Origin of the sequence: Salinirussus salinus (genome assembly GCF_009831455.1) — an archaeon.
GTDB classification, from domain to species: Archaea; Halobacteriota; Halobacteria; order Halobacteriales; family Haloarculaceae; genus Salinirussus; species Salinirussus salinus.
In genome coordinates, this window is sequence record NZ_WOWO01000001.1 from 274,959 (window position 1) to 387,489 (window position 112,531).

At 68.0% G+C, this 112,531-nt stretch carries 108 protein-coding genes, 3 tRNA genes and 1 pseudogene (2 of these 112 only partly in view); 69 read left to right on the forward strand and 43 right to left on the reverse strand.

What is annotated here, in order from left to right:
• From GN153_RS01360 to GN153_RS01380, 5 genes are all read left to right on the forward strand, one after another.
• A protein-coding gene (locus GN153_RS01360) for a cation diffusion facilitator family transporter (RefSeq protein WP_159899024.1) crosses the window boundary here: on the forward strand, nt 1-311 show its 3' end. 616 nt of this gene lie to the left of the window's left edge; 311 of the gene's 927 nt are visible here — the last part of the coding sequence; its start codon lies beyond the left edge, outside the window; the stop codon is at nt 309-311.
• A 136-nt stretch (nt 312-447) separates the two neighbouring features.
• Entirely contained in the window at nt 448-1,953 is a 1,506-nt protein-coding gene (locus GN153_RS01365) for a hypothetical protein (protein ID WP_159899026.1), read from the forward strand.
• 3 nt (nt 1,954-1,956) lie between these two features.
• Nucleotides 1,957-2,628, forward strand: coding sequence for an ABC transporter ATP-binding protein (locus tag GN153_RS01370; protein WP_159899028.1), 672 nt, complete (start codon nt 1,957-1,959; stop codon nt 2,626-2,628).
• Nucleotides 2,625-3,749: an ABC transporter permease gene (locus GN153_RS01375; protein ID WP_159899030.1), complete on the forward strand. Its 1,125-nt coding sequence runs from the start codon at nt 2,625-2,627 to the stop codon at nt 3,747-3,749. The genes GN153_RS01370 and GN153_RS01375 overlap by 4 nt, the downstream gene beginning before the upstream one ends.
• A gap of 93 nt (nt 3,750-3,842) precedes the next feature.
• Nucleotides 3,843-5,552, forward strand: coding sequence for a histidine kinase N-terminal 7TM domain-containing protein (locus tag GN153_RS01380; RefSeq protein WP_159899032.1), 1,710 nt, complete (start codon nt 3,843-3,845; stop codon nt 5,550-5,552).
• Nucleotides 5,553-5,570: 18 nt separating this feature from the next.
• On the opposite strand, the gene GN153_RS01385 is transcribed toward GN153_RS01380, so the two are convergent.
• Both GN153_RS01385 and GN153_RS01390 read right to left on the reverse strand, forming a co-directional pair.
• On the reverse strand, nt 5,571-7,454 hold the full coding sequence (locus tag GN153_RS01385; RefSeq protein WP_159899034.1) for a halocyanin domain-containing protein: 1,884 nt from the start codon (nt 7,452-7,454) through the stop codon (nt 5,571-5,573).
• Nucleotides 7,455-7,563: 109 nt separating this feature from the next.
• Nucleotides 7,564-8,823: a tRNA (N(6)-L-threonylcarbamoyladenosine(37)-C(2))-methylthiotransferase gene (locus GN153_RS01390; RefSeq protein WP_159899036.1), complete on the reverse strand. Its 1,260-nt coding sequence runs from the start codon at nt 8,821-8,823 to the stop codon at nt 7,564-7,566.
• A gap of 128 nt (nt 8,824-8,951) precedes the next feature.
• On the opposite strand from GN153_RS01390, the gene GN153_RS01395 reads away from it, so the two are divergent.
• Nucleotides 8,952-10,580, forward strand: coding sequence for a spermidine synthase (locus GN153_RS01395; RefSeq protein ID WP_201287782.1), 1,629 nt, complete (start codon nt 8,952-8,954; stop codon nt 10,578-10,580).
• Between the two features lie 10 nt (nt 10,581-10,590).
• Here GN153_RS01395 and deoC read toward each other — a convergent pair whose 3' ends face one another.
• A complete protein-coding gene (gene deoC, locus GN153_RS01400; protein ID WP_159899038.1) occupies nt 10,591-11,268 on the reverse strand; it encodes a deoxyribose-phosphate aldolase in 678 nt (225 codons plus the stop codon).
• A gap of 137 nt (nt 11,269-11,405) precedes the next feature.
• On the opposite strand from deoC, the gene GN153_RS01405 reads away from it, so the two are divergent.
• The 3 genes from GN153_RS01405 to GN153_RS01415 all read left to right on the forward strand — a co-directional run bounded on the left by GN153_RS01405 (nt 11,406) and on the right by GN153_RS01415 (nt 13,990).
• A complete protein-coding gene (locus tag GN153_RS01405) occupies nt 11,406-12,257 on the forward strand; it encodes a DUF63 family protein (protein WP_159899040.1) in 852 nt (283 codons plus the stop codon).
• Nucleotides 12,258-12,354: 97 nt separating this feature from the next.
• On the forward strand, nt 12,355-13,080 hold the full coding sequence (locus tag GN153_RS01410; RefSeq protein WP_159899042.1) for a nucleoside phosphorylase: 726 nt from the start codon (nt 12,355-12,357) through the stop codon (nt 13,078-13,080).
• A 37-nt stretch (nt 13,081-13,117) separates the two neighbouring features.
• Nucleotides 13,118-13,990: an NAD-dependent epimerase/dehydratase family protein gene (locus tag GN153_RS01415; protein ID WP_159899044.1), complete on the forward strand. Its 873-nt coding sequence runs from the start codon at nt 13,118-13,120 to the stop codon at nt 13,988-13,990.
• Here GN153_RS01415 and GN153_RS01420 read toward each other — a convergent pair whose 3' ends face one another.
• The 5 genes from GN153_RS01420 to GN153_RS01440 all read right to left on the reverse strand — a co-directional run bounded on the left by GN153_RS01420 (nt 13,991) and on the right by GN153_RS01440 (nt 20,409).
• Complete coding sequence (locus tag GN153_RS01420) at nt 13,991-15,055, reverse strand: ABC transporter permease (RefSeq protein ID WP_159899046.1); 1,065 nt, start codon at nt 15,053-15,055, stop codon at nt 13,991-13,993.
• Nucleotides 15,052-16,245 carry an ABC transporter permease gene (locus GN153_RS01425; protein ID WP_159899048.1) on the reverse strand — a complete coding sequence of 398 codons (1,194 nt, stop codon included), beginning with the start codon at nt 16,243-16,245 and terminating at the stop codon, nt 15,052-15,054. Before GN153_RS01425 ends, GN153_RS01420 begins: the two co-directional genes overlap by 4 nt.
• On the reverse strand, nt 16,242-17,792 hold the full coding sequence (locus GN153_RS01430; protein WP_159899754.1) for an ABC transporter ATP-binding protein: 1,551 nt from the start codon (nt 17,790-17,792) through the stop codon (nt 16,242-16,244). Before GN153_RS01430 ends, GN153_RS01425 begins: the two co-directional genes overlap by 4 nt.
• A 74-nt stretch (nt 17,793-17,866) precedes the next feature.
• Nucleotides 17,867-19,027 carry a BMP family lipoprotein gene (locus GN153_RS01435; protein ID WP_159899050.1) on the reverse strand — a complete coding sequence of 387 codons (1,161 nt, stop codon included), beginning with the start codon at nt 19,025-19,027 and terminating at the stop codon, nt 17,867-17,869.
• Nucleotides 19,028-19,137: 110 nt separating this feature from the next.
• On the reverse strand, nt 19,138-20,409 hold the full coding sequence (locus tag GN153_RS01440) for an adenosylhomocysteinase (protein ID WP_159899052.1): 1,272 nt from the start codon (nt 20,407-20,409) through the stop codon (nt 19,138-19,140).
• Between the two features lie 190 nt (nt 20,410-20,599).
• On the opposite strand from GN153_RS01440, the gene GN153_RS01445 reads away from it, so the two are divergent.
• Nucleotides 20,600-22,105 (forward strand): HPP family protein, encoded by a 1,506-nt coding sequence (locus tag GN153_RS01445; RefSeq protein ID WP_159899054.1) that lies wholly within the window; start codon nt 20,600-20,602, stop codon nt 22,103-22,105.
• A gap of 17 nt (nt 22,106-22,122) precedes the next feature.
• Here GN153_RS01445 and GN153_RS01450 read toward each other — a convergent pair whose 3' ends face one another.
• Nucleotides 22,123-22,686 (reverse strand): class I SAM-dependent methyltransferase, encoded by a 564-nt coding sequence (locus tag GN153_RS01450; protein WP_159899056.1) that lies wholly within the window; start codon nt 22,684-22,686, stop codon nt 22,123-22,125.
• A 68-nt stretch (nt 22,687-22,754) separates the two neighbouring features.
• Nucleotides 22,755-23,921, reverse strand: a complete 1,167-nt coding sequence (locus GN153_RS01455) for an NAD-binding protein (RefSeq protein ID WP_159899058.1) — start codon at nt 23,919-23,921, stop codon at nt 22,755-22,757.
• A 109-nt stretch (nt 23,922-24,030) separates the two neighbouring features.
• Here GN153_RS01455 and GN153_RS01460 point away from each other — a divergent pair, with 109 nt between their 5' ends.
• The 3 genes from GN153_RS01460 (at nt 24,031) to GN153_RS01470 (ending at nt 26,840) form a co-directional block, all read left to right on the forward strand.
• On the forward strand, nt 24,031-25,311 hold the full coding sequence (locus tag GN153_RS01460; protein WP_159899060.1) for a TrkA C-terminal domain-containing protein: 1,281 nt from the start codon (nt 24,031-24,033) through the stop codon (nt 25,309-25,311).
• Nucleotides 25,311-26,498 (forward strand): TrkA C-terminal domain-containing protein, encoded by a 1,188-nt coding sequence (locus GN153_RS01465; RefSeq protein WP_159899062.1) that lies wholly within the window; start codon nt 25,311-25,313, stop codon nt 26,496-26,498. Before GN153_RS01460 ends, GN153_RS01465 begins: the two co-directional genes overlap by 1 nt.
• Nucleotides 26,499-26,564: 66 nt before the next feature.
• Complete coding sequence (locus GN153_RS01470; RefSeq protein WP_159899064.1) at nt 26,565-26,840, forward strand: ubiquitin-like small modifier protein 1; 276 nt, start codon at nt 26,565-26,567, stop codon at nt 26,838-26,840.
• Here the strand turns inward: GN153_RS01470 and GN153_RS01475 are convergent.
• The 5 genes from GN153_RS01475 to GN153_RS01495 form a co-directional block, all read right to left on the reverse strand.
• Nucleotides 26,837-27,724 carry a GNAT family N-acetyltransferase gene (locus GN153_RS01475; protein WP_159899066.1) on the reverse strand — a complete coding sequence of 296 codons (888 nt, stop codon included), beginning with the start codon at nt 27,722-27,724 and terminating at the stop codon, nt 26,837-26,839. The genes GN153_RS01470 and GN153_RS01475 overlap by 4 nt on opposite strands.
• Complete coding sequence (gene gatD, locus GN153_RS01480; RefSeq protein WP_159899068.1) at nt 27,721-28,962, reverse strand: Glu-tRNA(Gln) amidotransferase subunit GatD; 1,242 nt, start codon at nt 28,960-28,962, stop codon at nt 27,721-27,723. The genes GN153_RS01475 and gatD overlap by 4 nt, the downstream gene beginning before the upstream one ends.
• Nucleotides 28,963-29,048: 86 nt before the next feature.
• Nucleotides 29,049-29,522, reverse strand: coding sequence for an ester cyclase (locus GN153_RS01485; RefSeq protein WP_201287783.1), 474 nt, complete (start codon nt 29,520-29,522; stop codon nt 29,049-29,051).
• A gap of 271 nt (nt 29,523-29,793) precedes the next feature.
• A complete protein-coding gene (locus tag GN153_RS01490; RefSeq protein WP_159899070.1) occupies nt 29,794-30,483 on the reverse strand; it encodes an ArsR/SmtB family transcription factor in 690 nt (229 codons plus the stop codon).
• A gap of 128 nt (nt 30,484-30,611) precedes the next feature.
• The gene (locus tag GN153_RS01495; protein ID WP_159899072.1) at nt 30,612-31,505 is read right to left on the reverse strand and encodes a hypothetical protein; all 894 of its coding nucleotides are present in this window, start codon (nt 31,503-31,505) and stop codon (nt 30,612-30,614) included.
• 257 nt (nt 31,506-31,762) lie between these two features.
• Between GN153_RS01495 and GN153_RS01500 the strand changes: the two genes are divergently transcribed.
• Together GN153_RS01500 and GN153_RS01505 are read left to right on the forward strand one after the other, a co-directional pair.
• A complete protein-coding gene (locus GN153_RS01500; RefSeq protein WP_159899074.1) occupies nt 31,763-32,086 on the forward strand; it encodes a DUF5802 family protein in 324 nt (107 codons plus the stop codon).
• 26 nt (nt 32,087-32,112) lie between these two features.
• A complete protein-coding gene (locus GN153_RS01505) occupies nt 32,113-33,006 on the forward strand; it encodes a Vms1/Ankzf1 family peptidyl-tRNA hydrolase (RefSeq protein WP_159899076.1) in 894 nt (297 codons plus the stop codon).
• On the opposite strand, the gene GN153_RS01510 is transcribed toward GN153_RS01505, so the two are convergent.
• On the reverse strand, nt 32,988-33,986 hold the full coding sequence (locus tag GN153_RS01510) for a hypothetical protein (RefSeq protein WP_159899078.1): 999 nt from the start codon (nt 33,984-33,986) through the stop codon (nt 32,988-32,990). The genes GN153_RS01505 and GN153_RS01510 overlap by 19 nt on opposite strands.
• A 73-nt stretch (nt 33,987-34,059) precedes the next feature.
• Here GN153_RS01510 and GN153_RS01515 point away from each other — a divergent pair, with 73 nt between their 5' ends.
• The 3 genes from GN153_RS01515 to GN153_RS01525 all read left to right on the forward strand — a co-directional run bounded on the left by GN153_RS01515 (nt 34,060) and on the right by GN153_RS01525 (nt 37,971).
• Nucleotides 34,060-35,079, forward strand: coding sequence for a DUF1611 domain-containing protein (locus GN153_RS01515; protein ID WP_159899080.1), 1,020 nt, complete (start codon nt 34,060-34,062; stop codon nt 35,077-35,079).
• 416 nt (nt 35,080-35,495) lie between these two features.
• Nucleotides 35,496-37,103, forward strand: a complete 1,608-nt coding sequence (locus GN153_RS01520) for a DUF255 domain-containing protein (RefSeq protein WP_159899082.1) — start codon at nt 35,496-35,498, stop codon at nt 37,101-37,103.
• Between the two features lie 64 nt (nt 37,104-37,167).
• Nucleotides 37,168-37,971, forward strand: coding sequence for a TrmB family transcriptional regulator (locus tag GN153_RS01525; RefSeq protein ID WP_159899084.1), 804 nt, complete (start codon nt 37,168-37,170; stop codon nt 37,969-37,971).
• A 27-nt stretch (nt 37,972-37,998) separates the two neighbouring features.
• Here GN153_RS01525 and GN153_RS17410 read toward each other — a convergent pair whose 3' ends face one another.
• The 3 genes from GN153_RS17410 to GN153_RS01535 form a co-directional block, all read right to left on the reverse strand.
• Nucleotides 37,999-38,145 carry a hypothetical protein gene (locus GN153_RS17410; RefSeq protein ID WP_201287784.1) on the reverse strand — a complete coding sequence of 49 codons (147 nt, stop codon included), beginning with the start codon at nt 38,143-38,145 and terminating at the stop codon, nt 37,999-38,001.
• 358 nt (nt 38,146-38,503) lie between these two features.
• Nucleotides 38,504-39,436 (reverse strand): GTP cyclohydrolase MptA, encoded by a 933-nt coding sequence (mptA, locus tag GN153_RS01530; protein ID WP_159899086.1) that lies wholly within the window; start codon nt 39,434-39,436, stop codon nt 38,504-38,506.
• Nucleotides 39,437-39,539: 103 nt separating this feature from the next.
• Entirely contained in the window at nt 39,540-40,133 is a 594-nt protein-coding gene (locus GN153_RS01535; protein ID WP_159899088.1) for a HalX domain-containing protein, read from the reverse strand.
• Nucleotides 40,134-40,222: 89 nt separating this feature from the next.
• Here GN153_RS01535 and GN153_RS01540 point away from each other — a divergent pair, with 89 nt between their 5' ends.
• Nucleotides 40,223-41,332, forward strand: coding sequence for an anthranilate phosphoribosyltransferase (locus GN153_RS01540; RefSeq protein WP_159899090.1), 1,110 nt, complete (start codon nt 40,223-40,225; stop codon nt 41,330-41,332).
• Nucleotides 41,332-42,294 carry an alpha/beta fold hydrolase gene (locus tag GN153_RS01545; RefSeq protein WP_159899092.1) on the forward strand — a complete coding sequence of 321 codons (963 nt, stop codon included), beginning with the start codon at nt 41,332-41,334 and terminating at the stop codon, nt 42,292-42,294. Before GN153_RS01540 ends, GN153_RS01545 begins: the two co-directional genes overlap by 1 nt.
• Before the next feature lie 39 nt (nt 42,295-42,333).
• Here GN153_RS01545 and GN153_RS01550 read toward each other — a convergent pair whose 3' ends face one another.
• Nucleotides 42,334-43,341 (reverse strand): threonine aldolase family protein, encoded by a 1,008-nt coding sequence (locus tag GN153_RS01550; protein ID WP_159899094.1) that lies wholly within the window; start codon nt 43,339-43,341, stop codon nt 42,334-42,336.
• 163 nt (nt 43,342-43,504) lie between these two features.
• Between GN153_RS01550 and GN153_RS01555 the strand changes: the two genes are divergently transcribed.
• Entirely contained in the window at nt 43,505-44,107 is a 603-nt protein-coding gene (locus tag GN153_RS01555; RefSeq protein ID WP_159899096.1) for a hypothetical protein, read from the forward strand.
• A gap of 79 nt (nt 44,108-44,186) precedes the next feature.
• On the forward strand, nt 44,187-44,927 hold the full coding sequence (locus GN153_RS01560) for a competence/damage-inducible protein A (protein ID WP_159899098.1): 741 nt from the start codon (nt 44,187-44,189) through the stop codon (nt 44,925-44,927).
• Between the two features lie 27 nt (nt 44,928-44,954).
• On the opposite strand, the gene GN153_RS01565 is transcribed toward GN153_RS01560, so the two are convergent.
• The 6 genes from GN153_RS01565 to GN153_RS01590 all read right to left on the reverse strand — a co-directional run bounded on the left by GN153_RS01565 (nt 44,955) and on the right by GN153_RS01590 (nt 51,419).
• Nucleotides 44,955-47,363 (reverse strand): hybrid sensor histidine kinase/response regulator, encoded by a 2,409-nt coding sequence (locus GN153_RS01565; protein WP_159899100.1) that lies wholly within the window; start codon nt 47,361-47,363, stop codon nt 44,955-44,957.
• Nucleotides 47,364-47,495: 132 nt separating this feature from the next.
• Nucleotides 47,496-48,416, reverse strand: a complete 921-nt coding sequence (locus GN153_RS01570; RefSeq protein ID WP_159899758.1) for a branched-chain amino acid transaminase — start codon at nt 48,414-48,416, stop codon at nt 47,496-47,498.
• Between the two features lie 149 nt (nt 48,417-48,565).
• Nucleotides 48,566-49,225, reverse strand: a complete 660-nt coding sequence (gene ribB / locus GN153_RS01575; protein WP_159899102.1) for a 3,4-dihydroxy-2-butanone-4-phosphate synthase — start codon at nt 49,223-49,225, stop codon at nt 48,566-48,568.
• Nucleotides 49,212-49,907: a DUF120 domain-containing protein gene (locus GN153_RS01580; protein ID WP_159899104.1), complete on the reverse strand. Its 696-nt coding sequence runs from the start codon at nt 49,905-49,907 to the stop codon at nt 49,212-49,214. The genes ribB and GN153_RS01580 overlap by 14 nt, the downstream gene beginning before the upstream one ends.
• A 69-nt stretch (nt 49,908-49,976) precedes the next feature.
• Nucleotides 49,977-50,555: a DUF502 domain-containing protein gene (locus GN153_RS01585; protein WP_159899106.1), complete on the reverse strand. Its 579-nt coding sequence runs from the start codon at nt 50,553-50,555 to the stop codon at nt 49,977-49,979.
• A 33-nt stretch (nt 50,556-50,588) separates the two neighbouring features.
• Nucleotides 50,589-51,419 carry a proline dehydrogenase family protein gene (locus GN153_RS01590; RefSeq protein ID WP_159899108.1) on the reverse strand — a complete coding sequence of 277 codons (831 nt, stop codon included), beginning with the start codon at nt 51,417-51,419 and terminating at the stop codon, nt 50,589-50,591.
• 153 nt (nt 51,420-51,572) lie between these two features.
• Between GN153_RS01590 and GN153_RS01595 the strand changes: the two genes are divergently transcribed.
• The 21 genes from GN153_RS01595 to GN153_RS01695 all read left to right on the forward strand — a co-directional run bounded on the left by GN153_RS01595 (nt 51,573) and on the right by GN153_RS01695 (nt 70,994).
• Complete coding sequence (locus GN153_RS01595; protein WP_159899110.1) at nt 51,573-52,118, forward strand: CDP-2,3-bis-(O-geranylgeranyl)-sn-glycerol synthase; 546 nt, start codon at nt 51,573-51,575, stop codon at nt 52,116-52,118.
• A 612-nt stretch (nt 52,119-52,730) separates the two neighbouring features.
• Nucleotides 52,731-53,303 (forward strand): response regulator transcription factor, encoded by a 573-nt coding sequence (locus tag GN153_RS01600; protein ID WP_159899112.1) that lies wholly within the window; start codon nt 52,731-52,733, stop codon nt 53,301-53,303.
• A 5-nt stretch (nt 53,304-53,308) separates the two neighbouring features.
• Nucleotides 53,309-53,914, forward strand: a complete 606-nt coding sequence (locus tag GN153_RS01605; protein ID WP_159899114.1) for a DUF7504 family protein — start codon at nt 53,309-53,311, stop codon at nt 53,912-53,914.
• Nucleotides 53,907-54,575 (forward strand): hypothetical protein, encoded by a 669-nt coding sequence (locus GN153_RS01610; protein ID WP_159899116.1) that lies wholly within the window; start codon nt 53,907-53,909, stop codon nt 54,573-54,575. Before GN153_RS01605 ends, GN153_RS01610 begins: the two co-directional genes overlap by 8 nt.
• Before the next feature lie 115 nt (nt 54,576-54,690).
• Nucleotides 54,691-55,800: a hydroxymethylbilane synthase gene (gene hemC, locus GN153_RS01615; RefSeq protein ID WP_159899118.1), complete on the forward strand. Its 1,110-nt coding sequence runs from the start codon at nt 54,691-54,693 to the stop codon at nt 55,798-55,800.
• Nucleotides 55,797-56,627 carry a uroporphyrinogen-III C-methyltransferase gene (cobA, locus tag GN153_RS01620; protein WP_159899120.1) on the forward strand — a complete coding sequence of 277 codons (831 nt, stop codon included), beginning with the start codon at nt 55,797-55,799 and terminating at the stop codon, nt 56,625-56,627. Before hemC ends, cobA begins: the two co-directional genes overlap by 4 nt.
• Nucleotides 56,624-57,376: a uroporphyrinogen-III synthase gene (locus tag GN153_RS01625; protein WP_159899122.1), complete on the forward strand. Its 753-nt coding sequence runs from the start codon at nt 56,624-56,626 to the stop codon at nt 57,374-57,376. The genes cobA and GN153_RS01625 overlap by 4 nt, the downstream gene beginning before the upstream one ends.
• The gene (locus tag GN153_RS01630) at nt 57,373-58,554 is read left to right on the forward strand and encodes an MFS transporter (RefSeq protein ID WP_159899124.1); all 1,182 of its coding nucleotides are present in this window, start codon (nt 57,373-57,375) and stop codon (nt 58,552-58,554) included. The genes GN153_RS01625 and GN153_RS01630 overlap by 4 nt, the downstream gene beginning before the upstream one ends.
• 155 nt (nt 58,555-58,709) lie before the next feature.
• Nucleotides 58,710-59,879 carry a substrate-binding domain-containing protein gene (locus GN153_RS01635; protein ID WP_159899126.1) on the forward strand — a complete coding sequence of 390 codons (1,170 nt, stop codon included), beginning with the start codon at nt 58,710-58,712 and terminating at the stop codon, nt 59,877-59,879.
• A gap of 4 nt (nt 59,880-59,883) precedes the next feature.
• Nucleotides 59,884-60,897: an ABC transporter permease gene (locus GN153_RS01640; RefSeq protein ID WP_159899128.1), complete on the forward strand. Its 1,014-nt coding sequence runs from the start codon at nt 59,884-59,886 to the stop codon at nt 60,895-60,897.
• Nucleotides 60,894-61,889: an ABC transporter permease gene (locus GN153_RS01645; RefSeq protein ID WP_159899130.1), complete on the forward strand. Its 996-nt coding sequence runs from the start codon at nt 60,894-60,896 to the stop codon at nt 61,887-61,889. The genes GN153_RS01640 and GN153_RS01645 overlap by 4 nt, the downstream gene beginning before the upstream one ends.
• Nucleotides 61,890-62,909, forward strand: a complete 1,020-nt coding sequence (locus GN153_RS01650) for an ABC transporter ATP-binding protein (RefSeq protein ID WP_159899132.1) — start codon at nt 61,890-61,892, stop codon at nt 62,907-62,909.
• A complete protein-coding gene (locus GN153_RS01655; protein WP_159899134.1) occupies nt 62,906-63,850 on the forward strand; it encodes a metallophosphoesterase family protein in 945 nt (314 codons plus the stop codon). Before GN153_RS01650 ends, GN153_RS01655 begins: the two co-directional genes overlap by 4 nt.
• A 27-nt stretch (nt 63,851-63,877) precedes the next feature.
• Nucleotides 63,878-65,437, forward strand: coding sequence for a DHH family phosphoesterase (locus GN153_RS01660; RefSeq protein ID WP_159899136.1), 1,560 nt, complete (start codon nt 63,878-63,880; stop codon nt 65,435-65,437).
• Between the two features lie 29 nt (nt 65,438-65,466).
• The gene (locus GN153_RS01665) at nt 65,467-65,757 is read left to right on the forward strand and encodes a hypothetical protein (protein WP_159899138.1); all 291 of its coding nucleotides are present in this window, start codon (nt 65,467-65,469) and stop codon (nt 65,755-65,757) included.
• Nucleotides 65,758-66,217: 460 nt separating this feature from the next.
• The gene (locus GN153_RS01670) at nt 66,218-66,403 is read left to right on the forward strand and encodes a DUF5786 family protein (RefSeq protein ID WP_159899140.1); all 186 of its coding nucleotides are present in this window, start codon (nt 66,218-66,220) and stop codon (nt 66,401-66,403) included.
• Nucleotides 66,404-67,021: 618 nt separating this feature from the next.
• On the forward strand, nt 67,022-68,761 hold the full coding sequence (locus tag GN153_RS01675; RefSeq protein WP_159899142.1) for a flavin-containing monooxygenase: 1,740 nt from the start codon (nt 67,022-67,024) through the stop codon (nt 68,759-68,761).
• 133 nt (nt 68,762-68,894) lie between these two features.
• Nucleotides 68,895-69,860, forward strand: coding sequence for an alpha/beta hydrolase (locus GN153_RS01680; protein ID WP_236544728.1), 966 nt, complete (start codon nt 68,895-68,897; stop codon nt 69,858-69,860).
• Nucleotides 69,861-69,915: 55 nt separating this feature from the next.
• Complete coding sequence (locus GN153_RS01685) at nt 69,916-70,281, forward strand: DUF5783 family protein (protein ID WP_159899144.1); 366 nt, start codon at nt 69,916-69,918, stop codon at nt 70,279-70,281.
• A 54-nt stretch (nt 70,282-70,335) separates the two neighbouring features.
• Entirely contained in the window at nt 70,336-70,521 is a 186-nt protein-coding gene (locus GN153_RS01690; RefSeq protein ID WP_159899146.1) for a hypothetical protein, read from the forward strand.
• Between the two features lie 104 nt (nt 70,522-70,625).
• Nucleotides 70,626-70,994, forward strand: a complete 369-nt coding sequence (locus GN153_RS01695; protein WP_159899148.1) for a NifU family protein — start codon at nt 70,626-70,628, stop codon at nt 70,992-70,994.
• Here GN153_RS01695 and GN153_RS01700 read toward each other — a convergent pair whose 3' ends face one another.
• From GN153_RS01700 to GN153_RS01715, 4 genes are read right to left on the reverse strand one after another with little or no spacing between them, the layout of a single operon-like run.
• Nucleotides 70,995-71,894 (reverse strand): ketopantoate reductase family protein, encoded by a 900-nt coding sequence (locus GN153_RS01700; RefSeq protein WP_159899150.1) that lies wholly within the window; start codon nt 71,892-71,894, stop codon nt 70,995-70,997.
• A gap of 9 nt (nt 71,895-71,903) precedes the next feature.
• A complete protein-coding gene (locus GN153_RS01705; RefSeq protein ID WP_159899152.1) occupies nt 71,904-72,206 on the reverse strand; it encodes a DUF7130 family rubredoxin-like protein in 303 nt (100 codons plus the stop codon).
• A 38-nt stretch (nt 72,207-72,244) separates the two neighbouring features.
• Entirely contained in the window at nt 72,245-73,450 is a 1,206-nt protein-coding gene (gene metX / locus GN153_RS01710) for a homoserine O-acetyltransferase MetX (RefSeq protein ID WP_159899154.1), read from the reverse strand.
• Entirely contained in the window at nt 73,447-74,751 is a 1,305-nt protein-coding gene (locus GN153_RS01715) for an O-acetylhomoserine aminocarboxypropyltransferase/cysteine synthase family protein (RefSeq protein WP_159899156.1), read from the reverse strand. Before GN153_RS01715 ends, metX begins: the two co-directional genes overlap by 4 nt.
• Before the next feature lie 203 nt (nt 74,752-74,954).
• Between GN153_RS01715 and GN153_RS01720 the strand changes: the two genes are divergently transcribed.
• A complete protein-coding gene (locus GN153_RS01720) occupies nt 74,955-76,520 on the forward strand; it encodes a cyclase family protein (RefSeq protein WP_159899158.1) in 1,566 nt (521 codons plus the stop codon).
• A gap of 118 nt (nt 76,521-76,638) precedes the next feature.
• Nucleotides 76,639-78,276, forward strand: coding sequence for a class I adenylate-forming enzyme family protein (locus GN153_RS01725; RefSeq protein ID WP_159899160.1), 1,638 nt, complete (start codon nt 76,639-76,641; stop codon nt 78,274-78,276).
• A gap of 314 nt (nt 78,277-78,590) precedes the next feature.
• Here the strand turns inward: GN153_RS01725 and GN153_RS01730 are convergent.
• Nucleotides 78,591-78,663 (reverse strand) — tRNA-Arg (locus GN153_RS01730).
• A gap of 96 nt (nt 78,664-78,759) precedes the next feature.
• Between GN153_RS01730 and GN153_RS01735 the strand changes: the two genes are divergently transcribed.
• The gene (locus tag GN153_RS01735; RefSeq protein ID WP_159899162.1) at nt 78,760-79,380 is read left to right on the forward strand and encodes a DUF7504 family protein; all 621 of its coding nucleotides are present in this window, start codon (nt 78,760-78,762) and stop codon (nt 79,378-79,380) included.
• A gap of 59 nt (nt 79,381-79,439) precedes the next feature.
• Nucleotides 79,440-80,438: a hypothetical protein gene (locus GN153_RS01740; RefSeq protein ID WP_159899164.1), complete on the forward strand. Its 999-nt coding sequence runs from the start codon at nt 79,440-79,442 to the stop codon at nt 80,436-80,438.
• Nucleotides 80,439-80,441: 3 nt separating this feature from the next.
• Here the strand turns inward: GN153_RS01740 and GN153_RS01745 are convergent, their stop codons facing one another.
• Nucleotides 80,442-81,314: a DMT family transporter gene (locus tag GN153_RS01745; protein ID WP_159899762.1), complete on the reverse strand. Its 873-nt coding sequence runs from the start codon at nt 81,312-81,314 to the stop codon at nt 80,442-80,444.
• 232 nt (nt 81,315-81,546) lie between these two features.
• Between GN153_RS01745 and GN153_RS01750 the strand changes: the two genes are divergently transcribed.
• The 3 genes from GN153_RS01750 to GN153_RS01760 are packed head-to-tail and all read left to right on the forward strand — an operon-like array spanning nt 81,547 to nt 84,551.
• A complete protein-coding gene (locus GN153_RS01750; RefSeq protein WP_159899166.1) occupies nt 81,547-83,058 on the forward strand; it encodes a single-stranded DNA binding protein in 1,512 nt (503 codons plus the stop codon).
• A gap of 45 nt (nt 83,059-83,103) precedes the next feature.
• A complete protein-coding gene (locus tag GN153_RS17845) occupies nt 83,104-83,544 on the forward strand; it encodes a histone (protein WP_159899168.1) in 441 nt (146 codons plus the stop codon).
• Entirely contained in the window at nt 83,541-84,551 is a 1,011-nt protein-coding gene (locus GN153_RS01760; protein ID WP_159899170.1) for a histone deacetylase family protein, read from the forward strand. Before GN153_RS17845 ends, GN153_RS01760 begins: the two co-directional genes overlap by 4 nt.
• A 20-nt stretch (nt 84,552-84,571) precedes the next feature.
• Here GN153_RS01760 and cca read toward each other — a convergent pair whose 3' ends face one another.
• Nucleotides 84,572-85,936, reverse strand: coding sequence for a CCA tRNA nucleotidyltransferase (gene cca / locus GN153_RS01765; protein WP_159899172.1), 1,365 nt, complete (start codon nt 85,934-85,936; stop codon nt 84,572-84,574).
• A 90-nt stretch (nt 85,937-86,026) separates the two neighbouring features.
• Here cca and GN153_RS01770 point away from each other — a divergent pair.
• From GN153_RS01770 to GN153_RS01800, 7 genes are all read left to right on the forward strand, one after another.
• Nucleotides 86,027-86,129: transfer RNA gene (locus tag GN153_RS01770), tRNA-Asn, on the forward strand.
• Between the two features lie 227 nt (nt 86,130-86,356).
• Complete coding sequence (locus GN153_RS17745; protein WP_159899764.1) at nt 86,357-86,827, forward strand: group I intron-associated PD-(D/E)XK endonuclease; 471 nt, start codon at nt 86,357-86,359, stop codon at nt 86,825-86,827.
• Between the two features lie 91 nt (nt 86,828-86,918).
• Nucleotides 86,919-87,473 carry an FxsA family protein gene (locus GN153_RS01780; RefSeq protein WP_159899174.1) on the forward strand — a complete coding sequence of 185 codons (555 nt, stop codon included), beginning with the start codon at nt 86,919-86,921 and terminating at the stop codon, nt 87,471-87,473.
• 488 nt (nt 87,474-87,961) lie between these two features.
• A tRNA-Ile gene (locus GN153_RS01785) sits at nt 87,962-88,035 on the forward strand.
• Between the two features lie 511 nt (nt 88,036-88,546).
• The gene (locus GN153_RS01790; protein WP_159899176.1) at nt 88,547-90,364 is read left to right on the forward strand and encodes a hypothetical protein; all 1,818 of its coding nucleotides are present in this window, start codon (nt 88,547-88,549) and stop codon (nt 90,362-90,364) included.
• 25 nt (nt 90,365-90,389) lie between these two features.
• On the forward strand, nt 90,390-91,076 hold the full coding sequence (locus GN153_RS01795) for a hypothetical protein (RefSeq protein WP_159899178.1): 687 nt from the start codon (nt 90,390-90,392) through the stop codon (nt 91,074-91,076).
• A gap of 56 nt (nt 91,077-91,132) precedes the next feature.
• The gene (locus GN153_RS01800; RefSeq protein WP_159899180.1) at nt 91,133-91,807 is read left to right on the forward strand and encodes a hypothetical protein; all 675 of its coding nucleotides are present in this window, start codon (nt 91,133-91,135) and stop codon (nt 91,805-91,807) included.
• On the opposite strand, the gene GN153_RS01805 is transcribed toward GN153_RS01800, so the two are convergent.
• Both GN153_RS01805 and GN153_RS01810 read right to left on the reverse strand, forming a co-directional pair.
• Entirely contained in the window at nt 91,804-92,379 is a 576-nt protein-coding gene (locus tag GN153_RS01805) for a hypothetical protein (protein ID WP_159899182.1), read from the reverse strand. The two genes, GN153_RS01800 and GN153_RS01805, sit on opposite strands and share 4 nt — an antisense overlap.
• 149 nt (nt 92,380-92,528) lie before the next feature.
• Nucleotides 92,529-93,281 (reverse strand): hypothetical protein, encoded by a 753-nt coding sequence (locus tag GN153_RS01810; protein ID WP_159899184.1) that lies wholly within the window; start codon nt 93,279-93,281, stop codon nt 92,529-92,531.
• A gap of 180 nt (nt 93,282-93,461) precedes the next feature.
• Between GN153_RS01810 and GN153_RS01815 the strand changes: the two genes are divergently transcribed.
• The 6 genes from GN153_RS01815 to GN153_RS01840 are packed head-to-tail and all read left to right on the forward strand — an operon-like array spanning nt 93,462 to nt 98,124.
• Complete coding sequence (locus GN153_RS01815; protein ID WP_159899186.1) at nt 93,462-93,827, forward strand: hypothetical protein; 366 nt, start codon at nt 93,462-93,464, stop codon at nt 93,825-93,827.
• Between the two features lie 3 nt (nt 93,828-93,830).
• The gene (locus GN153_RS01820) at nt 93,831-94,226 is read left to right on the forward strand and encodes a hypothetical protein (protein WP_159899188.1); all 396 of its coding nucleotides are present in this window, start codon (nt 93,831-93,833) and stop codon (nt 94,224-94,226) included.
• Nucleotides 94,223-95,827, forward strand: coding sequence for a hypothetical protein (locus tag GN153_RS01825; RefSeq protein ID WP_159899190.1), 1,605 nt, complete (start codon nt 94,223-94,225; stop codon nt 95,825-95,827). The genes GN153_RS01820 and GN153_RS01825 overlap by 4 nt, the downstream gene beginning before the upstream one ends.
• Before the next feature lie 35 nt (nt 95,828-95,862).
• On the forward strand, nt 95,863-96,453 hold the full coding sequence (locus GN153_RS01830; RefSeq protein ID WP_159899192.1) for a hypothetical protein: 591 nt from the start codon (nt 95,863-95,865) through the stop codon (nt 96,451-96,453).
• A complete protein-coding gene (locus tag GN153_RS01835; RefSeq protein WP_159899194.1) occupies nt 96,450-97,238 on the forward strand; it encodes a hypothetical protein in 789 nt (262 codons plus the stop codon). The genes GN153_RS01830 and GN153_RS01835 overlap by 4 nt, the downstream gene beginning before the upstream one ends.
• Entirely contained in the window at nt 97,231-98,124 is an 894-nt protein-coding gene (locus GN153_RS01840) for a hypothetical protein (RefSeq protein ID WP_159899196.1), read from the forward strand. The genes GN153_RS01835 and GN153_RS01840 overlap by 8 nt, the downstream gene beginning before the upstream one ends.
• 1,226 nt (nt 98,125-99,350) lie before the next feature.
• On the opposite strand, the pseudogene GN153_RS01845 reads toward GN153_RS01840, so the two are convergent.
• Nucleotides 99,351-100,136: pseudogene (locus tag GN153_RS01845) on the reverse strand (hypothetical protein); the annotation flags it as partial.
• A gap of 359 nt (nt 100,137-100,495) precedes the next feature.
• The gene (locus GN153_RS01850; protein ID WP_236544732.1) at nt 100,496-100,789 is read right to left on the reverse strand and encodes an ArsR family transcriptional regulator; all 294 of its coding nucleotides are present in this window, start codon (nt 100,787-100,789) and stop codon (nt 100,496-100,498) included.
• Nucleotides 100,790-101,228: 439 nt separating this feature from the next.
• Between GN153_RS01850 and GN153_RS01855 the strand changes: the two genes are divergently transcribed.
• From GN153_RS01855 to GN153_RS01865, 3 genes are read left to right on the forward strand one after another with little or no spacing between them, the layout of a single operon-like run.
• Nucleotides 101,229-101,387, forward strand: coding sequence for a hypothetical protein (locus tag GN153_RS01855; protein ID WP_159899200.1), 159 nt, complete (start codon nt 101,229-101,231; stop codon nt 101,385-101,387).
• Nucleotides 101,384-102,004, forward strand: a complete 621-nt coding sequence (locus tag GN153_RS01860; protein ID WP_201287786.1) for a class I SAM-dependent methyltransferase — start codon at nt 101,384-101,386, stop codon at nt 102,002-102,004. The genes GN153_RS01855 and GN153_RS01860 overlap by 4 nt, the downstream gene beginning before the upstream one ends.
• Entirely contained in the window at nt 102,001-103,032 is a 1,032-nt protein-coding gene (locus tag GN153_RS01865) for a tyrosine-type recombinase/integrase (protein WP_159899202.1), read from the forward strand. The genes GN153_RS01860 and GN153_RS01865 overlap by 4 nt, the downstream gene beginning before the upstream one ends.
• Before the next feature lie 404 nt (nt 103,033-103,436).
• Here GN153_RS01865 and GN153_RS01870 read toward each other — a convergent pair whose 3' ends face one another.
• The 3 genes from GN153_RS01870 to GN153_RS01880 form a co-directional block, all read right to left on the reverse strand.
• Entirely contained in the window at nt 103,437-104,363 is a 927-nt protein-coding gene (locus GN153_RS01870; RefSeq protein WP_159899204.1) for a hypothetical protein, read from the reverse strand.
• A gap of 253 nt (nt 104,364-104,616) precedes the next feature.
• Nucleotides 104,617-105,639, reverse strand: a complete 1,023-nt coding sequence (locus GN153_RS01875; protein ID WP_159899206.1) for a tyrosine-type recombinase/integrase — start codon at nt 105,637-105,639, stop codon at nt 104,617-104,619.
• 371 nt (nt 105,640-106,010) lie between these two features.
• Nucleotides 106,011-106,784 carry an endonuclease/exonuclease/phosphatase family protein gene (locus GN153_RS01880; RefSeq protein ID WP_159899208.1) on the reverse strand — a complete coding sequence of 258 codons (774 nt, stop codon included), beginning with the start codon at nt 106,782-106,784 and terminating at the stop codon, nt 106,011-106,013.
• 144 nt (nt 106,785-106,928) lie between these two features.
• On the opposite strand from GN153_RS01880, the gene GN153_RS01885 reads away from it, so the two are divergent.
• On the forward strand, nt 106,929-107,267 hold the full coding sequence (locus GN153_RS01885) for a hypothetical protein (RefSeq protein ID WP_201287787.1): 339 nt from the start codon (nt 106,929-106,931) through the stop codon (nt 107,265-107,267).
• A 9-nt stretch (nt 107,268-107,276) separates the two neighbouring features.
• Nucleotides 107,277-108,710: an APC family permease gene (locus GN153_RS01890; protein WP_201287788.1), complete on the forward strand. Its 1,434-nt coding sequence runs from the start codon at nt 107,277-107,279 to the stop codon at nt 108,708-108,710.
• A gap of 12 nt (nt 108,711-108,722) precedes the next feature.
• Here the strand turns inward: GN153_RS01890 and GN153_RS01895 are convergent, their stop codons facing one another.
• Together GN153_RS01895 and GN153_RS01900 are read right to left on the reverse strand one after the other, a co-directional pair.
• The gene (locus tag GN153_RS01895; RefSeq protein ID WP_159899210.1) at nt 108,723-109,871 is read right to left on the reverse strand and encodes a thiolase family protein; all 1,149 of its coding nucleotides are present in this window, start codon (nt 109,869-109,871) and stop codon (nt 108,723-108,725) included.
• 93 nt (nt 109,872-109,964) lie between these two features.
• Entirely contained in the window at nt 109,965-110,969 is a 1,005-nt protein-coding gene (locus tag GN153_RS01900; RefSeq protein WP_159899212.1) for a TIGR04024 family LLM class F420-dependent oxidoreductase, read from the reverse strand.
• 154 nt (nt 110,970-111,123) lie between these two features.
• On the opposite strand from GN153_RS01900, the gene GN153_RS01905 reads away from it, so the two are divergent.
• Entirely contained in the window at nt 111,124-112,290 is a 1,167-nt protein-coding gene (locus tag GN153_RS01905) for an acyl-CoA dehydrogenase family protein (protein WP_159899214.1), read from the forward strand.
• Between the two features lie 63 nt (nt 112,291-112,353).
• On the opposite strand, the gene GN153_RS01910 is transcribed toward GN153_RS01905, so the two are convergent.
• On the reverse strand, nt 112,354-112,531 hold the 3' end of the coding sequence (locus GN153_RS01910) for a hypothetical protein (RefSeq protein ID WP_159899216.1). The gene runs 911 nt beyond the window's last position; the window shows 178 of its 1,089 coding nt (coding positions 912-1,089); the start codon falls outside the window, past its right edge; its stop codon occupies nt 112,354-112,356.

A 112,531-nucleotide genomic window follows, 5' to 3' on the forward strand; every position in this document is an offset into this window, starting at 1 on the left:
GGGCGGCCCCGCCGGAGGACCTCCGGGCGGAGATCGTCGAGCGCGCGCTCGTCCACGAAGACGTCGAGGGGGTCCACGACGTGATCGCCCACTACGTCGGCCCGGAGATCGACGTCAGCCTCCACGTCGAGGTGTCGGGCGACCGCACCCTCAGGGAGGCCCACGACATCGAGACCGATATCGTCGAGCGGATCGGCGAACTCCCGGAGGTCGACGACGTGTTCGTCCACGTCGACCCCAAGGAACTGGGCGAGTGGAAGGAGGACGCCGATGTCGACCGGCTCGTCCAGGACGACGAAACTGATATATAAAACACCGTGGTCGGTTGTCTCCGCCTGCAACCGTGGCTCCGGATATTATACACCCGGTATCGAAGTGGACCCACGGATGAATTCGGATCTTCCGGGAGAATCCCGAGGGGTGAACAGCCCGGGTCGGGGCGTGTCGGTGCGAACCACCCTCGCGGCGCTGGCCGTCGCCGGCGCCGTCGTTGCGGGGCTGACGCTGCCGGCAGTCGGAACCGCCGCAGCCGACGAGGGCGACGTGCTGGTGGTGCAGCCGACGGTCTCGCCCGCACAGCCGACGACCGACGAGAACTTCACCGTCACGGCGCGGCTGACCAACGTCGCCGAGACCGGCAACGACCGCTACTACGTGGAGTCGGTCGCGGTCCGCAACGGCAGCGACGAGTCGAGTACGCTGTACGGGCGCAACGACGACTTCCAGGCCGTCCTGGCGGGCGAGACGACCGGACAGCCCGTCGAGGTCGACGTCGACGAACCCGGCAACCGGACGCTGTACCTCCACACCGAACTCCAGCTCCAGTCCGGTGAGACGGTCGACGTCGTCCGGCCGCTGTCTCTGGTCGTCCGCGACCGGCATCCGTCGATGTCGCTGACCGCCAGCGGAGTCGGTCCGGCCGGCGAGACACAGCTGAACCTGACCGTCGCCAACGGTCTCGAGACCGACATCAGGGGCCTGACGGTCGACGTGTCCGCGACGAACACGACCGTCGAGGACAACCAGCGGGTCGGGGCGTCACTGACACCCGGCGACGCCCGCACCTTCCGGTTCACCGGGACCGAGACCGTGGCTGGACCGCAGACGGCCACCGTGACACTGTCCTACGCGACCCCGGACGGCGACCAGCGGACGGTCACCCGCGAGCTGTCTGCGGTCGCGCCCGAGCCGGAGGCGGTGGACCCGTCGCTGGACCTCACCGCGGACCCGGTCGGCGTCAGTGGCGAGACGGCGCTGTCGGTGACGGTGGTGAACCCGCGCGAGTCGCCGGTCCGCGCGGCGGCCGTCGAGCTTGAGGCGGACTCGCTTGAGCTCGCGGAGGACCGACAGCTACGGCCGCGGGTCGACGGGGGGAGCGAGGCGACCTACACCTTCGAGACCGGACAGGTAACTCCCGGCGAAAAGACGGTGCAGGCAACCCTGACGTACACGACGGCCGACGGGACGGAACGCCGCGTCACCGAGCAGCTCTCGGCGACCATCGAGCGGGTCGACAACCCCGGGAACGTGAGTCTGACCGGGCTCCGCGTCACACAGCAGAGCGGCCGGCTATCGGTCCGCGGGAGCGCGAGCAACGTCGGCGGGACCAACGTCTCCGGCGTGGTCGTGAGTGTCGCCGACGGCGACGGCGTCGGCCCGGCCCAGTCGGAGGCGCGGTTCTTCGTCGGGAACGTCCCCGGTGGGGACTTCACCTCCTTCGAGGTGAACGGACAGCTCCGGACACCCAACGCGAGCAGCGTGACCATCCCGCTCCGGGTGAGTTACGTCACCGACGGCGTCCGCACCGAGCGAGTCGTCGAGGTTCCCTACCGGCCACAGCCCGACCGGCCCACCAGCCAGCCCGAGGGTGGCGGACCGCCGCTGGTCGCCGTCGGCGCGGCTCTCCTCGCTGTCGGCGGCGTCGCACTCGGCTGGCGGCGGCTCCGGGGGTGAGCGATGGTCGTCAGCACCGTCGACGCGGTCAAGGAGTACGAAAGCGGCGACCGGACGCTGCGGGCACTGAAGGGCGTCTCGCTGTCCATCGACCCCGGCGAGTTCGTCTCCGTCGTCGGGCCCAGCGGGAGCGGCAAGTCGACGCTTCTGAACCTGCTCGGCCTCCTCGACGAGCCGACCGAGGGAACGGTGACGGTCGCGGGGACGGAAGTGTCGGCGCTGTCGACCCGCGAACGGACCGACATCCGCCGCGAGACCGTCGGCTTCGTCTTTCAGGACTTCTACCTGTTGCCGACGCTGACTGCCCGCGAGAACGTCGCCGTCCCTGGGATGGTGAGCGACCGGTCGCGCCTCCTGGAACGGGCTGACGACCTGCTCGCGCGGGTCGGGCTGGATGACCGCCTGACCCACTATCCCGACGAACTCTCCGGCGGGCAGAAACAGCGGGTCGCCATCGCCCGCTCGATGGTCAACGACCCCGACGTTCTCCTGGCTGACGAGCCGACGGGGAACCTCGACCGGGAGACGGGCAGTCGGGTGCTCGACGTGTTCGGTCAGTTCACCGACGAGGGGGTCGCCGTCGTGACCGTTACCCACGACGCGCAGGTCAGCGACTACGCCGACCGGACGGTCGAACTCGTCGACGGCGTGCTGACGCCGGAGGGACGCATATGATAGAGCGGTTTCCGGTGATGGCGCTGTCCTGGCGGAACCTCTCCCGGGCGAAGGCCCGGTCGGCACTTGCCACGCTCGGTATCCTGATCGGCGTCGTCGCCATCGTCTCGCTGGGTATGTTCGGTTCGACGCTGCAGCTTTTCTTCCTGCAGGACGCACAGGACGCACTCCGGACGGTCTCGGTCTCGCCCGGCGAGGACTACGACGGGCAGCGCCTCGACCGCGACGACGTCGCCCGGCTGGAGCAGCTGAGCGGCGACCCGGTCTACCCGGTCAAGCGGAGCGTCGGCGCCGTCGCGTCCGGCAACACGCGGGCGTCGGCCCGGGTGACAGCGATGTCGAATCCGGGAGCGTTCGTCTCCGCGAGGGACGGTACTGTCCCCGACGTCTGGCGGTCCGGGGCGCTCGTCGGGGCTGACCTCGCGGACCAGCTCGATGTCGAGGCTGGCGACGGCATCACCGTCGACGGACAGACGTACCACGTCGTGGCCGTTCTCGAAGAGTCCTCGCAGACGTCCTTCGTCCAGGCCGACAGCAGCGTCCTGCTGCCGCCCCGGCAGGTCGGCGGTGACGGGTTCGACACCGCGTACGTTCGCACGGACAGCCCGAACGAGGCGTTCGAGACTGCCGACCGGCTCCGGGACGAACTCAACAGCGACCGCCGGACCCGCTATCAGGTGTTCGACCTCGAGGCCCAGATCCAGCAGTTCCGCGAGCAGATCGGTGTCATCCAGACGTTCCTGCTGGGCGTGGGGGCGGTCTCGCTGCTGGTCGCGGCGGTCTCGATCCTCAACGTCATGCTGATGAGTGCCATCGAGCGACGCGAGGAGATCGGCGTCCTCAGGGCGGTCGGATACCACCGGCTGGACGTCCTCCGGCTGATGCTGACCGAGGCAGCCCTGCTCGGTGTCGTGGGTGCCGTCGGGGGCGTCGTCGTGAGCGTCGGGCTCGGCATGGTGATCAACGAACTCCTGCTCGGCGACCCGATGGCCTTCACCGAGGGAGCGTTGAGCAACGTCGCCCTGGGTGTGGTATTCGGTGTCGGTGCCGCGCTGCTGAGCGGGCTCTACCCGGCCTGGAAGGCCGCGAACGCCCGGCCGGTGGAGGCGCTGCGGGACTGACACCGCCGCCGTAACTCGGACCGGGACGGAACGCACGTCATTACGGGTGAGGAGCCCGCCACGGTAAAGTGACTCCGAACGCGAGACACGGGAGTGAACCTCCTGTCGTGGCCGGTGCTGGGGTCGCTGTCGGCCGCGCTCGGCTCCGTCTATCTGCTCTCGCGGCTGTACCCCCTCCGCGACCGACCGGGTGCGCGGTGGTTCCTGCTCGTCATCGCCATCCAGACCGTCATGTGTGCGGCCTACGCAGCCGGACTCGCCCTCCCGACCGGGATGGGCGGGCTCCGCTGGCTGCTCGAGGTCCTGACTGTGGGGATGCTGTTCTGGCTGGGCGTCCCCTTCCTCGGGTTCGCGCTGGCCTACACCGGTCGCGGCGACGCGCTCGACTCCTGGTGGTTCCGGCTGTTGCTTGGGCTGGAGGTGCTGACGGCGCTCGTGCTCGTCACCAACCCCTACCACGGCCTGTTCTGGTCGGACTTCCAGGTCCGGGCGGTCTTCGGTGCCACCGGCGCAGTCTACGACTTCGGCCCCTGGGCCTTCGTCGGCGCGGCGCTCAACACCGCTACCGTCGGCGCGGGGACGATGCTTCTGTTCGAGACGGTGCTCAGCTACGGGCCGCTGTACCGCAGGGAGGCGTTCGCGGTCGGCGCGAGCGCGCTCCCGCCGGCCTTCGGGGTGGTGGTCTGGCTGCTCAAGATCGGCCCCGACGCCGCGCTCAACCTCACGCCGGTCCTCTTTCTCCCTCACGTCGCGCTCGACACCTACGCCTTCGTCGGTAACGACATGTTCGAGTACCTCCCCGCGACCCGGCGGGCCGCCGAGCAGTCGGCCATCGACGCGCTCGGGACGCCGGTGGTCGTCCTCGACGAGCGCGGCCGGGTCGTCGACGCCAACGACGCCGCCGGGACGCTGTTCCCCGGCGGCACCGGGACAGCCCGGACCCGCCACGTCGGGGCCGCCCTCGACGCCGAGGTCGACCCCGAGGGTGGCCCACAGCGGCTCTCGCTGTCACGCGGGGGTCGGACCCGGGAGTTCCGTATCACGCCGGCCCGCCTCGAGGACTCGGGCGGCGGCCACGTCGGGTACACGCTCGTCTTCCAGGACGTCACCGAGGCGGTCCGCCGCGAGCAGCGCCTCTCGGTGCTCAACCGCGTCCTCCGGCACAACCTCCGCAACGACCTCTCGGTCGCGATGGGCTACGTCGAGGTGTCGGCCGACCGGGTCGAGGACGAGGCGGTCCGGGAGATGCTGGAGAGCGCGGAGGGGACTCTGGAGGACCTCGTGACCACCGGCGAGAAGGCCCGGCTGGTCGAGGAGACCGTCCGGCGGGCCGGCGCCGACCCCGAGCCCGTCGACCTCGGCGCCCTGGTCGGCGACACCGCCGACGCCCTCGGGAGCGACTACCCGGCGGCGACGGTCACCGTCGACAGCTCCGACGTGACGGTGACGACCAACCGCGCGCTGGTCGCGGCCGTCCTCGAGGAACTCGTCGAGAACGCCTGCGAACACGGCGGCGGGGAGGTGACGGTGAGCGCGAGCCAGGTCCACGGGGATGGCGGCGAGGGCGACCGCGGGGGCGCGACGCTCACAGTCGCGGACTCGGGTCCGGGGATCCCCCAGCAAGAGCTCGAGACGCTCGGCGGCGAGGAGGAGACCGACCTCCGGCACGGCAGCGGGCTCGGCCTGTGGGTCGTCCGCTGGGGGACGGAGCTCCTGGGTGCGGACCTGACCTTCGAGACCGGCGCGGACGGGACGACCGCGACGGTCCGGCTGCCGGACCGGGGAGTCGACGGCGCCGACTGAGCGACGGCGGTCGGTGACTCAGTCGTCCGACCCGCGGAGCCGCTGCAGGCCGGCGGCGCCGAGCAGGCCGAGCGCGGCACCGACTGCGGTGAACCCCGGCGAGCCGCCGCCGGGGGTCGAGCCGCCGGGTGCCCCGCCGGTGGAGCCGCCACCAGTTGCGTCCCCGGTAGCGTCGGTGGCCCGCTGTCGGGCCGTCGCCCCGGTGAGCACGTGGAGCCCGAACGTCCCGTCAGTCGAGTTCGTGTTGACGAACAGCGTCCCGCCGGCGACCAGCACCGAGCTGCCGAACACCGAGGGCGTCTGCCCGGTCCGGGTCTGCTCGCCGAGCTCGACCGTCCACAGCCGGTCGCCCGAGGCGGCGTCGAAGCCGTGGACCGCCTCGTCCCGTTCGGCGGAGCCGTCCTCCTCGACGCCGCCGACGAAGTACGTGTTCGCGGCGTAGACGACGCCGCCGGCAACGGCGGGCGGGCTGACGAACCCCCGGGTTCGCCTGCGCCACCGCCTGTCGCCGGTGGCTGCGTCGAGGGCGTAGAGACGGTAGTCGTTGCACCCGACGTAGACGGTTCCCGCGGCTCCCGCGACACCGCTCCCGGATGGGAGGACCGCCAGGCCCCGGGCGCGGCTCCCGAGGCCGGCGGTCCAGCGCTCGCGGCCGCTTACGGCGTCGATGGCGTGGACGGCGTGGGAACCGCTGCCGACGTAGACCGTCCCGTCGGCAACGGTCGGTCGGGTCGGCGGGTACGACTCCCGTTCGAACCGCCACCGCTCCCGACCCTCGCCGTCGAGGCCGGCGGCCCACAGCACCGGGTCCTGGCGGTCAGTCCCGTAATGGCGCGTCCCGGTGGCGAGGAGCCCCCCTTCGACGGCAGCGATCCCCTCGACGGCCCCTCCCGGCCGGCGGTTCCACCGCACCTCGCCGGTGGCGGCGTCGAGCGCCGCCAGGCCGCCGTCGCCGGCCACGAGCAGGCGCCCGCCCGCGACCTGGACGTCGTTTGCCAGCCAGTCGGTGACCTGTGCTCGCCGGCGCCACCGCGGCTCCCCGCTCGCGGCGTCGAGACAAACGACGTCACCGGCCTCGGTCGTGAGGTAGACGGCGTCGGCGGTGGCGGTCACCGCGACACCCGCCGGGCCGGTCCACAGGTGTCGGCCGGTCGCCGCGTCGAGCGCGACCGTCCGGTCGGGACTGCCCAGCGAGACGACGAGCCGCCCGCCGGCCAGCACCGGTGCCCACGTGAAGTCGCGGAAGGCGACCGTCCCGCTCTTGCGGACGTCCTCGACGGGGCCGACCGTCGCGGGGTTGTGCCGGGTGTTCGCCGCGTCGAACCCCCGTGACGGCCACGCCGCTGTCGGCGCGGCAGCCAGCCACTCCCCTTCGGGTGCCGGCTCGGGGGTCGGGGTCGGCGTCGGCGCGGGGGTCCGCGTGGGGACGCTCCCGACCGCGACCGCTCCTCTCATGCCCAGCGCCCGGTGTGGCGCACAGTAGTACGGATAGACTCCCTCCTCCTCGAAGGTGTACTCGAAGTTGACTCCCGGCTCCGAGACCACGTCGCCCGAGTCGAAGCGCCCGTCCTCGGCGACGACGCTGTGTGTGCCACTGCCGGTCCACTCCCACCGGACGGTCGCGCCGGGGTCGACCCGGACCGCCGGCGGACCGAAGCCGTAGGGGCCGCCGTTTGCCTCGACGCCGACGCTCACTGTGACGTCGGCCCGTCCGCGCATGTCGGCGGTCGTCCCGTCGTAGTTGCCGACGCCGTCGAGCCAGCCGCCGTAGTCGGGTTCGGCCGCGCCCCCGCCTGCTCCGCCGCCGGCCTGTGCGGCCGCCGTGCCGGACGGGAGCGCTGTCCACCCCAGCGCCCCCGCGGCGAGTCCCAGGGCAGTCCGGCGGTCGACCGAGCGTTCCATGCCTGGACGTGTCCGAACGGCGGCATAAAACTGGCCACTTGGGTGCGCCGTCGTGCGGTCCGGAGTGTGCACTCCCGTGCTCGATGTCCAGTCCCGGCGTGTCGACGGCTCAGACCAGCTCGCCCAGCGCGTACACCGTGTTGTGGCCCGTAATTTCGACGGTCACGAAGTCGCCGAGCTCCACACCCCGCGACTCGGCGCCGGGGATAGCGACCTGCCGGTAGGCCGAATCGTAGCCGACCATCGAGTCGTCGGTGCCGTCCTCGACGACCAGCACCTCGCTCTCCCGGCCGACCATTCCCTCGTGGGCCGCGCCGACGACGTCCATCTTCACCTCGACCATCTCGGAGGAGCGGTCCTTCTTCGTCTGGCCGCCCAGCCCCTTCATGTCGGCGGCGTCGGTGCCGGGGCGCTTCGAGAAGCGGGTGACGTTGACCTTCTCCGGGCGGGTCTCCCGCAGCAGGGCGAGGCTCTGCTCGTGGTCGCGGTCGGTCTCCGTGGGGAAGCCGACGATGAAATCGGTCGAGAGCGTCCAGTACTCCAGGTTCTCGTCGAAGGTCTCGACGACCTCGACGTACTCCCGGACGGCGTGCTGGCGGCGCATCTCCCGCAACACGTCGTCGCTGCCGGACTGGACCGGCGCGTGCAGGAAGTTGTACAGCTTCTCGTTGTCCGCGAACACCCCGGCCAGCTCCTCCCGCACCCCGTGGACGCCGGCGGGGTTGGCCATCCCCACCCGGACGCGGAAGTCGCCGTCGATATCGCAAATCCGGTCGAGCAGTTCGGGCAGGAGACTCTCGCCCTGGTTGCGGTCCCAGCCGTAGACGCCGGTGTCCTGGCCCGTCACGCGGAGCTCCTTCGCGCCGGCGTGGACGAGCGACCGGGCCTTCTCGACGTTCTCATCGACCGTGGGGGAGTCGATCCGGCCGGTCGCCTGCTTGGTGATGCAGTACGAGCAGTCGCTCATGCACCCGCGCGCGATGGGGAGGATGCCGACCACGCCGTCGAGCACGGGGTCGGTGTCACCGGTGACCGTCGGGCACTCCCCGTTGAGGACGTACTCGGGGACGTCGTCCCAGTGGAGGAGTTCGGCGTCGACGCCAGCCTCCTCGAAGGCTTCGCCCTGGGCCAGCGCCATACATCCCGTGACCACGAGGTCGGCGGGGGTCTCGGCGTCGAGTTCGCGGGCCCGGGCGAGCATGTTGTGCTCGGTCTTCTCGAGGACCGTACAGGTGTTGAGGATGGCCACGTCGGCGGCCCCGGGGTCCGGCGCGGGCCGGTGGCCGCCCTCCCGGAGCGCCCGCTCGATCTCGCGGGCCTCACCCCTGTTGGAGGTGCACCCGTAGGTCTCGATGTGGTACCGGGCCATATCACGACCTGGGTGTCCGCGGGCAAAAGCGCGACGGACCGCGACGGGCGAGCTCCGGGTGCCGTGAGACGGGGAGGGAACCACCCTGCCGACGGTAGCGTTAACACGCTCGCTGCCCGTGTAGGGGTGTGCGCATCCGTCCCTCCGGGACCGTGCGGGTGACGGCGCTCGGCGTCGCAGTGTTCGCCTCGGGGGTCTCCAGCATGGGGCTGGAGATCCTCGCCGGCCGGCTGCTCGCGCCCACCTTCGGCAGCAGCGTCTTCACCTGGGGGTCGGTGATCGGCGTCTTTCTCGCGGCGCTGGCGGCCGGCTACTGGCTGGCCGGCCGGCGGGCCGCCGAGGGTGCCAGCCGTGGGGCGCTGTCCTCCCTGCTGTTGCTCGCCGCCGCCTACGTCGCGCTGGTCATGGTCGGCGCCCAGCCGCTGGTGGGGTGGCTCGCCGCGCTTCCGGTCCCGGACCGCTTCGCGCCGCTGTTGCCGGTGACAGTCCTCTTCGGCCCGCCGACTGTCCTGCTGGGCTTCATCAGCCCCTACGGCGCGGAACTGATGGACAGCGACGGCCCGGGCGACGCCTCCGGCCACGTCTACGCGCTGGGGACCGCCGGCTCGCTGGTCGGCGCCTTCGGAACCACCTTCCTGCTGTTGCCCGAACTGGGGATCGCCGGGACGGAACTGGTCTGCGGGCTCGTCTTGGTCGGGGCGGCAGCCCTGCTGACGGCCCGGCGGGGGGGCGAGGACCCGGCCGCCGACCGGACCGGTCGCTACGGCCGCGCGCTCTCGCGGGCGCTGCCGGTCGCGCTGCTTCTCGTCGTCGCCTTCGCCTTCGTCGGTGCGACGCCAGTGGGCGGGGCCGTCATCCACCAGACCCAGACGGAGTACCAGCAACTCCAGGTCACCCAGGAGGGGGATATCCGGACGCTGTACCTCGACGGCGCGCCACACAGCGCGATGGACGTCACGGAGCCCGACCGGTACGTCTTCGAGTACACCCGCTACTTCCACCTGCCCCACCTGATACGCGACGAGCCCGATGTCGAGCGGGTGCTGTTCGTCGGCGGCGGCGGCTTCTCCGGCCCCAAGCGCTACCTCAGCGAGTACCCCGACGCGACCGTCGACGTCGTCGAACTCGACCCGGCGGTCGTGCGGGTCGCCCGGGAGTACTTCGCGGTCCCGGACTCGCCGCGGCTGACCGTCCACACGATGGACGGCCGGCGGTTCCTCCGGGAGACCGAGCGCACCTACGACGTCGTCGTGCTCGACGCCTACCGGGCCGACGAGGTGCCCTATCACCTCACCACCGTCGAGTTCATGCGCCTGGTCGAGGACCGCCTCGCGGACGACGGCGCCGTGGTCGCGAACCTCATCTCCGCGACCGAGGGGTCGGCCTCGACGTTCTACCGCGCGGAGTACCGGACCATGGACTGGGCCTTCGGCCAGGTGTACAGCTTCCCCACGAGCGACACCGGCGCGCTGCAGAACATCGAACTCGTCGCCACCAAGACCGACCGGAGGGTCACGCAGGCGACGCTGCGCGAGCGCAACCGCGCCCGCGACGTCGGGCTGGACCTCGCCGACGCCGTCGACAACTACCGGGTCGATGTCCCCGTCCGGGACGCGCCACTACTCCGTGACGGCGACGGGACTGCCGCCGACCTGGTGGCCAGCCAGGTCGACCGCCGGTACGTCGTCGAGCGGACAAACGGGAGCGCCGTCGCGTCGGGACCGGACACTTCCTCGCCGTCGCTCGCCGCACCGTAGCCCTGGGCAGTCACTCCGCGCCGGCGTCCGCACCGTCCTCGGGGGCGCCGACGCTGTCCAGGTACTCCCGGACGATAACGTCGCCGCTGGAGGCGCCGATCCGCTCGGCGCCGGCCTCGAACATCGCTTGCGCCTCCGCCCAGGAGCCGACGCCGCCGCTTGCCTTCACCGGGAGGTACTCGCTCATCACCTCGACGTCGGCGACGGTCGCCCCGCCCTCCGAGAAGCCGGTCGCGGTCTTCACGAAGTCGGCGCCGGCGTCGCGGGCGGCCGCACAGGCCCGCCTGAGCTCCCCCTCCTCGAGCAGCGGCGCCTCGACGATGACCTTCACCGGGACCTCGACCGCGTCGACGACCACCTCGACGTCGGCCTCGGTTGCCCCGTCCTCGCCGGCCAGCAGGGGACCGAGCGCGGCCACCATGTCGACCTCGCTGGCGCCGTCGGCCACCGCCCGTTCGGCCTCCGTCGCCTTGACCGCGGGCTGGTGGTTGCCGTGCGGGAAGCCGACGACGGTCACGACCTCGACGTCGGGGGCTGCCCCGACGGCTGTCGGGACGTACCGCGGCGGGACGCAGGCTCGCATCCCGAGGTCGGCGGCGGTCTCGACCACCTCGCGGACGTCCGCGGCGGTCGTCGTCGGCCCGAGGACGGTGTGTTCGATGCGTGCGGGGACGTCTGACTCGTCCATGACCGCCCCGACGGCCGGGGACGCCAAAACTCCCGGTGGCGGACGACGGGCCGGCCACCCCGACAGGCCGACGGCAGCCCGGTGCCCTCAGCCGGGTGACCGACAGGGTTTTGCGGCCGCCGTATCACACATCCGATATGCAGGTCCCGTTCAGCGGGTTCGAGGTGCCCTCGCTGCTGTACCTCGTCGTGTTGCTGGCCGGGCTGGTGACGGTCGCCGCGCTGCTGTACGTGACCCGCCCGCCGGTCACCCAGCGGACCGTGCTGGCGTTCGCCCCCTGGGTCGCCAGCGGGGCGGCCCTGCACGTGTTCTACCAGCTCGGCTCCCGTCCCGGACAGCAGGTCTATCCCGGGTGGGCCGAGCCGCTCTTTGCCGCCCCCGCGGTCTACGTCACTACCTTCGTCGTCATGGGGGTGGTCTGGCTGGCGTCGATGGTACTCGGCACGGCCCGGGGGGGCGAACGGCTCGCGACGCGGTATCTCGGGGTCGTGGGTACCGGTGTGCTGCTGGCGCTGGTCGGGTTGCTCGTCTGGCAGGCGCTGGGGCCGGCGCTCTCCCCGCAACCGGTCGCACCGCTCCTGACGCTCATCGGAACCGCCGCGCTGACCTTCGTCGTCTACATGCTCATCGGGACCTGGCGGACGTGGGTGCTCGCCGAGGCCCGCCTGGTCGGGGGGCTTGTGCTTTTCGCCCACCTGCTCGACGGCATCTCGACGGCCGTCGCCGTCGACGTGTTCGGGACGACCGAGCGCTCGCTGCTCCCGGCGCAGATCATGGAGTTCGCCGGAACGCTGCCGACCGAACCCTACCTCGGCACCGGCTGGCTGTTCGTGGTCGTGAAGCTCGCCGTCGCCTCGCTGATCGTCGTCGCCTTCGCCGACTACGTCCGCGAGGAGCCCGTCCGCGGGAACCTCCTCTTTGCCGTCATCATCGCCGTCGGGCTCGGCCCGGCGATGAACAACCTCTTCATCACCTTCCTCGGGGTCTGAGCGCGGGCTGAACGCCGCCCGCGCCACGCCGCAGTGTGGGCCCCGGGCCACGAGCACGGGACGGCCGACTTTTAGTGACGCCGCACGAACCCCGGTCATGGCGAAACAGCCACACCTGCTTGTCGAGGACGGCGAGCTGGCCGACGTCGCGCTCGTCCCGGGGGACCCCGGCCGGGTCGACCGGATCGCCGGCCACTGCGCCGACGCCGAGACCGTGTCGCACAACCGCGAGTACAAGGTCGTCAACGCCACGTACAAGGGGCGGCCGGTGACGGTCTGCTCGACGGGGATCGGCGCCCCCTCGACGGCCATCGCGGTCGAGGAGATGGCGGCGGTCGGCGTCGAGCGGTTCGTCCGCGTCGGGACCTGCGGCGCCCTCCAGGCTGGTGTCGAGGTCGGTGACATGGTGGTCGCCAACGGTGCGGCGAAAGAGGAGGGAACCACGAAACGGTACGAGGCCGCCGAGGTTCCGGCCGTCCCCGACTTCGAGACGCTGGCGGCGCTGGTCGAGGCCGCCGAGGACAACGGCGAGACCGTCGAGGTCGGCCCCGTCGCCACGGACGACGCCTTCTACGCCGAGACCGACGAGTACGTCGCCGAGTGGGAGGACGCGGGGCTCGCGGCCGTCGAGATGGAGGCTGCGGCCATCTTCACACTCGCCCGCCGGAAGGGGCTGGGGGCGGGCGCCATCTGCACCGTCGACGGCAACCTCGTCACCGGCACCCAGAAGGGCGAAACCGACGAGGACGAGCTGCCCGAGAAGGCAAAGAACAACGTCGGCCGCGCTATCGAGACCGCGCTGGAGGCGACCACGCGGCTGTGACGGACAGCTTTAGGCCGCTCGCGCACCCCGTCGGGGCATGGAGATCGCAGTCACCGGCGGGCGCGGGCAGACGGGACGGTGGGTCGTCGACCGCCTCGCCGCCGACCACGATGTCACCTGTCTCGACCGGGCGCTCCCGGAGGAGGGCCACCCGGCCGTCGACTACCGCGCGCTTGACCTGACCGACGCCGGCGGCGTCTTCGACGCCGTCACCGCCATAGAGCCCGACGCCGTCGTCCACTGGGCGGCCATCCCCGTCGCCGGCCAGCACCCCGGCGTCGACCTCTACCGCAACAACACGCTCGCGGCCCACGCGGTGCTCTCGGCGGCCGGCCGCGTGGGTGCGCGCGTGGTACAGGCCTCCTCCGACGGCGCCTACGGCTTCTTCTTCGCCGAGGAGACCCCGCTGCCGGAGTCGCTGCCGGTCACCGAGGAGCATCCCCTTCGACCGGAGGACCCCTACGGCCTCTCGAAGGTCGTCACCGAGGAAGTCGGGAAGACTGTGGCCCGCCGGGACGGCGTCCCAGTCCTCTCGCTGCGGCCGACGTGGATCCAGGAGCCCGGCGTCTACCCCTGCCGGGACCCCGACTACGTCGACGACCTCGCGGCAGGGGCGGGCAACTTCTGGTCGTACGTCGACGTCCGGGACGTGGTCGACATGGTCGAGGCGGCGCTGGCAGCAGACGTCACGGGACACGAGGCCTTCAACTGCGCCGGCCCGGACAACGCGCTCGGCCGCCCCCTTCGGGAGCTGGTGGCGGAATTCTACGGCGACCTGCCCGCCGACTGTACGGTGGAGGGCGACGCCTCGGTCTACGACCTCACAAAGGCCCGGGAGCTGCTGGGGTGGGAGCCCACCCGGTCCTGGCGCGAGGCCGCCGACGAGACGGTCCCGGCGCCGCAGGTCTGATCACTCCTCCCCGTCGTAGGGCTCGCCCAGCGCCGACGGCACGCGGGTCCGCCGGACCAGCGTGATGGTCACGAGGACGACCACGAACGGGAGGATCCCGAACAGCTCCGACGGGATGTCGAGTGCGCCGATCTGCTGGAGGCGCAACTGCAGGGAGTCGAAGCCGGCAAACAGCATCGCGCCGCCGACGGCGGCAAAGGGGTTGTAGTTGCCGAAGAGGTAGGCGACGATGCCGAGAAAGCCCCGGCCGCCGATGCTGGTCTGGCCGACGGCGACGAACGTTCCTAACTGTCCGACCGTGAACCCCGCGCCGCCGATCCCGGCCAGCACACCCGAGACGAGGACGCCGGCGTACCGCACCCGGGAGACGCTGACGCCTGCGGTGTCCAGCGCCTTCGGATTCTCGCCGGCGGCCCGGATGCGCCGCCCCAGCCGCGTGTACCGCAGCGCGTACCACGCCAGCGGTGTCGCGAGGAGCATCATGTAGACGACCGGCGAGGCGTCGAACAGGACCGGCCCGACGACGGGGACCTGTGAGAGCAGCGGTATCGGCCACGTCCCCAGCGTGCCGATCGTCGGGCTGGAGCTGTCGAACAGAGTCAGCGTGATGAAGGGGGCCAGCCCCAGCGCGACCAGCCACACCGCCAGTCCGGCGATGACCTGGTTCGACCGGTACCGGACGGTGAGGACGGCGAACACCCCCGCGACGAGCACGCTCACGAGGACGCCGGCGACGAAGGCGAGCCACAGTGCCGTCGGCCCGGTGACGCCTGCCCACGGGAGCCGCCGGGCGACGATGACGCTCGTCAGCGCGGAGACGATGAGAAACCCCTCGATGCCGATGTTGATGACGCCAGCCCGTTCGGCGAAGATGCCCCCGAGCGCGGCGAAGGCGATGGGGACGGTCAGGCGCAACACGGAGCTCGCGTACCCGACGTCCAGCACGGCCCCGAGCATCCGGCCGGGGACCGACTCGGCGGGCACGGCCAGCCGCAGGGCCGCGAGCACAGTTAAGACGGCGGCGGCACCGAACACCCACCGCCGGGCGGTCCGCGTGGCGCTCATCCGGCCTCCCCCCCTGCGGGCCGGAGCCGGCCCCGACGCCGGAGGTACCGGCCGGCGATGCGGAACAGCTCCGGCGTCGCCACCAGCAGGATGACCAGCCCGCGGAGCACCTCGACCAGGTCACGCGGGATGCCGAGCTGGAAGTTGATCGCCAGCCCGCCGCTCTGGAGCGCGCCGAACAGCACCCCCGACGGCACCAGCGCGAGGGGGTTGTTGCCAGCGAGCACGGAGACGGCGATCCCGTCAAAGCCCAGCGCCGGGATGCCGGTCTGCCACCGCCCCACCACCATCATCACGTACAGCGCGCCGCCGAGGCCGGCGACGGCGCCGGCGATGGTCATCGACAGCACCGTCGTCCGGGCGGCGTCGACGCCGCCGAAGACGGCCGCGGCCCGCTGGCGGCCCAGCACCCGGATGTCGTACCCCAGCGTCGTCCGGTTGAGCAGCCACCAGAACCCGACGACCAGCGCGAGCGTCGCCGCCAGCACCGCCACCGAAAAGCGCGCCCCCGTGGGGAACAGCCACGGCCGCAGCACCGCGGCCTCGGGGATCGAGCGGCTGACCGTCCCCTGGATGCCCGGGTCGTTGAAAAAGCGCTTGACGAGGACGATCGCGACCGCCGTGGCGATGAAGTTCAGGAGTAGCGTCGAGATGACCTCGTTGGTGCCGTAGCGGGCCTTCAGCACGCCCGGCAACAGCCCGTACAGCCCCCCCGCGAGGGCGCCGGCGACCAGCCCCGCCGGGACCAGCACCGCCGTCGCGAGCAGGCCCCCGCCGGACACCAGGGGGCCGAGCCACAGCAGCGTGACTGTCGTGCCAAGCGCCGCGAGAACGAACTGCCCCTGTGCCCCGATGTTGAAGAGGCCGGCGCGGTACGGGATGGCGAAGGCGAGCCCGGTGAACACGAGCAGCGTCATCCGCTGGAGGGTCAGCGCCTGGTTGAGCTGGGTGCCGAAGGCGCCCTGGTACATTGCGGCGTACACCTCCACCGGGTCGAAACAGAAGCTCGTCCCGAACAGGAACAGGGTGGGCTCGCGACAGCTGGCGATGTACCCGGACCCGAGCACCACGAACCCGCCCAGCACCAGCGCGGCGACCACGGCCGCGACGCTGACCAGCGCCCGCTCGAGCCCGGACAGCCCCGCTGCCCGCCGGAGCAGGCGGCTCAGCCACGCCGGGAGCCTGCTCATCGTCCGGCCTCCGCCAGCCCCTCGGGGCGCTCGCCGGCCATCAACAGCCCCAGTTGCTCCTCGGTCACGGCGTCGGGGTCGACCACGTCGACGAACTCGCCCTCGTACATCACGGCGATACGGTCCGAGAGCCCGACCACCTCGTCGAGCGACGCCGAGACGACGAGGACGGGGACACCACGGTCGCGCACCGCGAGCAGCTGCTCGTGGATGAACTCCTTGCTCCCGATGTCGACCCCGCGGGTCGGGTGAGCGGCGACGACCACGTCCGGGTCACGGGACAGCTCCCGGCCGACGACGAATTTCTGCTGGTTGCCGCCCGAGAGCGACCGCGCGGTCGCGTCGGGGTCCGGCGGCCGCACGTCGTACTCCTCGATGATCGCCGCGGCGTGGTCGCGGGCGGCCGCCCAGTCGATGCTGCCCCGGTTCCCGAACGGCGCGCGGTGCTGGCTGCCCAGGATGGCGTTTGCCACGAGGTCGAAATCGAGCACGAGCGCCTCCTCCTGGCGGTCGCTCGGGACGTGTGCCAGCCCCCGGGAGAGCCGCTCCCGGCGGGAGAGCCCGGTGACGTCCTCCCCGCCGAACCGGACCGCGCCCGCCTCGGCCTCGCGGACGCCCGTGACGGCCTCGACCAGCGGCCCCTGGCCGTTGCCGTCCACCCCCGCGATACCGACGACCTCCCCCTCGTGCACGTCGATGTCGACCCCGTGGACCGCCCGTTCGCCCCGGTCGTCCTCGACGGTCAGCCCCTCGACGGCCAGTCCGACGTCGCCGCCCGTCCCGCCGCGGGCCGCGCGCTCGACCTCGAGCAACACCTCCCGGCCGACCATCATCTCCGCCAGCTCCTCCCGGCTGGTGTCCGCGGCGTCGACGGTGTCGACGCGTCGCCCGTCCCGGAGGACGGTTATCCCGTCGGCGGCGGTCAGCGCCTCGCCCAGCTTGTGCGTGATGAAGATTATCGTCCCGCCCTGTGCGGTCAGTTGCTCGAAAATGCCGAACAGCTCCTCGACTTCCTGGGGGGTGAGCACGGCCGTCGGCTCGTCGAAAATGAAGACGTCGGCCCCCCGGAAGAGGGTCTTGAGCACTTCGACCCGCTGGCGGGCGCCCATGCTGAGTTGCTCGACCGGCGTGTCCAGGTCCCCGGCCAGCCCGAGCCCGTAGCGCTCGCTCAGCTCGCGGACCTCGCGGTCGATGCGGGCGTCGTCGGTCTTCAGCCCGCCGTGGGTGACCGGCTCCCAGCCGAGCGCGATGTTCTCGCGGACGGTCATCGGCTCGACCAGCATGAAGTGCTGGTGGATCATCCCGACGCCGGCCGCGATGGCGTCCTGCGGGGAGTCGAACTCGACGGCGTCGCCGTCCACCCGGACCTCGCCGGCGGTCGGCTCGTAGAGGCCGTAGAGGACGTTCATCAGCGTGGTCTTGCCGGCGCCGTTCTCGCCCAGCAGGGCGTGGACTGTGCCGCGCTCGACGGTCATGTCGACGTCGTCGTTCGCGACGACGTCGCCGAACCGTTTCGTGATGCCCGACAGGCTGACTGCCGTTTCGATTGTGTCCGTCATCGTGTGCTCGCGTGGCGGCCGGGACACCCCGACCGCCGCGTCGCTCTCGTGCTCCGCTCAGGTCACGGCGTGGCCGGCACGTCGATGTTGCCCGCGGCGATCTCCTCTTTGGTGGCGGCGGCCGCGTCCTTGACCTCCTGTGGCACTTCCGTCCCGATGCTGTCGCTCCAGACGAGCTCGAACCCGCCCTCGCCGGCGCCGAGCTCGAACGTGTTGCCGCCCTGGAACTCGTCGTTGACGACGTGCTCGACGGCGCGGAACGCGCTGGTGTCGACGCCCTTGATCATCGAGCCGAGGATGACGTTGGCGAAGTCCGGGACGGTCTCGGACTGGCGGCTGTCGGCGCCGAAGGCGAACACGCCGTTGTTCTGTGCGGCCCGGAACACCCCGACCCCACCGGCACCGGCGCCGTGGTAGAGCACGTCCGCGCCCTGGTCGATCATCGACTGGGCGGTCTCCTCGGCAGCACCGGGACTGGAGAAGTCCCCGACGTAGCTCGACAGGACCTCGAACCCGGAGTCGACGGACTGGGCGCCGGCCCGGAAGCCGGCCTCGAAGGCCTGGACGACCGGCGCCTCGATCCCGCCGACGAACCCGAGCACCGTGTTCGAGGGGTCCGTCGAGCTGGGGCCCGCCGAAAACTCCATGGTCGAGAGCTGCGCGGCGGCCTGCCCGACGAGGTAAGAGCCCTGCTCCTCGGCGTAGACCCAGTTCTCGACGTTCGAGCGGTCGACGACCGCGTCCAGCTGCGCCCACCGCTGGTCGGAGAAGGTGTTCGCGTTCTCCTGGAGCGGCGCGACGTGCTCGAACCCGACACAGATGATGAGGTCGTAGTCGGGGTCGGTCGACCGGGCGAACCGCCGCTGGAAGGAGTTGAAGTCGCTCGTGCTCTGGGGCTCGGCGTTGTCGAAGCTGATGCCGAGTTCGTCTCTCGCCCGCCGGACCCCGCGGTTGGCGGCGTCCGAGAACGACTGGTCGCCCAGGCCGCCCCGGGCGTAGATGACGCCGACGTTGACATCCTCGCCCGGCAACGGCGTTTCGGTCTCGGCCGCGGTCCCGGCCGGCGTCTCACCGCCGCCGTTACCGCCGTCGTCGTCGCCGTTGCCGCCGCCGGCACCGTCGTCGGTCGTCCCGTCGCCGGGCCCGCGACTCCCCGAACACCCTGCGAGCCCAACTGTCAGTCCCACCCCGCTCGCTTTCAGTACGTCACGGCGCGATACCATAGGCGACGGGTTGGGGGGGGAACGGATATATATTGCCACTTGTGGCAACTTACGACCATGGTGCTGAACGGGGTCGGTGGCGCCGGCGCGGCCGGAAACGGCGGCCGCGGTCAGAACTGGTCGCCGTGGCGCCAGTCGGCCTCGTACTCCGACTGGCTCTCCGTCACCTCGTCGATGTCGGTCCCGAGCGTCGCCAGCTTGCGCTCCGCAACCTCGCGGTCGACCCGGTCGGGGACGCTGTACAGCCCCGGCTCCAGCTCGTCGTGTCGCTTCGAGAGGTCGTAGGCCGCCATGAACATCATCGCGAAGGTCATGTCGATCACCTCTGCGGGGTGGCCCTGGCTGTAGGGGCCGGTGAGATTGACGAGCCGGCCCTCGCTGAGCAGGTCGATGTGGCGGCCATCGGGCAGGTGGTACCGTGTGACCCCCTCCTTGGGTTCGCTCGTTCGGTCGGCCATCGCCGCCAGGTCGTCGACGACGATCTCCACGTCGAAGTGGCCGGCGTTGGCGAGTTTCGCGCCCGACTCCATGGCCTCGAAGTGCTCCCCGCGGATGATGTCGCGGTTGCCCGTCGCCGTCAGGAACAGGTCCCCCTCCGGCGCGGCCTCGGCCATGTTCGAAACCCGGTGGCCGTCCATGTGTGCCTGCAGCGCCCGCCGGGGGTCGACCTCCGTGACGACCGTCTCCGCGCCCAGCGAGCGGAGCTTGCTGGCGACCCCGCGGCCGACGTAGCCGTAGCCGGCCACCACGGCGGTCTTCCCGGCGACCATGGCGTTTGTCGTGATCATCACGTTCGCCAGGGCGGACTCGCCGGTCCCGTGGACGTTGTCGAAGAAGTGTTTCATCGGCGTGTCGTTGACGCCGTAGACCGGGAATTCGAGCACGTCTTCGCGGTCCATCGCCTCCAGCCGGGTGATCCCGGCGGTGGTCTGCTCCCCGCCCGCGAGCACCTTCCGGGCGACCTCGGGGTGGGCGTCGTGGACCTTCGCGATCAGTTCACAGCCGTCGTCGAGGATGATGTCGGGCTCCCGTTCGAGCAGAGCGTGCTGGGCCTCCTCGAACTCCTCGTCGGTCATCCCCTCGCGGGCGAAGGCCTCGTACCCCTCCTGGGCGTCGAGGAACTGAACCACGTCGCCGTGGGTCGACTGCGGCTCGGAGGGCGCGAACAGGACTTCGGCGCCCGCCGCGCGGAGCGTCTCGATGAGCACGCCGGTCTTAGTCTCCAGGTGCGAGGCCACCGCGACCGTCAGCCCGTCGAAGGGCCGTTCGCGGCCGAACTCCTCGGCAAAGGACCGCAGTAGCGGCGTGTGGTCACGCGTCCACACGAGCGGGTCGTCGGTCTCCGGTTCCGTCTCCTGGTCCTCGAGCGTTCCCGATGGCATACTCCGACTCTCGGACCGGCCCCTCAAAGGGGCTACGAGTCGGGCCGGTCGTCGGCGGCATCGGTATCGACCGGTCGCCGGCTGCAACCGGTTTCGGGCGGTGTGTAGCGGGCGGCGACAGGCAGCAGACAGCAGCCGGCGGTCGGCGCCGGGAGCGTTAAGGGCGGGACTCCGAAAGGGAGCACCGGACATGTGCCCGAACCCGCGAGACCGTGTGCGCCGGCTGCTCGGACGGGCACGGCGGGCCGGGCGACGCCGGCGTCGGGCGCTGCGCCGGCACCTCGAACGAACCCAGACCGTCGTCCACCTCTCGGTGCTCCTGCTCGTGCCGCTTCTGATCGGGCTGGTCACCTATCTCTCGAACGCCGTCTCGGAGCTCGCCTTCCTGCTGTTCCCGCCGCTCGCCTCCGGGGCGTACACGCTGTTCGCGGACCCGGAGGGGCGGTACGCCTCCGTCTCGCGGTTCGTCGGCGGGCTCACCGCCGGCGCGGTCTGTGGATGGGTCGCCGTCGCCGGCGCGGGGCTGGTCTACGAGACGCCCGCCGGCGAGGTCAACGCCTTCGCCGCGGCGCTCGCGGTCTTTCTGACCGGGCTGGTGACCTGGCTGCTCGACACCGAGGAGCCGGCGGCGTTCTCGACGGCACTGTTGACCCTGTTCGTCCACGCCCGGGTCGAGCGCCCCGGGCTGTACGTGCTCAGCGTGGCCGCCTCGAGCGCGGTCGTCGCCGGGGGGTTTGCCCTCTGGCGGCGCAGCGTCTACGAGCAGCGCGACCGCTACCTCTACGAGGCCGCCAGAGGCGACGACCACGTCCTCGTGCCGATGCGCGGGCCGCGGGCCGAGACGACCGCCGTCCTGGCCGCCCGCCTGGCGGCGGCCCACCGCGCCGGGAAGGTCGTCCTGCTCGACCTCGTCGAGGAGGACTGGCTGGCCGAGGCCGAGCGGGCGCTCATCGCGGAACACGGCGCGGCCCGGCTCGCGAACGGCGGCCCAGGGGCCGGCGGCCGCGCCGCGGGCGACGCGGGTACCGGTCGGGGGGAGCCGGGCCGCCCGGCCGACGGCAGCGCCGTCTCGGAGGCGGTGAGCCGGCTGGAGGTCCAGGCCAACCGCGTCGAGACGCTCGCGGGGGTCCCCTGCGAGGTGGTGGTGGCGGTCGCCGGCCAGAACCCCGGACGGACCGCGCTCGACGCCGCGACCCGGACCAACTGCGACCTCATCGCGGCCCCCTACGAGAGCGCTGACGGGCGCCTCGCGCCCTTCGTCCGGACGCTGTTTCGCGGCGAACAGGACGTCCTCGTCCACCGGGCCACGGCCGAGCGGACCGCGTGGGGGCGGGTGCTCGTCCCGGTCCGCGGGACCAGCGACGTCGCCCACGGGATGGTCGACTTCGCGACCCGGCTGGCCGGCGAGACCGGTTTCGTCTCCGTCGCCACCTGCATCGACGGGGGCAGCGAGCGCGACCGCCGCCGGGCGGAGTCGATGCTCTCGGACCTCGTCGAGCCCTTCGAGGGCGACATCGAGACCCGGGTCGCCGCCACCGATATCGGCGACTTCCTCGCGCGCAACGGCCCCGGATACGACCTCGTCGTCATGGGTGCCAGCCGGGACCGGAGCCGGGCCTCGCGGCTGGTCTCGCCGCCGACCTTCCGGCGGGTCGGCGACCTCGACGTCGACGTGGCTATCGTCGACCGGAACTGAGCCGGCCGCGCCGGCGGTCAGACCCCCGGCACCGTCGCCACGAACAGGAACGTCTCGGGGCGCTCCTCGAGGCGTTCGAGCGTCAGCCCCGCCTCCGAGAGCTGGTCGCGGACCTCCGCCGGCGTGTACCGCTCGGCGACCGGTGGGCCGGCGTCGCCCGCCCCGTCACCGCTCCAGTCGGCGGCGACGAGCCGCCCGCCGGGCGCGAGCACGCGGGCGAGTTCCGCGAGCGCGCCGGCGGTGGCGAACTCGTGGTAGGTCATCGTCGAGAACGCCGCCTCGACGCTGCCGTCGGTGAGAGGAAGCGCGTCGGCGACGGCCGTGACCGGGGAGACGTTGTCGGGGATCCCCTTCTCGCTGTAGAAGGCGTGCATGGCGGGCTGGACGTCGACGGCGAGCACGCGGCCGGCCGCCACGGCAACGTCGTCGGTGTAGAAGCCGGTGCCGCTGCCCACGTCGATGACGGTCTCCGTCCCGTCGAGCGACAGCGCCCCGAGCAGTTCCTCCGCGGAGACCCGGCGGTACCGCTCGGGTCCCTCCAGTCGGTCGGCTTTCGCCGCGTCGAACGTGTGATGGCCCATCGGCTGCCGGGAGGAGCCGGCGACGCTTCAGTCTGGCCCCCGAGCCGGCGCAGGCGTTTCGCCGGCCGTCAGTCCCGGCCGTCCCCGTCGGACTCGAGCAGGCGGGTGGCGACCCCCTCGACGTCGCTCCCGGAGAGCGCCGACCGGACGAGCAGCTGCCCGCCGATGACGGTGGGGCTCAGCACGGTATCCGCGCCGGCACGCCGGAGCTTCTCGACGTTCTCGCGGGCAGTGGCGGCGGCGACGATCCGGACTTCCGGGTTGAGCTCGCGGGCGGTCAGGATAGCGAAGGCGTCGTCGGCGTCGTTCTCCGTGGCGGCGATGACCGCCCGGGCGCGGTCGACCCCCGCGTCCCGGAGGGGGTCCTCGTCGCTGGGGTCGCCGGCGACGACGTTGATGTTCTGACTCCGGAGCCGGGAGACGCGGTCCTCGTCGTCGGTGACGACCACGAACTCCGTGTCCGCGAGTGCCTCCATGAGCGGTTCCGTCAGCTCGCCGTAGCCGAGCACCAGCACGTGGTCCTCGAGCAGGTCGTACTGTTTGTCAGACATGGTTCCGAGCGCGTGCGAGAGGCGTGCCTCGATGGCCGGACCGAGCACCGAGCCCAGCGCGATGGCGAAACTGGCCGTCCCGAGGACGACCACCGAGATGCTGAACAGCCGGGCCTGGGCGGACTGGGCGGTCACGTCGCCGTAGCCGACGGTGCTCGCGGTGACGATGGTGTAGTACAGCGCGTCCGTCGGATTGGCGACGCCTGCGAACTGGTCGCGCAGCGCGTACGCGCCCGCCGTCCCGTAGACCAGCGTCCCCGCGAGCGCGAAGATGGCTGCCTGCTGGGCCGTCGAGAGCGCCACCGGCCGGTCGAAGCGCTTCCGGTTCAGAAAGAGCGTCGGCAGCGAGAGCAGCGACAGTGCCACCAGCGGCAGCGAGAAGACGCTGGCCTGGACCAGCCCCTGGGCCGCAGTCACGGGGAAAAGCACCGTCGTCGAGTACCAGGCCGCCCGGTAGCCCCGGCGCAGCCCCCACGCGCCGAGCAACATCAGAAAGCCCGTCAGCGTCCCGGTAAAGCCCGCGGTCTGCCGGACGGTCTCCGGGACGAAGGTCGCCAGCGGACCCGACACCTGCTGGGTGGCGATGTTGGCGATGCCGGTCGCGAGCGAGAGCAGCGCAACCAGCGTCGTCAGCAGGACCGCCGCGCGCGCCGCGAACAGCGCCCGCCGCGTGGCCGTCGCCATAGCCGTGTCGTCGGAGTCGGGTCTCTAAAGGCTTCGCGTCCGCGCCCGGGCCGCCCGGGACCGGACCCGCGCCGACAGCCATTTCATCCGGACGGTCGAACCGGGGGCAATGGCCTCGCTCCCGGTGGAAGTGCTTCTCGGCATCTATCTCGGGCTCCTGGTCGGGGTCATCCCGGCGCTGGTCTCCTGGGGGCTCGCGTTCGTCTTCAGGTACACCATCGATATCACTATCCCCGCGTTCGGGGTGACGGTGCTGGCGGTCGCGCTCGCCGGGGTCAACGGCGGGCTGCTCGCGCTTGCGGACAAGACCATCACCCAGAACCCCGACGCACCGCGACTGGTCACCGCCATCGTCGTGGTGGCGATGCTGGCGATGTACGCCCACCAGAAGGGCGATACGATGGGCGCGGAGTTCCCCCGCCGGCTCACGCTGTCGGGGCTGCGCAGCCGGACGCTCTCGACGGAGCTCGCGGACATCGTCGGCGGCGACGAGGTCCGGGTGCGCGTGGTCGGCGAGGTGGGCGACGTGGAGGGGTACCCGCCGCTTCCCGAGGACCTGCGGGCCGACCTGCGGGCCGTCGAGCGGCGCTTCCCCGCCGACCTCCGGCTGGACGAACTTGAGACCCGGGTTGCCGACCGGCTCCGGACGGAGTTCGACCTCGCGGACGTTTCGGTGTCCGTCGACGAACGCGGCCGGGCGACGGTCAGTGCCGCCCCGCCCTTTTCGGGGCTCTCGAAGCGGGTAGACGAGGGCCGCCAGGCCGTCTCCGTCGCGACACTCGTCCCGACGGGGCTGGCCCGCGGCGACGAGGTAACTGTCGCCACCCCCGACGCCGAGGTGGCGGGGACGGTCGTCAGCGCCCGGACCGACGGTGCGGGAGCGACGACGCCGGCAGTCAGCCAGCCAACCGCGCCGGCCGAGGACGGCCCGGACGATGAAGACGGCGGCGACGGCCACCGTCCGGCGCCCGTACGGGCACCCACGACCGACGGCGGCGAGGGGCGACTGACCGTCGCCGTCTCCCGGGCCGACGTGAAGACGCTGCTGGGCGTCGACCGGGCGAAGGTGGTCGTCGAGTCCAGGGGGACCCGCCGGGAGTACGAGGCGGTGTCGCTGTTGCGCCGGGCCGGGCGGCGGGTCCGCCGGCTGACCGTCGGGGACGGGAGCGCGCTCGCCGGCCGGAGCGTCGGGGCCGCCCGCGTCCGCGAGGAGTTCGGGGCGACGGTACTCGCCGTCCGGACGGCCGACGGCTGGCAGTTCGCGCCGGGCGGCGGGACGACACTCGACCCGGACGACGAGCTGTTCGCGGTCGGCGAGCCCGACGCACTCGAGGGGCTCGCCGATGCACTGGCCGGACGCCGGACCGGGACAGGGGGCGGTGACGACTGATGGCGCTGGTCGGCAGTGTGGCGCAGCTCGCCGCACAGCTGGCCGGGCTCGCGGTCCTCGCCGGCGGGGTCGCGGCGGCCGTCGCGGTCGCCCACCGGTGGTACGTCCGCGAGCGAGTGCCCCGGGGGCTGGCGCTGTTGTTCGGGCTCGCGGCCGTCGCGGTCTACCTGAACACCACGACCGCGCTCGGGGAGGCGATCACCGGCTCCGGGGACGCGGCGACGGTCCGGGCCGCCCTGTTCAACATCGTCGCATTCGGCAGCGGGACCGGCGGCGCGTTGCTCGGGCGGCGGGCCGGTGACCGCTTCGCCGTCGAGGCCGTCACCGGCGGCGAGGAGGCCGTCGACGGCGGCGTCGGCCGGCTGGTCCGGACCGTCGGGCGAGCCATCAGGGTGGAGCTCCCGGAGGAGGTGGGCGACGTCGTCGGCTACGACCCCGTTCCCCGGGAGACGAAAGAGCAGCTCGCCGGGACGACGTTCGTCTTCCCGCGCGGGCTCACCGTCGCGCAGCTTCGCGACCGGCTGGTCGAGCGCCTCAGGAGCGACTACGCCGTCGGGCACGTCGACGTCGACCTGACACAGGAGGGGTCCGTCGAGTACCTCGCCGTCGGTGCCCGGGCGGCCGGCATCGGACCGACCCTGCCACCGGGGACGAGGGCCGTCGCGGTCAGGGCCGACCCCGCCTTCGCGGCCAGCGCCGGCGACACCGTTCAGGTCTGGGAGACCGACCCGATGGAGCGGGTGCTCACCGCCGAACTCCGCGGGACCAGCGGGGACGTCGCCACCCTGGCGGTCGACGCCGCCGACACCCCGAAGCTCGACCCGGACACCGCGTATCGGCTGGTCACGCTCCCCGCCGACGACCGCCCGGACCGGGAGTTCGTCTCGCTGCTGCGGGCCGCCCGGGAGACGTTCAGCTCCGTCACCGTCGCCGCCGACAGCCCGCTCGCGGGGGTCCCGGTCGGCGCACTCTCGCCCGTGGTCGTCGCCGTCGAATCACCAGATGGCGGGACCGTTACGCTGCCAGAGCGCGACCGCACGCTCGCTGCCGGGGACACGCTCTTCGCCATCGCGTCCCCGGAGGCGCTTCGGCGGCTGGAGCGGGCCGCCGACCCGGCCCGCGGAACGGAGTCCGGGGCCGACCCGGGCGGCGCGGTCGCGGCCGCGGACCGGCCGGGGTCGCGGTGAGCGGCGGGGGTCGGGTAGCGGTGCCCAAGGGTTAGGGTTTTGCTGCCAGGGCGCCGAGCCCCGGGCGTGCAGTGGAAGCTGTTCGCGACCCTGGCCGAGACCGCCGGCAGTGAGGTGACCGTCCCGGCCGACGGCGAGACGACCCTGCGGGAGGCCCTCGACGCGCTGCTGGCCGCCGAGCCGGCCCTCGAGGACCAGATCCTCGCGGAGTCCGGCGAACTCCGCGAGCACATCCGGCTGCTCCACGAGGGCGAGGACCCCTTCGCCGCGGGGGCGGGCTGGGAGACGCGCGTCGCGCCCGACGACGAACTCGCGGTTTTCCCGCCGGTCAGTGGCGGTTAGAGTTCGGTCGCAAACACCAGCCCACCCTGGTCGAAGGTGGCGCGGGCAGCCCCCGCGTCCGCGGTGTGTCGCGGGGTCGCGGGGGCGCACACGCGGGCCTCGTCGGCGCCCGCGCGGGCGGCGTCCGCGCGGACGGCGTCGAACAGCCCCTCACCGGCGCCGGGCTCCCAGGCCGCCGCGGCGTAGTCGGCCACCGCGCCATCGCGGTGGTCGGGGTCGCGGGTCTCGAGCCGGACTGCCATCGCCCGCGTCCCGCCGTCGAGTATCGCGAGCGGCGACGCCGCTTCGACCCGCTCGCGGGTGAGTTCGGTGAACGCCCACGGCTCCCCGTCGGCCAGCGCCAGCCCGGAAAGGGCCGTGCGGGCGTCGCTGTGACTCCAGCAGTGCCAGGCCCGCCCGGGGTCGCGGTTGACCTCGCTGTCGACAGCCCTCTCGGCCGCGTCGACCCGGAGAAACCGACAGCCGGCGCGCACCTCGAACCCCACGGTCCGGGACTGACCCATGCCGGCGGGGTTCCAGTCGAAGACGAGGTTGCGGGCGACGCGGGCGCCCCGCTCGCGGAGCCACTCGAAGAGGTACTCGACCAGGGCCGCCCCGTGGCCCGCGCCGCGGTGGTCGGGGGCGACGCGGATCCCCTGGAGCCACCCCTCGTCCTCCGCCAGCAGCTTCGCCTGACAGACTGCCACAACCCGGCGGTCCCCGCTTCCGTTCTCGTCTTCCGCCTCGACCTCGACGACCGCGGTGTGCTGGTCGGGACCGTCGGTCTCGACCCACTCCGGGAAGACGTCGGGGATGTAGTCCTCGGCCTCGCGGTCGGGCCAGGTCCCCTCGGTGAAGGCGGCGACCTCGTCGTGGTCGTCGGCGCGGGCCTGTCGGACGCTCATCGCCAGGGAGTCGAGCGGTCCTGGATCTCGCCGGCCAGCGACTCGCTCATCGCGTCCGCGACGGAGTCGGCGTTCGCCAGCACCCACATCAGTTTGACCATCGCCGTCCCCGGGAGGGTGTCCTCGCCCTCGACGACACCGGCGTCGAGCAGGTCCCGGCCGGTGTCGTAGACCCGGTCACAGACACGGCCCTCGATGCACTGGCTGGTCATCACGACGTGGGTGCCGCCGTCGACCAGTTCCTCGACGGTGTCGATCCACGCGGTGTTGACGTGGCCCAGCCCCGTCCCCTCGATGACCACGCCGTCGCGGTCCGAGAGGGTTGCGAGCAGTTCCGGATCCGTCCCGGGTGTGAACTTCAGCAGGTCGACCGACTCCTCGAGGTCGGGGTGGAGCGCGAGTTCGGTCTCGCCGCGTTCTTCGTACGCCCGCCGGAAGGAGACCTCGCGGGACTCGTAGACCACCTCCCCGAGGGGGTTCGCGCCGACGGTCTCGAAGGCGTCCCGGCGGGAGGTGTGGTTCTTCCGGACTCGGGTGCCGCGGTGCAGCGCACACCGCTCGTCGGACTCGTCGGCGTGCATACACACGAGCACCTCCGCGCAGTCGCTTTTCGCGGCCTCGACCGCACAGACCGCGTTCATCACGTTGTCGGAGGAGGGCCGGTCCGCCGAGCGCTGGCTGCCGGTGAACACCACCGGGACGGGGGTGTCGAGCATGAACGAGAGGGCGGAGGCGGTGAACTGCATCGTGTCGGTGCCGTGCATCACGACGACGCCGTCGGCGCCGGCCTCGATCTCCTCGTGGACGGCCTCGGCCAGCTCCTGCCAGACCTTCGGGGTCATGTTCTCCGAGAGGATGTTGGCGACGACGCGGCCCCGGTAGTTGGCCAGCCCCGCGAGCTCGGGGACCGCTCGCAGGACGTCCTCGGCGTCGAACTGTGCGGTGACGGCGCCGGTCCGGTAGTCGACCGTCGAGGCGATGGTCCCGCCGGTGGAGATGAGCGAGACCGTGGGGAGGTCGTCGTCGAACTCGATGGCCGACTCGCCCTCGGTCTCCCCGGTCTCGATGTCGTAGACGCCGGACTCGAGCACCTCGACCGTCGCCGCCTCGCGGTCGACGCCGACATTGTAACCGCTCTCGCGTTTCACCACGATGTGCTCGGGCGTCGAGGAGGGGAGGACGACCCCCTCGAAGCTGTCGCCGCCGCGCTCGACGCGGACCCTGTCGCCGGTGTTCATGAATCCGGGTTCGGGAAGGGCCGACTTGAAACCCGCGTTCGGGCCGGCCGAGTCGTTCATGCCGAAAATCTGAGCAGTGAAACGCGTTACTCGCCGGGCGGTTCGATGACACCTAATTGTCGCATGAGTCCGAGATTGTCCGGTTGTATCCACCATTCCGCGACCCTCCCATTCTCCAGGCGAAGGAAGGCCATTGTCTGGTGCTCGAACTCTTGCCCGGTTGGATCAATCCCCAAGAACTCACCGTCGTGGGTTCCACGCTCCGTCAGTCGGGCAGCGACTGTATCACCTTCTGCGATTATATCATCGACAGTCACCGTGTAGTCTGAAAACGCACGGCGAGTCATTTTGAATCCTTCTTTGATCGCTTCGTGGCCACTGAAGTCACCCATCGGGGTGTGTTCCACAGCGTCCTCAGTGTAGAGTTCGTCAACTGCGTCGAGGCTTCCCTTCTCTACGACTTCTTCAATAATACGACGGGCGATACCCTTGTTTTCCTCGGCTGTTGTTGGCATTGTCTCCTCCGTTGGTGCGTTCGGCCCACAGCTCTCGCTGTCCATATCCCAACGCGAACGCTTCTATAATTTCTACGTAGACCGTGTTAACAGTTGGTCCACCCGCTGAGAGATAGCGAGAATTCGGCGTGACACACAAACAACACTCACAAATAACTGCTGTATTCGCGCCCTCTATTCAACACAGCCGCTGAAACCTATCACTGACTAATGGTTTCAACAAGGCCGAACTCTCTTGTTGTTCGCGGCTTCGCTCCCGAATCCTCCTAACCGCACACAAACGGGCCGGCGGAGCTACAAATACATACTGGGGCGCTCAGTCGGGGAGTCGCCAGCCCTCGTCGTCCTCGACGACGACGTCGCGCCCGGCGAGTTCGGTCAGGACCTGCTCGACGACCCGCGGCGGGGCCTCGACCCGGCGGCTCACGGCCTCGGTGTCGCCGGGCTCGTCGGCCAGCGCCCGAAGCACCGCCGTCACCAGCCGGGGGTCGCCGTCCTCGACCTCCTCGGCGATGCGCTCGCGGAGGTCGGTGACCCGCCCCTGGGCCCACCGCTGTGCCATCGACAGCTCGTTCTCGAGGCGCTCGAGCCGGCGGAGCTTGCGGGCCATCTCCGAGAGTCCCTCGACTTCGTCATCTCTATCTGCGCCGTCCCCGTCGTCGGCCCCATCGTCCCTGTCGACCTCGATGCTCAGGTAGCGCCACCGGGTCGTGTCCAGCCCCGAACTGGCCGGGTAGGCGCTCTTGGTGCCGAAATCGTACGGCGAGACGCTCACCTCCAGGCGCAGCGCCCGCGAGATGGAGAAGTACTTCCGCCGTTTCTCGTCGACTCGGCTCTCGACCAGCCCCGCCTCCTCGAGCTTCCGGAGGTGGTCGATGACCGCCTTCGGACTCACCCCGAGATACTCGCTTATCTCGGTCACGTAACAGGGCTTCCGGGCGAGCAACCGCAGGATCCGCCGCCGGTTCGCGTTCCCGAGAAGATCGAGGAGTTCGGCGGAGTCCATTTACCAGACGTAACCGATAGCCGTATAAGAATGTGTCGTCGACAGAGCCGCCAGCCCGGACCGGCCGGCCAGGTCGTCCCACTGCTGGTGACGGAGTCGAGATACCCGACGCGGCGCCGGTGGAGGTCCTACGAGTTCCCGGCGTTTCCGCCGCCCTGCCCGCTGCCGCGGTCCCCGGGCGGTCCGCGACCGTCGCCCCGTTCGCCGTCCTGGTCGCCGCTCTCTCCGTTGCCGGGGTCGTCAGGCGGCCCGCCGTTACCCGGGCCGCCGGTCCCGTTTCCCGACTCGGTGGCGTTGTCCGGTGACTCGGGCGGTCCGTCATTCGGCGGCCCCTCTCCGGGCGGTCCGCCGGTCCCGGTTCCCGGCTGTCCGCGGGTTCCATCTCCCGGTGGACCCGCCTGCGGTGGCGTTCGATCGGGCGGGCCGGCACCCGGCGGCGGCCCGCGTCCCACGTCGGTGATGTTGCGGGCCAGGGCGGCCACCTCGGGGCCGGTCGTGTTCGCCGCCCGGTCACGGAGCCGGTCGAGCCGCGTGGCGTTGACGCCGACCTGCCGGGCCGTCTCGTTCGCCTCGCTGACGGCGGTCCGGAGAGCGTCGACCTGGGCCCGGAGCGCGCTCGCCCGGGCGGTGTACGCCACCTCCGGGATCTCCCCGCGCATGGCAGCGAGCTCCGCGGAGCGGTTCCGGAGCCGGTCGAGGCGACGTTCGAGGGCCGCTGCGCGACTCTCGACCGCCCGTTCGGGCTGAGCCGAGCGGTTGACCGACGCCCGCCAGACGCCGGACTCGACGGAGCTGTTCGCGCTGGCGGCGCTGGCCTGCATGAAGGACGTCACTTGGGCGCCGAAGGAGCCGTTCGTCGTCCGGTTGTCGGCCCCGCCGTTCGCGGCCCCGTTGTCCCCAGCCCCGCTGCCGCCGGCCTGCGGGACCGGGTCGACCGGCGCGACCGCCGCGACCGGCGCGACGACAGTCATCCCGACGGCCGCGAGGACGGCGGCGACCGCGACCAACCGACTGGTGTCCATACCGCCACCTGGGACCTACCCCGACTTAAATACGGAGACTCGTTTGGACCGTTCAATTGCCGCCGATACCGTCTGAATCCGTCTGAAAGCGTTCAAAACCCTCTCTCGACCTCTCGCAGCCAGTCCGGGATCGCGAAGCCCGAGACCCTGCGGGGATCCCCTCTGGACGTCTGCCCCCCCGCCCGCGGCCGACCCGCACAGCATTTGGGACGGCGGCAAGAGCTAAGTATGGGTAATGATAACACACACCTGACCGCATGTTCGAACGGTTCTCCCGCGGCTACTATCTGGGCCGACTGTACGTCGAACCCCGGGACGGTGACCCGGGGATGTGCCACAGACAGCACGAGCAGGTGACCGAACGCCTCTACGACAGGGACGTCCCGCCGGTGATGAAACTCGGCCGGACACACTTCGCCGTCGAGGGCGCCGAGGGCGTCCCGGCCGACACCCTGACCGTCCCGCCCGGACTGCTCGAGGAGGAGGGGGTCACGAACCCGCCGACGCTGACGGAGGTCTTTCTCGCGAAGGACGACCGGGCCGCCCAGCTTTTGACGCTGGCCGAGTCCCCCGCCGTTTAAGCCCCTCGGCGCCCCGGCTCCGGGTGATGCTGGACGACCTGCTCGGCCGGACGGAGCTGAAAGACCGGATCGCCGACCTCGAAGCCGAGAAGGCCGACCTGCAGGCACAGCTCGAGGCCGAGCAGGAGCGTCGCGCCGAGGCCGCGACCGCACGCCAGGAGGCCGAACGCGAGGTTAACAGGCTGGAGGACCGCGTCACGGAACTCGAGGACCGCGTCCGGCGGCTCCAGGAGGGCGAGGGCGACCTCGCTTTCCGCGCGGAGGCGAGCCTGCGGGGCGAGCGACTCGAGGAAGCACTCGCCCGGCTCGAACGCCTCGAGACCGGCCCGGAGGGGGTCCTGACCGCGATGGTCGCCGACGGCCACGACGTGCCCGAGGCCGTCCGGCGGGCGCTGGGCGAGCGGGCGGCGCTGGTCTCGCGGGCCGCCCCCTGCCTGGTCGTGGCCGACGACATGGGGCTGGTGGGGGCCTGCCTCTCGACGCCGGTGGCTCCGGACCCCTTCGTGGAGTGGGACGACCGGGCCCGCCTGGAGCGGGAGTGGTTCCAGCCCCGCGGCGAGTACACCCTCGCGCTCGTTCGCTCTGACCTGTTCGCGATGGGCGTCTACGAGGACGGCGAGCGGACTGCCTTCCACGGCTTCGACGAAGACATCAAGAGCCAGCATTCCAAGGGCGGCTTCTCGCAGGCCCGCTTCGAGCGGCTGCGCGACGAGCAGATCGACAACCACCTCGAGCGGTGCCGGGCGGCCCTGGAGGAGCGGCCGGTCGACCGGCTCTACCTGGTCGGCGAGCGGTCGGTACTGGGGTCGCTCGCGGACCTGGCGACGGTCACGGCGACCGTTGACGCGACCGGCGAGCCCGAGCCCGCGCTGGCGGACGCCGCCGAGGAGTTCTGGACGGTTCAGCTCCGGAGCGTCTGAGCCGCGAGCGCCGCGAGCGCGAGCAGCGCCACCAGGAGTGCTGCGGGCGTGAATCCGGGGCTGCCGTCACCCGTCGTGACGGACGTCTCCGTACCACCCGTCGGTGTCTCGGTGGGTGGGGCCCCGGCAGGCGTCGCGGTCGGTGAATCCGCGCCCGGGGTCGCGGTAGACGGGCCGTCCGTCGGCGTTTCCGTCCCACCCTCGAAGGCGGTCACGTTCTCGACGCTCGTGGCGGTGGCGTTCGCGGGGAGGGGGCCGGCCGCGAGCGCGACCTGGAGCCGGACGGCGGGGTCGACCGTCTCCGTCGCGACCGCGAACCCGCGCTCTCCGGTGAAGTTCCCGGCCGCGACCACGTCGGCGAAGCGGGGCGTGATGCCCGCGGCGTTGACCACCGAGCCGTCCAGCCGGACGAGCAGGCAGTAGCCCGTCCGGTTGGCCCGGTCACAGCTCCCCGGGTTCGAGGTGTGATTCAGCCGGACCAGCGTGGCCGACATGTTCTGTGCCCCACCGGGTGTGAGATAGACGGGGAGGACGACCGCGCCCGACCCCTGCCGGAGTCCGCCGGTCCCGCGGACGTCGGCGTTGGTGAACAGCGTGGCGTCGCCGCCCTCGGGCGTGCGCGCGGTGACGGTGACGTTGCCCCGCTGGAGCAGCAGGTCGACGACCGCGGGCGGCGCGGTCGGCTGGGCCTGCACGAGCAGCCCCCCCTCGGTCGTTCGGACGGTCCCGTTGTACCCCGGTGAGCCGGCGAGCCGGGCCTCGACGACGCCGGCGGCCCGCTCGCGCTCGGCGTCGGTCAGCGAGCCGTCGAAGGAGACCTCGATGGCCGTCCCGACCGCGTCGTCGGCCCCGGAGCCGTTCGTCGGCGCGTCCGTCGGCGTCGCGGTCTGCGCGCCGGCGGGGGCGGCGACTGCCGCGGAGAGCGCGAGGGCTGTGAGAGTCACAGCGAGGAGGGCGACTGCGGGAAGCCTTCGTTCCATACTCCCCTGTTCCCGGAGCGGCGTAAGTATCCGGCGACACGGAACACTTAATCCCCGCCCCCGTTGTCCGGGTATGCGAGTCGCCATCCTCGCCCACGGGAAGTTCCCCGGCCGCGCCAAGACCGCGGTCGGCCTGCTGCGCTACGGTGACCACGAGGTCGTGGCCGTGCTGGACCGCGAGCGCGCCGGCGACCGGGTCCGCGACCACCTCGACGGCGTCCAGGACGCCCCGGTCGTGGCGGGGATGGCTGACGCTCCCGACTGCGATGCGCTGGTGGTCGGCATCGCGCCCATCGGCGGCGGCTTCGAGGAGTCCTGGCGGCCGGACGTCCGAACGGCCCTCCAGCGCGGCTGTGACGTAATCGCGGGGCTGCACTACTTTCTGGCCGAAGACGAGGAGTTCGCCCGCCTGGCCGAGGAGTACGGCTGCGAGCTGCGGGACGTCCGCCGGCCGCCCGACGACCTCACGGTCGCGGAGGGGACGGCGGGGGCGGTGGACGCGCGGGTGGTCTGTACGGTCGGGACGGACTGCTCGGTCGGGAAGATGACCGCCTCCTTCGAGCTGCGCGACGCCGCCCGCGAGCGGGGGCTCGACGCCGCCGTGGTCCCGACAGGCCAGACGGGGATCATGCTCGCCGGCTGGGGGATCGCGGTCGACCGGGTCGTCAGCGACTTCGCCGCGGGCGCGGTCGAGCGGATGGTCCGGGAGGAGGGCGACCGGGACCTGCTGGTCGTGGAAGGACAGGGCGCGCTCGCTCACCCCGCGTACTCCGCGGTGACGCTCGCGATCCTCCACGGCGCCCAGCCCGACGCGCTCGCGCTCTGTCACGAGGCCGGCCGGGAGGCCGTCCACGGCTACGAATCGTTCTCGGTTCCGCCGGTCGAGGCGTACGCGCGGCTGTACGAGGACGTGGCCGCGCCGGTCAGCGAGTGTGCCGTTGAGGCCGGGATCCTGAACACGTCTGGGCTGGCAGGGGAGGATGCTGCGCGGGAGGCTGTGGATGCGTATGCTGAGTCGCTGGGTGTGTCTGCGACCGACCCTGTGCGGTTTGACGCGGATGTGGTTCTGGATGGGTTGCTCGACTCTGAGTGAGTGCAGTCTGTGGTGTTTATTTTGTCAGTACCGGGTTCAGATCATCAAGAAAGCCCCGAGGCGTTGCGGTCGCGCGCCTCGCTGTGCGCGCTCCCGTCGGTCGCGTGCTTGCGTCGGCGTGCTTCCCGCAACGCCTCGCCCCTTTCAGTCCCACCCAGCACCACACGCCTCCCCAGCCGATTCGCTCCCTCGCGTCGCTCGCTCGCTCATCCCTCGCACGCCGGCTGTCGCGGCAGAGCCGCCGCGACAGCGCGCGCCCGCTCGTCTGTCCAGGTCAGGCGGGATCGAGGGGGGTGACGGGCGGCTTCTTTGATGGTTTCGGAAGTCGAAGCCCCAGAGTCGCAGAGTCAAACACCACGAGCGTGACCGGAAGGTCGTAGTGCAAGCTTCAAGACGGGGACCACCCGAGGGTGGGCATGGACACCACGAAGGTCGAGTGGCGGGAGTGGGGGGCTGACGCCTTCGAGGCCGCGGCCCGGCGGAGCCAGCCGGTCCTGCTCGCACTGATGGCGCCGTGGTCCGCCGAGTGTCGCGAGATGGACGCGACCACCTACAGCGAGCCACGGATCGCCGCCAACATCAACGACGGCTTCGTCCCCGTCCGGGTCGACGCCGACCGCCGCCCCCGGGTCCGGGAGCGGTACAACATGGGCGGGTTCCCCTCGACGGTCTTCCTGACCCCCGAGGGCGACGTCCTCACGGGCGCGACCGCACTTGGTGTGGAGGGGTTCCGCGGGATCCTCGACAGCGTGCGGCGCACCTGGGACGGCAAGGGCGAAGGCGCGGGCTCGGTCCCCCGGGCACTCCGGGACGCCGAGCCACCGGGCGGTCGGGTCGACGCCCGCGCGGAGGAGGCGATGGTCGAGCAGCTGCTCGCGGCCTACGACGACGAGTTCGGTGGCTGGGGCACCGACGTCAAGTTCCCGCTGCCCCGGACCGTCGAGTTCGCGCTCGTCCGGGCCCGCGACCAGGCCACCCGCACGCTGGAGGCCGTCCGGACCCACCTCCTGGATACGTACGACGGCGGCTTCTACCGCTTTGCGGGCAACCGCAACTGGACCAACGCCCGCCGCGAGAAGCTCGCCGACGAGAACGCCGCCGTCCTCCGCGCCTTTGCCCACGCCTACCGCTACACCGGCGAGGAGTCCTACCGCGAGGCCGCCGAGCGGACCGTCGACTATCTGACGACGACGCTGTGGACCGGCGACGCCGTCGCCGCCAGCCAGGGCGGGGACCCCGAGTACTTTACACTCGAGCCCGCCGACCGCGAGGAGGCCGAGGCGCCGCCGGTCGACGACACGGTCTTCGCGGACCGCAACGGGCTCGCTGTCGACGGGCTACTCACCTACGCTCGCTACACCGACGACGACCGCGCGACCAGCTACGCCCGCCGCGCCCGCGAGCACGTCTGCGAGACCCTGGTCGACGGCGGCGAGGTCCGCCACTACGACGGCCCGGACAGCGAGGCCGGCCTGCTGGTCGACCAGGCCCGCCTGCTCCGTGGGCTGACGACCTCCTGGCAGGTGCTCGGCGAGCCCGGCCCCGCCCGGGCGGTCGCGGACTGGACCGTCGAGCACCTCCAGGCCGACCACGGCGCCTTCCTCGACGGGCGGCCGGGCGGGCCGGGCCTGCTCGACCGCCCGCTCGTGCCGCTGGATACCAACGTCGACTGCGCGGACGCGCTGCTCGACCTGGCCTTACTGACCGGCGAGGACCGCTACCGGGAGGCCGCCCGCGCCGCGGTCGACGCCTTCGCGAACGCCGCCGAGCGGATGGGCGTGGAGGTGGCCGGCTACGCGACCGTCGCGGCCCGCCTGCTCGAGCCGGTCGCCATCGAGGTGGGTGCGCCCGCCGGCGACGACCTCCACCGCGCCGCGCTCCGGCTCGCCGACCACGAGACCGTCGTCGTTCCCGCTGTCGACTGCGAGGGCGCCCGGCTCGTCGAAGACGGGACGGTGACGGGGACCGCCGACACGCCGCCGGCCCTCGAGGGGCTTCTGACCGGAACCGACGGGGCCGAGTGACCCGTTCGGCGGCGGCTCGTAAACTCCCGGTGCGTTTTTAATCCCTCCCCCCTCAGGGAGCATGATGGCGACACTGAGGGATCTCGGGCTCTCCGAGTACGAATCCCGTGCTTACAGGGCGCTACTGGAGACTGGACCGACAACCGCAAAAGAGTTGTCACGCGCGAGCGACGTGCCCATGGGGCGGATCTACGACGTGCTCGGGGGGCTGGAGTCGGACAGCCTCGTCCGGACCCAGACCGCGAGCCGGCCCAAGAAGTACGCCGCCGTCGAGCCCGACACCGCGCTCGACCGGCTGCTGGCCGACAGGAAGCGCGAGCTCGACGAGCAGAAAGACCAGTACGAGGAGATAGTCGACGCGCTCTCGGAGGACCTAGAGACGGCCGAGCCGGTCGACGAGCCCTTCTGGACGGCCGCGCTTGGCCCGGAGGAGGCGACGGACCTGCTCGTCGAGCGGCTGGCGACCGCCGAGGAGCGGATCGTCCTCGTCGCCGATACCCCCGCCGCTGGCTTCGATATCGACGACCTCGGCCGACGGATCGTCGCCGAGATCGAGCGGGCGCTGGACCGCGGTGTCGCCGTCTCGCTTCTGATCCGGCCCGAACTCTTCGGGGTGCTCCCCGAGGACGTCGGGGACCTGTTCCGCGACCAGCTCCAGGACCACGACGCGTTCAGCGCCCGGACCAGCGGGGACGTCACCGGCACGTTCGAGCTCATCGACCACGCCGAGGTCTGCATCGAGGTGTCACACCCGCTCGACCCCGGCCAGCCTTTCGCGCTCATCAACCTGAAGGACACCGACGTCGCGAGCGGCATCGAGGAGGCGTTTCGCGACCGGTGGGCCGAGGCCGAATCCCTGGAGCTGTAGCCGACCGCCGCCTCGGACGTTCGGCGGCTACCGGTGCTGGGTCACGTCGGTGCTCCCGCAGTTCGCACACTGCGTGACCGACCCGAGGGACGGGTGTGTCGCCGTCGTCCAGTCCTCGGCTCCCGCTGACGCGACGTGTCCGCAGTTCGTACAGTGGAGTTGCCCGTCAGCCATACCTGAACCTTCGTCGTCGTTCCGCATAATACTGATGTCCGTGGACTGAGGGGTCGGCAGATGGGTCCACGACGGCCGGGAGACGACTCACCGTGGGCGTCTGTGTCGGCCACGAACGCGGAAGGGAAAGGGGGGTAATATCGCGCTCCCGGACGATCCGTGGCCCCCGGGCCGGGCCAGTGGCGTCTGCTCACCCGACCGATATGAAACTTTCGACCCTCCGTTTCATCTCCAGATATCTGGGTGTTCGTTCGAGCTCCGCAGCTGCCCACACGGCAGGGACCTCACCCACGCGACGTGACACAAACTCTCCAAGCGGGCGCCTGTCAGGAATGAGAACTCGGGCGGCAGAAGGGTGCTACGCGCCGTCGCCGTTGACCTCGCCGGTCAGGTCGCCGAACTCGGCGACGCGCTCGGCGTGGGCGTTGTGTTGATGGATGGACTCGTCGTTGGACTGCTTCATCGTCACCACGGCATCTGCGGGGAGGTCGAAGCGGTCGACGACCCCTTCGGCCATCGCCCGGACGCAGTCCTCGACGAACTTCGCGTCCCGGTGGGACTCGTAGGTCATGTGGTCCTCGTCGGGTCGCTTGGCGAGGTTGTAGATCCGGGCGCTCATCGACTCCCGGGCCACCTCGATGATGCCGTGCAGGTCGACGTCCGGCGAGCCGTCGCTCTCGACGGTGAGGGTGGCGTGGCCGCGCTGTGAGTGGCCGGGCTGGGGGACCTCCTTGAGGAACTGGTCGATGACGCGGTCCTCGACGCCCAGGTCCCGCAGTGTCTCGCGGGCACGGGTGGTCGACATCCCCTGCGAGCAGGGACAGACGGTCATGCCGGTGACCCGGGCACCCACTTCCTCGCGGGTGCCATCGCCGTCGGCGGTCGCCGAGGCGATGATGTCCGCGGTCGACTGGGTCTTGCGGTCCGAGGCCGGCGTGCGCTCGTGGGTGACGTACTCGGCTTCCATCCGGACCTCCGCCCGGGTGGTGTACTCGTGTTTTTCGAGCAGCCGCTCGGCGGCGTCGCCACAGACGTCCTCGACGCGGTAGGCGCGCTCGCTGACCGCGGCCTCCAGGGTCTCGTCGATGACCTCCATGTTCCGGCTCATGTCCGCGCCCTTCCGCCAGGAGGGGAGGTCGACGAACACTTCGAACTCGGCCATCAACACGATCGGGTCGCTGTCGGGGCGCTCGATCCGCACGAGCTTCTCCACGCCGGTGACGCCGACACGGTTGAGCCCGACCGTGACGTCCGGACGCGACGCCTGCACGTCCGGGAGTTGCTGACTCATCACCTCCTAGTTGGCTGGCAGGTGGTTAGTGCTTTCGAAAAAACGGACCCGGCCGACTACGGCTCCGTCCCCGCCCGTACCCGACACGCGTGGGGCGACCGCCTCACTCCTCGACGGTGCCGGCCGCCGGGTCGTCGAGGTCCCGGAACAGGGCGGTGAAGTCGTCGTCGTCGAACTCCGAGACGGTCTTGTCGAGGTCGCGTTTGACCTCGTCGATCCGGGTTTCCAGGGTCTCGAAGGTCTCGTTGTCTTCGAGTTCGGTCCGGGGTTTGTTCGCCAGCAGCGTGGCGTGTTTGGCCGTCAGCGAGTAGTACTCCCGGAGCTTCGACTCGTAGGTCGAGCAGGTGAGTAGCCGCTCGATCGTCTCCAGCAGGTCCTCCCGGGAGACCGGCTTGATGATGTAGTCGTCGAAGGGCATCTCGATGATGTCGAAGTCGGGGTCGACGGCCGTCACCATCGCCACCCGGACGTCCAGCCCGCGCTCGCGGATCGCATCGAGCACCTCGTCGCCGGAGGTGCCGGGCATCCGCCGGTCGAGCAACACGACGTCGACCGAGGCGTCGAGCCGCTCCAGCGCCTCCTGCCCGCCGTAGGCCGTCGTGACGACGTACTCACCGTCGAGCTGTGCCGCGTACGCGTCGGCAACGTCCCGCTCGTCGTCGACGACGAGAACTGTCGCCGGCTCCGTGCCGCTCATTCCTGTCCCAATTGGACCGAACGGTGCAAAAGCGTTCGGGTAGTTCCCGAACGGGAGCCTTTAGCCGGCTGGCGTCCGTACCCGGCGCCATGACACAGCGCGAGACCCGGGAGTGGCCCCTCCGCCGGCTCATGACCGAGGTCGTCGGCTCCGGACACAAGTCCGCCGAGGACATGAGCCGCCCGCAGGCACGGGAAGCGATGGCCCGGATCTTCGAGGGCGACCCCGCCGAGACTACCCTCGGGGCGTTCTGGCTCGCCAACCGCTGGAAGCGGAACACCCCCGAGGAGCTGGCCGCCTTCACCGACGTGATGCGCGAGGAGAGCGTCGAGACCGCCGTCCCCGACTGCGACCCCGTCGACTGCGGCGCCAACTACGACGGCAAGCACACCTCCGCGCTGCTGGGGGTCGCCGCCGGGCTCGTCGCCGCCGCGGCCGGGACGCCGGTGGTCGCTCATTCCGGGGACCGCGTCCCGACCCAGGAGGCCACCGCCTACAAGCACGTGCTCGACGAACTCGGCGTCCGCACCGACCTCCCGCCGGCCGAGAGCGCCGCCATGGTCGACGACGTGGGCTTTGGCTTCTACTACCAGCCCAACTTCAACCCCCTCGTCGACGGCCTCTACGACCGGCGGGCGGAGATGGGCGTTCGGACCTTCATCAACACCGTCGAGACCCTCGCGAACCCGGCCGACGCCGACGTCCACCTCGGGAGTTTCTACCATCTGGCCTTCGCGAAGCGGATCGTCGACACGTTCGGCGAGATGGACTCCCAGGACGTCGGCCGGGTCATCATGTTTCAGGGGCTGGAAGGCTACGACGATATCCGCCCCGGGACGACGGTCGTCGCCGAGTACGACCGGGACCGCACCGGCGAAGACGGCGGCGAGGGCGGGGCCGAAGACGGTGATGACGGCGCCTTCACCGACTACGAGATCGAGACCGCAACCTACGGAATGGACTTCGAGCGCGAGGACCTGGCCGTCGACGACGTGGCCGCCGATTCGGCGCGGCTCACCGAGGAGGTGCTGACTGGCGAGCGCGACGACGACTTCGCGGACGCCGTCGTGCTGAACGCCGCCCTCCGGGTCTACGCCCGCGGCGACGTCGGGAACATCGAGGACGGCCTCGGGCTGGCCCGCAGCGCCATCGCCGAGGGCGGCGCCCAGGACCGGCTGGCTCGCCTCCGGGAGTTCTGATGTCTGCGAACCCTGGTGAACGGTCACCGTCGACCGCTCCGGGCGCCGACGGCGACCCCGAAACGTGGCGCCACGAGACCGCCCACGTCAACGGCGTCAGCCTCCACTACGTCCGCGTCGACCCCGACCCGGCGACCGTCGACGGCGCGACGGAGCCGCCGCTGGTGGTCTGCCTGCACGGCTTCCCGGAGTTCTGGTACGCCTGGCGCCACCAGCTCTCCCCGCTTGCCGACGCGGGCTTTCGGGTCGTCGCGCCGGACATGCGCGGCTACAACCGCTCCTCGAAGCCGGCGGGCGTGGCCAGCTACCGCCCCGGCGAACTCGTGAGGGACGTGCGCGGGCTGGTCGAGGGGCTGGGTTACGCCCGGACCCACCTCGTCGGCCACGACTGGGGCGGGCTGGTCGCCTGGGAGGTCGCGATCCGCGAGCCCGACCTGCTCGACCGGCTGGTCGCGTTGAACGCCCCGCATCCCGAACGTTACCGCCAGGCGCTCCGCCAGTCACCCCGGCAGGTACTCCGGTCGTGGTACGCGGTGGCCGCGCAGGTACCCTGGCTGCCCGAGCGGCTGCTCCGGGCGAACGACCTCGCGGCCGTCGGGCGGATGCTCTCGGATACCGTCCAGCCCGGCGCGTTCAGCGAGGCCGAAATCAGGCGGTACAAGCGCGCGATGGCGACGGAGGGGGCGATGACCGCGGCGCTCAACTACTACCGGGCGCAGTTCCGCGAGGGGGTCGGACGGGAGCTGCGCGCGCTGGTCGGCCGCGACCGGGACACGACGGTGCGGGTGCCGACGATGGTCGTCTGGGGCGAGCAGGACCGGGCGCTCGGGACCGAACTGCTCGACGGGCTCGAGGATTTCGTCCCCGACCTGCGCGTCGAGCGCCTGCCGGAGGCCTCCCACTGGGTCCAGGCCGACGCGCCCGACCGGGTGACCGACCTGCTACTCGATTTTCTGGACTGACGGCGTACGAAGGCCGGGCGGCCGACGCCGCAGCCGCGGTTACGCGGCCCGTTCGGCGGCCGCGACCGCTTCCTCGATGTCCGCGTCGTCGACGTCCCAGTGGGTGCAGAAGCGAACGAGGCAGTCGTCGAAGGCCACGCCCAGCAGCCCCTCCGCCTCGCAGTCCTCCAGGAACGCCTCGGCCGGCCGGTCGGTTCTGACGAGGACGATGTTGGTCTCGGGCTCGTCGGCCGAGAGCCCCTCGATGCGGTCCAGGCCCTCGGCGAGGCGGGCAGCCCGACGGTGGTCCTCGACCAGCCGGCCGCGGTTCTCGAGGGCTTCCAGCCCCGGCGCGGCGAGCATGCCTGCCTGGCGCATCCCCCCGCCCAGCAGCTTCCGGACCCGGCGCGCCTCCTCGACGAAGTCGTCGGGGCCGGCGAGCACCGACCCCACGGGCGCGCCCAGCCCCTTCGAGAGACAGCACATCACCGTGTCCACGGGCTCGACGAATTCGGAGGCGGGGACGCCGTGGGCGGCCGCGGCGTTGAACAGCCGCGCGCCGTCGAGGTGGACGGGGACGTCGCGCTCGCGGGCGGCCGCGGCCGCCGCCCGGACCCGCTCGGGCGCGACGGCGACCCCGCCCTTGCTATTATGAGTGTTCTCCAGCGTCAGCAGGCCGGTTCCGGGCCGGTGGCCGTCCGCCGCGACGTAGCCCTCGCGGACCTGCTCGGGCGTCGGAACCCCGCGCTCGCCGCCGTCGAGGGTGCGGGGCTGGACCTCGGCGTGCTGTGCCAGCCCCGCGAGCTCCCACTTGTAGATGTGGCTCTCGCGCTCACAGAGCACCTCCTGGCCACGTTCGGTGTGGGTGCGGGCGGCGACCTGGTTGCCCATCGTCCCCGAGGGCACGAGGAGGGCGGCCTCGGTCCCCAGCACGTCCGCGACCCGGTCCTGGAGGTCGTTGACCGTGGGGTCCTCGCCGTAGACGTCGTCGCCGACGGACGCGTCCCGGGCGGCCTCGCGCATCGCGTCGCTGGGCCGGGTGACCGTGTCGCTCCGGAGGTCGATCATACCCCCCGTACTGTGCCGAGGGACAAAACGGCGACGACCGCGGCGGCCAGTCCGTTGCGAACGCTTGCACGGGTGAAAACAGCGACAAACGGCCGCAAACGGCCGGAATACGACGGCATCATCTCCCCTCTTTAGGGCAGTCTAACACGCAGGACAGGATGCAATGGCAGCAAAGACACTCGCAGTCGGACTGGCGGTCGTGCTGATGATGGTCGGCGGAGCGGCGGCCGTCACCGCCGGCCCGGCGGCACAGACTCAGGGGCCCGACACGGGCGAAAGCACGCCCGTTCCGGGTGATGCCGACATCGACGCGGTCTACGACAACGGCACGGTGACGGTGACCGTCACGCAGGGCGGCGAGCCCGTCGGAGACGCGGAAGTCGAGGTCGACGATGACGAGTACACGACCGACGCCAACGGAACTGTTGTCGTTGAGTACGACGGCGACGACGAACTCGACGTCGAAGTCGAAACCGGCGGCTTCGAGGGTGAAGTCGAGTACGAGTTCGAGGACGGTTCGCTTCTCATTCAGGAGGAAGAGTACGAGTACGAATACGACGACGATGACCGGGACGAGCGTGACGACGACCGGAACGAGCAGGACGACAGCGACGACCGTGATGACTCGGACGACCGGGACGATGCCGGTGACGGCGTGAACGACCGTGACGACGATGACCGGGACGACGGTGATGACGACAGCGAGGACGACGATGGCGAGGACGACGATGATAGTGATGACGACGGTGACGACGGGGACGACTGACGCAGGGAGGGTCGGTCCCCACCCACGTACCCACGGCGGACGAAACCGCTAATTGAGCCCCACTCGTTTTCCGGGGTAGATGGACGCTGCACTCCTGACCGTCGGCGACGAACTGCTCGCGGGGGACACCGAGAACACGAACGCGACGTGGCTCGCCCGCCAGCTCGCGGAGCGTGGCGTCACCGTCCAGCGGATCCTCGTGGTGCCGGACGACCGCGCGACCATCACCCGCCACGTCCGCGAGTACAGCGAGGGCTTCGACGCCGTCCTCGTCACCGGCGGCATCGGCGGCACGCCCGACGACGTGACCATGGAGGCCGTCGCCGACGCCTTCGACCGGGGGCTGGTCGTCGACGACCTCGCGCTGGAGGACATCGAAGACACCCTGGAGCAGGTCGAGGCCTCGATCCCCGAACTGGACATCGACATCGAGGCCGAGGCGAGTATCCCCGACGGCGCCCGCCCGCTGATAAACGGCGAGGGGCTCGCGCCCGGCGCGGTCCTCGAGAACGTCTACGTCATGCCGGGGATCCCCCGGGAGCTGAAGGCGATGTTCGAGGACGTCGCCGGGGAGTTCGACGGGGACGCGGTCTCGCGGTTTCTCTACACCGTCGAGCCCGAGGCGAACATCGTCGGCGCCCTGGAGGACGTGGAGTCGGAGTTCGACGTGATGGTCGGCTGTTACCCCGACCGCGACGCCGGCCACAACCGCCTGAAGCTCACCGCGACCAGCCGGACCGCGATCGACGCGGCCGCGGAGTGGCTGCTGGAGACGCTGGACGCCAGCGAGACGCCCGTCGAGCGCGACTGGGAGGCCTGACGCCGGCCACGCCCGGGGGAGGTCGGGTCAGTCGCCGACGACCGCGACGCTCGAGACCTCGAACCGCGCACCGCCGTCGCTCCCCTCCGTCACCCGGACCTCCCAGCCGTGGGCGTCGGCCACCCGCTCGACGATGGCGAGCCCGAAGCCGACTCCGCCCTCGGCGGTCGAGTATCCGGCGTCGAACACCGCCTCGCGCTCCTCGGCGGGGATCCCCGGCCCGTCGTCCGCCACGTAGAACCCCTCGTCATCGGAAAGCGTACCGACCCGGACCGTGACGTCCGCGCTGTCCTCCGGAGCCTGCGACCGGGGGCTCGTCGAGCCATGCTCGACGGCGTTCCCCAGGAGATTCCCGACGAGCTGCCTGAGCTGGCTCGGGTCGGCCTCGATGGTCGCGGTATCCCGAACTGTCAGGGCGGCGTCGGCGGTCGCGACGTCTCCCCAGGCTTGCCGGACCACGCCCTCGAGGCCGACCGGTTCGGGGTCGACCGCTTCCCGGCCCTGCCTGGCCAGCGTCAGGATGTCGCCGATCAGCGTCTCCATCCGGTCCAGCGCGTCGGAAGCGTGCCCGAGGTGGTGGCTGTCACAGTCGTCAGCAGCGAGCTCGAGCCGGGCGGTGGCGACGTTCAGCGGGTTCCGCAGATCGTGTGAAACGGCGTTCGCGAACTCCTCGAGCCGGTCGTTCTTGCGCTCGAGTTCCGCCCGGCGGTCGACACGCTCGAACGCCGCCTCCATCGCGGTGGCGAGGATCTGCGCGAGGAAGGCGTCGGTCTCGTCGAAGGTCGCGGGCTCGGTGGCTCCCGCCGACAGGAGCCCGCGTTCCCCGACCGGGACGACCATGAGGCTCTGGAGCGGCGTCCCGGCGTCGACGGCGCGGTCGTGACGGCCGATGTCGTCGAGCAGCGTGAGTTCCCCCGACTCGAAGGCCTCCCAGCTGACGCTGCCGTCGTCGGGGCCGAAGACCGGGCGGTCCTCGAAGACCTCGTCGACCCGGTCGCTGGATGCGACCGGCACGAGCCCGTCCTCGTCGGGGTCGTACAGCCGGACCATCGCCAGGGGAAAACCCAGCACGCTCTCGGCCTCCTCGACGGCACGGTCGGCGACGGCCCGGTCTCCCTCGGCCTGCATCAGCGAGAGGGTCGCGTCGTGGAGGCGTTCGAGCCGGCGGAGGCTCTCCCGGCGCCGGTTTGCCTGCTCGACGCGGTCCAGGGCGGTGGTGAGCGTCGTCGCCAGGATCTCGCTGAGCGTCTCGTCGGTGTCGGTGAAGGCGTGGGGTTCGTCGGAGGAGACGACGAAGACGCCGTGGCCCTCGATCGGGTACAGCAGCACGCTCCGGGCGGGCGTGGGCTCGGTCAGCGGCTCGTAGGTTTCGGTGTCGCCGATCCGTCGCGGCTCGCTGCTGCGGAAGACGTCCCACACGAGCTCGGCACGGGACCCCTCCGGGCCGTCCATCGGGTAGGAGGGCAGCTCGTCGAAGGCGTCGTAGACCCCACCGACGACGGCAGCCGGTTCGAGCGCGTCGCCGGCGTCGTTCAGGAGGTGGACGCCGCTCAGCGGGGCACCGATGAGGTCGTCGGCGGCCTCCGTGGCGACCCGGACCGTCTCCTCGACAGTCTCGGTCTCCATGAGCAACTGGGTCCGCCCCTGGAGTTCGTCGAGCTTCTGCTGGCGCCGCTCGCGTTCGGTGACGTCCTGAAACAGCGAGAAGACCGCGACGACCTCGCCGCCGTCGTCGGTGACGACGCGGTTGTGCCACTCGCAGACGATCCGCTCGCCGTCCTTGCGGACGTTCTCGTCGACGCTGTGGTAGCCGCCCTCGCCCGCCGCCAGCGCGGAGGTGACCTCGTCGACGTCGTCGTAGCTGTCCTCCGTGACGAGCGCCTCCCAGGTCTCCCCGCGGAGCTCCGCCTCCGAGTAGCCGAGGATCTCCTCGCCGGCCTCGTTGACGCGGACGATCTCGAAGTCGCTGTCGTACTCGAGCACGCCGAGTGGCGACTGCTCGATGAACAGCGAGAGCCGCTTCTGGCTGGCTTCGAGTTCGCGTCGGGAGCGGTACTGCTCGACCACGTTCCCGACCCGGTTTGCGAGCACCGCGTACTGGCTGGTCCCGGTCTCCTTCTGGAGGTAGTCGGTGACGCCCGCGGAGATGGCGTCGCTCGCGACCTCCTCGCTGCCCTTCCCGGTGAACAGGACGAACGGGAGGTCGGGGTAGTCCTCGCGGACGGACTCGAGGAGGTCGATGCCGTTCTGCCCGGGCATGTCGTAATCGGAGACGATACAGTCGACCTCGCGGTCGGTAAGCGCCGAAAGCGCCTCCTCCGCGCCGGTCGCCGTATCGACGGTGAACCGCTCGTCCTCGCGCTCGAGGAACGTCGCCGCCACGTCGGCGAGGTCGGGTTCGTCGTCGACGAGGAGCACCCGGACGACAGCAGTCATTGTGCGTACACGAGCACTCAGCCCCATAACCGTTCTGGGACCGGATCCGGAACTGATACCGGCCGACCGGCCACCTTCTCCTCGCTCCCGACGGCCGTCCGTTCGCTCCTCGTCCGGCCCCCGCGAGCGCCCCTACACCGGGGTGAACCAGTCGGCGTAAGCCTCCGGGGCGTCCTCGATGACCTCGAAGAACTTCGTCTGGATCTCGTCGGTGACCGGCCCCTTCGTCCCCTCGCCGATGACGTTGTCGTCGACGCTGCGGATCGGCGTCACCTCCGCCGCGGTCCCGGTAAAGAACAGCTCGTCGGCGGTGTACAGCTCGCCCCGGGAGATGGAGACGGTGTCGTGGACCTCGTAGCCGAGGTCCTCGGCGATCTCGATGACGGACTGGCGGGTGATCCCGTCGAGGATCGACTCCGACAGACCCGTGGTGTACAGCTCCCCGTCCCGGACCAGAAAGAGGTTCTCGCCGGGCCCCTCGGCGACGTTGCCCTCCTTGTTGAGGACGATGGCTTCGACGTAGCCGTTCGAATCCGCCTCCAGGGAGGCCAGCACGCTGTTGACGTAGGCGCCGGTGGTCTTGGAGTTCGTCGGGATCTGGCTGGAGGCGTGTTTCCGCCAGGAGGAGACGGCGACGTCGACCCCCTCCTCGAGGGCCTCCTCGCCGAGGTACGCGCCCCACGGCCAGACGGCGACGGTGACGCTGACCGGCGCGCCCCGCGGGTCGACGCCCAGCGGCCCGTGTCCCCGGAAGGCCAGCGGACGGATGTAACACGAATCGAGCCCCTCCCGGCGGATGAGCTCGAGGGTCGCCTCCGTGAGTTCGTCGCGGTCGAAGGGGATCTCCATGTCGTAGGGTTTGGCGGACTGGTAGAACCGGTCGAGGTGCTCGTCCCACCGGAAGACCGCCGACCCCTTCGCGGTGTCGTAACACCGGACCCCCTCGAAGACCCCGGTCCCGTAGTGCAGGGCATGCGAGAGGACGTGCGTGGTCGCGTCCTCGAAGTCGACGAACTCGCCGTCCATCCAGACTTCCTCGACGCCCTCGAACATCTCGGGCCGGTCGGCGTCGCTCACGGCGACCACCCTGCTGTCGGTCCGTCGCTGTCGGCGTGCATACCCGGACGCAGGACGGCCACCGTTAAGAGTCTTGACGGTTCGGCGGCGGGCTCCGGAGCCCGACGGGTGGCCGACGACGCCCCTTACCCGAGCTGTGCGACCAGGTCCCGGCCCTCGACGTAGGGGACGTCGTGGCGGCGGGCGTAGTCGGCGGCGGCGGACGGCGAGAGCGCCCCGCCGGTAGTGTCGTCGAGCATCTCACAGACCACGACCGCGGGAGCCACGCCGGCTGCCTCCGTGAGGGCGACCCCGAGTTCGGTGTGGCCCCGGCGGTCCGCGAGCAGGCCCGGGGCCGCACGGAGGAGGTGGACGTGGCCGGGTGTCCGGAAGTCGCTCGCGAAGTCCGCGCTCGCGGGGTCGGCGGCCGCAGCGCCCAGTTCCCGGATGGTGAGCGCGCGGTCCTCGTCGGTGATCCCCGTCCGGGTGTCGCGGTGGTTGACCGGCAACGAGAAGGAGGAGCGGTCGTCGTAGGCGAGCTCGTGGTCGGCGGCCGCGGGGTGGTCGATGTGCTCCTGGAGGAACGGGAGGCCGAAGGTATCCGCGACCGCGTCCGAGACGGCGACACAGACCAGCCCGCCGGCGTCGTTTCGCAGGCGGGCGACGGCCTCCGGCGTGACGGCGCCGGCGGGGTAGACGAGGTCGGTCTCGCCCTCGCGGTCGGCGGCGTCGTGGATGCAGACCGGCCGCCCCTCCCGGAAAGCCCCGATTGCCGCAGTCACGCCAGCCTGCTCACCCTTCGACATCGACGGTCACCTCGTCGCCGTCCTCCAGTTCGAGGTCGTCCCGGAGCCGCACCGGCGCGATCACCTCGAGGTGGTCGTCGCCGTGGTGGGTCCGCTCGGGCGTGATCACGTGGGCCTCGGTGCAGGTGCCCGCGTCGGCCTCGAGGGTCGCGGGGTAGCAGTAGGCGGGTCCGTAGGACCGGTCGTCGCTCTCCCAGCCCTCGATCGTGACTGGCTCGAAGGAGCTCAGCCGGGCGCGCTTGCGCACGCTGTCGGGCGTGAGGTCGATGTTCAGCGTGCCGGCGAAAGGCTCGTACCCCAGCTTCTCGACGAACTGGCGCATGTACCCCTCGAGGGTAATGTAGTGACGGCCCTCGCCCATCCCGCTGGTGACGGTCCCCGAGAGCGTGACACCGGTGTCGCGCTCGAAGACCTGGCGGTAGTCGGCGTACTCGGCCTGGAGGCGCTGGGCTCCCCGCTCGGTGACCTCGACCCACTGCCCGTCGCCGACGACGTCGCGGTCGAGGTATCCGCCCTCCTCGAGGCGCTGGAGGCGTCGCGAGGCGGTCTGGGTCGAGGCGTCCAGCCGCTCGCCCAGCCCCGAACAGGAGATCTTCTCCTGGCTGTCGAGCGCGCCGAGCAGGGCGAGGTGTTTGAGCGTGAGCACCCCGTCGGCCCCGAGCGCCCGCTGCTGTTCTGGCATATCCCGGGCTTTGCTCTCACCTGTGATAAGCATACCGGATGTGTGACGCATCCCAGATCCGTGAACGTGTTAGTCGTCTTCGAAGAGTTCCTGGACGTCGCGCTCCTCGGTGTCGCCGAAGCCGGCGCTGAGCACCCGCGTCAGGGCGTCCTCGACGGACTCGCCGGTCTCCTCGTAGCGGTCGGGCTCGACCTCGACGACGAAGCCGGTCGTGATGTTGGGCGCCGTCGGGAGAAAGAGGAGTTCGCGGCCGTCGTCGGTTTTCTTGCCGGTTTTGAAGGCAGTCATCCGGAGGCCGTCCCAAGTCTCGACCTTGACGGGGGCCTGGAGCTCGTCGGTGCCGCCGACGGCCGTCTCGACGGCCATCTTCGAGGCGTTGTAGACCACGCGGAGGCCGGGGATCTGGTTGACTACGTCGTCGAGGACGCCCTCGACCACGCCCCCCAGTGCGGTCCGCATCAGGTAGCCGATGGCGAAGACCAGGAGGACGAAGACGACGAGCGTGACCGCGACCCGCAGCGGCGGCGGGTCGACGGCCACCGGAACGGTCGCGAGCTGGCCGTACAGCCAGCTGACGACGAAGGCCACCACCAGAAGCGGGACGAGGACGACCAGTCCGCTGGCGAAGTCGCGTTTCCAGCCGGCCATTACCGCTCCTCACAGCGGCGTGGTAATGAGCCTTCAGGTCCCCAGCAGCGCCCGGGCTGCGAAGGCGGCGTTCTCCCACCGCTCGGTCACCCGCCGGGAGAAGTAGGAGAGCCACCGCCGGCCGTAGGGGACGTACTGCCAGACGTCGCGGCGGCTCGCCAGGTCGTACTGGACGTCCGTCCGGACGCCCATCAGCATCTGCACCTCGTAGGGGGTCCCGTGGGCCTCGTGTAGCGTCGCCGCGCGCGCGAGCATTGCCGGGTCGTGGCTGGCCACGGCGACCCGGTCGTGGGTCCGGAACAGCCGCTCCAGACACGCCTCGTAGGCCTCGTCGACCTGCTCGACCCCGCTGTATCCCTCGCCTGTCGGCGGGTCGTAGGCACCCTTGACGAGCCTGACCACGCCGCCAGCGTCGGCCAGGCGGTCGATATCGTCGGGCGTGCGCGCGAGGTTCGCCTGCAGGCACACCCCGACGTCCCGGCCCGCGCGGGCGTGTTCCTCGTAGGCCGAAAGCGTCGCCTCCACCGTTTCCGGGCCCTCCATGTCGACCCAGACGAAGACGCCGCGGTCGTCGGCGTGCTCGATGACGGTGCCGAGGTTCTCCCGGAAGACCGCCTCGTCGGCCGCCAGCCCCAGCTGTGTGGGCTTGACCGAGAGCCGTGCCCGCAGGTCCGCGCTCGCGACGTCCTCGACGAGCCGGCGGTAGGCGGCGGCGTCGGCGTCGGCCGGGCCGCGGTCGCCGTAGTGCTCGCCGAGCAGGTTCACGATCGCGCCGACCGACCGGTCGTTGAGCTGGCGGGCGTGTTCGAGGGCGGTGGCGGGCTCCTCGCCGGCGACGAACCGGCGGGCGACGGGCGGCAGCATACCCGGAGGTAGCCCGCCGGCGGGAAAGAGGCTGTCGGGCTCGACTGTCGCGTCCTGCCGTCGGAGGGTTCCCCGCAAGGGGTGAGGTGGACACGACGGCGCGGCGGGCGCGGGATCCGGGGACGTTAAGGGGCGGCCTGTCGACCCGCCGGCATGGACGCGGTCGCGACGGTCGCCACGGCGCTGTGGGCGATGTTACCTGCATACGTCCCCAACAACGCCGCCGTCCTGTTCGGGGGCGGCCCCCCCATCGACGGCGGGCGGACGATGGGCGGTCGGCGCCTGCTCGGCGACGGCAAGACCTGGCGGGGGACCGCCGCCGGCTGGCTCGCCGGGGTCGGGGTGGGGCTGCTGTTGCGGGAGCTCCGAGACCCCGTCAGCGACGCGCTCGGGGTCGCGCTCCCGACACTCCCGCTCGCGGCGGCACTCGCCCTCCCTCTGGGAGCGATGCTCGGCGATATCGGCGCCTCCTTCCTGAAGCGCCGGACCGGCCGCGAGCGCGGCGCGCCCTTCCCCGGCGTCGACCAGCTCGACTTTGTGGTCGGGGCGCTCCTGCTCGGGGCCGTGGCGGCGCCCTCGTGGTTTTTCGAGACCTTCACCCTGCCCGTCCTGGCGGTGGTGCTGGTCATCACGCCCGTGCTGCACGTAATAACCAATGCCATCGCGTACGTGCTCGGGCTGAAATCGGAGCCGTGGTGAGACTGCCCGCGTGTAGCGTTTCGTGGCTGTTTGACCACACGCCGCCGGAGCGGGCCGAGACCGGTGAGCGGTCAGTCGTCGCGAACGGCGCCGCCTCAGTCGCCGTGAGAGGACGACGCTAGCCCGGATGAGAGAAGTGGCCTCCGTGGGGGGAGTCAGTGTCCGGGACCAGCGCGCAGCGCAAGCCAATAGCCGGTCGGAAATCGCCACAGCGGCCAGGCGGGGCTCGGCGGCGACCGCGCAGCTGCCGGCAGCGGGTAATGCTGACAGCGGAACACAGCCTGCTATCGACCGGGACCAAATTCCGGGCCGGTTCAATGTTCGATATTGTGGCGGGGTATTTATGTGGACCTGCCCGAGGCGAGGTATGTGGCTACGTGTGCGGAGTCAGCTGTCGGCGTCGGCGACACCGGACACCGATCACCCCGTCTACCTGCCGTCGCGACACGAGAAATCCGGGCTGGCGGCCGGGGACGAGGGCAGGCAGGCACCGTACTTCTCTCCCGCAGTCGGCCGGTCCCGGAGACCACCACAGACCACCTCGCGGCCGACGAGCGAGCCAGGGAATCCTGGGGTCCGGCCGCCACTCCGGCACTCGGGAGACCGTCGGTCATGACCGACGGCGAGGATCCGGTCGTGCTGGTCGTTGAGGACGAACGCGACCTCGCTGATTCATTCGCCGCGTTGCTGGACGGCGACTACAGCGTCCGGGTCGCGTACGACGCCCGGGCTGCGGTCGACCTGTACGACGAAACCGTCGACGTCGCCCTGCTCGACCGGCACATGCCCGGTCCGTCCGGTGACGAGGTTCTTCAGCACATTCGCGACGAGCCGGGGGACTGCGGCGTGGGGATGCTCACGGCTGTCGACCCGGCCCCGGATATCGCCGATATGGCGTTCGACGAGTACATCCTCAAGCCCGCCAGCCGGAACGAACTAACGTCGCTCGTCGAATCCCTCCTGCGACGGACGACGTGTGATGAAGCGCTCCGACGACACTACCGGCTGACGAACAAGATTGCCTTGCTCGAGGAGCACCTCGAGCCCGCCGAACTGTCGGCCAGCGAAGAGTACCAGCGTCTGCAAGCGGAACTGGCCGACATCGACCGGACCGCCTCTGAGGCCGTCGCGGAGCTGGACTCCGAAGACGTCGGGGCCATCCTCCACTCCGATTCAGAACCGTGACAGAAATGCCCAACTCGACGTCCGGAGAGGGGGTCTCGGAAGTCCCCTCGTTCGACCCCGGCACAAACGTCCTCGTCGTCGACGAGAGGGGCGAAGACGCACTGCCGTTCAGCCTCTCCCACCCGGATGCCGACGGCGGGGTCGCCGTCGTGACGACCGACCTCCCGGCTGCCTCCGTCGTCGACATTGCTCCACACCATCTCGCCGACGGCGCGCGCCTCGAAATCGTGGACTGTACTGGCGAGCCGGCAACGGTCGACACCCCCAACGTGACGTCCCTGGTTTCCGCCGACCAGGACCTCCCGTCGGTCGGAGAGGCGACCGTCGAGACCCTGCAGGGCGCGAAGACGACGCCACTGACGACCGTTCACCTCGGGTCGGTATCCAGTTTAGTGGCCCAGTCCACTGTCCAGCAGGTCTACAAGCTCCTGTACATGGTCGCGGACCAGGTGCGGGCTCACGACCTCGTGGCGTTTTACGTGTGGGATGGGCCGTCAGAAGCCAAGACACTCCGGATCCTTGGGCAGACACTCGACCGACGGGTTTCACTCGACGGGCGCGGCGAGCCAACCGTCCGCACCTCCCCCGAGTGGAGTGGGGACGATGGATGAGCAGCCCGAGGGAGACATCGACGAACCGGACCCCTCGGACCCGGACGCGACGTTTGCCGCGGTAGTGGACCTCCTCGAGTCGTGGGACTCACCGAGAACCCACAACACTACCGCAGCCAGACACTTACGTGACCACCTGGACAGGGGGTTGAACGACGACGACTCCCCTGTCTGGACTCGTGACATCGTCGAGCGGCGGCGTGGGTCGTCGTCCGCAGACCTAATCATCAACGGAGAGATCGGGGTAAAACTCGTCGGGAGAGCCGGGTCGGCCGACCACAGCGACCTGACGGTCGTTCTCCGACTGCTCGCCGAGCGACACAACTACCTCGCCATCTACTGGCTGGACACGTCACCCGCCGAAACGGACCACCGGCGGAACGTTGAGCGCGGGACTTCCACCACCCAGTTAGGGCTCAAACAGCTCGAATTCGTGCGAGGGCCTTCCGCCGGGTCTGGACCGACCGAGGTAGGGTGGTCAAGAGTCGGTCTCGCCGGGGTCGGGCGGCCGCTGTTCGTCGGGCTACTGTCCGTTCTTGGAGCCGGGATAGCTACGTGGCTGTTCGTCCGGTCCTCCGGTCTGAGTCGGGCGTTCCTGTTCGTCACCGCCGGTGTATTTCTCCTCTCGGTGGTACTTGGAGTCTTCTTGACATCACACTGATGAGCGCGGCGGGGGCTGTATCCGATTCCAGACGGCGGACAACAGGGGTGGAGAGAAACGGAACCGCCGCTCGAAAGTGGTGTCCTTTTCACCCCCGGCCGTCGATGGGGAAACAATGAGTACGCGCGGCCGGACGCTGCGGCTGGCGACCCGGGGCTCGGAGCTGGCCCTCCGCCAGGCCGCCATCGTCCGGGACCTGCTCGCCACCCGGCGTCTGGAGGTCGAACTCGTCGAGGTGGAGACGACGGGCGACCAGCTCCGGGACGAGCTGATCCACCGGCTCGGCACCACGGGCGCCTTCGTCCGCAGCCTCGACGAGAAGGTCATCGACGGCGAACTCGACGCGGCGGTCCACTCGATGAAGGACATGCCCACCGACCAGCCCCCCGAGCTGGTGGTGGCGGGGATCCCCGAGCGCGCCGCCGCGGGCGACGTGCTCGTCACGCCCGACGGAACCGACCTGGCGGACCTGCCCTCCGGAGCAGTCATCGGCACCTCCAGCCTCCGCCGGCGCGCCCAGTTACTCGCCCGCCGGCCCGACCTCGAGGTCGAGGGGCTCCGGGGCAACGTCGACACCCGCGTCGAGAAGCTGCTCGCGCCCTCGCTGCAGCGCGAACACGAGCGCCGTATCGAGGCCGCCGAGGGCGAGGACGACAGCGACAACGACGAGGACGAGGAGTTCGACCAGTCAGTCGAGGAGTGGTTCGACGGGCTCGCCGAGGTCGAGCGCCGCGCCCTGGAGCGGGAGGTCGACACCGAGTACGACGCCATCTGTCTCGCGGAGGCGGGGCTGGCCCGCAGCGGCCTCCTCCACCACCTCGAGTCCCAGCGCCTGGACCCGACCGAGTTCGTCCCCGCACCGGGCCAGGGGGCCATCGCCGTCACCGCGCTGGACGGCGAGGTCGCGGAGACGGTCCACGCCGCCGTCGACCACCCGCCGACCCGGGTCGAGACCACCGTCGAGCGGACGGTCCTCTCGGAGCTTGGCGGGGGGTGCGTGGCGCCGCTGGGCGTTCACGCCCGCCTCCAGGGGGAGGTCGTCACCGCGGCCGCCCGCGTCCTCTCGCAGGACGGCACCGAGGAGGTCGCTGGCGAGCGGGAGCTGCCGGTCGAGCGCCACGCCGAGGCGGCAGTCGAGTTCGCCGCTGACCTGGCCGAGGAGGGGGCGAAACGGCTCGTGGAACAGGCCGCCCGCGAGAGCGCCGACGGGGCCAAGCGAGAATGACGGGCCCGAGCGACGGGACCGGCGACGGCGAGGTACCGGCCGCCGGAGCCGATACACCGACCGCCGACGGGACGGTCTACCTGGTCGGCTCGGGTCCGGGCGACCCGGAGTTGCTGACGGTGAAGGCCCGCCGGCTGCTCGGGGAGGCCGACACCATCCTTCACGACAAGCTTCCCGGCCCGGACATCCTCGATGACATCCCCGACGAGAAACGCGAGGACGTCGGCAAGCGCGCCCACGGCGAGGGGACCTCCCAGTCCTACATCAACGAGCGGCTGGTCGAACTCGCCCGCGAGGGGCAGACGGTCGTCCGCCTGAAGGGCGGCGACCCGACGGTCTTCGGCCGCGGTGGCGAGGAGATGGCGTATCTCGCCGAGTCCGGCGTCCCCTTCGAGGTGGTGCCCGCAGTCACCTCCGCCGTCGCCGGGCCGGCGGTGGCGGGGATCCCGGTCACCCACCGCGACCACGCCTCGACTGTCACGTTCGTGACGGGCCACGAGGACCCCGCGAAGGCGGACTCGGCCGTCGACTGGGACGCGCTGGCCGCGACCGGCGGGACCATCGTCGTCCTGATGGGGGTGACTCGCCTGCCCGAGTACGCGGCGACACTGGTCGAGGCCGGGATGGACCCCGCCACGCCGGTCGCGCTCGTCGAACGGGCCACCCGGGACGGCCAGCAGGTCGCCACCGGAACCCTCGAGACCATCGTGGAGGCCCGCGACACCGCCGGTATCGAGCCTCCCGCGCTCACCGTCATCGGCGACGTCGCCGCCACCCGCGAGCGGGTCGTCGACTTCCTGACCACCACGGAGGTCTCGGAATCGTGACTGACGACCCTTTCCCCTCCAGCCCGTCCGCCCCGACCGTCGCGGTCTTCCGGCCGGACGACGAGCGCACCGACCGCGCGGCCGCGCTGCTGGAGCGACTCGGCGCCGACCCCCTTCCCGACCCCATGCTCGAGGTCGACCCGACGGGCGCGGTCCCCCGGGAGGACGCCGACTTCACCGTTCTGACGAGCAAGACCGGCGTCGAACTCGCCGCCGAGGCCGGCTGGGAGCCCGGCGGCGCGGTCTGTGCCATCGGCGAGGCCACCGCCGACGCGCTCGAGGCGGCGGGGTACGCCGTGGACGTCCTCCCCGAGACCTACTCCTCGACGGGACTGGTCGACCGGCTGGCCGGCGAGGTCGACGGCGCCCGGGTCGAGGTGGCCCGCTCTGACCACGGCGCGCAGGTGTTACTGGACGGGCTCGAGGAGGCGGGCGCGTACGTCCACGAGACGGTCCTCTACCGGCTCACCCGACCCGACGGAGCCGGAGAGAGCGCCGAGCGGGCCGCCGCCGGCGAGGTCGACGCCGCCCTCTTTACCTCGTCGCTGACCGTCGAGCACTTCCTGGCCGCCGCCGAGGAGCGCGGCGTCCGGGAGGCCGCGGTCGCGGGACTCGAGGGCGCCGTCGTCGCCGCGATCGGTCGGCCGACCGCCGAGACCGCCGCGGCGGCGGGTATCGACGTCGACCTCGTCCCGGGGGAGGCCGACTTCGAGACGCTCGCCCGGGAGACGGTCGCGGCCCTGGAGTGACTGGGGGAACCCGCCGGCTGGTCGGCCTGGTGACCGGCTGGCAGACCGTCGCGAGCAGCTGTTACTACGCCCCCTTCGCAGCCGCCCCGTTTCTCAGCGAGGCCTTCGGTCTCTCGCGCTTTCTGGTGGGCGTGCTCGTCACGACGCTGACGCTTGGCTACACGCTGGCGCTGGTCCCGAGCGGCGCCCTCGTCGACACCTACGGCGAGCGTCCGGCCTTCGTGGGCGGGCTGGCTGGCCTGGGCGCGGGCGCGCTCGCCGTGACCGCCGCACCCTCGACGCTTCTCCTCTTTGTGGCCGCGTTCGTCCTCGGGGTCGCCTACGCCTCGGCGATGCCGGCCACGAACCGCGCCATCGTCGCCGGCGTCCCCGCCGACAGGCAGGGACTCGCCATCGGGCTCAAGCAGGTCGGTGTCACCGGCGGGAGCGCGGTCTCCGCGCTGGTCGTCGCCACCGCTGCCCCGGCCGTCGCCACCTGGCGGGCCGGGCTGGCCGGCCTGGGCGTCCTCGCGCTCCTCGTCGCCGGCCTCTTCGCCGTCGGCTACGCCGGCAGCCCGGCAGCGGGCGGGCCGACGCTCCCCGACGTGGGCTCGCTGCGTGGCAACCGCGCCTACGTCGCGCTCGTGGCCGCGGGGCTCTGTCTCGGCGCGGGCCTCTTTACTGCGGTCGGCTACCTGACGCTGTATCTCACCGAGTCCGTCGGCGCGACCGTCGCGGTCGCCGGCGCCGGCTTCGCGCTCGCTCAGGTCGCCGGCAGCGCCGGCCGGGTCGGGGTCGGCAGTGTGGCCGACCGGCTGGCCCGGCGGCTCTCCTGGGCCCCCGCCCGCGCGGCGACGCTGCTTCTCGCCGGGCAGGCCGGCGTCGGTGCGGTCCTGCTCGCCGCGTTCGCGCTCTCGCCTCCGCCTGCGCTCGCGCTCGCCCTCGTGGCCGGCGTCGGCTTCACCGTCTTCGGGTTCACCGGGCTGTACTACACCGCCCTGTCGGCGCTGGTCGACGACGAGGAGGTGGGCGCCGCGACCGCCGGCGGGCAGACGACGCTCAACGTCGGCGCGCTCCTGGCTCCGCCGGCGTTCGGGCTGCTCGCCGACGCCGGATCCTACGGCCTCTCCTGGATTGCCCTGGCGGCGGTCGTGTTCGCGGGTGTGGGGCTGGTCGGGCTGACCTACGCCCGGCTGTAAGGAGCGTTCGGTAGCAGTACGTTCCGGTACCGAGCGAACAGAGGAGAACGGACTGTCACCAGCGGTATCGACCTCCGGTACCGCTCGGTACTGCTGCGGAATCCACATAAATATCATATAAACGTACTTTATGTGGTCTCTCCCGATCACGCACGATGCCTTCCAGACGGCAGTTCCTGATCGGAACGGGTGCAGCAGGTGTGACCGCGCTGTCGGCCGGCTGTTCCGCGGGTGGCGGAACGCCCGAGGACTCCGGCAGCGGTGGCGGCGGGTCGACCGGGGGGTCGGGCAACACCGAGACTTACGAGGTCGGCTTCGGCGACTACGAGACGACCGTCAGTCCCAGCAGCTTCCCGGAGAAGCTGTTCATCTACGCGGTCCAGACCGGCTGGTCGAACTGGGGCGCGCTGATGCAGGAGTTCGAAAACGAGTACGGCGTCCCGCTGAACGACGACCAGCGCTCCTCGGGGGAGGCGCTCTCCCACGCCCGCCAGAACGCCCAGGACCCCAACCACTCGGCGATGAACGGCGGCTACACCTTCGGCGTCGTCGCCCGCAACGACGGGCTGACCCAGCCCTACAAGCCGGCCAACTACGACAAGGTGCCGGACTCGCTGAAGACCGACGACGGCCACGTCACCGCGACCCGGCGGATGACCACCGCGGTCGTCTACCGGAAGGACCTCTACGAGGAGCAGGGGATCGCCCCGCCCGAGACCTGGGAGGACCTCAAACGCGAGGCGGTCGCCGCCAAGACCCAGTACCAGCCCCCTCAGGCCGCCGTCGGGCTGGCCGGGGCGCTCTCGATCAACAACGCCTACGGCGGCTCGCTGGACGACGTCCAGCCGGTTATCGACTTCTACAACGACGTCAAGAGCAAGGGCGCGGTCTTCGCCGGCAACGTCGAACAGAAGTTCAGCAAAGGCGAGATCCAGACCTTCGTCGAGTACGACTACACCGGGCTGGACCTGAAGTACAACGCCGACTCCGTCTCCGAGGACCAGGTCGGCGTCAAGTTCCTCAACGGCCCCGAGGGGAAGGGCGCGCTGAACCAGCCCTACGGCTACGCGATGCTGAAAGGCGCCCCCAACCCCGAGGCCTGCAAGCTGTTCATGGACTACGTGCTCTCGAAGCAAGGGCAAAAGAAGTTCTTCGACGCCTTCGTCCGCCCGATCCGCGCGGACGAACTCGACACGCCGGAGAAGTTCCCCTCGACCGACCGCTACCAGGGCACGGAGTTCCAGGTCGACTACGGGAAGCTGGTCGACACCCAGGAGAGCATCATCCAGGAGATCGGCCAGGGCGTGGGGCTGACCGGTTACTGAATCCATGTCCACGCTCGACGAGTCGCCCCTGCTCGGGCGCGTCCGGGAGACCCGCGCCGGCCGGCTGGTCTTCCCGACGACCGAGCGGGGACGCAAACGCCGCCGGATCGCCGCGCTGGCGGTACCGTTTTTCGCGCTCGCGACCTTCGGCGCCTTCATTCCGCTGGTGAAGATGTTCCGGATCAGCGTCGCCGAGCAGTTCCTCTACGAGGTCCAGGGGTGGAGCCTCGGCCCCTACCGGCGGCTGTTCGCCTCCATCGCTGCCTTCATCCCGGTCGTGGGGACGGACCTCTCGGCGGCCATCGCGGTCGGCGGGGAGGCGGTCAACCCGGTCTACGGGGAGACGATCTGGAACTCGCTGTGGTTCGGTGCCGTCACCACGGTCGCGAGCGTGGCGGTCGGTATCGCGCTGGCGCACGGACTCGAGAAGTACGACCTCCCCCGGAAGGGGCTGCTCGTGACGCTGATCTCCTTCCCGATCAGCCTGCCGGGGATCGTCGCTGCGTTCATGATGATCGTCCTGTTCGGCCAGACGGGCCTGCTCACCAACTTCTTCGCCGTGCTGAGCGGGGCCCAGCCGGTCGACCTCCAGCTCACCGGCCAGCCCTCCGGGACGACGCTGGCCGTCCTCGGGCTCTTTTTCGGTTACATCTACTCGATGATCCCCCGGGCGACACTGCTGTTGCGCGGGACTTACGCCGAGGTCAACACCGACGCCGAGGAGGCCGCCCGGGCGCTGGGGGCGACCCCGCTGCAGACGTTCCGCTACGTCACGCTCCCGCAGATCCGCCCGGGGATCGTCGGCGCGCTGATCCTCACCTTCCGGACGGCGCTCGCGATCTTCGGGACCGTCCTCGTCTTGAAGTCGCTGTCGGTGGTCACCTTCCGGTTTGACCAGCTCGTCAAGGTCGGCTACGAGCTGAACATCGCCTCGGCGCTTGCGGCCGTGTTCTTCCTCTTTACCGTCCTCTTTACCTTCCTGAGCCTGCGCTACACCAGCGCGGAGGTGGCCCGATGAGCACGCCCGACGCCGACGGGGCGGTCACGGGCGCGGTCCCCGACCGCGAGCCGGGCCGGCTGGGCCGGCTGTCGGCACGCTACGGCCGCGCGCTGGTCACGGCGCTGATCCTGGTCACCGTCGTCTTCCTCATCGGGCCGGTGCTCGTGACCTTCGTCGCCTCTTTCTTCCAGAACTGGACCGGACTGTTCCCCAGCGGCGGACTTACCCTCCAGAACTGGGCGCAGGCGCTCGGCATCGCCGACACCGTCGGCGCCGCCCGGGGGCTGGGCGGGTTCTGGACGTTCGTCGCGCCGGACGTGCTGTTCGTGCTCCAGCTCCCCCTCCTGCCCGACCTGACGCTGTATTTCCCCTTCGATTTCTACATCCAGACCCCGATCCCGATGGCGCTGGGGTTCAGCGTCCTGCTCGCGCTGCTTGGCGTGTTGATCAACCTTCTCGTGGGCGTGCCGGTCGCCTACGCCGTCACCCGTTACGACTTCCGCGGCCGACGGCTGATGAACACCTTCGCCGTCCTCCCGATCGTCCCGGGGATCATCCTCGGGATCGCCTTCCTGAAGACCTACCCCGGCCTGCCGAGCGTCATCGCCCTCGTCCTGGGCTACTCGCTTTTGAAGATCCCCTACATGGTGCTTGCCGTCCAGTCCTCCTTCGAGTCGATGGACCTCAGGCAGATGGAGGAGAGCGCCCGGTCGCTGGGGGCGTCCTGGACGACCACCTTCCTGCGGGTGATCGTCCCCGGCGCCAAACAGGGGATCATCTCCGGGTCGATCATCTGCTGGACGCTCGCGGCCGCCGAGTTCAACTTCTCCTACGTCGTCTACTCGAGCGGTCCACGGCCGTTCTCGCTATTCCTGTTCGAGAACATCTCGAACAACCCCTTCCTGCGGGCCGCGGCCGCCATCTCCATCTACTTCGTCATCGTGGCCGCGGTGACGGCGCTTCTGAACTACGTCGGCGAGAACGGCTTCTCGGTCGGAGGTGTCAGATAGATGGCTGAACGTGTCAGACTCGACGAGATCACGAAACGGTTCGACGAAACGCTCGCCGTCGACGACGTCTCGTTGACGGTCGAACCCGGGGAGACGGTCGGCCTGGTCGGCCCCTCGGGATGCGGGAAGACCACGACTCTGCGGACGGTCGCGGGCTTCGAGACCCCCACCGAGGGCCAGGTCCTGTTCGACGACGACGAGGTCACCCACGTCCCCCCCGAACAGCGCAACGTCGGGCTGGTCTTCCAGTCCTACGCGCTGTTCGACAACATGACCGTCCAGGAAAACATCGAGTTCGGGCTCCGGATGCGCGACGTACCCAAGGCCGAACGCGCCGAGCGCGCCGAGGAGCTGCTGGACCTGCTCGATATCGGCGGGATGGGCGACCGCGACCCGACGACGCTGTCGGGGGGACAACAGCAGCGGGTCGGGCTGGCCCGGGCGCTGGCGATCGAGCCCCGCGTGCTCCTGCTCGACGAGCCGATGACCGGCCTGGACGCCAAACTGAAAACGCGGCTCCAGGAGGAGATCGGCTCGCTGCTCGAGGAGATCGACGTCACCTCGCTGTATGTCACTCACGACCAGGCCGAGGCGATGGTGATGTGCGACCGGATCGCCGTGATGAACGACGGCCGGATCGAGCAGGTCGGCACCCCCGCGGAGATCTACGAGGCGCCGGCGAACGGGTTCGTCGCGGACTTCGTCGGCACCTCCAACCGGCTGGATGCCACGGTCCGGAACGGCGAACTCGATTTCGGCCACGCGGCCGTCGAGGCGCCCGCCGACGCCCCCGAGGGCGAGGTGACGGTCGTCGCCCGCCCGGAGGCGTTCGCGCTGGACGGCGGCCCCGTCGAGGCGACCGTCGAGGACCGGTTCTATCTCGGTGAGCACGTCCGCGTGAGCGCGCGAACCCCGGACGACCAGGAGCTGACGCTGCGGTTCGACCCCGAGAACGCCCCCGCCGACGGCCACGTAACGCTGTCGCTGGATACCGACCGGGTCCACCTGCTCCGGGGATGACCGGTGACTCGCAGGCGGAGCCGGGGTCGCTGTTGGCCCGACTCGACCGTCCGCGGGCGCCCGAGCGGGTCCGGTTGGCGGTCCTCGCCGACCCCCACCTCGCGGTCGAGGGGGAGGGCACCTGGAAGGTCGCCCACCGCAGCCGGGAGCTGTTCGAGCGCGCTGTCGCCCGGACCGACGCTGTCGGCGCCGACCTGGCAGTTCTCCCGGGGGACCTGACTGGCGACGGGCATCCGGCGGCCTTCGAGGCCGTCGACGAGGTGCTGGCGGACCTGGAGACCCCGTGGGTCGCGGTGCCCGGGAACCACGACGTACCCAAGTCCTTCGACGGCCACGAGAGCCCGCCAGTCGGGGCTTTCGAGCAGCGCTACGGCCCCGCGGGCGGTTTCCCGTTCACGCGGGAGGTCGGGCCGGTGACACTGCTGGGCGTGAACACCGCCAGCGCGCCCGACGAGACCCTCCGGTCGACGTGGGGCGGGCGGGTCGGCGAGCGTGACCGTGCCTGGCTGGCCGACACTCTCCCCGACGTGGAGACGCCGGTGGTCGTCTTGCATCACAACGTCGCGACCCTCCCCGAGAACCCCGGCGGGAAGTGGGGAAACTTCCCGCTCGGAGACGCCGACGCGGTCCGTGGTATCCTGGCCGACCACGAGGTTCCGCTGGCGCTGACGGCCCACCACCACGTCCCGGCCCTCGCCGAGCACGGGCCGACGACGGAGGTGCTGGCGCCCGCGGTCTGTTCGTACCCGCAGGGGATGCTGCTGGTCGACATCGGGCCCGCGGGCACGGAGGTGTGGCTGGTGCCGCTTGCCGACGCCGCCGAAGTGCGGGAGGCCCGCCGGCTCGCGACGACCGGGAAGCCGCTGGCTGCCGGGGTCGTGGAGCTGGTCGACCGACGGATCGAGGCCCTGCCGCTGGCTGACTGCGGTCCGGAGGCTTAAGACCGAAGCCGCCCCTATCCCGACGCGATGGGACCCGTTCCGGCACTCGAGGAGCGCGCGGAGGCCTGCGCCGAGCGGCTGGTCGCGGCCGGGGAGGTGCTGTTGGCATCTCACATCGACGCCGACGGGCTCACGAGCGCGGCCATCGCCGCGACCGCGCTCCGGCGGGCCGGCATCGAGTTCGAGACCGTCTTCAAGAAGCAACTGGACGAAGCGGAGATAGCGAGCATTGCGGCCCGCGAGGAGGAGACGGTGCTGTTCACGGACTTCGGAAGCGGACAGCTGGACGTCATCGCGGCCCACGAGCGGGCCGGCGACTTCACGCCCGTCATCGCCGACCACCACCAGCCCGCGGACGCCGACACCGAGTACCACCTCAACCCCCTGCTGGAGGGGATCGACGGCGCCTCCGAACTCTCCGGCGCGGGCGCGAGCTACGTCCTCGCGCGGGCGTTGGGTGACGCGACCGAAGGGAGCGTCACCGGAACGCGAGCGGCGAGTGAAACGAGCCGTGAGCAGGGAGAAGCGACCAGCGGGAGCCTCCCCGAACAGCGAACGGAGAGCGACGCTCCCGCCACAGACGGAGGTGCGGTCGCGGCCGGGACTGACGACCCCGCCGGCGACAACCGCGACCTCGCGGGACTCGCCGTGGTGGGTGCGGTCGGGGACATGCAGGCCGTCGGCGGCGAGCTGGTCGGCGCCAATCGGGGGATCGTCGAGGAGGGCGTCGAGGCGGGCGTGCTCGCCGAGGGAACGGACCTGGCCTTCTACGGGAAACAGACCCGCCCGCTGCCCAAGCTGCTCGAGTACGCAAGCGAGGTCCGGATCCCCGGCGTCTCCAACGACCAGCGCGGCGCCGTCTCCTTCCTGCAGGGGCTGGACCTGGACCTGAAGGAGGGCAGGGAGTGGCGCCGGTGGGTCGACCTCTCGGACGACGAGCGCCAGCAGGTCGCCAGCGCCCTCGTTCAACACGCCCTCTCCCGCGGGGTACCAAGCGACCGCGTCGAGGACCTGGTCGCCACCACCTACACGCTCACCGCCGAGGACCCGGGCACGGAGCTCCGGGACGCGAGCGAGTTCTCGACGCTCCTGAACGCGACCGCGCGCTACGAGCGCGCCGACGTCGGCCTGGCGGTCTGTCTGGGCGACCGCGAGGGCGCCCTGGAGCGGGCCCGCCACCTGCTGCGTACCCACCGGCGCAACCTCTCGGAGGGGATCAGTCTGGTAGAGGAGCGGGGCGTCGAGCGCGCCGAGCACGTCCAGTACTTCGACGCCGGCGAGGAGATCCGGGAGACGATCGTCGGCATCGTCGCCGGGATGGCCCTCGGTGTGGACGGTGTGGACGGCGACCGGCCGATCGTCGCCTTCGCCCGCAAGAGCGAGGAGGAGACGAAGGTGTCGGGGCGGGGGACCGGCCGGCTGGTCGGCCGGGGGCTGGACCTGTCGGTCGTCATGCGGGAGGCCGCCCGGTCGGTCGGCGGGGACGGCGGCGGCCACGATGTCGCCGCGGGCGCGACCATCCCCGCCGGCCGCGAGGAGGAGTTCGTCGCCGCGGCCGACGACCTCGTCGCCGAGCAGATCGGGTGAGCCTTGGCACCGCCGACCGAACTACCGCCATGGGCGAGACTGATTCCGAGGCCGCCGATGAGGTCCGCGTCTGGCTTGTCGAGCGGACTTACTCCGACGACGAACAGAACCTGATCATCCTCACCTACGCGACCCCCGACGGGCAGCGGTACTACCGCAAGGAGCGGGCGCTGACTTCCTTCACCGACACGCGGGACACGACCGCCGCCGTCGAGGTCGAACCGGGGAACCTCGGGCGGACCGAACCCGGCCGGGTCGAGCAGTACGCCGCCGAGGCCGGGCGGATGGCCGACGCCCACGACCCTCAGGACGCCATCTGAACCGTGGCGCGCTCTCGTACGCCGACCGTGAGCGCCGCTGTTGCCCCGTGCTCGAATTTCGTATCGCAGTATGTGGTTTATAATCCCTACACGGCAACGGCCGAGAGGCCTCGAGAACCCAGCGAGGGCAGCCGGTGTGGTGTGTCGCGACCTTCCGGCGTCGCGGGTGGTCCGCGGGCCGCGCGGCCGACTGTCCCAGCGTGGTTCGGCCGAAGCCTCCCGGCAGGTCGCTCACGCGGATGTCCCGGGAGCCTGTCCCGGTCTCCGGCGTCTCCAGCGCGGGAGTGGTCGCGTCAGACGTCCCGGTGGTCGCCAGGTTCGTCGCGCGGGTGAACCGGCCGGCGTGACCGAGGGTCCGACGATCGCCCCCGATAAACTCTATTTCGCCATATGGAACCGGCGGCTCGGGAGGGCTCAGGGAAACCGGGGGGTTTAGACGGCCGGGGCGCGAAACACGGGTATGGGCTTTGGTAGCTACGACGAATCCGAGCAAGAGAACCAGGAGCTCTCGACAGGGGACGAGGAGGGCGTCACCGTCGAGGAGAACGCCCACAGCGGGGACGTCGCCTTCGAGTCCGACGCCTCGACGGACGAGCTCGTCGACCGGCTCCAGGACATGAAAGACGACGAGGACGACGAAGAGTAACGAGTGCCACGGTCGAGGGGGCCGCGCTCGCCAGGCGGCGCCAGCGTCCGCTCGCAGGGCCGCCAGGCTCAAGGCTCGCAGTCGACCGCGTACCGCCCGCCGACGACCGACTTCGACCCCGAGAAGCCCGGGGGCAGATCGCTCAGACGGGAGCCATGGACCCTCGGTGCCAGTCACGGGTCGCAACTCGATCGTTGAGGGGTCTCGACCGACAGTTCACGCGAGCCAGAAAACGTGTCTCTCTCCTGACCGGGCTTATCGAACCACAGCAGAGCCACGTTCTGCTCGGTTACGACAGTCCGCGCAAAACTCTGTACCGCCCCGCAACTGCCGTGGCGACGTTGCGGGGCATGCGACCAAGGTATTATACGTTGCTGCGTCGAACCGCCGACGTGACTCAGAAGTGTCATATCTGTGGTAGCACGGTCACCACGAACGGTGCCTCTACGGGCGACGCCGTGGAGGGATTCGAGTGCGCTGACTGTGGAAATCCGACATGCCGGGACTGCAAATCTATCGGCGTTGCCCGGGAGACCGACCACTGCCAGCGGTGCCGCGGTTGACTGCCCGTCGCCGCAGGTTTTTAGTCGCTCGGTCGTAAATTTCGGGAGCGACATAATGAGAGATAATACCACACACGCCCAGACTGACGTGGACTACGACGCCGTCGTCGTGGGAGCAGGGTTCTCCGGCCTGTACCAGCTCCACCGTCTGCGGGACGAACTGGGGTTGTCGGTGAAGGTGGTCGAGAAGGCCGACGACGTCGGCGGGACGTGGTACTGGAACCGGTATCCGGGGGCCCGCTGTGACAGCGAGAGCCACATCTACTGCTACTCCTTCAACGAGGAGATCATGTCGGAGTGGCAGTGGTCCGAGCGCTACCCCGAACAGCCGGAAGTGCTGGAGTACCTTCGGTTCGTCGCCGACCACCTCGACCTGCGGAAAGACATCGAATTCGGGACCGAGGTGACGTCGGCGACGTTCGAAGAGGGTACGTGGCAGGTGGAAACCGACGACGGTGAGACCGTGAGTTCGCAGTTCCTTATTACGGCCGTCGGCTGTCTCTCGACGCCGTACGTTCCGGACTTCGACAACCGCGATGCCTACGACGGTGAAACCTACCACACCGGGAAGTGGCCCCACGAGCCGGTCGACTTCGAGGACAAGCGGGTCGCAGTCATCGGCACCGGCGCGAGCGGTATCCAGGTCATCCCGGAAATCGGCAAGGAAAACATCGAACACCTGACCGTGTTCCAGCGTACGCCGAACTACGCCGTCCCGGCCCGGAACCGGCCACTGGACGACCAAACGTGGGAGGACATCCAGCGCAACTACGAGGATATCATGACGGACGCCCACGACGACGGGTCCGGCTTCCCGTTCGACACAGCCCGTCAGACTGCGGGGGACCTCACCATGGAGGAAGTCGAGCAGATCCTCGAACCGCGCTGGAAGGAGGGGGGATGGCGCTTTCTGGTCACCTTCGAGGACCTCCTCATCAACCCCGACACCAACGAGAAGGTGTCACAGTACCTCCGCGAGAAGATCCGCGAGGCCGTCGACGACCCCGAAACCGCCGAGAAGCTCGTCCCGACCGACCACTACTACGCGACCAAACGCCCGCCGCTGCACACCGACTACTACGACACCTTCAACAGGGACTACGTGAGCCTGGTCGACGTCACCGAGAACCCGATCGAACGGTTCACAGCAGACGGTATCCGGACCGAGGACGGCGTGGAACACGAGTTCGACATGGTCATCTTCGCCACGGGATTCGACGCGATGACCGGGACGCTCCTCCAGATGGATATCACGGGACGCAACGGCAGGACCCTCGAGGAGAAGTGGGCAGACGGGCCGAACACATACCTCGGACTGGGCGTCCACGGGTTCCCGAACCTGTTCACGGTCACCGGCCCACAGAGCCCGTCGGTGCTCAGCAACATGCCGGTCCCGATCGAACACCACGTCGAGTGGATCTCCGACACCATCGCCGACTTGCTCGAGGAGGGGACGCGGTACATCGAGCCGACGCGGGCCGCCGAGGAGGCGTGGACGGAACACAACATGGACCTCGCCGAGGAGACGCTGTACACCACCGTCGACTCCTGGTACATGAACGAGAACATCCCCGACAAGCCGACGGTGTTCACGCCGTACCCGGGCGGCGTCGACGTCTACCACGACACCATCCGCGAGGTCAAACAGAAGGGGTACGAGGGATACACGCTCGCGGACTCACTCGACGAACTCGGTCGGGGCGGGGAGAAGCCGGAACTCGGTATCTTCGAGGCCATGGAACTGCTGCACGCCGACCCCGACATGGACCTGGCCGACCTGATGGAGATGGCCTGACTGCGGGTTCCCCGGCCGTGTCGGTGGTGGTCCCCCCACTCCGGCTGGTGGCCCCCCGGAAACGGCTTGACTCCCCCCTGGTCGCATAGACGCACAGTAAATTTATCTGGATTGACCATAATCATCGATGATGATGTCGATAGACGAACCGATGGCGACGGCGGCAGACGAACCGCATCCGGAGATCGCGGGCCTGGTCGAAATGATGGGGGCAACACCGGTTCCGGAACTCAGCTCGCTGTCCCCGGAGGGCGCCCGGCAGTTTTCCAAGGAGATGTTCCCCGAGGCGGACGAGCCAGAGCCCGTCGGGGACGTGATGGAACTGTCGATAAGCGACGAGGGGATCCCCGTCCGGGTGTACGTTCCCGAGAGCGATGGACCCTACCCGACCCTGGTGTACTACCACGGTGGCGGCTGGGTCATCGGCGACCTCGACTCCCACGACGAAACCTGTCGCGTACTGGCCAGCGAGGCCGACTGTATGGTGGTGTCCGTCGACTACCGGCTGTCGCCCGAACACGAATTCCCGATACCGCTCGAGGACTGTTACACGGCGCTTGAGTGGGTCTTCGAGAACGCCGAATCCATGCAGGTCGACACGGACAAAGTGCTCGTCGGGGGAGATTCGGCCGGCGGGAACCTCGCTGCGGCCGTAGCGCTGTTCGCCCGGGATAACGGTGGCCCGGAGATCGCCCGCCAGGTGCTGGTCTACCCCGTCACGGACCACAGCTTCGACACGCCGTCCTACGAGGAGAACGGCGACGGCGGCCTGCTCTCCAGAGACGACATGGAGTGGTTCTGGGACCAGTACCTCCGCGACGAGGTGGACGGCAAGAACCCGTACGCGTCACCCCTGAAGGCCCAGAGTCTGGAAGGGCTTCCCCCGGCGACCGTGGTCACCTGCGGACTCGACCCGCTCCGTGACGAGGGGGCTGCGTACGCCCGGCGTCTCGAAGAGGCTGGCGTCCCCGTCACCCACCACAACTACGAGGACTGCATCCACGGCATCGCGCAGTTCCTTGCGGACCCGATGGACCTGAGCCGTTCGCGTGAACTCCTCGCGGACGTTACCGCCGACATCCGGTCGACCGCGGAGTAGCCGCTACTGTCCCGTGGACGAGTAGATTAAATGACTTTGCCGCATTGATGCCTTCATGACCGACCCGGAAACTGACGACTCACGTACCGCTGATAACAACGACGAATTCGCCCGCAAATTCGAGGACAAGTACGAACACTACTTCCCGCAGCTCCAGCAGGCCTACCGGGGGGCGTTCGAGCGGATGAACGACGCCTACGACTCCGAACTGGTCCACGCCATCGACCAGCAGCTGCTCGCCGAGAGCGAGCCATTCTACGAGGGCGAGGGCGAATTCCGCGTGGAGCTGCTCGAGGACCCCGCCGACCGGCTGACGGGTGTGCTCGTCGACGAGGAGAAGCTGGACGCGGTCCTGGAGCGGTACGTCGCGGAGATCGAGGCCGAGCTCCGGCGCGTGTTCGGGTTCGACGACCCGCAGTGACCGTCTGGCCGATATGTGCCAACACTTACCACGCTCGGGGGCGTACCGGCGGACATGGCTGGAACAGGGCGTGCGGCGATAAACGGGCTCGTCGCCGCGGTGGTCGCGACGACGGTGGCGTACGCGGTCGGCCGCGACCGGCGGATGGCGCTTGCGGCGGGGTTGCTCTCCGGGACGATGACCGCGGTCGCCTCCCGGGTCGCCGGCTCGGCCGAGGGACGCACGGACGCTCCCGGCTGAGGGCGGACTTCCCGGCTGCGTAGCTCCGTGGAGCCGCACGGACCGGACGAGCGACCATGTGAGTCCAAAGGTCTATGACTGGCGACGCACTACAGACGGGTACGATGAGCACGGACACCCAGTCGGAGGACGACCTGCGCGAGCGGATCACGAACTTCCTCCGCCGGAACTTCCCCCAGATCCAGATGCACGGCGGCAGCGCGGCCATCCAGGAGATCGACCGCGAGACCGGCAGCGTCTCCATCCAGCTCGGCGGCGCCTGCTCGGGCTGTGGCATCTCCCCGATGACCATCCAGGCCATCAAGACCCGCATGACCAAGGAGATCCCCGAGATCGAGGAAGTCCACGCCACGACCGGCATGGGCGGCTCCGAGGGGATGTCCGGCGGCGCCGGCGGCATGAGCCCTTCCTTCCCCGGCGAGACCCGCGGCGGCGACGTCGAGGACGACGAGGGCCCCGAAGCCCCCTTCTGATCAGTCCCGGCCCGGCCCTGCTTCTCCCGCCTCCCAGCCACCCACCAGGGCCGCGAGCGTCCGGTTGACCGGGACCGGCTCTTCCGCCCGCTCGACCACGTAACCGTTTATCGCGTCGACCTCCGTGGGGCGGCCGGCCTCGACGTCCTGGCGCATCGAGGAGACGTTGTCGGCGGTCTCCCGGGCGACGCCCTCCATCGCCGCGACCGCCTCCTCGGGGCCGAGGTCGACGCCCGCGGCAGTGGCGGCCGCGGCAGTCTCCCGAGCGGCCCCGCGGGCGATACCGGCCAGTGGTTCCTCCAGGACGGCGCCGTTGTCGACCCGACTCAGCGCCGTGACGGGGTTGATCCCCGCGTTGACCGCCAGCTTGGTCCAGAGCCGCTGGGGCATGTCGGCGGCGACGGTGGCGTCGATGCCGGCCTCGCGGAAGGCCCCGCCCGCGCGGTCAGCCGCGGGCGACTCACCGCCCTCCGGAGGACCGAGAACGACCTCGCCCACGCCGTTGCACCTGACGACGCCCGGGCCGGTCCGCTCGGCGCCGAAGTCGGTGGTCCCCGCCAGGACGGGCCAGGGGAGCGCGGCCGCGAGCGTCTCCTCGTTTCCCATCCCGTTCTGCAGCGAGAGGACCGCACCGGCGTCGTCCATCCCTCCGAGCGCCCTGGCGGCGTCGGCAGTGTCGAAGGCCTTGACGGTCACGAGGACGAGGTCCGCGCTCGCGGGCGGCTCCGTCCGTGCTTCGGGGTAGACCGTCAGGTCGACGGCGCCGGTCAGCCGGAGGCCGTCGGCGCGGACCGCCCGGACGTGTTCTCCCCGGCCCACGAGCGTGACCTCGTGCGTGCGCGCGAGCAGCCCGCCCACGAGGCTTCCCAGACTCCCCGCGCCGAAAACGACGACGTGCACGCCCGCGGCTCAGTCCTCCTGCCAGTAATAGATGTCCTCCCTGGGCGCGCCACAGGAGGGACACTCATCGGGGATCTCCTCGATGTCGCCCATCTCGCCGCACGCCCAGCAGCGCCACATGAGTTCGGCCTCTCCGGGGTTGCCCGCGGTCAGGTGCTCGCCCGACAGCGCCTCGATGCCCTCTTCGACAGTCACGTAGAAGCCGTGCTCGTCGAACCCACGGACGGTCCCGAGTTTCGTGCCGTCCTGTGTGTAGACGCCCTGTCCGAACGCGACCCGGTCGGCCTCGGCGTCGGTGTCTGTGTCGGCCATACGTGTCAATCTATCCGGATGACGCATAAACCTGCCTGCTACTCTGCGTCGGGAGCCCGCGCCGGGACGCAACTGCCGTCCCCTCCGAGGGCCGCGCCATCGGCGTCCGTGACGGCGGTACCCGCGACGCCCTCCGCGAGGAAGTCGGACAGGGGGGGCCCGACGTTGCCGGGCTCGACGAGGAAGGCGTCGTGGCCGTGGTCGGAGTCGACGACGTGGTGGGCGACCTCGGCGCCGGCCTCGCGGGCGGCGTCGGCCAGCGCGGCGGCCTGCTCGACCGTGAAGTGCCAGTCCGCGGTGAAGGACATCGCGAGCACCTCGCCGTCGAAGGCCGCCAGGGCGTCGGCGTCGGAGTCGAAGCCCTCCGCGAGGTCGTAGTTGTCCATCGCCCGCGTCAGATAGAGGTAGCTGTTGGCGTCGAACCGGTCGGCGAAGCGCTCGGCGTTGTAATCGAGGTAGGACTCGACGTCCCGGTACGGGAAGAAGCCGCCGGCGGGGTCGGTCGGGAAGGAGCGGACGGCGTCCCGGCCGGCGGCCCGGCGGCCGAACTTCCGGTCCATCGAGTCCTTCGAGAGGTACATCACGTGGCCGACCTGGCGGGCCAGCGCCAGCCCGTCGCGGGGCGGCTCCTCGCCGTAATACTCGCCGCCCTGCCAGTTCGGGTCGGTGGTGATGGCGCGGCGGGCGATGGCATCCAGCGCGAGACACTGCGGGTCCAGGCGGGCCGCGGCGGCGATGGGGACGAGCTTCTCGACGTGGTCGGGGTGCTGTTTGCCCCACTCGAGGACGTTCATCCCGCCGACGCTACCCCCGGTGACGGCATGGAGGTGGGGCACCCCGAGTTCGTCCAGCAGCAGGCGCTGCGCTTTGGTCCAGTCGGCGACGGTCACCGGCGGGAACTCGGTCCCGTAGGGCTCGCCGGTCTCGGGATTCTCGGCGGGCGGGCCGGTCGTCCCGTAGCAGGAGCCGGGGACGTTCGCACAGACCACGTAGTACTCCGTGGTGTCGATGGCCTTGCCGGGGCCGACGATGTCGTCCCACCAGGCGCGGGCCTGGCCCGCGGTGTCGGTCTCGCGGTCGTGGCCGGCGACGTGCTGGCTCCCGGTCAGGGCGTGACAGACCAGCACCGCGTTCTCGCCCGTGAACTCGCCGTAAGCCTCGTAGGCCACCTCCAGGTCGGGGACCGATCGGCCACACTCGAACTCCACCGTCCCCAGCGAGACGGCGTCGCGCTCGACGTTCATGACTGCCCTGCCGCCTCGATGGCCCGGTCGAGGTCGGCGACGATGTCGGCGACGTCCTCGATGCCGACCGAGAGGCGCACCAGGTCGGGCGTCACCCCCGAGGCCCGCTGGTCTGCCTCCGAGAGCTGTGCGTGGGTCGTCGAGGCGGGGTGGATCACGAGCGTGCGCGCGTCCCCGACGTTCGCGAGAAACTGCGCGAGGTCGGTCTCCTCACAGAGGGTCTTGCCGGCCTCGTACCCCCCTTCGAGCCCGAAGGTGACCATCCCGCCGTACCCGCCCTCCAGGTACTCGCCTGCGGCGTCGTGGGTCTCGTGGCCGGCCAGCCCGGGGTAGGTGACCCACGCCACGTCGGGGTGGTCACGGAGGTGTTCGGCCACCGTCATCGCGTTCTCGCAGTGGCGTTCCATCCGCAGGTCGAGGGTCTCGACGCCCTGCATCGTCTGCCAGGCGTCGAAGGGTTTCTGGCCGTCGCCGAGACTCCGGACCGCGCGCTGGCGGGCCGCGACGGCGAGGGCGCGGTCGCCGAAGCGCTCGGCGAAGGTCACCCCGAATGCGGGGTTCTCGGCGCCGACCTCGGGGAACCGGTCGGCGTGCTCACCCCAGGGGAACGACCCCCCGTCGACGAGCACGCCGCCGACCGTCGTCCCGGAGCCGTGGAGCCACTTCGTGGTGGACTCCCAGACGATGTCCGCGCCGTGCTCCAGCGGCCGGCAGAGCGCGGGCGTCGCGAAGGTGTTGTCCACGAACAGCGGGACCCCGTGGTCGTGGGCCACGTCGGCGACGGCCTCGATGTCCGGGGTGACCAGCGAGGGGTTGGCGAGCGTTTCGCAGTGGACGTAGGCGGTGTCGTCGTCGATGGCCTCGGCGTAGGCCTCCGGGTCCAGCGTGTCGACGAAGCGGACCTCGACGCCCCGCCGGCTCGCCATCGTGGCGAAGTAGGTGTGGGTGCCGCCGTACAGCGAGGCCGCCGAGACGACGCTGTCCCCGCTGGCGGCGAGGATGGAGGTGGCGGCGTCCAGCGCGGCCATCCCCGAACCCGTGGCGACGGCGGCCGTCCCGCCCTCCAGGTCCGCGAGTCGGCGTTCGAGCGTCGCCACCGTCGGGTTGTCGAACCGGGAGTAGATGTCCCCCTCCGCGTCCAGCGCGTACAGGTCGGCCGCGCCGTCGGCGTCCTCGAAGACGTAGGACGTGGTCTGGTGGATCGGCGGGGCCCGCGCCCCTGTGGCGGGGTCCGGCTCCGCGCCGGCGTGGACACACCGGGTCCCGAACCCGTGTCCGTCGCCCGTTCGTCCGTCGTTCATATCTCACACTCATATATCTACAAACTCTTATAACCGTGAGTTACGGCAAGACTCTCAGCGGGTGTGAATGACAGTCACGGCAGGGAAAGACGTGACACGGCGCCGCCGGGTCCGCGAACAAAGCTAGTGAAAGACACACATACTCTTATGTCGGCCGGCTCGCACGTGTCGGTGGCTGTGGGACAGTCCCACACGGACCATCCATGAGCAAGGACACCAGCGACCCGGAGAGGAGCGGTTCGGACAGTTCAGTACAGCGACGACGGTTCCTGCAGGGCGTGGGCGCGACGGCGGCACTGGCCGCGGCCGGCGTGAGCGTCGAGACGGTCGCGGCCCAGTCCGAGGGGGAACTCACACCCATCGGACAGCTGCTGGCGGACATGCCCGACAACTGGGGGCGGTGGGGCGAGGAGGACGAACTCGGGATGCTCAACGAGCTGGGCAGCGAGGAGATGTTCCGCGGCCTCCAGGCGGTGGTGCGGGGCGGGGCCGAGAACATCGAGCGGTTCACGCTCCAGACACCGATCACGGGCGAGGCGGTCGATGCCCTCGTGGACCCGGAGGTCGACTTCCCGACGACGGACACCGGCGACCCGGCCTTCCCCGGCCGACCGCCGGCCCGGAAGGACAACACCGCCGACTGGCGCAACGCCCAGTCCTTCGGCGGGCTGCGGTTCGCCGACGACCGCTTCGACAGCCCGCTGTACCTCCAGGGCACCTCCCACGTCGACGCGCTGGGTCACGGCTGGTTCGCCGACCAGGACACCAACGGCGACGGGGCCGTCGACGAGGCCGACGAGCAGCTCTACAACGGCTTCTCCGCGGAGACGACGGCCACCGCGCGGAGCTACGACATCCCGGTCGACGGGCTCGTCGACGCCGACGACGACGGGACCGACGAGGTCGGGGACGTCAGCGAGACCTACGGGCTCGCGCGGGCCGACATCACCAACGCCGCGAACGCCGGCATCCAGGGCCGGGCCGTACTGCTGGACGTCGGCCGGGAGATGGGCGACGAGGAGAACGGCTGGCTCCCGCTCAACGAGCCGATCACGCTCCAGGACCTGCAGGACACCGCCGAGGCCCAGGGCGTCGAGATCCAGGAGCGGGACATCCTCCTGATCCGGACCGGGGGGATCGAGCGCGTGCGCGACCCCGAGGCGCCCTGGCACGCCCAGGCCGAGCCGGGGCTGAAGTACTCCGACGAGATGGTCGAGTTCGTCGCCGACATGGACATCCCCTACATCGCCGCGGACAACGTCCCCGTCGAGAAGGTCCAGCACGAGGTCACCGAGGACGACCTCAACGACGGCCGCGAGGAGCTGGCGGGCACCTACGTCCTGCCGCTGCACGGCGCCTTCCTCCGGAACCTCGGCGTGACGCTGAACGAGCTGCTCGACCTGAGCGACCTCGCTGCGGCGTGTGCCGAGGACGGGATCTACACCTTCCTCTTTACCGCCGCTCCGCTCAACATCGAGAACGGGACCGGCGCACCGGTCAACCCCGTCGTCACGAAGGCCACCGCCGTCCAGGACGGCGACGGTGACGACGGTGACGACGACGGGACCGAGACCGGGACCGGAACGGAAACCGAGACGGAGACCCAGATGGAGACGGACACCGAGACGATGGGCGAGCCCGCCGACACCACGACCGAGGCGGAGACGACCGGCGCCGGCAGCAGCGGCTTCGGCGTCGGCAGCGGGCTCGCGGCGCTGGCCGGCCTCGCGGGCGCGAAAGCCTTCGAGGAGCACACCAACGACGAGTAGCGACCCGGGTCGAGCCCCATCCGCGGCCGCAGGGCGGTTCGCCGGCCGGCACGACCGGCCGACCCTCACGGCCTATCACAACGCCTATCACGCCCTGTGTTGTGGTCCCGCACAACCCATGCAGGTCCACGACCAGGAGCAGATAGCGCGGTACGAGGAGGCCGGTGCGTGGGGCGAGGAGACGCTGCTCGACCAGTTCGCCGACACCGTCTCCCGGCATCCAGACCGGACGGCCGTGGTCGACCCGCCGAACACGCCCGACCTGGTCGACCGCGAGCCCGAGCGGCTGACCTACGCCGAGTTCGCCGACGCGGTCGACGCCATCGCGACGTCGCTTCGCGAACACGGGGTCGGGAAGGACGACTTCGTCGTCGCGCAGTTGCCGAACACGTGGGAGCTTGCGGCGCTGTATCTGGGCGTCGCCCGGGCCGGTGCGGTCCTCTCCCCGATGCCGATCCAGTGGCGCCGCCACGAACTCGAGCACGTCGTCGGGACGACGGAGGCCGTCGCGTACGTCGGTCCCCGGGAATTCAAGGAGTTCGACCACGTCGAGATGGCGACCGACCTCGCCGGGACGTCGGGAACGCTCGAATCAGTCTTCTCGTTTGCGGACGTGCGGGAGTTCGCGAGCCGCGAGCCGGACGCCGACGAACTCGAACCCGTCGAGGTCGGGGCCAACGAGGTGTTCAACCTCCAGTGGACCTCGGGGACGACCGCCGACCCCAAGGCCTGTCCGATGACCCACAACAACTGGCAGTCGAACCCGACGCCGCTGCTCTGTGACATGAGCGAGGGGGACGTGGTCCTCTGTGCGGCGCCGCTCGTCAACATGACCGCGCTGGGGGTCAACTACGTTCCGTGGCTGCTCACGCAGGGCACGCTCGTCCTGCACCACCCCATCGACCTCGGGCTGATGGTCGAGCAGATGCAGACGGAGGGGGTCACGTTCACCATTCTGGTGCCGGCGATGCTGAATCAGCTGCTCAAACACCCCGACGTCGACGAGTTCGACCTGAGCGACGTCGAGACGATCACGACCGGGTCGGCCGCCCCGGCCGAGTGGGCGATGGAGGAGTTCCAGGAGCGGTGGGGTATCGAGATCATCAACATCTGGGGGCAAAACGAGGGGACCTCGGCGGTCAGCGGCCCGGAGACGACGCCGATGGACCGGCGCGCGACCGACTTCCCGCGGTTCGCCGAGGACACCGACTGGGGGATCGACGACCCCCGCATCGACACCGTCGACATCCGGGTCGTCGACACCGAGACCGGCGACCAGCTGACCGAGCCGGGGGAAGTCGGCGAGGTGAAATTCCGCGGGCCGGGGCTGATGGCCGGCTACTACAACCAGCCCGACCTCACCGAGGCCGCCTTCGACGAGGACGGCTACTTCTACACCGGGGACCTGTTCCAGGTCGAGGAGGACGGCTTCATGAGCTTCTTCGACCGGAAGAAAGACGTCATCATCCGGGGCGGGTTCACTATCAGCGCGAAGGAGGTCGAGAACATCGTCCTCGAGCACCCGAAGGTGGCGGACGCGGCCGTCGTCGGCGAGCCACACGAGGACCTCGGCGAGCGGGTCGCGGTGTTCGCGGTGCCCCAGCCCGGCGAGGACCTGGCGCTCGAGGACATCACCGAGTACATGGGCGACGACGTCGCCGTCTACAAGCGGCCCGAGCGCCTGGAGGTCGTCGATGAAGTCCCGCGGAACCCGGTCGGCAAGGTCCTCAAGACCGACCTCCGCGACCGGCTGTGAGCGCTAGGGAGGAAGCGAACGCGCCGAGACAGCGGCGTCGCTCCGTTCCTCGCCAGTCTCGGAAGACGCCTCCGGACGTGGCGAGACCGAAGGTCTCGCTCGCAGTCGGGCGGCCGACGACGAAGCGAGTGCTGAACGAAGTGAAGCACTCGCAAGGAGTGAGCGTCCGGACGGAGATTTGAACTCGTGAAGACGTTCCGGGTCGCTCGCTCCGCTCGCTTCCCGGGCGTGCGACTTCCCTGCTCAAATCTCCTCTGTCGCTTCCTTCAGCGCGAACCGCTCGCTATCGCTCGCGGTAGTGCGCTGAAGAGAAGCGTCCGGACGGAGATTTGAACTCCGGTCCCTGGCTCCGCAAGCCAAGAGGATAGTCCACTACCCTACCCGGACTCACCAGTGCTTTCGCGGTGGCGGTGAAAGGGGTTACGGTTCGGTCGGTACACGTTCAATCAGCATTCTTATAATCATCCGAGCCAACGTTCCCGTATGTCCGAACGGGCTGGGACAGCCGACGGGACGGCGCCTGACCTGTCGACCCTCTCGGGCGTCTCCAACGTGCTCCTCCTAGCCCCGTCTCTGGGCGGCCACAGCGACGAGGTCTGTTTCGACTTGCTCGCGGAGCGGCCGCCGTCCGAAACGAACGTGCTCGTGGTCAGTTACACCCAGACCCCGGCCGAACTCGTCGAGGACTGGGACGACCACGTGGGAGTCCCGCCGGTCCGCGGGGGGATCGTCAGCGTCGGTCAGGGGGAGGCCGGTAGCGACGACGCCTCGTGGGCGGTCAAGCCCGTCGAGAACCCCTCGGACCTGACCGGCGTGGGGATCGAGCTGAGCGAACTCCTCTCGGGGATGGCGTCGGCCTCCGACGAGAGCGAGCACATCGCCGTCTGTTTCAACTCCATCACTTCCCTGCTCCAGTACGCCGACCTCCAGCGGGGCTTTCGCTTTCTCCACGTCGTGACCGGACGTGTCAAGACCGTCGGTGGCGTCGGCCACTTCCACATCGACCCCGACGCCCACGACGCCCAGACGCTGGCGACGCTGAAAGGGCTGTTCGACGCCGTCGTCGAGGTAAACGACGACGGCAGCTGGGACGTCCAGCGGTGACTCAAACGAGCGTTTGAGCCGTCACAAGGAGCTTTTTACCGGGCTTACTCTACGCAGATATGACGAGCTTGAACCGCCGCGAGGTGCTCGGAGCGGCCGCGAGCGTCGGCGCCCTCGCCGTCGCCGGCTGTACAGGAAGCGCAGACGACCCGGAGAGCCCGGGAACGGACGACGGCTCCGGGGACGGCGACGGTACCGGAGACGGCGACGGTGGCGGGGACGGGTCGACGGCCATCGCGGACGCGTCGGTCCGAACAGTTGGGGCGGACTGTCTCTCGGGCGACCAGCGGACTGACATCGAGTTCAACGACGAAGCCGGCCGCGTCGTCGTCACCGGCGTCATCGAGGCCTCGACCCCCTGCCACGTGGCTACCCTCCGGGAGGCGAGCTACGACGCCGGCGAGGACCGGCTGCGCGTCGACATCGGAACCGAAGACGACGGCTCCGATGCCTGCGTGGAGTGTGTCGGCGGGGTCAACTACGAGGCGAGCATCACGTTCACCGGCGACGTCCCCCGCGAGGCTTCCGTCGCCCACGACGGCCAGGGACTGGCCTCGGCGGCCCACGACAGCGCCTCGGCGACGCCGCCGGGCGAGGAGGACGGGACCGACGACGGCTCCGAGACCGACGACGCTGGCGACGGCCGCTCCGGCTCGGACGGCGGGACCGACGACTCGCCGCCGGTGCTGGAGGGCTCCTCGCTGACAGTGACGGACGTCTCCTCCGGTACCACGGACACGACCGCCGACATCGCGTTCCGGACGGAGGCAAACGAGGTCCGGGTCCGGGGCACCGTCCAGGGCGACGACCGCTGCAAGACCGCCGCGCTCGGAGACGTCACGTACGACCCGGAGGCCGACGCGCTCGCGGTCGACGTCGTCACGGTGGACCGCCCGGGGACGGAGGGCGAGGCCTGTGCGGACCAAGTCATCTTCATCGACTACGAGGCCACGGTGGACTTTTCGGGCGGGCTCCCGCGGGAGGCGTCGGTCTCGCACGACGGTCAGGGCGTCGGCGCGGCGGCACACGGGAGCGCGTCGGCGGGCGACGGCTCCTGACCGTCACTCCCGCGAGACCGCCACGAGCACGATGCCGGCGACGACGACCGCGCCGCCGGCAAGTGTCAGTATCCCGGGAACTTCGCCGAAGAGGAGCGCGGCGAGTGTGGCGCTGCCGACCGGCTCGCCGACGAGCGAGACGCTGACGACCGTCGACTCGACGTGTTCGAGCGCCCAGTTGATCAGCGTATGGCCCAGAATGCCGGGGCCGACGGCCATCCCGAGAAAGAGCGCCCACTCGCGGGGTGGGTAGCCGAGCAGGGCGGCGTCGGTCGCGAGCGCGACCGCGAGCAGGCCCAGCGCCGCCACGGTGTAGACGACGAGCACGTAGGGAACGAGCGGGACGCGCTGGCGGACGCTCCGGCCGGAGAGGACGTAGGCGGCGGCCGCGACCGCGCCCACCAGTGCGAGCGCGTTCCCGAGCAGGGGGTCGGGCGCCACGGTACCCGAGAGGCCGTCCGCCGAGAGGACGACCACACCGGCGATGGCGAGCGCGATGCCGACGACGGTCCGGCGGCCCAGCGTCGCCCCAAGCAGGAAGACGGCCCCGGCGGCGACGAAGAGCGGCTGGGTCTGGACCAGGGTCACCGAGGCGGCGACCGTGGTGAGGTCGACGCTCGCGAACCAGGTGGCGAAGTGAGCCGCGAGCGCCAGCCCCGCGACGCCGGCGACGAGCAGGTCCCGGCGGGAGAACGACCCCCCGCTGCCGCGGGCAAGCGGGAGCAGGAGCAGCGTCGTGAAGCACACGCGATAGAAGGCCATCGCCGGCTCGGGGGCCGCGCTGAGCCGGATGAGGATGGCGCTGGTGCTGGCGGCGGCGACGGCCACCCCGACGGCCGCCAGCGCCACCCGGCGCTGGCCGAAGCGGGCCGTCAGCCGGGCGACCGCCGCGGTGGACACGCCCTGACGGTCCGGCCGGGGGACACTAAATCTCCGCGCTTGCCGGGACCCCCATCCCGGACCTTTTGTAGGAGGACGGGGCCAGCACGGGTATGACCGTGACCACGGCACGGGACGGGGAGCTCGCGCCCGCGACGGCGTCGAGGCCGCATCCGTTCCGGCTAACGGCAACGCTTAAACAGCATACAGCCGTGTCCATCGCACACTAATGGGTGCAATCGACGAGGTGTACGAGGACCTCGACGCGGACGTCTCCGAGGAGGAGTTCCGCGAGGCCGTGGAGGCGAAAGTCGAGCAGATGGGGGGCCTCGCCGACGAGGAGACGGCCGCGATGCTCATCGCCCACGAGCTCGCCGACAGCGAGGTCGGCCAGGTCGCGGACATCGAGCCCACCATGGACGAGGTGAAGTTCATCGCCAAGGTGGTCTCGGTGGGGGAGCTGCGCACCTTCGAGCGCGACGACGGGGAGGGTCGCGTGGTCAACGTCGAGGCCGCCGACGAGACCGGCGCGGTCCGGCTTGCCTTCTGGGACGAGCAGGCCCAGTCGGTTGCCGACGGAGGGCTCGAGCCCGGCGACGTTCTCCGGGTCAAGGGCCGCCCGAAGGAGGGGTACAACGGGCTCGAGGTGAGCGTCGACAAGGCCGAGCCCGACGAGGAGGCCACGATCGACGTCGACCTCGACGGCGAGACGACCGTCGAGTCGCTGACGATGGGCCAGTCCGACGTCACGCTCCGGGGGCTGGTGCTCGGAACCGACTCGGTGCGGACGTTCGACCGGGACGACGGCTCGGAGGGGCGCGTCGCGAACCTCACGCTCGGCGACGAGACCGGGCGGGTGCGGGTCACGCTGTGGGACGAGAGGGCCGACCGTGCGGAGGAGCTCGACCCCGGGACGGCCGTCGAGGTCGTCGACGGCTACGTCCGCGAGCGCGAGGGCGACCTGGAGCTGCACGTCGGCGACCGCGGCGCCGTCGAGGAGGTCGAGGGCGAGGTGGCCTACGAGCCCGACGCCGACCCCATCGCGGAGGCGGAGATCGGCGAGACAGTCGACCTCGCGGGCGTGGTCCGGTCGACGGACCCCGTCCGGACGTTCGACCGGGACGACGGCTCGGAGGGGCAGGTCCGGAACGTCCGCATCCAGGACGACACCGGGGACATGCGCGTGGCGCTGTGGGGCGGGAAGGCCGATATCGACCTCGCGCCCGGTGACGAGGTGCTCGCGGCCGACGTCGAGGTCGAGGACGGCTTCCAGGACGACCTGGAGGCCTCCGCGAACTGGCGGTCGACGGTCGTCGTCCTCGACGACGCGAGCACGGGCGCGGACGTCGGCAGCTCCGACGTGGAGGCCGGCGACGCCACGGACGAGACGGCCCCGGGGCGCGGGATGGAGGCCGGCGACCGGTCCGGCAGCCAGGCGGACTCGGGCGGCGACGACAGTCCGGGACTGGACGCCTTCGCCGACGGCGAGGGGCCGGCCGCGAGTCAGGGCGCGAGCGACGGGGAAACGGGCGGCGAGCCGTCGGGGGAGGACGCCGGGCAGGCGGCCGCCGAACGCGTCGAGTTCACGGGGACGGTCGTCCAGACGGGCGACCCGGTCGTGCTGGACGACGGGACGGAGACCATGACCGTCCGGACCGACGCCCGGCTCCAGCTGGGTGAGGAGGTCACGGTCGGCGGCCGGCTGACAGACGGGACGCTGGAGGCCGACGAGGTCCGGTAGCGCGTGTAGGAAACTCTTAAGACCGCAACACTCCCGTTGTGCGGTATGAGCGTCGAGCTACCGTTCGCGCCGGTGGACGCGGTGATCCGGCGGAACGCGGGGGACCTGCGCGTGAGCAGGGGGGCGACCGCGGAGCTCGCCCGGCGCATCCAGACGCGTGGGGCGCGCCTGGCCGCCGACGCGGCCGAGGACGCCACCGAAGACGGACGCAAGACGCTGATGGCCGCGGACTTCGGCGTCGAGCGCGTCCCGGACAAGGACAGCCTGGAGTTGCCGATCGCGCCCGTCGACCGGATCGCCCGCCTGGAGATCGACGACCGCTACCGGGTCGCGATGGACGCACGGGTCGCGCTGGCGACCCTTCTGGAGTCGTTCGCGGACGACGTCGCCGCCGCCGCAGCGACGCTCGCCCGCCACGCCGACCGCCGGACAGTGAAGGCGGAGGACGTGGCGACGTACTTCGAGCTCGGACAGTACTTCGAATGAGATACGGCCACCGCGAGGTCTGCCTCGACCACGAGACCGGGCCGCGCCACCCGGAGAGTCCCGACCGGATCCGGGCCGTCCGGCGCGCGCTCGCCGACCACCACGGCGTCAGCTACGTCGAGGGCGCGTCGGCCGACATCGGGGACGTGCTCGCGGTGCACGACGGCGACTACGTCGACGACCTGGAGGCGTTCTGTGCCGGCGGCGGCGGCAACTGGGACGCCGACACCGTCGCCGTCGAGGAGACCTTCGAGGCGGCGCTGGCGAGCGCCGGCCTCGCGGAGTGGGCCGTCGAGGCTGCCCTCGAGGGCGACGCGGGTCGGGACACCCCCTTCTCGCTGGGGCGACCCCCGGGGCACCACGCCGTCGAGGACGACGCCATGGGCTTTTGTTTTTTCAACAACGCTGCCGTCGCCGCCCAGGCGACCCTCGACGAGCGACCGGGCGTCGACCGGGTGGCCATCCTCGACTGGGACGTCCACCACGGCAACGGGACACAGGACATCTTCTACGACCGCGGCGACGTCTTCTACGTCTCCATCCACGAGTCCGGGCTCTACCCCGGGACCGGGAAGGTCCACGAGACCGGCGAGGGAGCCGGCGAGGGGACGAACCTGAACGTCCCCTTCCCGCCGGGGACGACCCACGGCGCGTACCTGGCGGCGCTGGACGACGTGGTCGGGCCGGCGCTGCGCGGGTTCGACCCCGACCTGCTGGTCATCAGCGCGGGCTTCGACGCCCACGAGCACGACCCCATCTCGCGGATGCGCGTCTCGACGGAGGGCTACGGCCTGCTGACCGACCGGGTCCGGACCCTCGCCGACGAGGCCGGCGCGGCGCTGGCTTTCGTCCTGGAGGGCGGGTACGACCTCGACACCCTCGCCAACAGCGTCACGATGGTCCACGAAGTTTTCGACGGCTACGAGCCTGTCGAGGAGGGAGCAGAGGTCGGCAGCAGCGCGCGCAACGTCATCGACGCGGTGGCCGGCCAGGGATTCGGCGAGTAGGGCTCGCCAGAACCGTCGAGTCAGGGCCGTGGCGCGAAGTAGCGGGCCAGTTCGACCCCGAACGCGCCTGCGAGGTCGGCGACGGCCTCGCCGGTCAACACCTCGTATCCCTCCCGCAGGGCGGACCCGACGCCCGCGCCGAGCGCGACGTCGAACAGCCGGTCGCTCCGGCAGAACGCGGCCGCCGACGCGACGTCCCGCTCGCGCTCGACGACGTAGCGGTCGCCGTCGATGAAGAGGCCGTAGGTGTCGGTGTCGGCGTAGGCGTCGAGGAAGTTCCGGGCGTGCTCGCTGACGTGGACCGGCGGCCCCTCGTGGCGCTCGACGGCCGGCAAGTCGGCGACCGAAAGCTCCAGAAAGAGCGCGGCATCCGCGGCGTCCTCGCGGGCCAGCGCTTCGGCCCGGAGCACCTCGAACCCCCGGCGGTCGAGTTCGTCAACCAGACCGGCGAGTGACTTCTCGAGCTGGGGCCACAGCTGGTCCTCGACGAGGTCGGGGGCCTCGAACCGGACGGCCAGCGGCGTCGTCTCCCGGGCGGCGACGTGCTCGCGGACGGCCGCGGCGTCCAGCGGGTCGGGGTCGGCAGGCTCGAACAGGCCGACACGGGGGCCGGCGAGCAGCTCGCGGGCGTAGTGCTGGAGCCGGGCGACGTTCTCGGCCGAGCAGACCGCGGCGACGTTGCGCTCGGGGTCGGTCGGGTCGACGACGACGAGCGGGTCGTCGAAGGAGACAGCGCCGTGGCTCTCGGGGTCGAGTTCGACCGGCGGGTGCCAGTCGGCGGCGGCAGCGACGAGCGGGCGGAACCCGCCGTACTCGCAGACGAGCAACTCGAGCAGAAAGCCCGAGAACCCGCGGGTCCGGAGGTCGCTGCCGTAGACGCCGATCCCCTTGCAGAACTGCTTGGCGACCCGGGCCTCGTCGGCCAGGTCGTCGTCGAGACGGTCTTCGAGGTAGCGGGTATGAAAGGGGGTGCGGTCGACCGCCGACTGGATGGCGGTCGCGTCCGCGACGTCGAAACAGGGGACCAGGTCGACGTCGTAGCCGTCGTAGGTACCGACGACGTAGGGGTGTTCGGCGTACTCCTCGTGGCCGTCCGGGAGGACGGCGTGCCCGACCTGGAGGCCGTACTCCTCGAGATGCTCGCGGTCGAGGTCGGGCGGGAAGGCCACAAAGAGGTCGATATCGCGGTCGCCGGCGAGCCAGGTGTCCCGTGCGGTCGAGCCGACCTGGAGGATTTCGGCGTCGACGGGCAGGTCAGCGACGGCGGCCTCGGCGCGCTCGGCGAGGGCGGCGACGGTCTCCCGGAGCCGGCGGCGTTCCTCCGCTGTGGGGACGACCCGCCCGCGGACCGTCGCCGTCACCGCCGCGAAGTCGTCCTCGGACATGTGCTGGGTGTCGGGAGGGGTGCGTGAAAGCGTGTCGGTACCGCGGGAAAGCGAAACGCCTTTTGGACGGTTCCGACTACGGTGAGTTGAGCCGCCGTAGCTCAGCTGGTAGAGCACCACGCTGTTACGGCCCGTAGGTCACCTGCGTGCCGCAGATACGTGGTTGTCCCAGGTTCGAGCCCTGGCGGCGGCGTACCCGACGGTTCCTGCGAGGCGTTCCGCTGCCGAGCGACAGCACCGTCGGTGTGGCAATTCATAGGGCTCGAACACGGAAGACGCAGCCCGCGCAGCGACCGGAGGGAGCGAGCAGGACCGTCTTGCATCGGTTCGAGCCCTGGCGGCGGCGCTTCTCATCAGGCCACACTTCCAGTTTCACCTCACTCGGCGAATAGTTACTTATCAGCCTTATCTGTAAATATCATTGAAGAATTCGCCAGGCAATTCAACAAACTCGAAGAGACACAGAAGCGAGGCCAGGCGACCGAAGCACTTCTGAAGGCACAGTTTGTGGTGAGAGACACCCCTGTTCTCGTTCCAGAATACGACAACGAGCCCTACGATTTCGTCGCTGAGATCGAGGATACTTTCTACAAGATACAGGCGAAGACGGCGTACCCCAGCCCCAAAGGGGGAACAGTACTGTTCGAGACTGTCAGTACTCGGGCACGGAGTGATGGATACGTTCGGGACGACTACCGTGATACGATAGATTTCTTCGCAGTCCACAATCCGGTACTCTCGGAACAGTACCTGATACCTATCGCAGAGGCCGCAGACGGCAAGATGGAGATTCGCTTCACCGAGCCGGAGAACAACCAGCGCGAAGGGATCAATTGGCACGAGGAGTACCTGCTGGACACTGTTCTTTCTGACATACTACAGACGGTGTAGAGCAATTTAGTGAGTGCGAGTGATTCTGAGAGGTGGAATCTGGGCCGCGATAGCTCGAAAAGCGTTTCCGGCCGGGGGAGCTACTCGGCGTATGCTTCGGATCATCGGGGTGCTGTTGCTCATTCCCATCCTCGACATCCTCCTGCTGGTGGTCCTGATGGGGGTCATCGGCTGGGAGGTAGTGGTGCTGGCGGTGGTGCTGTCGGCGCTGGTGGGGCTGTTGCTCGCCCGCGCGGAGGGACGGCACACGCTCCGGAAGATACAACAGAAGCTCGCGCAGGGCGAGCCTCCGACCGACGAACTCCTCGACGCCGCCCTGCTGCTGGTCGCCGGCGGCTTCCTGCTCACTCCGGGGCTCGTCACCGACGCCGTCGGGCTCCTGCTCGTGGTCCCGCTGACGCGGTACCCGGTCCGGCTGGCGGTCAAGCGGTGGGTGGTCGTCCCCTACGTCGACGCCAAGACGGGCGGCTTCGCAACCGGGAACGTCTACGTCGGCGGCTTCCCCGGCGAGGGCGGTCAGCAGGGTCCAGGGCAGGGTCAGGGCCCCGGTCCCGGCCCGGGTCCCGGCGGGCCGGGCGGCGAGGACGTCCACGACCTCGACGAGGACGCCTACGACATCGGCTCCGACGACGACCGGCAGCGCTGAGTTCTCTGCGTGACGTGCGGATCTGTCGTGTGGCCTTGCAGCAACTGCGCCCTCTGGACCTGGGAACAGCAAGAAAGCCCCGACCGTCTCGGCTCCCGGGTACCGAGAGACTCGCCTGCTCGTCTCTCGACGTCACGCTCGGCTTCGCCTCGCGTGACTCTCGCTGTGCTCCTCGCCTCCCGCTGGCCGGCTGCGGTGTCTGCTCACGGGCAGCGGGGCGGTGCAACCGCCCCGCCATCGCGGCACTCCGCGCCGCGCACGGCCCGTTCGCACGGGCCGAGGCGCCGCAGACGTGGTCCGAGAGACGGCAGTGCCGTCTCTCGTCATCTGCTCACGGTAGCTCCGCTGCCGTTCGCATGGTTCGCGGGACTGAAAGGGGTCGGGCGCTTTCTTGCTGTCTCTGACGTTCTCCGTCGCTCCATCGCACTCCCGCCATCCAAAAGAAACGCTTAACAGGACAACTCCGGTACGTCCGAATGCGCTCGCCCGGGCCAATAGCTCAATCAGGTTGAGCGCTCGGCTGATAACCGGGAGGTTCGCGGTTCAAATCCGCGTTGGCCCATCTCGAATTCTTCCCGTTTCCAGCTTTCTCAGGAGCTGCGCCTAAGCCACTCTACCGCCGACAATCGGGAGAATTCCGAACGCACGGATACACCCCCCGCTCATCAACCCACAAGCAAACGTAGTGGACGCCTTCGCCGTCGGGCGTTCAATCCGGCTCAGGGGGGTCCCTCCCCCGAAGACTGGCCGTTCCCGCGCAATGAGTTCGTCCGCGCTTCACGGCTCCGCGCCAGCGGCGCTACCGACGGAGATGTCCGTCGCGCCATCGAGGCCGCCGAGGGTGGTGATGCCCCGTGACCGACTGGTCGCGCTTCGTCGCCTACAGCTGCCGCCATCGGCGCTGCCAGTCCAACTGCATCAACCCCGTCGACTCGGGACCGGCACAGACCAAGCAGTGCCGGCGCTGCTACTGCGCGCACGACCCCGAGTCGTTGGACTCCCTCACCCACCACCTGCCCGACCACGCGCGCGGCCAGCCCGCGCAGTCGGCTCCCTCCCTCGACTAATTCTGAATGGATCTCGTCGAGCCTCCAGGCCACCTGGGCGGGCTCGACCTCGCGGACAGATGTAACACTCCCGTCTTAGCGGACCTCCTGGAAGAGCGCGATCTCCTCGGCTACGGCCAGCTGCTCGACGGGTCGCTCACAGAACGCGACACCGACCGCTGCCGGATTGCAAAGTTCATCGCCTCCAAATCCGAGGGTACACCGCTCAAACACGTCGTTTCCTACGCGGTCAAAGGAGTCTCCCCGGAAGCCTGTGAGCGCGTCGAAGGCTCCGACCCCGACTACCAGTTTGCATACCGCTTCGTCGACGACCTGGCAAGCCACGATCCACCGTTGGTGGAGAAATCGCAAGACTGCGGGGTGCTCATGGTGACACCCGAACTTCCGCTTATTGACTTGATTACAGAAGGCATTAGTGAAACAGTCCACCGTTCCGACGACACCCTCCGAGACGGCGATTTCCTCCGGAAGCGCCTTCAGACCGTCTCGAAAGTCGACGACGACCTCCGGGAACGACTGGAGGACCGTTTTACATCCTACCTCGACCGCATTGACGACTACCGCTTGCTCTTCGATGTCCACCTGGTCGGGCGCGGCACAGAGAACAAACGGCAGATGACAAAGCGGTACAAGACCCGGTTCAATGACCCCGGGCGCATCCGGAAGCAGTTCGCCCGCTTTAACGACGCTCTCGAACACGGATACAAGAAGGCCGACAACGCCGTTTTAGTAACCTACACCACCGACCCGAAGCGGTTTCCCAATCTGCTTGAAGCCATCGAAAGTATCAACCCGAACTTCCACCGGCTACAGCAGTATCTCTCGTCGGACCCTTCCACCAAATCCGACACCCGCCAGGACTCCGTACTCAACTGGCGTCCCGAGCTCGACGACGAAGTGACCGGACGACCTCGGGAATCGCTCGACTACATCAAGGCCCTGGAGTTCACCGAGAAGGGCTACCCACACCTACACGTTCTCTATTTCGACGTACCCACCCGGGAGAAAGACGGGATGCCCTGGCTCTGTGACAAAGCCGAACTCTCCTCGAAGTGGATGGACTACGGCCAGGGCCGCATCGTCGACACCTACCCGCTCACCTATCGGGACGACCTCGACGATCTTGATCCTGAGTTCGACCAATCCGAGGGATTCGTCGACTGGTACCGCTTCGGTGACCACGGCCACGGCGAGGACTGGATACGTCAACAGACCCGTACTCATGAGCTGATCGAGTTCGACGACGATGCCGTAGCCAGGGAGTCCACCGCGGGCAAATACCTCGGTAAGTACCTGAGTGCCACGTTTGGCTCGTTACTCGAAGCTACCGAATCCTTCCAGGTGGATGATAACTCACGAGACTCATACGCGGACAAGGCGGCGACGTGGAAGCTTGCCCTCTACTGGCTCACAAACAAGCAATTCTGGTCGTGCTCAGAAACAGTAACCGGTGCTATCGACCCGAATGACCACGTAGAGCAGGATCCTGATGTTCGCCAGGCCGTCCGTGACTGTTCGCTCCAAACGCTCCACCAAATTGTATGTCCGGAGCTGTATGACAGCTTGGCTCGCCGCTCCTGGAATGACCTTACTGATCTTAATTCCGCTGTAAAGTATGCATTATCTCAAATTGACACTCCAATCTTACGGTCAACTCTCCCAGCTGAGAAGTCCTATCGAATAGTAATTGACTATATTGGAGCATATGCTCAGTGGGATCTGCCAGTTATGTCTATTGGACCACAGCCTTATGATCTTGAAACTGTCGAAGAAGCCCAATCGGCTTCGTCGTTTCCTACCTCGAATACGAATGACCGATTATAAAGTAGAAGAGATCTAACAGTAGCATATGCAAGCAGGTGTCATAGCCTCGGTCGAGACTACCTCACCCATTAAAAATTACCGACAAAAAGTCTCCGTCGATGATCATCCAAGGTTCGATTCGCTTGAGCAGTGTATCGAAATTCGGCAAGAGTTCTCTCTCGAGGATGGCCGTACTGCACAAGTAGGACGAGCGGCCATCGAAGATCTTCGAAATAGAGAAAGTACAAACATAACTGATGGTGGTGAAATCGTTCAAAGAGAGCAGGAAGAAAAATATACGCGATATACTGAATTCCTTCACGTATCGGGCAGTTTTCTTATGGTCCGGAGTAGTACCGGAACGTTCCTATTTGATTTGTTGAATAATCATACAGACAAACAGATCAACGTCAGTAATATACGAGTTAATGAGTTTACCGACGAACATCCCCAAGCTTTAGTCTGGAAGGTTGGGTTCCGTGACCGGGGCAATAACGCTGAGAACGGTATAATCCACGGCGACGGCGTCATGCAAGATACTGAGGTTGGCGATATCTTGGGGACTAGTGATAAAAACCAGGTCGGTTTAGTGTATGACTTCAATAGTGAATCTATTAAAATGTTCATAACTGAAGGGGGGTACGTTGAAATCTATCAGCCCAGCAATTATGACGTGAAGGATACGATCAGATTCGTTGAGAGCGAACTGCTCCATCTTATGTACCAAGAGTAGAGCGACTCAACATATCCAGTTAATTTTATATGTTATGTCTACCTGCATATTACTAAATGCCAACATCATGTAGCATATACGAATTAGACTCACCGATTGATACTAATGATTTGTTAGATAGAGTGAATGACGACTATCAACACACCGGATCTCATCCTGAGATCGAAGACTCTCTCTTGACTGACGTCGTAGACGTTCACAGTACAAATCGAGGTGTCGCATGTACAATCCGATATGACACCCCCAAACAACGCGGCTCTAGAGAGGATGAATCTCCGTGGTATATTGATGTTGAGCGAGCCCGTGTTCGGTATACAGACCAGTATTTCATTTTATTAGGTAATCACAGCGGACGCGCCTTGCGAAATGCCCAGGAGATAATCAACGTCTCTCCAGACGAGGTCTCCAAAGTGACCATCACCACATCAACTGTTGCGAGAGTGTACTCACAGGACGGGCAGGGCGGAATGCGCGGTTCTTGGAATAATGCAGATGAATATATCGACAATGCTACTCTCTCAGGTGAAATCGAACAATCGGGGTTGACCACAGAAATCAGAACTAATCCGAGCAGTCAACCAACTTTCCGCCAGTTCGCCTCCCAATCCTATGACGAGAATACTGTCGGTCTCTCCAGTAATCAGGACCGTGTCGCATTTTGGGGCAGTGATTGGAATGAGAGTGACTACGAAGATTACATCTACCAGTTCATCCTTCCAAATTCTCCTTAGTTGAATATCTCAGCCAATAGATTGATTGCCGACTCTGCCTCTTCTCTCGCGACCCCTCGAATACGGATTCGATTGTCGAAGATCTCCGCTTGCATTCCATCTCCCATCCGCAAATCAAACCGCTCAATACTCTTCCCGGTAGGCACTGTGTCCTCCAGTTCTATGGTCAGGCTTGTGTTTCCCTCACGACTCCACAACATTTCAATCCCCTCTTTAACCTCCTCAACTGTACTGAATAACCTGATAATGCATTCCTCGATATTTCTACCGTCACAATCACTCTCCGCACTAATTCTAATTCTATCCGATGAATCTTCATATGGCTCTGGAGGAAATTCACCTTTCGTCGACAGTGAATTAACTTGTATCTTATATTTTATATCATATATATCATATTTTATTCCGCGATGGGAGCGCTGGATATCTACTCCTAACTGAGAAGTGATATCCGATAACAATTCTTCCGAGTTTTCCGGATTTGATAGCGAGCAGGTAGAGGTGACTACAACCGTTTCTATCGGTGGCAGGTCTTTGGGCACAAACTGGGCTAACGAGGACACGCCAGAGCTCATATTACTCGTTATTCCCTTTTTTCACTTTGTTACTCGCACTCAAATGTGCCTTCGTTTATATATTTTTGTGCCACGTGCCATCCGCTTTGGACAGCGACTTAGCCTATCCTAACTTCGTATCGTAATACTCCTTCCGGTATGACTGATAATTATCGGAAAAGACTCCCTCGGTTTCTTTTTCTTAAACGGTCCTCTATTTGACCTGCTTTTTGAACCGCTTCTGTGCGGTGGTGCTCCCGGTCTTGCTTGATTTCGTAGAATTCTCGAATAATTTCTTGCCTGTGTAACTCCCACAACCGTTCGTTCCAGGGCGGGTGTTCAAGATTCGTGTCCCAGTAATCGATCACTCCTTCTCCGAAACCAATGGCTGGACGTTGGGCCATCGACCTCAGGTTAGCCTCCAAGCCAGCTGCCGACTCAGCGCTTTCGAACCCTTCCCATAATTCAGACACCCATTCGACGACTTCACCCGTCATTAACTCAGGATCGCTGTGCTGGGCTCCGTGTGCTTCTGAGACCGTTTCCGTAGGAAACACAGGGATTTCATCTTCCATTCTCCCCTCCGGGAACAGCGAGACCATCTCCCGACCCATTCTAACTTCTCTTTTGTGAATATTATTCAGTTCAGTCAGGTGATCAACGTATACCCCAAACATTGCCTGAAGATCCGGTTGTACCCGATCACGAATTGCTTCGTTTAGCCCTTCCCACTCAGACCGCCTCCTCCCGCGACTTCCCGGCAGATCTCCTCTTGATGCTTCGGCAATTTCATCCAAGAGTGGTTCCACTACCTCTTCTCTTTGCCACTCTTTTTTTGTCTTAGCCATACCCACTACTTTCCGCACTGGAACAGTCACTAATCTGGCCACAGTTCTTAATCCGATTCCCCCGTCCGCTGGCATACTGAATTCGTTTGTTCTGACTCTCTAAATTGTTTTGTGAAAATAGATATGTGAGCGTCCTCAAAATTGCACGTTAATTCTCCGTAATACAAAGGCGTGATTTTGTCTTTCACTCCTCATCCGACCTCCTTCTGTTGATTCGCTTTTATTAGTGTTTACCTCTAGTAACATCGGTTGGTCATGGCAACCGACCAAGCGAACCCCCCTGAGGGGTTCACGAAAGCAGAGGCCCCCGACCAGACCGACGACTACGACACCGACTGGATCGAGCGCCCGGCGCTGGGCGACCTGATCCAGGGTATCCTCCTGGCTCGCAAGGAGGACCGCGGCGAGTACGACACCACCGTGCTCGAACTCCGCCTCACCGAACCCTACGGCGAGGTCGACGCTGACGAGTGCGTCGCCATGTGGTCGACCGACGGCATCGACGTGCAGCTCGACCAGGAGGGCGTCGAGCGCGGCGAGGAAATCGCCATCACCTGCGACGACACCTACCAGCGCGACGGCCAGGAGCGGCGCAACTACGCGGTCTACACGAGGGAGTAACCAATGGCGTACTCCAACAGCATGGGCGGCATCCTCGGGGACTACAAGAACCTCCGGACGGTGCCCGCCCTGTTCTCCATCGTGTTCGCTCTCGCCTCGCTGTACCAGTTCGGCGGCATCGCCACCGTCGAGATCGTGTGGGTCAACTACACCCTGACCGCCCAGCACGCCATGTACATCTCGCTGGGCGCGTACGCTATCGCGTTCGCCAGCTCGGAAACCAAGGAGTTCAGGAACTATCGCGACTGGGAGCAGGCTGCCATCGCCGCCGGCCCCGTGGTCATCCTCGCTCACGGGTTCGTCCCGCAGGTGACTGATATGGTGGCGAACAATCAGCCCCTCCTGGGTGTTACCGCCTTCCTGGCCGTGCTATTCTCCTGGGGAGTCGCTGTCAGATGAACCGGAGTCGCGCCTTCGCGCTCGTCGGCACCTGGCTAATGGTGCTGAGCCTCGCCGGGGGCGCGGTCGTGCTCGCGCAGTCACCGACTGCCTCCGAGCCCGTCGAAGAGACCACCGGCCTCGACGCTGCTATCATCTCCCCGGTCGGCTCTGCTGACGCCTCGGTACTCGCTGGCCTCGCCGCGGGCGTCGTGCTTGGCGTCGGCGCCAAGGCTGTTGCTGACCACGTCACGCAACCGTCCGAGGAGGAGATGGCGAAAATCGACGCGCTCGAAACCAAAGCGTCGATTCATGGCAACATGCTGACGTTGGAGCAGAAAAATGATGAGTTGCTGGACACCTTCAAAAACCGTCTCGCGGACACGGACTCCGTTGCTCGGAAGCTCGGTCAAAACGCCATGTACCGGGCGTACGAAAACGGAACCACGACCAGCCTCGCTCGCCAGCGAGGGTACGACGCTGTCGAGGACTACATGTCCGGTCGACAGGCCCAGCTGGTCACGTCGTGGCGCACCACGTACGCCACCTTCGAAAACTCGTTCGACGTTGCTGAGAACACCTCGCAGATAAACCGGACGTGGCCTCTCAAAGGCGTGAATGAGCCCATCTCCGGAGACGACTACGCGACGTTCCAAGATGTCGAGCTGGGCCACACAAAGAACATCACGTTCGTCAACGGCACGACTGTCGAGATCCCCGTCATCCGCGCTAAGTGGACGATGGGACAATCCGGCACCGGCAGCGACGACCAGTGGCACACCATCGGCCCTATCCAGGGTGGCTATGATGGCGAGTACATCGACGCGAACGGTAACGGGTACTCGTACTCAACTGGCCCGTTCTACTGGGATGAGATGGTCGTCCGTGCTCCCTCGTCTGACTTTGATTCCTTCACGGTCGTCAACGTCACGACGTGGGAAACTCGCTGGAACACTATCGTCAACAAGACCGCAGACCGCAAAACAGAGATCGACAACACGTACGAGGCCACCCACCAGGACTACCAGCAAGGAACCATCGACACGGGTGACCTGATCGACCCCACGTTCGCGGCGGACCAGCTTGGTCCCGACGCGAGCTGGGGGACGTACACGGTCACCGCGATGATCGAGGCAGGGTACGGTCACCCCGAAGACCTCGACAGCGTTGCGACGATGAACGTCACGAGCGGGAACACCACGTACAGCGGTATCCTGCTCTCTGACGAGAAGCCGTCCGGCGGGTCGTTCGTTGTCGGCACCACCTACAATGCCTCGACTCTCGCCGGCCCCCAGCTGGTCGCTGACATGGACCGGCGCGAGATAGTCGAACTGGAGGGTGACTTCACCCTCACGAACGTGACTGACCCCGATGGACAGTCCGTCTCTGAGGTGGCGTACTCCCAGGTCGACTACGAGCACACCGACCCCACCCAGTACCGTGAGGCGCTGAACAAGAGTCAGGAGCAACGCGCCGAGGCTGAAGGCCGCCAGCAGAAGATGCGTGATGCCGCCGCTGGCGGCGGCCTTCCAGGCATTCCGAATCCCTTTGGATTTGGGGGACTCGGGAGTATCTTCATCATCGGCTTCGCGCTCCTGATCGCGAGCCGTATCGCTGACTAACCACCCAACACCCCTGCCCGCACCCATTTTTGTACATGACACGCCATACCCCAATCCGACAGGCGACGAGTTTCCTACTCGTCACACTCCTGCTTCTCGCCGCCCTCGGCGCGACCGTCGCCCCGGCGACGGCACAGCAGGCAGCACCGACCAATGCAACCAACACTACAACCCCTGGCCCCGCCTCCGACGGTGACCTCAACCTCGCTGATGGTCCGGTTCGTCTCACTGAACACGTCTCGCTCGTTGACCGGACCTACCAAGACGGCGTGGCTCGCGTCACGGTCGTCGTCGAGGATCAACCTGTTGCCGTCACGCTCTCCGGCGCCGTCGACGGCTTCGGGCAGGTCCCCCGCAATACCGTCGTGCTCGACCCAGGGCGGCACACCGTCGCCGTCCAAAGCGCCAGCCGTGCTGGTGCAACACAGGTCACCCTCCGCGCCGAGGAATCCCTGTACGCTATCCCATTCAGCTCTGACCAATTCGTACTGGTCGGTGGTCCCTGGACGGCAGGCGACGTCCAGCTCGCTGCACTTCTCGCCTCTCTCGGGACTGCCCTCGGGGCCATTTACTACCTCCGCTACAGCTACGGTGAACATGATGGTGAGCCAGAGGTGTTGACGTGAGCGACACTCCCAACCCTGACGACCAGGAGTCCACCGTTCGCTTCATCATCTCGGTCGTTGCATCCCGACTGCTCACCCTCCTCGGACTCGGTATCATTGTTGCCGGTCTTGCCTGGTGGCTCGGATTTACTCCCGAGATACCCCGCCCTCTCGTCCTTGGGGGTGTCATTATTGGGATCTTCCTCGCTATCGGTCGAATCTTGGTCGGCCCTTATATCTCCACGATTCTCCCCGATCCCGACTGGACCTACCTCGTCGACTTGGAGGTCACCGACCCTGATTCCGGGGCGCTCTATCGTCTCCCTCCAGGCTCCCTCGATGAGTGGGAAGTGACCGAATACAGTCTCGACAACCCGGTCACCGGACTCTACTTCGCCAAAGACGTTGATGTCGAGGAACGCACCTTACGCGGCACCTGGCGCGGCGAGTACAGTGATCGCGAACTCCTCGCGGCGTTCACTCGCATCCAGGAGCAACGCGAGAATCTGAAGGAGGATGCTGAAGTCGGGTTCACCCTCCGTCGGATGATGCCTGTCATCGTCCGCGGGCTCGTCAAACAGGAGTCCCGGAAGGTACAGCAGGCCGTGGAAGAGTTCAGCCTTCCCGACGGCTTGACCATCCAGCAGGCGATGGATCGTCTCGTCGACTCCACCGACGACCTCGACCCGGACGACCTCGACGATCTCGATGGCGGCGAACACACCGACACCGACGATACCGACCTCGCCCCCGATACCGAGCCCGATCCACCGAACCTGACCTCGGAGGCAACCGGCGATGACTGACGTAGATGAACACCTCCTCACAGCTGCCAAGCTCGCCGAGGCCATCGACGGCGACCTCGACGCCCCCGCGCAGGCCACACCTCTATCCACTCTCGCTAACGACCACCGCGGCGCGATCAGCTTCCTAGAAGACACCGACACCCTCCGCGGTGAGCTGCAAACGCTCTTCGCTCAAGGCGTCCACAACCGCGCCGCGCGGGACGGCCTCGATGGGCGCCCCGAACTCCTCTCCCACCTGGTCGGCATCACTGAACAGGACCTCGAAGCCGACGAGTTCTCATACACACTTGAGCTGATCAACCGCGTCCGGAACAACGAAGCCCCACTTTTCCTCACCGGCTTCGGGTTGCCGAACACAGGGAAGACCGGCCACATCCTCCACGACTGGCACCGAGCGTGGCAAACCGTCTATCCCGACGGCGTCTCCATTTCGAACGCCGACGTTCGGACCTTCGACCACACCATCACCTCCCTCGAAGAGCTGGTCACGTTCTGCCTAGACAACCCGGATGTCCAGAAATTCGTCTTCGTCGACGAGGGGAGTACCCACTTCGATGCCCGGACGAACTCCCACGAGGTTGCATCCCAGTTCTCGCCGTTCTCGAAGCGGTTTGCGAAACTCTCGGTCGACTTCGCTACTATTGGCCACACGGTGAAAGACGTCCATCCGGAGGTAAAGCGGCAGACGACAACGTTCTTCTACAAGCAATCGAAAAAGCAGGTCCAGTTCTTCGAGGACTACGCCGACGATGATCTCGTCAGTCCTGTTTTCCCCGATCACGTCGACGGACTGGAGAAACCCCCTGCCGACCTCTATGATCCCGACGACTGGAGCCCTCTGAGTTGGGATTTAGAACCTCAACGATTGACTTCGGCTGTCCAATAATCATATACTCCTCTTTTCCTATCGTGATCTATGGTAAGTGGACTACCAGGGCCGTTCGCCAAATTAGGATACGGGACATTTTATTTACCAGCTCTATCCTTTGGATACCTTTACACACAGCCTGATAGTGCCGCCTACTCACCCCAATTTCAGACCTTGGAGATATTTTCCTACAGTCTAAATATTGGATTCCAGTACTCTCTAACAGCGAGCGACTTCCTTCTCCTATTTTTAATCAGTCTGATTGGTGCTGTGCAAATACATGGACTCACTCGATCTATATACGGACCGGACGCTGAGGAAGGTGAGCGGAAGCTCAAATCGGTTACCAAACGTGAAATGCTAAGTATGACCACTTATCTCCGCGCCTATTTGCCCACTGGTAAAAAATTCAGGAGGATGGCCAATCCCACCCTCTATGTAAGTGATGGGAACAATTCCAGTTTTTATCACGACTTGGAGAAACTAAGTAACGATGCTGGCATCCCAGTATTACTAATTAGCCTAATAAAATTGATATTCTTTATCCCGATGTTCATATTGAGGCTGTTATTTTGGATTTCGACGATCCTTCTGTGGTTTGCGGTCCTTTCCACCCCGACGTATATTTCACTCATTTTGTTCTCCGCGCAGTTTTCCTATCATTTTAAAGGAATTCTCTGGACCTCATTTCCAGAACCTACTGGTTCGTATGAGTATACAAATGTATCTACTCCAACACATGATATTGACTCCAAACCCTATTCGAACCCTGCAGAAACACCTCGGATTAATAATTCCTCCAACCGCTCCAGGCCCGTCTTTCGAGGTCCGCCCTCACGTCAAAAAGATTCTTCAAACCGGGATAATTCTTGATCTATTGATGGAGCTGGGCTAGGCTGCGTTCGCTGTTCTGGCTGGGCATCTGGTACCCGGGCGGCTACCCAATCGGAGTGGTCCCCTCCGATTTGTTGAGCGTGGTGAGCTGCTTGCCCCACTATCCCACATCGCCCACCCACCGACCGGGCCACCCAATACCTCGGTGGTGCAGTCCCCTCCGACTCGGGATCGAAGGCCGATTTCGTAGCCCGCCGCCACAATCGCCCCAAGCGAGGACCGCAACGATGGCCCCCTGCCATGGGGGCCGGAGTGAGGACCGGAGCGCACGGGGCCGACCGGAGGGACGGCCCCCATCCCAACGCGAAAGCCCGCCCGCTACAGCAGGCAGGAACGTGGGTGCGGTCCTACGCGAACTCTAAATTGCTGTGCTTGTAGGTGTAGAGCTTGATATCCTGGTCGTCGCAGTAGGAGGAAAGAAGCGCCTCGTCTATATCCCGCCAGTCTCCTGGCCCGTCGTACAACGCGCTCGGGAAAGCCACTCGGACGGCCTCTCCGTCGAATTCCTGCCCGTAAATTTCTATCTGCGATTCAGGAGGTAAGACCTCGACGACCACCGCCTCAGATGCATCTTCGTCCCCTTTCCGAACCACCCGATCTCCTGGTTCGAATGGATTCTCAGGGGTTTGATTCATGTGAGCTGTATTCGGTCCAAGGTCGATCATTTCGTTCATCGGACGCATCGCCAAATGATCCAGCTTCTCCGGCTCTTGACCCGAGTACTGCTCTTCCATCTCCACTTTCGAGAGAAGTGCATCGACTCTCTCCCACCCCAGCAGGATCAGGCTATCCTCGTTGTCCCGGTGCCAAATCATCACAATAATCTCATCGTCGTCATCCTGTTCGATTATCTCCTCGGGACGGAAGGCCGACACGTCACGTGAAGTCTTCACGTCGACCTCGTGCTCGAACACCTGAAAGTCGTAGCCAGAGTAACTTTCGGGATTACATCTCCGCATCGCCTCCTCGTTCTCCCATTCCCACATCTCGGTGGGCAGATATTCTCGGCAGAAACTCTCGAATGCCATCTCGCCAAGGTTCCCGATCCGCTTCACATCCAGGTCGTCAGCATCCTGTTTCACCGCTTGATGATGAGCGCGTCGCCTGTCGATTTCGTCAGGCGTGAACTGGTACACGCCAATTTACATACATTCGGATTACTTGAACTTATCTACCAGCAATATTCTCTAATACCTGCGGGTGTCGAGGAGGGGGATACAGTTCGACATCGATCTCCCCGTCGAGGTACTTTCTTCCCCATGTCGTCAACTCCACCAAGTCCATATCTTCGGTGAGAAAAGCGACCAAATCTACATCCGCCAGAACACGGCACCGTTCCCTAACCTTCGCCTCGGTAGCGTAAACTTGTGGCAGGCTGGCGATGAACCGCGGTGTCGACCACGATTCCTCGCTCAGATGTTCCAGAATCCGGTCGTCCAGGGCTTGCTGCCATCTCGCTGTTCTTCGTATGGTCATTATGGAGGGCGGTAAGCTATTATGCGTCGTTCATTCCCTGGCTGGATTCAGGGCTGTTCTCTCCTGGAGTCTCTTGATTCACGTACACCCCTTCTTCGGCGTCGTACTCCTCCTCCAGGTATGCCTTCCCCTCGTCGGTGATCACATACGCGCCATTCCCGACGTGCCTGAGTAGGTCGTGCTCGGCAAGCTTCTTCATTCGTCTCCCGATCTGTGTCCGTGAGACTCTAATCAACCCACTATCGCTGATCTGCTTCGGCGTCCCGCTCCCGTCGTTCTCTCTCATCCACTCCAGAATGCGGTCGTCCCACACACTCTGCCAAGAACCAGATAGACGCATTGACGATATCTATGCTCCCTGCCTCACCTAATTCACTCTTTATATAATATTGTTCCCGAAAAAGTAGGATATGGATGTTCGATACATTTATGCACTATACGGTTAATTGTGTTCACTGCGGGCCACCGACTACTGGCTCGGCGTCGTCAGAAAGGGCCGTGTTACAGCACGGCCCGATGGTGGTCCCGTCCCCCAGCTATGAACGACGGAACCGAATCGGGGCGTACGCCCCACCGGCACGTAGCGGCGCTATCGAATAAAAATAGCCGGACTCCTCGCGCTTCCTGCTCTCGGAGGGATCGGTGATGGCCTGGCAGGCCACTATCACCGACTATACGGACCCGACCCCGGCGCGAGCCATCGAACGCATTCAGCGGCAGACGCGCCAGGCGCTCCGAAAGGAGGGTCGCGCGTGACTCAGCTCGACCACTACGAGCACGAGTGCTCGAACTGCCACCGCCGGACGATCCATCATACCTTCGACCACGAGGACCAGGGCGACGAGGTGGAATTCTGGTGTCGCTACTGCGAGGAAGACGTGACCGGCACCATCAGGAGGTTCGTCGCGTGACTCCTGATACTCAATCTCCGGACGCTATTGACCGGACCGAGGACAGCTCAAGGTGCGTCTCTGAGACAATACTCGACGCGACCTGTGGTGGTCGCAGCATCTGGCTCGACGAAAACAAGAACCGGGAGGATACGCTCTATATCGACCGCCGCGAAGAGCCAGCCGGATTTGTCGACGAGGCGGTAGCAGACCCGCCCAACAATCCGAACTACGAGGTCTCCCCCGACGAGGTGCAGGATTACAGGGACCTGCCATACCCAGATAGGACGTTCAACCTCGTGGTGTTTGACCCGCCCCACATCATCCGCGGCGATGGTATGAAAACGCTCACCGGGGTGATGACCAAGAAATACGGCGCGCTGAAAGCAGAAACCTGGCAATCGGACCTCCGCCAAGGATTCCTTGAGCTGTTCCGAGTTCTGAAATTCGGTGGAACCCTGGTGTTCAAATTCTCAGACGAGTCTGTCGATTTCCGGACCGTTGTTGACCTTGCACCCCAGCCACCGCTGTTCGGCACCACGGTTCGAGGTGGCGGTTCCAGCGTCGAAACAAGGTGGTTCGTGTTCCACAAAGACTGCTCAGTAAACACGGATACCGAACAGGGAGGGTCGTCATGACCGACGACCTCGACCCCATCACTCCGGATGCTGCGCTCGACTACTACCTCGATGCCCGCCGGTACGACCTCCGGGACAGCACCATGCGGAGCCACGAATCCCGCCTCCGGTCCTTCACGGACTGGCTAAAAGACCAGGAGGTCACCAACATGAACGACGTCGACCTCCAGACCCTCCACGCCTACCGGGTCTACAAACGGGAGGACAACGGCGACGACGACACCTGCAACGACGTGACCATGCAGGGACAGGTGTCGACCATCCGCCGATTCCTCTCCCATCTCGTCGATATCGACGCTGTTCCCGAGGAACTCCCCGAACGCATCCGCCTCCCAAACGTGAACGGTGACGGAAGCGACGACACCCGCCTCGAATCCGCACGGGCGAATGCCATCCTCGACTACCTCCGAGAATTCCGCTACGCATCCTCGGAACACGTCGCCATGCTCATCTTGTGGCGCACGTCAGCTCGTCGCGGCGGCGTTCGGGCGCTCGACCTCGACGACTTCGACCGTGACGAGCGCGCCCTTTGCTTCCGCCATCGTCCCGAGTCCGACACCGCGCTCAAGAACGGCGCAGCGGGCGAGCGCGACGTGTCGATCTCTCCGCCGGTCGCCTCGGTGATTCAGGACTATATTGACAGCCCGAACCGACATGAGGTGACCGACGACTTCGACCGGGCTCCCCTGATCACGACTCAGTACGGGCGTCCCTCTCTGACGACCTTCCAGAACTGGGCGTATCGGCTCACCCGACCCTGTGTCATCGGTGAGCCGTGCCCACACGACTACGAACCCGCCACCTGCGAGTACAACACCCACGACGGCGCCCCTGGCTGTCCGTCGTCTCTCTCGCCCCACGCCGTTAGGACCGGCTCGATCACCGCCCATCGTGACGCTGGAACTCCCCGTGCGGTCGTCAGCGACCGCGGCGACGTGAGCGAGAAGGTACTGGAGAAACACTACGACAAGGCGTCCAAGCGCCAGCGGATGCGTCGGCGCCGCGACCACCTCCCGGAGGACATCTGATGACTCGCTACGACCCCGACCGGGAACCTGTCTACCTCAGGCCGCGTTGGCCCATCCGATTTTCTCTCGATTCTTTGCTCGTAATCGAGAGGGATGTTTAGCGGTACTATCGACAAATTCCAATGAGAAAATAAGAGAAATAACTCCGATTTTTTGAGGGATTTGAACCGTATTTCTCCTGCACCTCTGCGCCTTCGGGGAGTTCAGATTAGCCGGCTTCTCCCCCTCCATGATGTGAAGTCTGAGGTCACCACTTGCGTCCCCGTAGACAGCCGAGATCTCTCATCATGCATGCACTCGTCCTTCTCCCACATTTCTTGATAATTAAAAATGTTAAGCAGTGGTATGTTTCAACTGCCGTGCTGAATATAGGGCGCATGTTCAACACGCATATCCAAATGATCCTACAATCCAATCATCCGAAGAATAGCAGGGCTCTGCTTATCAATGATTATGGTGAGATACAACAACAGCACGAGCGAAAATTGGCGCTTTGCTCCAATTGGTGTCTCAAATGATGAATTACCGTATCGTGCGTAAGTGAACGTCAATAGGGCGATGAGAAGTATGGAACCAAGCCCGAGTGACACGCTTAGCAGTACCGAAATCAAGACACTATCAGTCACAAAGTAGAGTAGAACAGGTGTCCCAACAGCAAGCATTAACAAAACCAGGACGACTCCAAGGATTGCTCCGATGCCAGATGCGACCCTTATAATGAACGACTGCTGCTCAGTAGGGGTATCACTCAACCTCTGAAATAAATCAAGCGTATGTGAAAGATCGTATAGTGGTGATTTCACTGCTGAAGGTGCCAATTTGATCAGTGCATCGCCAAATGGATCCCCCCTGTGCTCAACATATTTGTTGTAATATAGAAGTACAAACCAGAGGGTGAGGTCTCGGTACATTATTTCGTATACTACAACAGTTCCAATCGGAAACACCATCAAGAAAACAGAGAGATAAATGTACGGGCTAAGCGGTACTATCGTGGCAGTCTGCTCCGCTAACGATAGTAATACGTAGAGAATCCCGAAGAAGGTTCCAGCGAAGATTGGCCAGTTTGTCCCTGCGATTAGTCGTTCTTGATAGGCACGACGATTATCCAGTGACATCCGCCGCGCCAGTGTCAGTACCAACAGGGAGATAGCAACTAACTTCGAGATTGGATGTAGAATTGGGCTGACCTCCGTGGTTGTCAGTAGCATCGACGAAATTAGCGCGGCAACGAGGATCTCGAAATTCACGGTTTGGCTGCTGTCCTTCTCAAAGAACTCATCAATGTCTATCTGCTTAAATTCATAATCGAAGGGTGGGATGTTACCCATCGATACAATCGATATGGCCAGCGTGTTGAAAAAGTCTCTCTGGTATAAATTCTGAGGGGGGTACCGTTTAGTTCAATTAAATAGATATACACTCAGTGCTGAATGTGTAGGGTGGCAACGAGAATAGTATCCATGCCCTTCAACTGATATGCGTGGGGTCGAAAGAGAGTGTTTCTCGTGGCTGGCCCACGCTCTGTATTCAGCACGCGGTGCCTATCAGTTCTGGGAGATTTCAACGAATTTTTTCACAATCCTATAATTCATCCAAATATTCTCTTCGTTGCGCCGCTCGTTCTTCCTCGGTTCGTCGGTCGTAGTGTTTCTCCAGAACGTCCAGACTCACGTTCATGCGGTCGCCAACGACTTTTTCCGGCACATCCTCAGAGAGATGGTTCGTGATTGAGCCCCGCCGGATTGCATGAGGGCTGACGCTCGACGGACACTTGCTCGCCTTGTTCCGGTCCATTGCTTCGCACGATTCGATCTCGCGTCCATGTGGGCAATCTCCAGTGTAGACGCACGGACGGGATATTCGGTAAATACTGTCCCGTAGAGAGCTTTTGCCGGGCCGCCCGTATTTGCTTGTGAATAGTGGTTCTCTACCGCTATCATCCACCGCCTCAATGCGATTGTACTGAATGTACGCATCAAGAGCATCACAGACCTCAGCGGTGACCGCAACGTATCTCTCACCGTCTTTTTTGTTTTTCAGCCGCGTTCCACTATCCGGTCGGTGTCTGAGTTCAAGATACTGTTCCTCCGGATCGTAGTCGTCAAGATCGAGGCTGTGGACCGCGCCGATACGCATCCCCGTATGCCACAGAACCTCAATAAGTGCGTGCGTCCGGGTTGCAGTCTCGAAGGTCCGGAGATACTGAAGAAGTTCTTCGGCTTCCTCGGCATTGAGCATCGCGTCCCGCTGGTCTTCGTGTTTCGAGAGGCTTGGGAGGAGTATCTTGTCGTGCAGACCGTCTTCCATAGCATCGATCCGCTCACACCATTTGACGAACACCCTGAGCGTCGAGAGCTGTGTAACCAGCGTCACGTTGTTCAGGTCGCCATCGTCGCGCCGCCACGTCCGGTACTGGTGTAAGTCACGCCCTGTTAGCGTGTTCAGGTTATCAATATCTTCCTCTCCGCACCACCGAACAAAGTGCCTGAGTCGGTAGTCGTGTGCCTGAAGCGTACTCTCAGACACTTCACCACTCCGCTGATCGAGGTACATTCGTTTTGCCTCTGCTGGCTCGATGTCGATCAAATCTGAGTTGGGTTCCATTAGTCCGGGCCTCCAGTCCAATCGCCGTTGAGCCAGCAGGCTGATACAGGGCGTCGCGGGGCGCGAGCGGAGCGAGCGCGAGGTTCGCGCGTGAGAATCCGCGTTGGCCCACTACCACCTTTTTCTGCGTCGGGTTTCCTCGCGACCCTCCGGCTCGCTGCGGAACCACTCCTTGAAAAACGTGGGCCAAAAAGGCCGCTCGCGCCGGCGGCGCGAGCGGGGTCCTCGTGAGGGGACCGAACGAGAGCTCGTCAGAGCCTCGCTCTGACGGCGAACCGCGCGCCGCAGGCGCGCGGATGCTCACCACAAACACCAGACACTCTCCGACGAGAGCGTTCTGCGGCCGCTGGACCGACAGACTGCCCGGTCGGTCACCGGAAGCGAAGATCGACAAACACGGGCAGGTGGTCGGAGGGGTACCGGCCGTTCTCGCGGGCCCGGTCACAGACCCGGTATCGGTCGACCGCCAGCCCGTCGGTGACGAAGACGTGGTCGAGTTCCCGACCCGGGTCCGGCGACTCGAAGTCGGTAACCGTCGTCTCCGGCCCCTCGACAGTCGTCGCGCGGACGCGGGCATCCGCGAGCGGGCGGTCGTAGCCCTCGCCGGTCAGCACGTCGTGGGGCTGGCTGCCGGGGCGAGCGTTGAAGTCCCCGAGGACGACCGCCTCGCAGTCCAGCGCGTCGACCCGGTCGCGCAGCAGCCGGGCGCTCTCGGCCCGGGCGGTCGGCCCCTGGTGGTCGAAGTGGGTGTTGAGCACCGCCAGCTCCCGGCCGGTCACGGCGTCGCGGAGGCGGAGCTGGGTGACGACGCGGGCGAAAGAGGCGTCCCAGCCGACGCTGCCCGAAACCGCAGGCGTCTCGGAGAGCCAGGCCGTCTCCGCCTCCTGGAGGGTGAACCGGTCGCAGACCCCGACGGGGTTGTGCGCCCCCGACCCCGGCTCGCCGACGCCTGCCCACTCGTAGCCCGACAGCCGCTGCTGGACCTCGGCGTGCTGGTCGCCGGTGCTCTCCTGCAGGCCGAGCACGTCCGGGTTCAGGTCCCCGAGCAGGTCGAACACCGCCGCCTTCCGCCGCGGCCAGGCGTCCCGCCCCTCGTCGAGCGTGGCGTGGCGGATGTTGTACGACACGACCGCGAAGGCCGACATCACCCCCCCCGTTGGACCGGACGGGATTGAATCTTGAGGTCCGCGGCGAGGACAGCCGCGACCGGACGGCCAGCCCCGACCGGCGCTCCCGGAACCGACCACGGAGTGAAAATTTATATGCCACACCATTGTGGGTGCTAACGCATGCCAGTCGGACGGTTCAGGACGGACCCCGCGGAACTCGACGACCTCGAGCGCCGGGTGTCCGCGCGCCAGTACCCCGAGGGCGCGCTCGTCGTCGGGATGGGAGTCGGGATCGCCGCACCGTTTCTCACCCAGCAGCTCTCGCTGTCGCTTCTGTTGCTCTCCGGGCCGGTCGGGATGGCGCTGGGTCCCGTCGCCGGCGGTGTGGGGGGATACCTCCTCGGCCACCGGTACAGACAGTGGAAACTCGCCGCCAGCCGGGCCGCCCGGGGGTCCGGCGACGACACGGACGGTGAGGTGGGAGCCGAGACCTCCGAGCGGGGCGGAGGCGGCTCGTAGGGAGAACCCGTGTCGGACGACCACTCGGTACTGACGGAGCGGGTCGGGCTCGTCGGCGTGATGGCGCTGGTCGTCGGCAACGCGATCAGTATCCCCATCTTCGTCCTGCCGGGGCCGCTGGCGGGCTCGGCCGGCCCGAGCGTCGTCCTCGCCGCCCTCGTGGCGGCTGTCCCCGCGGCCTTCGTCGTCCTCTATAACGCCCAGCTCGGGTCGGCGATGCCCGTCGCCGGCGGCCTCTACGTCTACATCTCCCGGCTCACTTCGCCCTTCTGGGGGTTTCTCGTCCCCTTCACGCTCTCGGTCGTCACGTGGGCCAGCCTGCTGTTTGCCGCCATCGGCTTCGCCGAGTACACCCGGTTTTTCGTCGGTCTCCCCGCCGACCTGCTGATCTACGGCTTCCTGGTCTTCGTGCTGGTGGTCAATCTGCTGGGCGTCAAGACCGTCGCCCGGCTGCAGGTCGTCTTCCTTGCCCTGCTCGTGGCCGCGCTCGCGACCTTCATCCTTCCCGGTGCCTTCGCCGTCGACACCGCGAACTACACGCCGCTTTTCCCCGAGGGTCCGGGCCCCTTCGCGGTCGCGGTCGTCGCCCTCTTCTATCCCTACCTGGGCTTTGGGCTGCTGACCGAACTCGGCGAGGAGATAGACGACCCCGGGCGGACGATCCCGATCGCCCTCCTGTCGGGGATCGTCATCGTCGCCGTCGTCTACCTGCTTCTGACCGTCGTGCTCGTCGGCGTGATGCCCTGGCAACAGCTGGGGGGGACGGAGGCGGCGGTCGCGGTGGCTGCCACCCGATTCTTGCCCTCGTGGGCGGCCGGATTCGTCGCGCTCGGAGCCATCTTCGCCGTGCTCTCGACGGTGAACACCACGCTGCTGGTCGGGTCGCGGACGGTCATGCGCGCCGCCCGCGACGGGATCCTCCCCGAAGAGTTCGCCCGCATCCACCCCACGCTCGGCACCCCGCACATTTCGGTGCTGGCGCTGGGCGTCCCGCCGGTCTTCCTCGCGACGGTCGTCCAGCAGGAGGTCGTCGAGCTCTCGGTGTTCATCGCGCTGGCGACGCTGACGGCGCTGTTTTTCGCCGCCATCGCGCTGTGGAATCTCCCGGTGGATTTCCCCGAACACTACCGGAACGCGACGCTGCGCTTCCGACGGTACCGTGGGTTGCTTTTCGTCGTCGTCGGCGGGATGACCGTCGCGGCCGGCTTCTGGCTGGTGACGCTGTTGCGGGTTCCAGAGGCGGGGCTGTTGCTCGTCGGCTGGTTCCTGCTCGGGTACGGCTACTACCGGTACCGCGTGACCCAGGTCGGCGAGGACAGCGAGGGGTTGTTCATGCGGATGGTCACGCTCGACAGCCACGAGGCCGCGTTCGCACGCGAGCAGAGCTACGAGGGCGTCGAAGAGATGCGCGGCGAGGACGCCGAGACCGGGTCCGACGACTGAACGACGGCCGGTTTAGACCCGCTCGATGATCGTGGCGATCCCCTGGCCGAAGCCGATGCACATCGCCGAGAGGCCGTAGTCGAGGTTGTCCCGCTCGAGCTGGTAGGCGAGCTTGGTCAGCAGCGCGGAGCCGGTCGCACCCAGCGGGTGGCCGTGGGCGATGGCGCCGCCGTCGACGTTCGTCCGCTCCCAGGAGGCACCGGTCTCCTCGAGCCACGCGGCCACGACGGAGGCGAAGGCCTCGTTGACCTCGAAGCGGTCGATGTCGTCGACGCTCATGTCGGCCTGCTCGAGGACGTTCTGCGTCGCGGGGATCGGCCCCTTCAGCATCGTGATCGGGTCGACGCCGACGACCTCGGTGGCGACGACGCGGGCCATCGGGTCCCAGCCGTGCTCCTCGGCGGCCTCCTCGCTCGTCACGAGTAGCCCCGCCGAGCCGTCGACGATCCCCGAAGAGTTACCGGGGTGGTGGAAGCCGTTGCCCTCCTCGCGGAAGGAAAGCGGGAGGTTGGAGAGCGTCTCCACGTCGGTGCTCGGCCGGGGGTGTTCGTCCTGCTCGACGGTGACCGTCTCGCCGTCGACCTCGGTCTCGACGGGGGTGAGCTGCTCGTCGTAGTGGCCCGCTTCCTGGGCCTCGCCCCAGCGCTGCTGGGAGTCGGCGGCGATCTCGTCGAGTTCCTCGCGGGTGAAGCCGTACTCCTCGGCGATCCGCTCGGCGCCCTCGCCCTGCGTGGTCAGCTCGTCGAAGTGCTCGAAGTACGTGTCCGTCAGGCCGTCGCCGTCGCTGCCCATCGGGACGCGGGTCATGTGCTCGACGCCGCCGCCGATCATCGCGTCGTGCTGGCCGGACATGACCATACTGGCGGCGAAGTTGACCGCCTGCTGGCCGGAGCCACACATCCGGTTGAGCTGGACGCCGGGGACGCCGTCGCCCCAGCCGGCGACCATCGGAGCCAGCCGCGCGATGTTCATCCCCTGCTCGTCGACCGGGGAGACACAGCCGTAGACGACGTCCTCTATCGTCTCGGGGTCGAAGCCGTTGCGCTCCTGCAGCGCGAGCAGCGGCTCGGCCGCCAGGTCCTGCGGGTGGGTGTCACGGAACGAGCCGTCGCGCTTGCCGAAGGGTGTGCGAACCGCGTCAACAATTACAGCGTTTTGCATAGCCGTGGTGTTCGATACCCGGACACATAGCTCTTTACTTGTCGCCGCTCCCCCGACCCCGGCGTGTGGCGATGCGACGCGGGGGGGACCCGTTCAGGCGTCGGGTGCCATGACCTCCATCGTCCGCATGACTTCCTCGACCTCCGCGCCGCGGGGGAAGGAGACGTTGACCGCGTCGACGCCCTCGACGTCGAGGAACGACTGCAGCTCCTCGCGAGCTTCCTCGGGCGTACCGGCCGCCCCCATCTGGTCGCGCAGCTCCTCCCGGACGAGCGTCATGGCGTGCTCGCGGTCGTCCTCCTGCCAGGCGTCGTAGACCTCGTGGGCGACGTCCTCGTAGCCCTGCCGGGCGAGGTTGTCCCGGTAGTAGGTCCCCATCCCGCCGATGTAGAAGGCGGTGTGCTGGACGAGCAGCTCCCGGGCGCGGTCGCCGTCCTCCAGAGCACAGCAGCCCACCGACAGCGTCACCCGGAGGTCGTCGACCGACCGGTCGCCGAGTTCGGCACCCCGCTCCAGGTCCGCGAGCCGCTCCCGGAGGCCCTCGCGGGTGTAGTTGACGGCGTGCCAGCCGTCGGCAAAGCGGCCCGCCAGTTCGACGGCCTTGGGACCCAGGGCGGCGGCGTCGACCGCCGGGGCCGGCTCGGGCGGGTCACACCGCAGCCGAAAGCCCTCCAGGTCGTGGTACTCGCCGTCGTAGTCGACGACCTCCCCCGAGAGCACCTGTTTGACGACCTCGATGGTCTCGCGGGTGTGTCGCAGCGGGTTGCCGAAGTCGCGGCCGTGCCAGTTCTCGATGACGATGGGGCCGGAGGGGCCGACGCCCAGCCGGAACCGGCCGTCCGAGGCCTCCTGCTGGCTGGCCGCGAGCTGGCCCAGAAGCGACGGCGACCGCGAGTAGACGTTCAGGATGCTCGTTCCGAGCCCGATCTCGTCGGTCCGTTCGGCCGCCGTCGCGAGCACGGTCGCGGCCTCCCGGCCCCAGGACTCGGGGAGCCAGGCGCGGTCGTACCCCAGCTCCTCTGCCCGTTCGATCTGGTCGACCAGCGCGTCCAGCGAGGGCTGGGCGCCGACCGGCAGGAACACGTCACGCTCCGTCATGCGGACCACCCGGTGTGTGTCATGCACTCGCGTATGGACGGGGGTGAAATAAAGACCGGTGACGCCCCGGGCTGTCGGCTGGCAGGATACCCTTGACCGGGCGCCGTCCGCCGGGGCAAAGCATACGGACGCCAGCCACCTACGCGGGACAACGATGGACTTCAGCGAGAGCCCCGAACGGGAGATGGTCCGGTCGACGGCCGCGGAGGTCGCCGAGCAGTTCGGGCCCGAGCACTGGCGCGAGAAGGAGGAGGCCGGCGAGTTCTCCCAGGCCTTCTGGGACGAACTCGGCGAGGCGGGCTTTCACGGCCTGCTCGTCCCCGAGGAGTACGGCGGCGCCGGCATGGGCCTGGGGGAGATGGGGACGGCCATGGAGACGCTGTGTGCCGAGGGGACCGGCATGGCCGGGACGTGGTATCTCGTCCTCACCGCCGGGATGGCCGCGGTCGGCATCCGCGAGTACGGCACCGAGGCCCAGAAGGAGCGATACCTGCCCGGGATAGCCAGCGGCGAGCGGATGTTCTCCATCGGGATCACCGAGCCCGACGCCGGAACGAACACGCTCAACGTCGCCACCCGCGCCGAACGCGACGGCGACGAGTTCGTTCTGAATGGCCGGAAGGCGTGGATCACCTTCTCCGACATCGCCGACAACATGGTGCTGGTCACGCGCACGACCCCCCGGGAGGAGGCCGACCGGTCCACCGACGGGATCAGCCTGGTCGTCGTCGACATGGACGACCCCGGCATCGAGGTCTCGCCCATCGAGAAACACGCGATCAACTACTCCAACTCCTGTGAGGTGTTCGTCGAGGACGTCCGCGTCCCCGCCGAGAACGTGCTCGGGGAGGTCGACGGTGGCTGGCCCGCGCTGCTGGAGATGCTCAACCCCGAGCGAGTCGCCTTCGCCGCCGCCGCGACCGGGATCGGCAAGCTCGCCGCCCGGACGGCCATCGACTACGCCGGCGAGCGGGAGGTGTTCGGCCAGCCGGTCGGGGCCCACCAGGGCGTCTCCTTCCCGGTGACGAAACCCTACGCACGCATGGAGGCCGCGGTCCAGATGCGCAAGAAAGCGGAGTGGCTCTACGACCGCGGCGAGCCCTGTGGCTACGAGGCAAACGTCGCCAAGGCGACCGCCGTCGAGGCGGGCATCGAGACCGTCAAACAGTCGATGCAGGCCTTCGGCGGGTGGGGGTACGCGAAGGAGTACGACGTCGAGCGGTGGTGGCGCGAGGTCAACCTCACGCGGCTGGCCCCGGTCACCCAGCAGATGGCCTACAACCACATCAGCCAGGAGATCGGCTTCCCGAAGTCCTACTGACCGGACGGACCGCGGACCGCCCCGGGCCCGCACGCCGGAACGGTGTCTGTCGCCCGTAGCCGCCTACGGCTCGACGAGCAGGTCGAGGCCGTCCGCGGCGCAGGACTGGCTGACCTCGGGCGAGGTCGCTGCGAGTTCCCGGAGCCGGGACTCCCCGCCGACCGGAGTGAACGCGAAGACGAGATACCGCCCCGCAACGGTGCCGACCGCCGTCAGGTCCTCCTGTGACTGCGAGAGTGCT

Excerpts from the sequence above, each read along its gene's own strand:
- GN153_RS01490 (WP_159899070.1), bottom strand. The coding sequence starts at position 30,483 with ATGGACTCCGCCGAACTCCTCGATCTTCTCGGGAACGCGAACCGGCGG.
- GN153_RS01750 (WP_159899166.1), top strand. The coding sequence starts at position 81,547 with ATGGGTGCAATCGACGAGGTGTACGAGGACCTCGACGCGGACGTCTCC.
- GN153_RS01455 (WP_159899058.1), bottom strand. The coding sequence starts at position 23,921 with ATGGCGACGGCCACGCGGCGGGCGCTGTTCGCGGCGCGCGCGGCGGTC.
- GN153_RS01675 (WP_159899142.1), top strand. The coding sequence starts at position 67,022 with ATGAGAGATAATACCACACACGCCCAGACTGACGTGGACTACGACGCC.
- GN153_RS01905 (WP_159899214.1), top strand. The coding sequence starts at position 111,124 with ATGGACTTCAGCGAGAGCCCCGAACGGGAGATGGTCCGGTCGACGGCC.
- GN153_RS01445 (WP_159899054.1), top strand. The coding sequence starts at position 20,600 with ATGTGCCCGAACCCGCGAGACCGTGTGCGCCGGCTGCTCGGACGGGCA.
- GN153_RS01720 (WP_159899158.1), top strand. The coding sequence starts at position 74,955 with ATGAGCAAGGACACCAGCGACCCGGAGAGGAGCGGTTCGGACAGTTCA.
- GN153_RS01840 (WP_159899196.1), top strand. The coding sequence starts at position 97,231 with ATGACTGACGTAGATGAACACCTCCTCACAGCTGCCAAGCTCGCCGAG.
- GN153_RS01815 (WP_159899186.1), top strand. The coding sequence starts at position 93,462 with ATGGCAACCGACCAAGCGAACCCCCCTGAGGGGTTCACGAAAGCAGAG.
- GN153_RS01515 (WP_159899080.1), top strand. The coding sequence starts at position 34,060 with ATGCGAGTCGCCATCCTCGCCCACGGGAAGTTCCCCGGCCGCGCCAAG.
- GN153_RS01450 (WP_159899056.1), bottom strand. The coding sequence starts at position 22,686 with ATGGGCCATCACACGTTCGACGCGGCGAAAGCCGACCGACTGGAGGGA.
- GN153_RS01540 (WP_159899090.1), top strand. The coding sequence starts at position 40,223 with ATGACACAGCGCGAGACCCGGGAGTGGCCCCTCCGCCGGCTCATGACC.
- GN153_RS01665 (WP_159899138.1), top strand. The coding sequence starts at position 65,467 with ATGGGCGAGACTGATTCCGAGGCCGCCGATGAGGTCCGCGTCTGGCTT.
- GN153_RS01790 (WP_159899176.1), top strand. The coding sequence starts at position 88,547 with ATGGATCTCGTCGAGCCTCCAGGCCACCTGGGCGGGCTCGACCTCGCG.
- GN153_RS01405 (WP_159899040.1), top strand. The coding sequence starts at position 11,406 with ATGCAGGTCCCGTTCAGCGGGTTCGAGGTGCCCTCGCTGCTGTACCTC.
- GN153_RS01645 (WP_159899130.1), top strand. The coding sequence starts at position 60,894 with ATGAGCACGCCCGACGCCGACGGGGCGGTCACGGGCGCGGTCCCCGAC.
- GN153_RS01590 (WP_159899108.1), bottom strand. The coding sequence starts at position 51,419 with ATGCTGCCGCCCGTCGCCCGCCGGTTCGTCGCCGGCGAGGAGCCCGCC.
- cca (WP_159899172.1), bottom strand. The coding sequence starts at position 85,936 with ATGTCCGAGGACGACTTCGCGGCGGTGACGGCGACGGTCCGCGGGCGG.
- GN153_RS01440 (WP_159899052.1), bottom strand. The coding sequence starts at position 20,409 with ATGCCATCGGGAACGCTCGAGGACCAGGAGACGGAACCGGAGACCGAC.
- GN153_RS01485 (WP_201287783.1), bottom strand. The coding sequence starts at position 29,522 with ATGGACAGCGAGAGCTGTGGGCCGAACGCACCAACGGAGGAGACAATG.
- GN153_RS01685 (WP_159899144.1), top strand. The coding sequence starts at position 69,916 with ATGACCGACCCGGAAACTGACGACTCACGTACCGCTGATAACAACGAC.
- GN153_RS01895 (WP_159899210.1), bottom strand. The coding sequence starts at position 109,871 with ATGCAAAACGCTGTAATTGTTGACGCGGTTCGCACACCCTTCGGCAAG.
- GN153_RS01830 (WP_159899192.1), top strand. The coding sequence starts at position 95,863 with ATGACACGCCATACCCCAATCCGACAGGCGACGAGTTTCCTACTCGTC.
- GN153_RS01425 (WP_159899048.1), bottom strand. The coding sequence starts at position 16,245 with ATGAGCAGGCTCCCGGCGTGGCTGAGCCGCCTGCTCCGGCGGGCAGCG.
- metX (WP_159899154.1), bottom strand. The coding sequence starts at position 73,450 with ATGAACGTCGAGCGCGACGCCGTCTCGCTGGGGACGGTGGAGTTCGAG.
- GN153_RS01870 (WP_159899204.1), bottom strand. The coding sequence starts at position 104,363 with ATGGGTAACATCCCACCCTTCGATTATGAATTTAAGCAGATAGACATT.
- GN153_RS01650 (WP_159899132.1), top strand. The coding sequence starts at position 61,890 with ATGGCTGAACGTGTCAGACTCGACGAGATCACGAAACGGTTCGACGAA.
- GN153_RS01570 (WP_159899758.1), bottom strand. The coding sequence starts at position 48,416 with ATGTTCGAGGGCGTCGAGGAAGTCTGGATGGACGGCGAGTTCGTCGAC.
- GN153_RS01525 (WP_159899084.1), top strand. The coding sequence starts at position 37,168 with ATGGCGACACTGAGGGATCTCGGGCTCTCCGAGTACGAATCCCGTGCT.
- GN153_RS01555 (WP_159899096.1), top strand. The coding sequence starts at position 43,505 with ATGGCAGCAAAGACACTCGCAGTCGGACTGGCGGTCGTGCTGATGATG.
- GN153_RS01635 (WP_159899126.1), top strand. The coding sequence starts at position 58,710 with ATGCCTTCCAGACGGCAGTTCCTGATCGGAACGGGTGCAGCAGGTGTG.
- GN153_RS01670 (WP_159899140.1), top strand. The coding sequence starts at position 66,218 with ATGGGCTTTGGTAGCTACGACGAATCCGAGCAAGAGAACCAGGAGCTC.
- GN153_RS01390 (WP_159899036.1), bottom strand. The coding sequence starts at position 8,823 with ATGGCCCGGTACCACATCGAGACCTACGGGTGCACCTCCAACAGGGGT.
- GN153_RS01640 (WP_159899128.1), top strand. The coding sequence starts at position 59,884 with ATGTCCACGCTCGACGAGTCGCCCCTGCTCGGGCGCGTCCGGGAGACC.
- GN153_RS01690 (WP_159899146.1), top strand. The coding sequence starts at position 70,336 with ATGGCTGGAACAGGGCGTGCGGCGATAAACGGGCTCGTCGCCGCGGTG.
- GN153_RS01820 (WP_159899188.1), top strand. The coding sequence starts at position 93,831 with ATGGCGTACTCCAACAGCATGGGCGGCATCCTCGGGGACTACAAGAAC.
- GN153_RS01385 (WP_159899034.1), bottom strand. The coding sequence starts at position 7,454 with ATGGAACGCTCGGTCGACCGCCGGACTGCCCTGGGACTCGCCGCGGGG.
- GN153_RS01560 (WP_159899098.1), top strand. The coding sequence starts at position 44,187 with ATGGACGCTGCACTCCTGACCGTCGGCGACGAACTGCTCGCGGGGGAC.
- GN153_RS01715 (WP_159899156.1), bottom strand. The coding sequence starts at position 74,751 with ATGAACGACGGACGAACGGGCGACGGACACGGGTTCGGGACCCGGTGT.
- GN153_RS01510 (WP_159899078.1), bottom strand. The coding sequence starts at position 33,986 with ATGGAACGAAGGCTTCCCGCAGTCGCCCTCCTCGCTGTGACTCTCACA.
- GN153_RS01880 (WP_159899208.1), bottom strand. The coding sequence starts at position 106,784 with ATGTCGGCCTTCGCGGTCGTGTCGTACAACATCCGCCACGCCACGCTC.
- GN153_RS01800 (WP_159899180.1), top strand. The coding sequence starts at position 91,133 with ATGCCAACATCATGTAGCATATACGAATTAGACTCACCGATTGATACT.
- GN153_RS01725 (WP_159899160.1), top strand. The coding sequence starts at position 76,639 with ATGCAGGTCCACGACCAGGAGCAGATAGCGCGGTACGAGGAGGCCGGT.
- GN153_RS01410 (WP_159899042.1), top strand. The coding sequence starts at position 12,355 with ATGGCGAAACAGCCACACCTGCTTGTCGAGGACGGCGAGCTGGCCGAC.
- GN153_RS01500 (WP_159899074.1), top strand. The coding sequence starts at position 31,763 with ATGTTCGAACGGTTCTCCCGCGGCTACTATCTGGGCCGACTGTACGTC.
- GN153_RS01740 (WP_159899164.1), top strand. The coding sequence starts at position 79,440 with ATGACGAGCTTGAACCGCCGCGAGGTGCTCGGAGCGGCCGCGAGCGTC.
- deoC (WP_159899038.1), bottom strand. The coding sequence starts at position 11,268 with ATGGACGAGTCAGACGTCCCCGCACGCATCGAACACACCGTCCTCGGG.
- GN153_RS01420 (WP_159899046.1), bottom strand. The coding sequence starts at position 15,055 with ATGAGCGCCACGCGGACCGCCCGGCGGTGGGTGTTCGGTGCCGCCGCC.
- GN153_RS01885 (WP_201287787.1), top strand. The coding sequence starts at position 106,929 with ATGCCAGTCGGACGGTTCAGGACGGACCCCGCGGAACTCGACGACCTC.
- GN153_RS01505 (WP_159899076.1), top strand. The coding sequence starts at position 32,113 with ATGCTGGACGACCTGCTCGGCCGGACGGAGCTGAAAGACCGGATCGCC.
- mptA (WP_159899086.1), bottom strand. The coding sequence starts at position 39,436 with ATGAGTCAGCAACTCCCGGACGTGCAGGCGTCGCGTCCGGACGTCACG.
- gatD (WP_159899068.1), bottom strand. The coding sequence starts at position 28,962 with ATGAACACCGGCGACAGGGTCCGCGTCGAGCGCGGCGGCGACAGCTTC.
- GN153_RS01550 (WP_159899094.1), bottom strand. The coding sequence starts at position 43,341 with ATGATCGACCTCCGGAGCGACACGGTCACCCGGCCCAGCGACGCGATG.
- GN153_RS01600 (WP_159899112.1), top strand. The coding sequence starts at position 52,731 with ATGACCGACGGCGAGGATCCGGTCGTGCTGGTCGTTGAGGACGAACGC.
- GN153_RS01535 (WP_159899088.1), bottom strand. The coding sequence starts at position 40,133 with ATGAGCGGCACGGAGCCGGCGACAGTTCTCGTCGTCGACGACGAGCGG.
- hemC (WP_159899118.1), top strand. The coding sequence starts at position 54,691 with ATGAGTACGCGCGGCCGGACGCTGCGGCTGGCGACCCGGGGCTCGGAG.
- GN153_RS01545 (WP_159899092.1), top strand. The coding sequence starts at position 41,332 with ATGTCTGCGAACCCTGGTGAACGGTCACCGTCGACCGCTCCGGGCGCC.
- GN153_RS01605 (WP_159899114.1), top strand. The coding sequence starts at position 53,309 with ATGCCCAACTCGACGTCCGGAGAGGGGGTCTCGGAAGTCCCCTCGTTC.
- GN153_RS01585 (WP_159899106.1), bottom strand. The coding sequence starts at position 50,555 with ATGGCCGGCTGGAAACGCGACTTCGCCAGCGGACTGGTCGTCCTCGTC.
- GN153_RS01780 (WP_159899174.1), top strand. The coding sequence starts at position 86,919 with ATGCTTCGGATCATCGGGGTGCTGTTGCTCATTCCCATCCTCGACATC.
- GN153_RS01580 (WP_159899104.1), bottom strand. The coding sequence starts at position 49,907 with ATGCCAGAACAGCAGCGGGCGCTCGGGGCCGACGGGGTGCTCACGCTC.
- GN153_RS01810 (WP_159899184.1), bottom strand. The coding sequence starts at position 93,281 with ATGCCAGCGGACGGGGGAATCGGATTAAGAACTGTGGCCAGATTAGTG.
- GN153_RS01475 (WP_159899066.1), bottom strand. The coding sequence starts at position 27,724 with ATGAGCGTCCGACAGGCCCGCGCCGACGACCACGACGAGGTCGCCGCC.
- GN153_RS01460 (WP_159899060.1), top strand. The coding sequence starts at position 24,031 with ATGGCCTCGCTCCCGGTGGAAGTGCTTCTCGGCATCTATCTCGGGCTC.
- GN153_RS01370 (WP_159899028.1), top strand. The coding sequence starts at position 1,957 with ATGGTCGTCAGCACCGTCGACGCGGTCAAGGAGTACGAAAGCGGCGAC.
- GN153_RS01610 (WP_159899116.1), top strand. The coding sequence starts at position 53,907 with ATGGATGAGCAGCCCGAGGGAGACATCGACGAACCGGACCCCTCGGAC.
- GN153_RS01375 (WP_159899030.1), top strand. The coding sequence starts at position 2,625 with ATGATAGAGCGGTTTCCGGTGATGGCGCTGTCCTGGCGGAACCTCTCC.
- GN153_RS01825 (WP_159899190.1), top strand. The coding sequence starts at position 94,223 with ATGAACCGGAGTCGCGCCTTCGCGCTCGTCGGCACCTGGCTAATGGTG.
- GN153_RS01900 (WP_159899212.1), bottom strand. The coding sequence starts at position 110,969 with ATGACGGAGCGTGACGTGTTCCTGCCGGTCGGCGCCCAGCCCTCGCTG.
- GN153_RS01495 (WP_159899072.1), bottom strand. The coding sequence starts at position 31,505 with ATGGACACCAGTCGGTTGGTCGCGGTCGCCGCCGTCCTCGCGGCCGTC.
- cobA (WP_159899120.1), top strand. The coding sequence starts at position 55,797 with ATGACGGGCCCGAGCGACGGGACCGGCGACGGCGAGGTACCGGCCGCC.
- GN153_RS01660 (WP_159899136.1), top strand. The coding sequence starts at position 63,878 with ATGGGACCCGTTCCGGCACTCGAGGAGCGCGCGGAGGCCTGCGCCGAG.
- GN153_RS01465 (WP_159899062.1), top strand. The coding sequence starts at position 25,311 with ATGGCGCTGGTCGGCAGTGTGGCGCAGCTCGCCGCACAGCTGGCCGGG.
- GN153_RS01760 (WP_159899170.1), top strand. The coding sequence starts at position 83,541 with ATGAGATACGGCCACCGCGAGGTCTGCCTCGACCACGAGACCGGGCCG.
- GN153_RS17845 (WP_159899168.1), top strand. The coding sequence starts at position 83,104 with ATGAGCGTCGAGCTACCGTTCGCGCCGGTGGACGCGGTGATCCGGCGG.
- GN153_RS01565 (WP_159899100.1), bottom strand. The coding sequence starts at position 47,363 with ATGACTGCTGTCGTCCGGGTGCTCCTCGTCGACGACGAACCCGACCTC.
- GN153_RS01680 (WP_236544728.1), top strand. The coding sequence starts at position 68,895 with ATGTCGATAGACGAACCGATGGCGACGGCGGCAGACGAACCGCATCCG.
- GN153_RS01865 (WP_159899202.1), top strand. The coding sequence starts at position 102,001 with ATGACCGACGACCTCGACCCCATCACTCCGGATGCTGCGCTCGACTAC.
- GN153_RS01435 (WP_159899050.1), bottom strand. The coding sequence starts at position 19,027 with ATGGTATCGCGCCGTGACGTACTGAAAGCGAGCGGGGTGGGACTGACA.
- GN153_RS01695 (WP_159899148.1), top strand. The coding sequence starts at position 70,626 with ATGAGCACGGACACCCAGTCGGAGGACGACCTGCGCGAGCGGATCACG.
- GN153_RS01655 (WP_159899134.1), top strand. The coding sequence starts at position 62,906 with ATGACCGGTGACTCGCAGGCGGAGCCGGGGTCGCTGTTGGCCCGACTC.
- GN153_RS01705 (WP_159899152.1), bottom strand. The coding sequence starts at position 72,206 with ATGGCCGACACAGACACCGACGCCGAGGCCGACCGGGTCGCGTTCGGA.
- ribB (WP_159899102.1), bottom strand. The coding sequence starts at position 49,225 with ATGTCGAAGGGTGAGCAGGCTGGCGTGACTGCGGCAATCGGGGCTTTC.
- GN153_RS01875 (WP_159899206.1), bottom strand. The coding sequence starts at position 105,639 with ATGGAACCCAACTCAGATTTGATCGACATCGAGCCAGCAGAGGCAAAA.
- GN153_RS17410 (WP_201287784.1), bottom strand. The coding sequence starts at position 38,145 with ATGGCTGACGGGCAACTCCACTGTACGAACTGCGGACACGTCGCGTCA.
- GN153_RS01735 (WP_159899162.1), top strand. The coding sequence starts at position 78,760 with ATGTCCGAACGGGCTGGGACAGCCGACGGGACGGCGCCTGACCTGTCG.
- GN153_RS01805 (WP_159899182.1), bottom strand. The coding sequence starts at position 92,379 with ATGAGCTCTGGCGTGTCCTCGTTAGCCCAGTTTGTGCCCAAAGACCTG.
- GN153_RS01415 (WP_159899044.1), top strand. The coding sequence starts at position 13,118 with ATGGAGATCGCAGTCACCGGCGGGCGCGGGCAGACGGGACGGTGGGTC.
- GN153_RS01795 (WP_159899178.1), top strand. The coding sequence starts at position 90,390 with ATGCAAGCAGGTGTCATAGCCTCGGTCGAGACTACCTCACCCATTAAA.
- GN153_RS01520 (WP_159899082.1), top strand. The coding sequence starts at position 35,496 with ATGGACACCACGAAGGTCGAGTGGCGGGAGTGGGGGGCTGACGCCTTC.
- GN153_RS01595 (WP_159899110.1), top strand. The coding sequence starts at position 51,573 with ATGGACGCGGTCGCGACGGTCGCCACGGCGCTGTGGGCGATGTTACCT.